Source organism: Vibrio sp. Vb0304 (assembly GCF_033338995.1).
GTDB classification, from domain to species: Bacteria; Pseudomonadota; Gammaproteobacteria; order Enterobacterales; family Vibrionaceae; genus Vibrio; species Vibrio alginolyticus.
The window spans coordinates 1-115,343 of record NZ_JAWOTT010000011.1 but is presented as its reverse complement, the minus strand read 5'-3'; the positions used below and the strand labels follow the sequence as shown (position 1 = coordinate 115,343).

Here is a 115,343-nt window from a genome sequence, read left to right as displayed (position 1 = left end):
AAGCACGTTATCAAAAAGAAGGCGACATGAGCCTAGTGCTGCACAGCGCTGAAGATGGCAACTTCTACACGCTCTCTTTTACGCTCGGTCACATCGAATCTGGACGCAGCATTATGATTGGCGGCTTACAAGGACCGCGAAGCAGTGAAGAAAACAACGCGAAAATTAAAAAGCTAACTCGTAAGCTTTACGGACAGAGACCAAAAAGCTTGATGGTGAGCTTGCTCACTTTGCTCGCACAAATTTGGGAAGTGAACACGATTCTAGCAGTGAAAACGCAGTCCCATACTTACGCAGCTAAGCGCTACAGCAAAGGGCGAATCAAAACGGATTACGATGCACTCTGGCAAGAATTGGGCGGCACCGAATACAATCGTCATTTTTACTCAATTGATGTAAATGCACCCCGTCGAGATATCGAAGGCATGTCGCGCTCTAAGCGTTCGATGTATCGTCGCCGTTATGAATGGCTAGACAACACCAAGGTCACTTTCGAACAAATATTAAAAGGCGAGCAAGCTAAAAGCTAAGGAGAAGCGTTCATGCGTTATTCATTCATTACTGCTTTAGTGTTGTCGGCTTTTTCTTTGTCAGCCAATGCAGAAACCAGTGAGCACATCATAGGTACAAACATTGGCTATGGCGATGTGAACTACGATGCGCCGACAAGCAAAGAATCAGGCGACATGTTCTTAGGTGAAATATATTACCGCTACATGCCAACACATAACTTTGGTATCGAAGCAGGTTATAAAGGCGCGTTTGACGGTATCGGCTCGATACTCGTGAGTCCGATTTCAGAAGTCACCGATACGAGCTTCTCCGGACCTCGCTTGAGTGGCTATGCTAGCTATCCTCTGGGTTCAGGTTTCGAACTGTACGGCAAGGCAGGTGTCACTCTCTACACTCTCGAATACACTTATAAAGTGAACGGTCAGAGCAAGAACATCGAACACTCAAGTGTCGGAGGTGAAGCGGCTGGCGGTATCGGCTGGAGCTATAAACACTTTGGTTTGAATGCAGAATATGTGTACTCAAAAAACAGCGATTTTGACTCTAGCGGCGTGATGTTTGGTGCGCGACTGCGTTTTTAAACAAGGCTTACAATTAATACAAAAGGCAGCGAGAGGCTCATTCGCTGCCTTTTTTCGTGAATATAGGTCAATACGCAAGCGCGAGAATGATCCCCGCCACGATAGAAGTAACGCCAAGCCCTCGGGTGAGATACCATTTCTCAGACAGAAACCAAATCCCCATAAACAATCCAAACACAATGCTGATTTGCCTTAGTGCTACGACCAAACTCACGTTGTCTGTCATGGTCATCGCAAACAGTACCAAGCCGTAGGTGGATGCCATCATTACCCCTGCCATGCTGGCTGTTTTGCGGATCTGCCACGCTGTCTTAATCTCATCTGGCTTGCCCGTAACTAAGCACCATACAAGGGCTGGAATACCAATCGCCCAAAACTGCACGCCCAAGTAGAAGATTGCACTGTACTGATCATTCAAGATCTCTGATGCTTGTCCTGTGCGTAAACTCAGCGCTTCTTTATCGACCACCGAGTAACCCGTTGTGCCTATTGCGGCAATCAATGCCCAGAACACACCAACGTTCAAATAAGAGCCCAATGTCATCTGACGAAAATTCGTCAGTGGTACCAGCATACAACCAAGAGTAATTAGTAAGAATCCAAGCCACTGCTGACTGGATAATTCATGTCCCAATGCAACACTGATTGCGCCGACCATCATCACAGGCAGTGCCCGAGCAATCGGATAAACCACCCCCACATCAGCGTGCTTATAAGCGACAATCAAACCAACCAGATAAACCATTTGTGAAATGCCGCTAATGAACAGCAATCCCCAAAACTCACTCGGTAATGATGTCCAGCCAATGGTTGCCAAATACCAAATCAAATAAGGGGTAAGAATGAAACATGCAGAAAAGCTGGCGGCCATGGTAAACGCGAGCCCTGACCCAGAGTTGCTTTTGCCAAGGATATTCCAGCCCGCATGGAGAACAGCAGAGAAAACGACGAGACCAATCGCCAACAAATCCATTTCAACGTTCCTGTCTGAATAAAATAAAGGCCCCGAGATGGAGCCTTAGATAATGAGAAAATCCACTTAACGATTGAGTTCCGCCAGAGATTCAATGCTGATGGCATCGTGTCGCCAATACTCGATATCGCAATCAATCAACTCACCGTGCTGGTTATAGTTGATGCGCTCCACTACCATCGCTGGCGTACCGGCTGTCGCACGCAGTGCCTGAGCCATTTCACCCAACAAAGTGCTGGTTGAAATGCGGTAGCGAATCTTTTGATACGTCACGCCATAATGATCGCGGTAAATGTCCGTCAATGAATTTGATAAATCGTAATCCAGCAGGTTCGGAAACAGCTCTGGACGAATGTAGTTTGTTACGAACACCACAGGTCTATCTTCAAGGTATCGCACTCGGTCGACTCGATACACATCCGAGAAAGGCTGCAAGTCCAGCAAACGCGCCGCTTGTTTGTTTGCCAGCGTCCCTTTTGCTGCCACCAACTCCGTTTTTGGCACACGATTTTGCGCTTTCGCCATGTTCGGGAAGTTCAGCGTTTGGGTTGGGTCGTAACGCAATGGCTCAGGTGAGATAAACCAACCTCGGCGATCTTCGCGATAAATTCGACCTTCTGCTTCTAGCAGTGATAAAGCTTCACGCAGAGTGACGCGTGTAGTATCGAACGACTCCGCCAACTTACGCTCTGCTGGCAGTTTTTGACGCGGCGATAGCATGCCCGCTTCAATCTGTTCAACAATCGAATCTTTAATTTTTACGTATTGCACGAAGTGTCCTTATCTTTTGCGCCAAGCTTGTGTGCGATTTTCTAACAATTTACCCAAAGTCATCTGAACAATCTTCGCAATTGCGGCAGCAATCATGATCATCACAGCCATTGCCGCTGCAGCGCCAGTTTGACCTGCATCGTCCATATTCAGAATCGAGACCGAAGCCGGAATCGTATCGGTTGAGTAAAGGAATACTACCGCAGAAGTGGTGGTCAATGCATTAACAAACAAGTAAGTCGCAATGTCCAAAATCGCAGGTAAACACACAGGTAATGTCACTTTAAAGAACAACTTGTATTGAGGAAGCTTCACCGATGCCGCCGTGGCTTCAATCTCCGATGGCAACTGCTTTAGCGCTGTCAGGGCGGTCATGTGCCCCACGGTGTAGTAATGCACTACCGTATTAATCACCAAGAATGCCATGGTGCCATAAAGCACGTTCAAAGGATTGTTTGCATCGTTGAAGTAAAAGATGTAACCCAAGCCAAGCACCATACCCGGAACCGCCATTGGCACCACGCTGAGCATTTGCATAACTTGGCGAATTGGACCAAACGCACGTCCTTTCTCAATGCAGTAAGCACCGACAAAGATAATGGCTGTACCAATAACCGCCGTCCAACCTGCAAGTGTTAGCGAGTTGAAGAATGGGCTCCAACCGTAGGTGCTCATTTCAGCAAAGTTGTAGTTGTTTAGCGTCAGCGCTTTGTTCCAAGGCCAGAACGTAACTAACGAGCCATACACCGCTATGCCAAGCACAGCCAACACTGCGATAGAAATGATGCTGCAGTAAACCAAACAAATGCTGTCGCGCGCTTTGTTAGGTTCTGGCTGATAAGGTACCGAGCGAGTGTCAAATAAGCTCTTTTGCTTTTTCTGTACCCAGCGGTCTGCACCAAATGCCATTACCGCAGGGAATAACAACATAATGCTGGTCACCGCACCCATGGCAAAGTTTTGCTGTCCCACAACTTGTTTGAAGATGTCAGTCGCCAAAACGTTGTAGCTGCCCCCAATCACTTTCGGCACACCAAAGTCCGTGATAACCAGCGTAAAGACGACAATGAGCGTGCTGATCAAACCGTATTTCGCTGCAGGTAACGTCACCATAAAGAAGGTTTTGATGGGCGATGTTTTAAGTGCGCGGGCTGCTTCATACAAACGGGCATCTGAAGTGCGCAACGAAGTGGTTAAGATCATCAATGCATGAGGAAAGGTCCAGAAGATCAAACCCATCGAGATACCAATCACGCCATAAATCGAGTTTCCTAACAGCATCTCTTTGGCAATGCCTTGATTACCGAAAAGAAAGATCAAACTGATCGCCGGCAACAACGAAGGCGCGAGAATCGGCGCAGTACCTAGGATTTGGAACAAACCTTTAAATGGCATACATGAACGAGTCAACGCGTAGGCATAACCAAACGCAAGCACACCCACTACCGAGGTCACAATCACGCCCAGAGTGAAGGTGTTGCCCACCGATACCCATAAGCTTGAAGAGGAAAAGTACGTCGCAAAGTTTGCCAAACCAACGAATTCGCCATTGGCATTTTGCACACTCTTGGTCAACATAGCCCAGAGCGGCATTAAGATGAACAGCACCATCATGGTCGACAAGCCAGCGAGCAAACCGAACAACACTAGGTTGTCGCGGCTGACACGTCCGAGTAGGGATTTTGCTTTGTCTTGAGTGGTCAGGCTATTCATCGTCATTGTCTTCGCATCCATGTTTACACCTACGCTGCTAGCGCTTTATCAACCGAGGGCACGGCGTAACCATGCAGCCCTTCTTCAGCAAACTGGATGTAACGTACATCGCCCGCCTTGATATTGAGTTTTTGAACCGTTTCCACAGGCACATCCACGACGATGGTTTTCGTTGAGCTGTCGTTTTGCAATACGCAATCAATGCGGAAAAACGCCCCCAAAAACTCGGTTGCGGTAACTCGCACAGGTAAAGAATTGGTGTAGTTTTCAACGAACTTGATGCTTTCAGGACGCACCGCAAGGTCGAAGCGGTCACCACGTTGGATCTTACGATTGGTCAAGCTTGGCGCTGGCATCAGGGTTTCTGCAATGCGTACTTGGGAGTCCGTTGCGACTGAGGTTTCAATAAAGTTCATGCTGCCGACAAACTCAGCGACAAAGCGCGTTGCTGGTTGTTGGTAGATTTCTTGAGGTGTGCCGACTTGCTCAATCACGCCATGGTTCATTACCACGATACGATCCGCCATCGACAACGCTTCATCCTGATCGTGCGTAACCATGATGGTGGTGATGCCAAGCTTACGTTGCAGCTTGCAAATCTCGTCACGTAAGTGAACACGCACTTTTGCATCCAGCGCTGACAGCGGCTCATCCAATAACAGTAAACCCGGAGATAGCGCCAATGCACGAGCCAAAGCAACACGCTGCTGCTGACCACCAGAAAGTTGGTTAGGAAATTTCTCGCCAGAGGTTGGAAGACCAATGGTTTCTAACCAGTAATCCACCTTCTCTAACGCTTCTTTGGTCGACATTCCTTGGTTCTTCAAACCCACTGCAATGTTCTCTTGTACAGTTAGGTTCGGAAACAGCGCGTAAGATTGGAATACGATGCCGAAATCGCGCTTCTCTGGTGGTAGGAATGTGGTCTCTTGACCGTTTTGAAAAATCGCACCAGACGTTGGCAAGTCTAAACCTGCAATGGCACGTAGCAGAGTGGTTTTACCGCAGCCAGAAGGACCAAGAAAACAAACAAACTCGCCCTTTTCAATCGCTAGCGAGATTTTCTTTAACGCAGTGAACTGTCCGAATTGCTTCACTACATTTTCGATATTTAGGTAATGTTGGTTAGTTGACATAACACACGCTCCAAATGGTATATACCAACTTTAGTTTTGGAGTGTTACGTTCCAATGACAAATTTATAGCCAGAAGATGACAAATAGATGAAGGGCGATGGGGTTTGTTTCTACGCTTGCAACCCCCTCCAACTCCCCCCTTTTCTCGACATGCTTTGCCAAGCATTTGAACGCGGTTATCAAGGGGGAGGGTTTTCTTTGCTGCAGTGAGTTCGGTGCTTTCCCGACGTCATTCTAAAGGAGCCTAGGCGAGTATTCAGAATCTACTTGAAGCGTGTTGAATGTTGCATTGTGAATTAAATTATCCGCTAATGCTGAACCAGTCCCTCCCCTTTACTAGCATAACGGTTGTAGTCCCCCGCAGTTAAAGCCAAGGGGAGGTTAGGTGGGGTTGATGGTTTAACTTTGAGTTAGGAGCTTGTCCCCCCCTCCAACTCCCCCTTTTCTTGACATGGTTTGCCAAGCATTTGAATGCGGTTATCAAGGGGGAGAGTTTTCTTTGCTGCAGTGAGTTCGGTGCTTTCCCGACGTAATTCTGAAGGAGCCTAGGCGAGTATTCAGAATCTACTTGAAGCGTGTTGGATGTTGCATTGTGAATTAAACTATCCGCGAATGCAGAACCAGTCCCTCCCCTTTACCAGCATGACTGTTGTAGTCCCCCGAAGTTAAAGCCAAGGGGAGGTTAGGTGGGGTTGCTGCTTTAAGGCTTTTGACTCTCGCCTCTTCCAAAAACAAAAAATCCACCTCAACCGAGGTGGATTTCAACATTCAAGTTAGAGCAAATTCAATTAAGACTTTGGTTCTGATTTCGCGTCAAACTTCTCAGACCAAGTCGCTAGAATCTCTGCACGCTTGCTGCCCATTTGTGCGAAGTCCATTTTCGCCATGTTCTCTTGAACGTTCGGGAAGTTAGACACGGTCGCTTTCACTTCTTTATGTGCAACCACTGGGTACATTTCTACGTAAAGCTCGTTTGCAGCTTTAGAGATTGACCAGTCGACAACACGTTTCGCTGCATCCGATTCTTTTACTAGACCAACAGCTTCTGATTCCCAGCCGATACCTTTTGGTGTGATAACCGCTAGTGGTGCGCCTTGTGTTTTCAGCTTCGCGCCGCGGCTTGCCATCGAAATACCGATAGCCACTTCACCCATACCCGCTTGAACACATGGCTTAGAACCTGAGTGCGTGTAGTGAGCAATGTTCTTGTCTAAGTCACGCATGTAGTTCCATGCCTGATCTTCACCCATGTTTTGTAGCCAAGCAGAAACCTGCATGTAGCCAGTGCCCGAAGACGCTGGGTTCGGCATTGCAATGTGACCTTTGTAAACCGGCTTCGTTAGGTCTTCCCATGACGTTGGTTTAGGCAGGTTAAGTTGTTTCGCTACCGCTTCGTTGAAACAAACTGCGTTAAAGAACGCATCGTTACCGAACCAAGCTTGGTTTGATTGAGGGTCGTTTAGGTTCGCGTGCAGCTCTTCCAAACCTTTTGGTGTGTAAGGCTTAAGAAGACCTTCATCTTTAAGCAGTGCCATTGACGAGCCAGCAAGACCCCAAACCACTTCCGCTTGAGGGTTGTTCTTTTCTGCCAGCAATTTCGCCGTCATGATACCGGTGGAATCGCGAACCCACTTAATCTTGATATCTGGGTTATCTTTCTCAAACGCAGACTTGTATTTAGCAAGAATGTCAGTTTCGAAAGCGGTGTAAACCGTGACTTCCTGTGCTGCCATTGCATTCGTAGCTAGCAGAGAGACAAGTGCAGCCAGCGATCCTTTCATCAAACGGTTTTTCATCATTTTCTCCAGTTAATTTGGCTAAGTTTTCATTTGGTCTGTACCAATTGACGATATACACCCTACTGAGCCTTTGTGACGAATTCATGACCATTAAATGGCAGTTTTACGAAAATATTCGATGAATAATCGTTCAATTGATCCACCATTTTCTGGATATTAAAGTTTTATGAAATTGGAGATTCGCCTGTTTACTGCCCTATTCTTCCTCGCTAGAGTGAACTCGAAATTTGGTGTAGACCAACTAGCCTATTCTGATGGAAATCGAGATGAAAAACGAATACCTACTACTGACTCCAGGTCCTCTATCTACTTCTGAAACGGTACGTGAAGCCATGCTAAAAGACTGGTGTACTTGGGATGATGAATACAACAAAGACATTGTAGAAGTGATCCGCATTAAGCTTGTAAAACTGGCGACGGAGCAAGACGGCTACACCAGTGTACTAATGCAAGGTAGCGGCACCGCATCAGTCGAAGCAACGATTGGCAGTGCCATTGGCAAAGATGGAAAATTGTTGGTTGTCGACAACGGTGCGTATGGTGCACGCATCGCTCAGATCGCTGAATACCTAAATATTCCATGCCATGTAGTTTCCCCAGGCGAAACATCACAGCCACACTTGAACGAGGTGGAAACTGCATTGGCATCGGATCCTGCTATCACACACGTGGCGATTGTTCACTGTGAGACAACCACTGGCATGCTTAACCCAATTGAGGCATTTGCTTCTGCGGCAAAAGCACACGGTAAAGTCGTGATTCTCGATGCCATGTCGAGCTTTGGTGGCATTCCTATCGATATCGCAGAGCTAGGCATCGATTTTATGATCAGCTCTGCAAACAAATGTATTCAAGGCGTGCCGGGCTTTGGCTTTGTGATTGCGAAACAAACTGAGCTAGAAAAGTGCCAAGGTCAGGCACGTTCTTTAAGCCTTGATCTTTACGACCAGTGGCACTGTATGGAAGTGAACCACGGCAAATGGCGTTTCACGTCTCCAACGCACACGGTTCGCGCTTTCTATCAAGCCTTGTTAGAGCTGGAACAAGAAGGCGGCATTGAGGCTCGTCATAACCGTTACCAAACTAACCAGAAAACACTGGTTGCAGGTATGCGTTCTTTGGGGTTTGAGCCACTACTGAGTGATGACCTTCACTCGCCAATCATCACTTCTTTCTATTCTCCGACGCACAGTGATTACCAATTCAAAGCGTTCTACACACGTTTGAAAGAGCAGGGCTTCGTGATTTATCCGGGTAAGGTGTCGAACGCAGATTGCTTCCGTATCGGCAACATTGGCGAAGTTTACCCAGCAGATATCGAGCGCTTAATCGGTGCGATTGAAAAAGCCATGTACTGGCAAGTTGCGTAAAGCAGCCTTCTGATTGAGAAAGCGTTATGACTCAGAATATCAAACCGACCCATTTCCGCAGCGAAGGTGATGTCAACACGACGCCAGCGCGCCAAGCTTGGAATGCATCGATGGACGACGAACGCACGCAAGCATTATTGAAGCGTGATTCGGAGGTCTTTCTTCATCAAGCCATGTCGACGCCTTGCTTAGATACCTTGGAAGCAGCAGAAGGCATCTACATCCAAGATGCCACCGGCAAAAAGTACATGGATTTCCATGGCAATAACGTCCATCAGCTGGGCTACGGTCATCCGCATGTGATTAAACGTGTGCAAGAGCAAATTGCCAAACTGCCGTTTTCACCACGTCGTTTTACCAATGAAACCGCAGTTGAATGTGCCGAAAAACTCACCCAAATCTGTGGCGGTGAATTGAATCGCGTGTTGTTTGCTCCGGGTGGCACATCTGCGGTTGGCATGGCGCTTAAACTAGCCCGCCACATCACGGGCAACTACAAGGTGGTGTCTCTGTGGGATTCCTTCCACGGCGCATCATTGGATGCCATCTCAGTAGGTGGCGAAGCGTGTTTCCGCCAAGGCATGGGACCATTAATGGCAGGTGTTGAGCGCATTCCACCAGCCGTATCTTACCGTGGTGCTTTCCCTGTCGCGGACGGCAGCGATGTGCATTACGCCGACTACCTTGAATACGTGATTGAGAAAGAAGGTGGCGTGGGCGCGTTTATCGCAGAAGCGGTTCGTAATACCGACGTACAAGTGCCAAGTAAAGCCTACTGGAAACGCATTCGAGAAATCTGTGACAAACATAATGTCATGCTGATCGTCGACGACATCCCTAACGGCATGGGTCGTAGCGGTGAATGGTTTACCTACCAAGCCTACGACATCGAGCCAGATATGCTCTGCATCGGTAAAGGTTTGGGCGGAGGCTTAGTGCCTATCGCAGCCATGGTAACCAAAGACAAATACAACACCGCCGAGCAAATCTCAATGGGTCACTACACTCATGAGAAAAGCCCTATAGGTTGTGCTGCAGCACTGGCAACCATGGAAGCCATTGAGCAAGACGGCTTGCTAAATAAAGCCAAATCCGACAGCCAGTTCATGCGTGAAAAGCTGCTAGAGATGAAAGCCAAATACCCAGTGATTGGTGATGTGCGTGGCATCGGCATGTTGTGGGGCATTGAACTGGTCACCGACGACGAAAGCAAAGCACGCGCGTATGACGAAGCGGAAGCTGTGTTGTACCAATGCCTCAACAACGGAGTGAGTTTCAAGGTATCGCAAGGCAATGTGATTCAACTCAGCCCACCGCTGATCATCACTCGCGAACAGCTGACAGAAGCGTTGGCGATCTTCGAAGAAGCCATCGCCAAAGTGTGTAAAGACTTTAGCTACATTTAGGGTCAATAGACCTCAACAAAAACCAATTTATCCTGAGCGCAGTTCCGACGTGTAGGCAAGCGCTCTGGCAAGCAAGAAAAAGGATTGAACATGAGCAACTCACCAATTCAAGCAGTGATCTTTGACTGGGCTGGCACTATCGTCGATTTCGGCTCTTTTGCACCAACCAGCATCTTTGTGGAAGCGTTCAAACAAGGCTTTGACTTTGAAATCGACCTAGAAGAAGCGCGTGAACCAATGGGACTTGGTAAGTGGGATCACATCCAAGCTGTGGGTCGCATCCCTGCAGTTGATAAGCGTTGGAATGAGAAGTTTGGTCGCTCAATGACCAGCGAAGACATCGATGCAATCTACGCAGCATTTATGCCTTTGCAGAAAGCAAAAGTAGCTGACCACGCAGAGCCAATTCTCAATGCGATTGAAGTTGTGAACGGTCTGAAAGACAAAGGCATCAAGATCGGTTCTTGTTCTGGTTACCCCCGCGAAGTGATGGACGTGCTGATCCCTGTTGCAGCGGATTACGGCTACAAACCAGATTACGTAGTAGCAACGGATGACCTGCCGCAAGGTGGTCGCCCAGCACCATTTATGGCACTGAAGAACGTGATTGAGCTGAATGTAACGGCCGTTAATGCGTGTATCAAAGTGGATGACGCAGCACCGGGCATCGATGAAGGTCACAACGCCGGTATGTGGACCGTTGGCTTGCTGCTTTCAGGTAACGAAGCAGGTCTAACGTTTGAAGAATACCAAGCCGCGGACGAAGCAACGCTTAATGCTGCTCGTGAAAAAGCGCGTGCAAAATTGATCAAGAGCTCGCCGCACTACCTTATCGACACCATTGCTGACTTCCCAGAAGTGGTTGCAGATATCGAACGTCGCCTAGCGGCTGGTGAGCGTCCTTAGTCGACAATCACTATTCTCACGCATAAAAAAACCTCTCAGCATCGAGAGGTTTTTTGTATCGCGTTTTAGTATCTAACCAAATAAAATTAGTTGATTGCAGTACTCGCTCGGCGTTTTAGCTTAAAGCCCATGTCCGTTGCGTGCTCTACAGGCTCGCCTTTAATGGCTTGCAGTAACTTGTCTGCGGCTTTCGTCCCCATACGTTCGTAATCGAATTCCGCACAGGTCAAACTTGGGTAGGCGTGCTCACCCATGGAAGAGCCTTCCAAACAGATAATCGCAATGTCGGTCGGGACTTTCAGCACTCGGCGGTGACACTCAAACAACGCGCCAATCGCAATCTCTTCATGGCTACATACCAGAGCATTCAAACTTGAATCGCGCAGCAATAACTTTGCCAACCCTTCCGCACCTAATTGTGAAGATGGCGCTTCGTGGGTGGTTAAGAAATGGTCCGGTGCAAGGTAGTTCTCAATCATCGCGCTTTGCCAGCCGTGCAGCTTACGTTGCAAAGTGGAGTGATCCCCACGTGCCCCAATGAAGCCCACGTTCTTGAAGCCTTGCTCAATCACATGCTTGGTACAGGCTTTACCCACCTCAAAATGGTCAACGCCGATATTGAGATAGCTCGCTTTCGAACTTAACTCAGCAATTTCCAATACTGGTGTGTTCGAGGCTTCCAAAAGTTGATTGGTACGTTGGCTGTGTTCATTACCAAACAGCACCACTCCCGCTGGGCGGCTCTCAAGAAATGTCGAAAGCAGTTTCTCTTCTTGTTCTACCGAGTAGTCGCTGTAGCCAAGCAGCAACTGATAACCCGCCTTGTTCAACGCTTGTTGAAAGCTCGGTAAGAAAAGCGCGCACGCTTTTTCAAACAGGGAAGGAATGATAAGAGCGATGGAGTAACTTTCAGCAGATGCCAAAGCCCCTGCCGCTTTATTCGGGATATAGCCGAGCTCATCAACCACCTGTTGAATCTTTTCTCTCAGCTTGTCAGATACTAGCTCGGGCGTTCGTAATGCTCGCGACACCGTCATGGTGCCTACGCCGGCTTTTTTAGCGACGTCCGCCAAGGTGACATTGCCAGTACTTCTTCGTTTGCGAGGTTCGCTCATTGTTCTTATTTAGTGTTCTCTATTTTCTGCCGCGACATCTTACCACAGCGTTTTAGTGGTTTTGATATTAGCGCATTAGAAGTCGATCACAAGCATATGAAACTCGGATGATTGATAAAAATGGTAGCGCTATCACAATTTATGATAGCGCTATCAGATAGCGCTACCATTTGTGATCATTCTCAGGTTTTTCTGACAAATTGATCGATAAAGTACCCATCAACAAAACAACAAACCGGAAAGATCCAATGCTACGTGAACTGATTACCTCTGATGTGATTCGCATCCATTCTGATGCTACTGACTGGAAAGATGCGGTGAGCAAATCCTGTGAAGCACTGATTGAAAATGGTGCGATTGAGCCAAGCTACGTGGACGCTATTTACCGCTCACACGAAGAGCTAGGTCCTTACTACGTGGTAGGTCCTGGTATGGCAATGCCACACGCTCGCCCTGAAGATGGCGTTAACCGTTTGTCTCTTGCTATCACGGTGATTCAAAACGGCGTGAACTTCGATTCTGAAGGTAACGATCCAGTAAAAATGCTGGTTACGTTAGCCGCGACAGACAGTAACTCGCACGTGGATGCGATTTCTAAACTGGCTGAGTTGTTTATGAATGAAGAGCATGTAGAAGCCATCTGCACCGCTCAAAACACACAAGATGTTCTCGCGATCATCGAAAAATACTAACTCCTGATGTGCCCTTCAAAATGGGCATACACCCCTATAAAAAGAAAAGGTCTGAATTATGAAAATTATGGTTGTTTGCGGTCACGGTCTTGGTACTAGCCTAATGATGGAAATGAGCATCAAAGGCATCGTGAAAGAATTGAATGTAAACGCAGAAGTGGATCATATCGATCTAGGTTCTGCAAAAGGTACGGATTGTGACATCTTCATCGGTACTAACGATATCGTTGAACAGTTGAACGCACTTGGCGTTGAACCACGCATCGTTGCGCTTGATAACATGGTCGACAAAGTGGCAATGAAAGAGCGTCTATCTGTGGCACTTCAAGAGCTTGGCGCTCTATAAGGTGGCGTTATGGAATTCTTCAGTTTCTTAATGAACGATGTCTTATCAGAGCCGGCGGTTCTGGTAGGTCTCATCGCCCTAATCGGCTTAATTGCCCAGAAAAAACCGGTCACCGAGTGTATTAAAGGCACGGTAAAAACCATTCTAGGTTTCATCGTGCTTGGCGCGGGTGCTGGTCTGGTTGTGACTTCTCTGGGTGACTTTGCGACGATTTTCCAACACGCATTTGGCATCACTGGCGTGGTTCCAAACAACGAAGCTATCGTCTCTATCGCGCAAGAAGCGTTTGGTAAAGAGATGGCGATGATCATGTTCTTCGGTATGTTAGTGAACATTCTGATCGCTCGCTTCACTCCATGGAAATTCATCTTCCTAACGGGTCACCACACGTTATTTATGTCGATGATGGTAGCGGCGATCCTTGCTTCTAGCGGCATGAAAGGTGTTCCACTGATCGCGCTTGGCTCTCTGGTTGTGGGCTCTGTGATGGTGTTCTTCCCTGCGATTGCTCACAAGTACATGAAGCAAGTAACAGGTTCTGACGACGTTGCGATTGGTCACTTCTCTACCCTTTCTTACGTGCTAGCTGGCTTTATTGGCAGCAAGTTCGGTAACAAAGAACACTCTACTGAAGAGATGAACGTACCTAAGAGCTTGTTGTTCCTACGTGATACGCCTGTAGCAATCTCGTTCACCATGGGCATCATCTTTATGGTGACGTGTATCTTCGCTGGCGGTGACTTTGTACGCGAAGTTAGCGGTGGTAAGCACTGGTTCATGTTCGCGCTGATGCAATCCATCACATTCGCCGGTGGTGTGTACGTTATTCTTCAAGGTGTACGTATGGTTATCGCAGAAATCGTTCCAGCGTTTAAAGGTATCTCAGACAAACTAGTACCAAACGCAAAACCTGCGCTTGATTGTCCGGTTGTATTCCCATACGCACCAAACGCAGTATTGGTTGGCTTCCTATCGAGCTTTGCGGCGGGTCTTTTGGGTATGTTCCTACTTTACGTGATGGGGCTTACTGTGATTATCCCAGGTGTTGTTCCACACTTCTTCGTGGGTGCAGCAGCAGGTGTATTTGGTAACGCTACAGGTGGTCGTCGCGGTGCAATCTTGGGTGCTTTTGCACAAGGTCTACTGATTACCTTCCTACCAGTATTCCTAATGCCAGTACTGGGTGACCTAGGCTTTGCTAACACGACCTTTAGTGACGCAGACTTCGGCGCTGTTGGTATCCTACTGGGTTTGATTGTTCGCTAAGTAGTTAGTCTGAATATGACTAGCTGATAACTGACTTGATTGATGCGGGAATAGGCTCATCAGCATCAATCTTCAAGAATCTCTAGTCATAGCAAACGACGAACTTTAGAAAAAAGCAATCGTAGAAAGAAAACAAACGCCCCTCACGTGAGGGGCGTTTTTCTTTTTGGCACTATCTTAAGAAAGTTTGGCTTATTGAAGCGTAGTTCCGTTAGATAGCAGCTTTCTTGTCGGCTCTTGCTCGGTATATTCGACCGCATCGTGATCCGCGAGCTTATCGACTTCCGCCAGTTCACCCACCACAACCAACACGTGTTGTTTCACCAGAGCGTCGACCACTTCAATGTTGTGCTGACGAAGAAGCGCTCTCACTTCGCTCTCTTTCCCTTCATGATACTTAACAAAGTAACGTGCAGGTTGCTGCTCGGCTTGATCTTGGCGTTCATCCACGAGAGGAAATCCTTGATTGTTTGCCAAGCTGCTTGAGCTCAGTCCGATTGCCAATAGTGCGGTAGCGCCTACCGCAGACAAAGAAAGTAAGGTCAACTTCTTCATAGCCACTCCTTATTGAAAGGTCAGAGTCCAACTGTTGATGGTGCCTGTGTCTCTTCTGGCACTGTCCACCGCTTTTAGTTCCCATGTACCTTGCGATTCAAAACCAGAAAAATCCGCTTGGAACGTGTTTTTTATATCGTTAGCGCTGCCGCCAGTATTATTGTGAAGTACAACTTCTCCACCAGTCGGTGACGTTAAAGTCACTCGTAGATCACCGATGTAAGTGTGGCTAATATCAACGTCAATACTTACTGTGCCTGAATCACCAGAGCGATCGACTTCTACTGCACTGATTGCGCCAGAAGATTTATTATCTGGAATCGCAACAGGGCTGGTATTTGAGAAGCTAGAGTCCGAAGAGCTACCACCATCAGGTCCATTACAGCCAGCGTCCAAGAACAGCTTCGCCGCTTCAGCATTAACTAGGCCGTGGCCAGTACGGTTGTCTCGACCAGCAACATCAATATCTGTTGCAGTTTTCACTAGGGCATTACGTACTTGCGCTGCTGTACAGGTTGGGTGGTAACTCCACACCAAGCCAGCTACGCCCGTTACGTGCGGTGTCGCCATTGATGTACCATTGTAGTACTCGTAATCTTCACCAGAGGTTGTTGCAACAGTAATTTCCTGACCAACATACCCCAATAGCTCTTGACCAAATGCACGATCAACCGTTACCGAAACCATACGATAAGCGTTGTTTGTGTCTACCAAGAAAGGGTTTTGTAAACCAGGTAGTTCAGAGTTGCTGTATACGATTGCAGCTCGCGCACCCGCATTGTAACAAGCCTGAACCGCATCTACTTCAGGGTAGTTTCCTGAAGACTGGTTGCCGATACGCTCAGTCAAACAAATTTTGCCCGACATATCACCACAGTTAAAGTTACCGCCAGATACATCACAGCTATCTAGCGTTGCCGTTACTGAACCCGCGATTGGATCCGGAACATACGAAGAACCGTTATTGATCAAACGATTGTGAGGAACAATCCCACGATCAAACTGACTGACACCATTCAAGGTAATATCAGAAAGTTTACCTTCACCTACCGTAACCGTTGATAAGATCGCCACACCCGGGCCTGAGATCTCAACTTGATTAGTAGATTGTGAGAACGCTGCATGATCATTTTGATTATCAACAGCCGCAACAGACATCACTGAGTCATAAGAAGCTGGATAGCTGTGCGCTGTATTGCCATCATTACCCGCTGCGGCGATCAATAGAACGCCTTGATCGTAAATATTTTGCAGTGCATTTTGCTCAGTTCGGCTTGATTGACTACCACCAAGGCTCATGTTCACAACGTTAGCACCATTATCGGCACAGGTCTGGATTGCTTTAACAAGCCCAGATGAGTAACCCCAACCCGATTCGTTAAATACTTTCACGATGTGCAAATTCACATTCTGGTTTGGCATCACACCCTTTACACCTTCGGTGTTGGCAATCGCAGCAATCGTACCCGCGACGTGAGTACCGTGGGCATTGTTGTTACCCGGATCACTCCATGATCCCGTACCACTATCGTTAGTACCAGCAACGCGGTTACCGCTTAGGTCGTTGTGCGAAATGTCGTACCCTGAATCGATAATACATACAGTGCGATTACCCGCATTGAAGTCAGCTAGCAGTTGAGCATTAACCGCTTCATATCCCCATGGGGTCGTTTCGCTGAGCAAATAGCGAGGTGGATCGACTTCCACGTATTCCACATCACTACGATTGCGAAGCGGCTCTAAGTCATCGCCATCCAATTCAACGCTGTAAATGGCGCGATTGCCTAGTTTTTCCACCTTACGTGCCTTCACCTGTTCTAGAACAGACTCCTGCGCGATTCGTGGCCCCCAGAATGAGTTACCACCCATTGAAGAACGGCTGACTGCATCTTCTTTGAATTTGACGATGTACTTCGTCGGTAACTTAGATTCATCAAATCCCATTGGTGGAGCCGCAAACGCTGACATCGAAGTGGTCAGTGCTATTGCTACGGCAGACAACGAAAATAAGCCTTGTTTTTTACTTGTTGTGTAGTGCATTTGCCCTATTCCTTATTTGAGCTAATTTTTATTCACTATATTCTCATGAAAAGTCATCATCATGATGTTTACATGAGAGCTTCAGCTATAGTTTACAGAGCAAAAATGCCAAACAATTTGTTTCATGAATATACAAATTTGTACAAAAGATCATTCAATAAACACTTTAAGTTAACATTAAAAATCATCGACAAAACCTTATAAAGCAATTACTTAATTAACAAAAAGTGAATGTTAAATTAATGTTAGTGAGTAATTATTCTAAATATCACCCATTTAATCGATTGCTATGCTGAATGGATTTTTTGACCGTGGTGCCAAAACTGAAATATTGAATATTTAGTTGTTGACTGTCTTGAGCATTTACTCAGAATTAGAAGGTTTAGTGAGAAAAATTCTCATCTAAATACTGTTATAGCCGAGCGTATTCACGCATTCGGAACAATAACCATTACAAGAAGAGTGAATGATGAAAAAAACAATCACACTATTAACTGCATTACTTCCGCTTGCCTCCGCCATTGCAGAGGAGCCAACTTTATCACCAGCAATGGTTTCTGCGGCTGAAGTGGTTAGCGCGCAAGAAAATCAAACTTATACGTACGTTCGATGCTGGTATCGTACGAGCCACTCTAAGGACGATGCGGCTACCGATTGGAAATGGGCAAAAAACAAAGATGGTAGTGACTTCACTATCGATGGTTATTGGTGGAGCTCTGTTTCATTTAAAAACATGTTCTACACCAATACCTCACAAAACGTAATTCGCCAGCGTTGTGAAGAAACACTAGATCTAGCGAACGAGAACGCAGACATTACATTTTTTGCTGCCGACAATCGTTATTCTTATAACCACACGATCTGGAGCAATGATGCTGCAATGCAACCAGATCAGATAAACAAAGTAGTGGCTTTAGGCGATAGCTTGTCTGATACAGGCAACATCTTTAACGCGTCCCAATGGCGCTTTCCTAACCCGAATAGCTGGTTCTTGGGTCACTTCTCAAACGGTTTTGTTTGGACGGAATACGTTGCTAAAGCCAAAAACTTACCGCTATACAACTGGGCAGTTGGTGGCGCAGCAGGTGAAAACCAATACATCGCGCTAACTGGTGTCGGCGAACAAGTTTCTTCTTACTTAACCTACACAAAGCTGGCGAAGAACTACAACCCTGCTAACACATTGTTTACGTTAGAGTTTGGTTTAAATGATTTCATGAACTACAACCGTAGCGTGCCGGAAGTAAAAGCGGATTACGCTGAAGCTCTGATTCGTTTAACAGACGCTGGCGCGAAGAACTTCATGTTGATGACACTGCCAGATGCAACCAAAGCACCACAGTTCAAATACTCAACACAGGAAGAAATTGAAACGATTCGTGCGAAAGTATTGAAGATGAACGAGTTCATCAAAGCACAAGCGATGTACTACAAAGCCCAAGGCTACAACATCGCATTGTTTGATACACACGCACTGTTTGAGAAGTTAACCTCGGCACCAGAAGAACACGGTTTCGTAAATGCAAGCGACCCTTGCTTAGACATCAACCGTTCATCCTCTGTTGACTACATGTACACTCACTCATTACGTTCTGAATGTGCAGCATCTGGCGCAGATAAGTTCGTGTTCTGGGATGTGACTCACCCAACCACAGCAACGCATCGTTATGTGGCTGAAAAAATGTTAGAAAGCAGCAATAACTTAGAAGAGTTTCGCTTTTAATAAGCCGTTGTTGTTCATTGCAAGTTAATCTGCATAAAAATGACCACGATGCTTCGTGGTCATTTTTTATCGACATCGACCCCCGATAACGGGTTTATTTGAGCTCGCTTACTTCAAGCCGTTGATTTAGAGACGTTGACTTTGAGCAGTCTCATTCAGCGTTCTGTTTTGGTACGTTACCGCGGAAGCTGTTCACCATAATAGAGATCAACGTCTTTAAGGTTTCATCATCACTGCGGTATGAGTAGGCTCGTATACCCGTAAACTGAACCTGGAACAACTGAGCAAGAAGCAATGTATCCTGGGCTTCAATTTCGCCATTCTCGATTGCTCGCTCAAACAGCTTTGCAAGAAAAGATTCAAATTGGTTTGCTAAGCTGTTTGTTTGATTGCGCAGCGCATTAAAATCCTCAGCAAATTCACTTGCTGATTTGACTAACATGCACACTTCACTGGGATTGGAGTCTCGCTGATTGATAACCACATCAATCGCGAAAGCTTCTATTGCATCTAGAACCGTTGTGTTCTGAGCTAAATGCAACTCAAACAGGGCTTGTAAGTTCGCAACGTACATTTTTAGCGCTTCACAATATAGCCCCTCTTTTGACCCAAACGTCGCATAGATACTTCCAGGACGCAGATTAACGCTATCTTGTAAATCACGTGTAGATGTTGCATGAAAACCTTTCTTCCAGAATAGATCCGAGGCAGCTTTCACCACTTCATCACGTTGGAATTTCTTTGTATTCGCCATGAGCAATTATCAATTTTGAACATATGCTCAATTTTATATTGAGCGACCGCTCAAAATCAACTATCCTGTTCTTGCCTAATCCGCTCATATCCAATTACAGGAGATTTAAACATGGCAGAATTTAAACTGTATACCGCAGAAAACGCACCCGAAGGATCAAAGCATCTGATTGAAAATTCAGTCAAAGCGTTTGGCATGCTACCAAATCTTCATGCTGTTATGGCTGAAGCGCCAACCTTGCTTGAGGGTTATCAAGTTGTGCATGAGCTCTTTCAACAAACATCATTTAACGCAGAAGAATTGACCGTCGTATGGCAAACCATCAACGTTGAACATGGTTGTCACTATTGCGTTCCTGCTCATAGTGCGATCGCGGCGTCAATGAAAGTGGATCAGGAGATTGTTGATGCTCTCGTCAACCAAACACCATTGGCAGACGAAAAACTTGAAACACTACGAGAAACAACGCTTCAAATGGTGCGCCAACGTGGTGTAGTGGAAGAGTCTCAGATAGAGAAGTTCTTTGCGGCGGGTTACGGACAGCAGCAACTGCTTGAAATTGTACTTGGTCTAGCGCAAAAAGTGATGAGTAACTACACCAATCACCTAGCTGACACTCCGGTTGATGCACCTTTCAAGAAGTTCGCCAAGTAACTTAAGCTTTTATTACTGGCCCCATCAATGGGACCAGTAATACCTTCAAAAAAGGCTTTGTTGCATGACGCTTCGCTAGTGTGCGCTGATCCCTAATTACAACGGCGCAACGTCGGTTCCTCCTAAAGACTGGTAAAGCGTAACCTGAGTGAGAAACTGGTTGTAGCGGTTTTCCAACAAAGAAGCTTGCGCGTTTCTGGTGTCTTCTTGTGCATTCAAATAGTCCATGATCGACGTCGAGCCATACTGATACCGCGCAGCATAAATGGACTCAGCGGCACTTGCGGCATCATATTGCTCTTGTAAACGCGCCGCCTGATACTTCAATTTCTCGCGTGCTGACAAGGCATTTTCGACATCTTGGAATGCGGCGTACAACACTTGGCGATAACTCACAATAGCCGATTGATAGTCTAAATCGGCAATGGCTTGGCTATTTTTCATCTCATTCCACTGCAAAAACGGCAACGTCATATCCGCACCTAAACTGCCGATCGGGTTGGAAAGCAGGTCTTTGAGCGCTTGTGACGATCCACCCAAAGCCCCAGTGAGCGTCAGCTTGGGCAAGTAGTCTAAATCTGCTGCGTCTTTATTTGCTAGCGCGGCTTTGACTTCATAAAGCGCTGCTTTAATGTCGGGTCTGCGGATCAATAAATCAGACGGAGCACCAACACTCAACGATGGCATATCGCCTTCAGGCAGCATTTGGATGTTTGCACTGATGCTCTTCGGCGGTTGATTGAACAAAATCGCAAAGGCGTGGTTTGCCTCAAGTAAACTCTGTTCAAACTCACTTTGCTGCGCTTGTAAGCTTGCCAACGTACGTTTGGCTTCAAGCACATCTAACTGATCCACAGCGCCAAGTTGGTACTGTTTTTTAATCAATTGTAGCGTTTGAGCTGCGTCTTCCACATTACGCTGACTGAGGTTTAAGCGCTGTTTTAGATAGCCGATTTGCCAATATAACGATGCCGTCGTTGCCACCAAACTTTGTGCGGTCGCCTCGCGATCTTGTTGACTTGCCATCGCCGTCCACTTGGCTTGGTCAACGTCTGCCGAGATTTTTCCCCACAAATCCAACTCGTAATTGACGGACAAGTTAGTGCTGTAGCTATCTGCCGATTCCCCGCTATCAAGAGATTTTTGAACTTGTCCTGATGTGGAAGAACTCAACGTAGGGAAAAGGTCATCTTGCGTTAAACCCAGCTGTAAACGCGCTTTCTTTAGCGTTAGCGTTGCCAGCGTCAAATCGTTGTTTTGAGCCAACACCTGAGCAATGTATTGATTAAGCGTTGGGTCGTTAAACGCCAACCACCAAGGATCCATGCTGACATCACCCGCAACATGCATCTGTTGCCAATTTGCAGGCACTTGCACCTCAGGAGCTTGATAGTTGCTACGCATAAGCGACCCACAACCTGACAACCACACTGCACTTAAGGCAGCCGCGACCAATCGAGTTTTGAATTTCATTGTGTTACTCATTTTTAGTCTCTCGCTAGCGCTTCTATCGGATCGAGTTTGGCGGCATTGCGAGCGGGTAAAAAGCCGAAAGCGATGCCAATCAACGTTGAGCAAATAAACGCCCAGATGATCGAGTTCATTGAGTAAATCATTTGGAAGCTGCTGCCAGATGTACTGAATGCAAAACCAATCAAAAACGCCAAGCCAATACCAGCAATGCCACCACACAAACACACTAGTACCGCTTCAATCAAAAACTGACGCAAAATATCCGCTTGCCGCGCACCCACAGCCATTCGTACACCGATCTCTTTCGTGCGCTCTGTCACCGACACCAACATGATGTTCATTACGCCAATTCCGCCGACAATTAGGGAGATCACCGCAATCGCTGAGATCAGTAACGTCATGGTGGCGGTGGTTTTCTCGATGCTCTGACGAATGGTGTCAGTGTTAATCGTGAAGAAATCTTCTGTACCGTGGCGCATTTTTAACAAGTTGATGATGCTCTGTTCTACCGCTGCGCTTGGGGCGTTCTCATCAATCCGTACAGTAATGCCGTTGAGGTAGCGTTGTCCCATCATTCGTCCCGACATGGTGGTGTATGGCACCCAAATTTTCAGCGCGTCGCTGTTGCCAAACGCGTCTTCTTTTTTCTGCGTGACACCCACAATACGCACTGGCAATGAACCAAGAAAAATCACTTCACCAATCGGATTTCTATCCGCAAACATTTCCTTTCTGGTGTTGTCATCAATCACTGCTTCTTGGGCGAGTGAGTTCACGCTCTCTTCATCCCAAAACTGACCTTTGGCGATCTCATAACCGCGCACACGGAAATAATCTTCCCCAACCCCTTCCACAGACGCGGTTGCATCCTGATTGGCGTAACGCACGGTTAAGCTGTTGGATAAAGACGGCGTGACACTGTCGACAAAAGGTAGACTCTCCAACGATTTAGCATCGTCGGCGGTTAGCGTTTTCACTCGTCCGGAGCGGCGGTCACCAAACCCTTTGCCCGGCCTGACATCAATGGTGTTTGTTCCCATGGATGAAATATTCGACAAAATTTGCTGTTGTGAACCATTACCTAGTGCCACCACGGAAACCACCGAGGCTATACCAATAATGATGCCGAGCATGGTCAAAAACGTGCGCATTCTGTGGCTAGACATCGCCAGCAGCGCCATTTTGAGCGCGTCAATAAAACTGTCCCACTTCCACCACTTACTGGCGACTTGCGCTGGGCGATGAAAAGACGTGCTCGGTGTCTGTACTGCTTGCTCATTGATTACAACTTGTGCATTTGGCGTATCTGCAATGATTTCACCATCTTTGATTTCAATGATGCGATCCGCAAAGTTCGCCACGTTCATATCATGAGTCACTAAGATGACCGTATGCCCAAGTTGATGCAACTCTTTAAGCAGTGCCATCATCTCTTGCCCACTGTGACTGTCTAATGCGCCAGTGGGCTCATCAGCGAGAATCACCTCACCGCCGTTCATCAGTGCACGAGCAACACTCACGCGCTGTTGCTGGCCACCACTCAGTTGGCTGGGCTTGTGAGTGAAACGATCTTCCAGCCCTAAGCGAGCCAATAACGACTGCGCTCGATCCGTTCTTTGACGATGAGGAACTCCCGCGTAAACCGCCGGTACTTCCACGTTTGCCACCGCGGTTAAATCCCCCAGCAGATGGTAACGCTGGAATATAAAGCCAAAATACTCGCGGCGCAGTTCCGCCAGTTGATCAGATTCCAACGTCGAGACATCTTGCCCATTAATGAAGTATCGACCGCTGGACGGTTTATCCAAGCAGCCGAGCACATTCATCAGCGTCGATTTACCTGAGCCTGATGCCCCCACGATCGCGACCATTTCACCGCGTTTTATCTCTAAATTAATGTGGTTCAACACGGTAAGCGACTCGTCGCCAGAGACAAATCGTCGAGTTAAATCCTCAACTTTTAAAAGCACGTCACTCATATTAGAACCTCATTGGAGGTCGACGACGATCACCTCGGCTTGATGATTCTCCATCCATGGCATTGCCAAGAACAACTTGGTCGCCCTCCTTCAAACCTGAGAGAATTTCTGCGTTCACTTTGTTGTTAATACCCACTGTCACGGGCTTTTGCAACACTTGGCCCTGTTCAAGAACTGGCACGGTATAGTTGCCTTTGCCGCCAGATTTTTGCAGCACTTGTGAAGGGACAATCAAGGTATTTTCCGATTGCTCAAGGACAATCGAAACTTGCGCAGTCATGCCGATGCGCAAAATACCTTGCGGGTTCTTCACATCAAATACAGCGTTGTAGTAAATGGCGTCGCTATCTGAAATGCTCAAATCGCTGTCATCGCCATCCATGATGGTTGGCCCCGGCTCAATGGCGCGCAATGTGCCTTTAAACTGCTGATTCGGTTTGCCTAAAATGGTGAACAGCGCCGTTTGGCCTGGGTGAACAAAAATCACATCGGCTTCCGAAATTTCGGCTTTCACTGTCATCGTATCTAACTTGGCTAACTCGATAATAGTTGGCGTGGTTTGATTGGCGTTTACGGTTTGTCCTTCTTCCACCGCGGTGTAGACCACCGTGCCATCCATCGGTGCGTTGATGGTGGTGTAACCGAGATCTAACTGCGCATTGTCGACGTTGATTTTGGCTTTCTCGATTTCGGCATCCAGTTGCGCTAACTCGGCTTTGTAGATGGCGAGCGTCGCTTCGGCATTCTCGTAATCAGCTCGTGAGCTCGCTTTCGCCGCTAGCATGCCTTTTTGGCGCACGAATTCATAGTTTGCTTGTTTAATCTGCGCTTGCTTAGCTTGATACTGAGCATTGAGACTATTAAGAGACGCTTGGGCTTCTTTGAGGCTGTTTTGCTGAGTCAGGCTGTCAATCTGTGCAATCAAGTCCCCCTGTTTGATCTCATCCCCTAAGTTCACAGCGAGGCGTTGAATTTGCCCAGATACTTGCGCACCTACATTCACCAATTTGGACGCTTGCAACATGCCGTTGGCTAATACCGCCTTTTCGATATTGCCTTTGCGCACGACTTCTGTCGCGTAAGGAGAAATGGGTTCTGGACGTTGCAGATAATGATAACCACCAGCACCAATAGCGAGTAGGCCACACAAAACGAGCCATTTTTTATTGAGTTTCATAGCAGGAGTGAAGTAAATAATCGTTTTGATTTTATACTGCTATTTGTCCTAGCCGTACAGGGTACGAGACGTAAAGATAGGTAAATTAACGTCAAGATACTGAAGGAATAAAATCACTAACGTGAAAAATCCGAGATATTATAGTCACTTCAAAACTTTATCATTCAATAAATATAACAAAGATCATTTTTAATATAGAAATTCAAGTTATAAGTATTATAAACAAAACTTTTAAATACCAACAAACCAGTAAAATCCAAAATTATTCAACATTCCATCAATTTAAATTTCATTATAGCCATTTTTAATTATTGAATTTCAAGAGGAGTTAAGTGATAAGTTAAATAAAAAATACCCACATAACACAGGTAAGACCGAGAGGAGTGTGTCATGTGGGTTTAAAACGATAGTTCTCTTGCTGATTCGAACTACCAACGTTGGGATGCAATGGAAATACAAATGACTCAGAGTTTCCATCACGAACACTTTATCGCTGGATTTGCCTCTGTTTGTTAGGGAACAGTCAGCACAATAAAAATAGAGAAGTAATACCGCAAAAATAAAAACAGAGGCTCAGAGTTTAATTTACACTTAAAATAATCACAATATTCACGACATGAACCATTAATAAATTCATCAATAAATATTTATTAATTTAAATCTATTTATTGTCAACATACTGTTAGTTTTACCCCTAAATGTACTGGTCAGATTTGTTTATTTTACTTCTTTTCGTTGCAATACAACCTCTAATTAATTCATGAGAAAAAACATGCAGCGACAATTAACTCTTTCACCGATTTATTTATTAATCGGGTTAGCCTCATCGACGGCGTATGCCGGTGGTTTTCAAATTAACGAACATTCGGCGACGGGTCTTGGTCGTGCTTTTGCTGGTGATGCCGTCATTGGTGATAATGCGTCTGTAGTCAGCCGTAACGCCGCAGCGATGACGCTGTTTAAACAAAATGCCTTATCGTTCGGTGTCACTTACGTCAAACCTGACGTTACCGTTAAAAATGCGCAATATCATCGAGCTAACATTAATGCGGATGTCAATGTTGGTATGGGCGGTTTTCCTCCGTCCCCTCAAGTTGAAATTACCCCGTCCTTCTCTCAAACCGTGACCGACATTGATGACGTCGATGGCGTTGGTCAACCAGCCGTTGTACCCAATTTTTACTTTATTCACCCTATCAACGACGACTGGTATCTAGGCTTATCGGCATACTCCAACTTCGGAACCGACATGGAGTTTAAACCAAACTATGGCGCACCTGTTTTTGGCGGTGTCACCAGCGTAGCGAGTGTCAACCTTGGCGCAAGCTTGGCATACAAGGTGAACGATCGTTTTAGTATCGGTGGTGGTATTGATGTGATTTACGGCTCTGGTGAGCTGTACCGCGATATGGACGTGGGTGTTTGCGTTGGTGGGAACATACTTGGAAACGAACTAGAACAACGCTGTGGATCCGTAAAAGGCAACGCACTTGATGTGGAAGCTGGCGGCATTGGGCTTGGCGCGAACATTGGCATGATGTACGAGTTTAACGAACGTCATCGCTTAGGTTTAAGCTACAAGCACAGCCCTAACATTGATGCCAAGGGTGACATCCACTTTGCTGGCGAATCGTACGACTCGCTTGCTATGCCGCTACCGGATATTGCGGAGTTTTCCGGTTATCACCGCGTCTTACCTAAATTTGCCCTGCACTATTCTGTGCAGTGGATTGGTTGGTCAGCATTTGACAGCTTGAAAGCTGATGATCAGTTGCTAAAAGATTTTCAGTGGCAAGACTCCGCGCACTACTCCATCGGTGCGACTTGGTACGCCAATGAACGTTGGACACTTCGCACGGGTTACATGTTCGACAAAACACCTGTCGATGAGCTGACTTCGCTTTCTATCCCAGATTCGAACCGTCACTGGTTATCTGCGGGTGCCTCTTACCAATGGTCATCAGATACCACGGTTGACATCGGCATGACGTACTTGATTGGTGAAGATGTCAACGTAGAAGAGTACGCGTATGAAGGTGTTCCTGCACCGATGGTGACGGGCGTGACCCATTCAAATGCGTTCCTAATTGGTGCCCAACTCAGCCACCGTTTCTAATTTGTCAGGCAGTGATCAAACCTCTAGGTCATTGCCTTGTAACAACGCTTATCGAAGCGACCGAACAGAGACATTATTATGAACAAAACACTACTTGCTTTTTCACTCTCACTTCTCACTCTAAGCGCGGCTCAGGCTTCGGAATGGGGCTATGGCAATGACAAACACGGGCCAGAGCACTGGGGAGAAATCGCCAAAGACTGCGCAACCACGAAAAACCAAAGCCCAATCAACATCGACAACCCAGCCGATGCAAAACTGGAAGCACTGAACCTTTCGTACACTGGTCAGGTCATTGGTTTAACCAACAATGGTCATACGCTGCAAGCGCAAGTGAACGGACGTAACAGCTTCACCATCGATGGCGAGACGTTCGAACTGCAACAGTTCCATTTCCACACACCTTCAGAAAACCAAATCAAAGGCCGCCAATATCCACTTGAAGCGCACTTTGTACACGCCAACGCAGACGACGAGTTGGCGGTAATTTCGGTGATGTTTGATGCTGGCGATCAAAACGCAGCACTGTCTAAACTGATCAACGCAATCCCACAAGAGAATCAAACCACGTTCTTTAAAGATACGTTTGAGATTAACGACTTACTGCCAAAAACTGCAAACTACTATCGATTTAACGGCTCTTTAACCACACCACCATGTTCAGAAGGTGTGCGCTGGTTTGTGCTTAAAGACACTCAAACCTTATCCAAAGATCAAGCCGAGAAACTGATGGAAGTCATGGGACAAAACAATCGTCCGCTGCAACCGCTAAATGCGCGCGTTGTACTTTCTAACTAATCGCCACATCCGATAAGGGGCATCGTATTTGCCCCTTATTTTGATTCGCTCTAACCTCACTTCGTTACAGGAACCCCCAATGAAAACTCCATCTGTTCTGTCACTCTTACTCGCACTCGCCCCGACATTCGCCTTCTCTCATAACCTTTCTGTCGGTCAAACCACCCCATCCGTCAGCATTGATACCTATGGCGAAATGACGCTGCAAGGAGACGATGTGGCTTATCAACCTTGGGCAACTCAGCAGATGTTAGGCAAAATCCGTGTGATACAAGCCATTGCAGGTCGTAGTAAAGCTAAAGAGATGAACGCGCCGCTGATGTCAGCAATCACTGCCGCTCACTTTCCTGAAGATCAGTATCAGACCACAACCGTGATCAACCAAGAAGACGCCATCTGGGGAACCGGTACATTTGTAAAATCGTCGGCAGAGGACAGCAAAAAGACATTCTCTTGGTCTTCCATGGTGTTAGACAAAAATGGCGTATTAGCAACAACTTGGGATCTGCAGCAAGAAAGTTCTGCGATTATCGTACAAAATAAACAAGGCGAAATTTTATTCGTGAAAGAAGGGGCTTTAACTCAAGACGAAATCACACACGTCATCGAACTGATTAAACAGAATATCTAAACCTAAGGTAAGGAAAAGCTATGAAACTGTTCAACACCATCGCACTCTGTCTTTTAGCGGCTGTAGCCTCTTTCCAATCGGTTGCAGGAGACAACGATTGGGACAAGATTGCAGATAAGACCGTCAGTTTTAAATCGGAAACCGACACAGTCAATCCACTGTCACCATTTGCTAACGCTCGTTTCAGCCACATAAAAATCAAATGTACACAAGGTACGGTCGATCTGAAAAGCGTTAAAGTAATCATGAAAGATGGTCAGGAAAAGACGTTCGACAGTTTAGGTGTTCTGACTAAAGGCATGTCATCAAGAAGCTTAAGCCTACCAACAAAAGATAACGCGAAGTTAGACAAAATCGAGTTGAACTATGAATCGGTTGGCAGCACTGCGCTGCAAGTCGCGGGGGTGACTAAAAAAGCGCAAGTGGAAATCTTAGGTAAGAAAATCGACGAGTAAGCGATGGCTCAACGAACTCACCCAAACTAAAAACAGCGGCACTAGGCCGCTGTTTTCATTAAAAATCGTCATGGATAACTAAATGAATTTCTTCAGCTTCGCCAAACCATAAGCGGCGATGGTGACACAATCTTTGATCGTGCCGTCGATCATCATCTGTTCGAACTCCTCAACCGAAAAAGCGCGAGTGATCAAATCCTCTTCTTCACTGTCGAGTTGATTGCCCACGTCCGTTAAATCAGTGGCGAAGTAGACGTGACATGTCTGATTCAAAAAGCCGTATGCGATAAACTGCGCGCCGACATACGCCATAGCGCTCGCCTGCATGCCCGTTTCTTCACGCAGCTCGCCTTTGGCAAGCTCAAGATGATCCACATCTGGGTTTGATTCCCACGCCCCTTGTGGGATCTCCCAACAACGTTGACCTACGGTGTAACGGTACTGCTGAACCAAGTGAATCATCCCGTTATCGATAGCCAGAATCGCAGCACAATCAGGTTTGTCGACCACACCATAGATGCCCTCTGCGCCGCTCGGACGTAAAATTTTGTCCTCACGCACCGTCATCCACTTATTCTGGTAAACGACTTTGCTGTCTAGCTGTTTGATGTCTGACATGATTATTCCTTGATTTTTCTGAGGGTTACTGCGGAATAATACCCGATTCGGTTACGCCACCAAAATGTTCTTTAGTTCACTCAAAGACTCAACGGTGTAATTTGGTGCGATACGCTCATCGACGCTTGCGCCTGTGGTATTTAACCAGCAAGTTTCAATACCAAAATTATTACCACCCAGAATATCGGAATGCAGGTTGTCACCCACCATCAGTACGCGCGTTTTGCATGGGTTGCCCATTTGCTGCATCGCGTATTCAAAAATACCTAAGTCCGGTTTTGCTACGCCCACTTGTTCAGAGATCACCACTTTATCGAAGTACTCAGTCATCCCTGTGCGCTCAAGGCGAATTGCTTGCAACTCTGTAAAACCGTTGGTGATGATGCCCATTTTGGCTTTGCCTTGCAGCGCTTCCATCAGCTCTTTTGCACCTGGCAACAAGCTGCAAATATCGGCCATTGCTTCTAAAAATGCGCTATTGAGATCTGCTGTTGTGGTATTCAGCTTCTCAGCCCACTCGGTAAAACGCTTATGTTTTAGCTCATCTGCCGTTACTTTGCCGTCTTGGTAATCCACCCAAAGCGGTTTGTTTACGGTTTGGTAATGAGCAAAATCTTGTTCAGTAAAATCTACGCCTTTGCGAGAAAACATAAGCTGCAAACCTTTGAAAGCATCAAAGTGGAATAAGGTTTCGTCAGCGTCAAACAGGATCCAATCGTACTTCATTTTCTTCTTCCCAAAATCAAGGTCGTAATACTGGTGCATAGTCTAGATTGTTTTCTTCTTGAAGATAATCTCTATAATTGGAAATTAATTGTATCCTTGTGCTCAACAATAAATGCTTCACGATAATAGGAGATTGATGTGAACGCGATTGCCTCCCTGCCCGTTTTTGTTGCTGTTGTCGAATGCGGCAGCTTTTCCCTTGCGGCCAAACAGCTGAATCTGACGAAATCGGCGATCAGCAAACGCATCAACCAACTAGAAGACGATTTGGGCATTCGTCTCCTTAACCGAACTACGCGTAAGCTGAGCCTGACCGAAGCGGGAGAACGCTATTTTGAGTACGCTTCTCAAGCGCTCAATCTGGCCCAGCAAGGCGTAGACGCGGTATCGGAACTGCAAGGCTCTCCACAAGGTCGGCTCAAAATTACCGTGCCGATGTCTTTCGGTGTGCTGCATATCGCGCCTTTGATCAGCGAGTTTCTCGCTCGTTACCCGAAAATTGAAGTGGATTTAAACCTCGAAGACAAAATGGTCGATTTGGTTAAAGACGGTTTTGATTTGGGGATCCGTATTGGTGAACTCACCTCTTCCAATCTAATCGCAAAACGCCTCGCCCCTTGTAAAAGTGTGCTTTGTGCCTCGCCAGATTACTTAGCGGAGTTTGGAACACCACAAAAACCAAGTGATTTAGTCAGTCACAACTGCCTGCGCTACTCCTATTTCCGTGGCGGCGTCGAATGGATGTTCATCAACAACGGCAGCGAATACAAGGTGCTTCCAAAAGGAAACTTTATCGTCAATAACAGCGAAGCCATTCGCCAGTTGCTGTTAAGAGGTTCGGGCATTGCGCAACTGCCAACATTTATTGCAGGAAGAGACTTTGCCGCAGGAAATCTAAAACCGGTGATGGAAGAGTATTCTCTACCAGAACACGCCATTTATGCGGTTTTTCCTGAGCGCAAGCACATGCCGTTGAAAGTAAGAGCCTTTATCGATTTTATCAGCGAAAAACTCGGCACAGATTTACCTTACTGGGATCGTTACAACAGCCCAGAAAAATAACCATATTGATGATAAGTGAGTGAGATTTCACTACTGACATGTTCTGACATTCCATCCGCGTAACCTTATTTGGAACTCAATAGGCAATCCGCCAAAACCAATAAGGAATCACAATATGGAAACCGTTATCGAAACTGTGCAATTTCGTCTAACCGCAGGCACAACAGAGCAAGACGTGATCGCCGCTGCCAAACAGTCACAAACGTTTGTGAAGAATCTGCCGGGCTTTTTGTATCGCTCACTCAGTCACGAAGCGACGGACGATGTGTGGACAGACATCATTTACTGGCGTTCAATGGACGATGCAAAACAGGCGGGAAAACAGCTCAAGCAAGCCGCTGAATTTCAGCCTCTGTTATCAATGATTGACTGCGAAAGCTTCGAGCTTATACATCACAACTTAAAAATGTGCAGTGAGCTAGAGAAGTAATCAGCCACACTACTACTAACAACCAGTAGGTCTAGATAAGGAACATCATGAGCAAATCAGAACGACTGTTTGAGCTACTGACGCTTTTGCGCGCAAAGCGTTACGCCGTGACAGCGAAAGAGCTCGCAGAAAGAATGGAAGTCAGCGAACGTACGATTTATCACGATATTCAGTCGTTGCTCAGTTCTGGTGTTCCGATTCAAGGTGAAGCAGGTGTCGGCTACCTGTTGCAAGCAGGCTCTCATCTGCCACCTTTGATGTTCTCAGAAAAGGAGATGATGGCGCTTGAACTGGGTATGCGGATGGTTCGAGCCTGGTCGGACGCCGAACTCGCCGAAGCGTCTCACTCTGCGTCCACCAAAATACTTTCGGTATTGCCAGATAAGCTCAAACAACAAGTGGAAGATTGTCCGCTGATTGTGCCCGATTATCACACCCAATCCGAGACTGCCAAACGAGGGCAGCTTCTGCGCCACGCGATTGATCATCAGTTTAAGGTCAGTTTGGATTACCAAGATGAAAGCGGACAGGTGACCGAGAGAAAAATCCAACCGTTAGGCCAGTTCTTTTGGGGCAAAGTCTGGACGCTGGTCGCCTGGTGCGAATTGCGCGATGACTATCGCCAGTTCCGCCTCGACCGTATCCAAGCACTGCGTATGCACGATGAAGAGTTTCAGAGTGCGGAAACCAAATCTCTCAAACATTATATTGCGCAGTATGAATCGAAAGATTGAGTATTTTTCATCCCTCCATCACAAGGATTCCAAATTGCTCTGCTCAATGCGCGATATTTGGAAAGGCACATTTGGTTAAACTAATGTTTCATTTTTAACGGATGCGCAACCAACCTAAGATCGTTAACTTAAGTAGCACGTCAACCACACCGGAGCGTGAAGCTATGAAAGTACTGATTCAATACACCCAAGCAGGGAAATATCGAGATCAAGCGTGGGAGTCTTTAACTCTTCGATCTAAAGGTGATATGCAGGCCGTTACCCCTTCTTATGCTGCCCAACTTATCGAACAAAGCAAAGCGACACTTGTGATGACAGAAGACAGACAGATCATCTTTCACTCCTAAATTCCATCAATCCTATGACGAAAAAGGCCTGCATTGCTGCAGGCCTTTGTATGAGTGAATTAAGAGTTATTTACTGGAAACTCACTGCAGTTGGTAGGCGATCAAGCATCTTGTAGTAATCACCAGCCACAGCGCCGATATCACCACGCAAATACGCTTGAATCATATTGAGATCTTTCAGCCAAAGTTCTTTGTCAGCATCTGAAGACGCCATGTACCCTGCGTACATATTGTCGACCGCGAACATCATGTCTTCGGCGTGATCGTTGTAAATCAAAAGCATCGCATCTGTGTAAGCTTCGAACGCTTTCAGCTCATCGTGCGCTTTACCACCTTTATAGCTCAATGTGCCTGAAGTTGCATCGATGACCAAATCACCCGAAGTCACATTCGCTGTCGTAAAGTTGATGAAAGACTGGCTAAACGACAGCACACCTGCCGCAATATCCGCATCAATGGTTCGCTTCATTGCGTTGACCATTGGCGCATCCAGCAGCAATACAGGATCGTGGAACGCTGGGACAATCGCTGTTCGGAATGGCCCCCAAGCACTATCGATGCTCTCTGCGACCTTGTTTAGTGTTGCAGGCTCATAGCTATCTAGGTAAGTTTTTAGATCGTAACCTTTGGACGTCACCAGTTGATTTGCGTAGTCGTAAGCCAGCTTGTTTGCTTTTGTTGCCACAAACTTCTCGCCGTCGATAACAAACTCAACCTTGTCACCCGCGATAATACCGTAGCGGTCTTGTTGCTTCGTAAACGTATCAAACTGAGATTGACCACGAGTCTTCACTGTGTAGTCGTAAGACTTCATTTGGCGCACACCCATTCTCAAGATGACATCGCCAACACGTCCGCGGCCTTCTGCACCAATATCAAGGAATCTTGCAATACCACGAGGCATTGGTGGTAGGGACTCCATTTGCTCAGTGATGTGTAGGTTCACGGTAACACCTTTTAGATTGGTGTATTCCTTACCGTCTTTACCCACCAATTTAACTGGCGTATTTAACGCATCATTTGCCACGACGTTGCCCATGATGTCTTCGTATTCAGCTTGCACCCCAGGGATATCAAGCAGCGATGCAAAGCTCACCTCATCGGTAAAACGGTTCGAGAATCGACGTGCTAAGAAGTGGCTCGCAAGCGCTTTGTCTGGCCAGTTACCCAACACAGACACCGCATTTGACCAAGGGTAATCCGGGTCAAAGCTACCAATTGAGTTTAGGAAGCGTCCATTCGCAGTTTCCGCAACAGCTATATAGCCCTCATCTGAATCTTCGATAAAGCGTGCTGCCAAATCATCAAAACAGCTGGCTGTTGAAAGATCGTAATCAGCCGGAATTTGGTGTGAGTTGTTGTCTAACAGTTGACCAAAAGAAATCACTTTTTGGTTGCCTGCCGCATTTTCTATCACACATTGATGCTCTGGTGTGCGCAAGATATCAAGGAAGAACGCCGCGGATTTTTTCGCCCCATTCGCGTAATCACAGAACCATGAGTTATCGGCTTTGCCTTCGCTACAGTATTGAGGGTTTGAAGCAATGCGCAATAAGAAATCACCCGGCTTATCCGTTGACGAAGTGTAACCCAGATTGGTGTACAGGTTATCGATGCGCTCAAGATCTTCCATCTTGTCACGGATAGCGCTCATTTCCATATAACGACGCACTAAGTAACCAGGATAATCGGACGAGAATAATCCCGTCGTCCCATATAACTCCAAGTTGCGTCGATCATAGCTATCGAGATAGTTCTGCCACTCGTAAGAAACAATTTCTTCTAGGTTTGTACCTTCGTCAAAACGGTTACAGTCGCTGTTTAGAGAAACGTTCCCATCGGTACAGAAATCGTAAGACTTACGCTCAATTTCATTCACTTTATCTAGGTAGTAAAGTGCGCCATAACGAGTTTTCGCATTCAGTTCTGGATCATCAGACAACGCGGCGGTATCGAATCGGCTGAAGTCACAGTTGTAGAGTGATTTGCCTTTCTCGTTCCCCGTTAGTGCCTTCACTTCAGAACACACCATCAGCGATGTGTTGTCTGGATTGTTGCCAAACTTGTATGCAAAGCTTTGTTGGTAGGCTTGCTGATCAGCGAGGTAACGAGCGTATGCCGCTTTGTCTTCATCGCTCGCACTGTCTGCCGGTTTCGCAATAGGCGCAGGAGCTGAACCTGAAGAACCTTGAATCGTCTCGACTTTACGACCGTAACCAAACTTAAACGCCGCAATATCGTACAGACCCCAAGTTGGCGTTTCATCCAACATGCTTGGTGCGTAGTCCATTGTCGAACTGTAAGCAGGAATGTTGTTCAAACCAAGTTGATACGCTTGCTCGAGCGTGTAGTAGTTCGCTTTGTCATTTGAGCCTTTAAAGTTATGGCGCAGACCCATGTTATGACCAAGCTCGTGAACAAGCGTATTGCTGTAAGTCGCAACCGTAATCGCATCTGCTGCTTTCACTTGCAACTCTTTTGGCAGGTATTTCCAACGCTTAAGCTGACGCGATACTTCGTGACCGGCGTCATCGAGTTTGATCTCAAAGTAACGCTCGTCATCCAACTTCAAGTTGTCCAACATGGCCTTGTTGGTTGAAGAAACCCACGACGCTTCGATTGGATAGACGTTGTTCTCTGCCCAGAAAGACAAACGGTTCTCTTCAGCTTCAACCACCTTTTCAAACTCCATGTCATCATTGAAGTTTTTCATTAGCTGAGTTGGGCTCTTCGTCGCTGCTTTTCCAGAAACGATGTCTTCTTTTGAAACGAGCGGCGCATGAATGTTTTCATCCGATTTCAGGCTCGCCATCGCCGCCATTGTAGAAAGCGCTTCAATTCTATCCGCGACTTCTGTTTTCACAGATTCGCTGCTGGTTGGCAATGGTTCTAAGCCATCTAAGTCCAGTTGATTACGATTATAGAAACGTGCCAAGTTATCCCAATAGAAAGGCACACCCGTTCTTGCAACACCTGCGTATTGGTTCACGTGGGCTTTGATGATTTCCCCCGTCATCGGGTTAGAAACCGACGGGCCATAGCCAAGCAGACCATTCGCTAAAGGCTCGTCAATCAGGTTAATCACGTTGTAACGCAGATCACCTGGGTGAATACCAGCCGCTTTGGTTTTGTTCACAATCTCGATTTCAGGCTTGCCTGCATCCGCCCCAAATACATTCAGAGCTTGGTTCATCTTTTCGATCGATTGCAGCGTTGCATCCAAGAACAACTTGTTCTTCTCTTCAAAAAAGTTATCGCTCAAGTAGTATTTGATAGAGCCTTGATCTGGGTTGAAACGATTGAGGTAAACCACATCACGGTCGTATTTATTCGTGACTGGGTTAAGCTTTTTCGTCGACGTGGTGAAGAAACCAATGTCGTTCTCATCACCCACTGGGTACAAGATCGGTTGGTAACCTTCGGTTGCCACTTCACTTTCGTGCACTAACGAATAGTAGAACCGAGATTTAAACGCGCCATCCACAAGCGCTTCATCCAAGCTCGCTTTCGTTGCAAAGTTGATGTAGTCGGAAATATTATCTAAATCGATACGGAACGTGCGCTCTAGTTCGAAATTGAGAAGACCGTTTTTAGGGTCAAAGTCCCACGAGATCAATCGTGGTGCGCCAATTTCATCAATGCCCTCAGTAATGCCATACAGATCTTCCATATTGAATTCTGCAATTTCGAGATCTTCAGGACGAGGAGTGAAGTGGGTTTTCTTCTTGTAGTTTAGGCTTGCGTCTTCGTTGGTTTCTTCTTTGTTGGTGCAATCACCATGCGCGTCTTCTTGACAGCGATACGCCGCAAAGTCACCCGGAATCGTCAGCACTTGCGCGAAGTTAACGCCGTCGTCGTCTGCGACAAATTTCTCTTCACCGCAGTAGTTATTAGCATCTTTGCTTAGATGCGCGTCTGGGTAGTTTTTATCGTAACTGCGAACTTCCAGACCTTCTTTGGTAAAACAAAGCTCAACGTAACGAGGTGAACCTTGCAAGAATGGGAATTGGTTCAGAGCAAAGCGTGGCGCGGCACCAGTCGTCGGAACGTAAAACCAACGACCGTCTTTAAGCTCTTTTACTGCGACTTCTTTTGCATCTCTTTCGACATAGTCATACGCCTGATCATCTGCGCCACAGCCTGCAAGTGCGGCCGTTATTGCTGACACCAGAGTCAATTTTTTAAACATTATTTGGATATCCTTAATTGTTGTTATTTTCCTAGAAGGAGTAAGTCACTGTCGCGATGTAAGACGCTTTCTCTTGGTCCAACAAATCGATGTTGCCCAAGGTGCCTCGCTCTGCATCTTGATAGAAACCCGTTGATGACGCCGCGAGTACCAATGACCAGCTTTCATCAAACTCGTATGTGCCGTACAACGCCCCTTCATACTGCCAACTGCTTCTGCGCGTACCTTGATAACTGATGCTGTTACCACCTAACGCCGTGATCCCCACTGCGAACGATTCCCACGACTTTTCCGCAACAGCAAACAATGAGTAAGTCCACTCAGTCAGCGAGCGTCCCCCCATGGTTTTATATTCGTGGAAATTTTTTCTCAGTCTTGGCGAAACCGAAAAATCGACGCTCCAAGCTGAAAAAGAGATCGGCACATCTAAACGAACCGCGGTGTGCAGTTCATCTTTACGAGATGTTTCTGAAGTTGGAATGGTGAGCTGACCCGCAACGCCGATTTTCCCTGTATCTCCAAAGCGATATAGGTTCGTGTATTGCAAGCCCAACACCGAATCTGTCGCGTAGGTGCCGACTTCATCTTCTAGGGCACGATAGCCCCCCGTAGAAAAATAGGCTTTTGTGCCGCTCGAAAAGGAATAAACGAGATCGCCTCCCCACGAGAAATTGCGGACAGAACGGTAGTCGTCTTTATCGTAAACGTTTGTATCGTAAGATAGGTAAACGGCCCCACTAAACTTACAAACAATACAGGACGTATCTCCTTCATTTTGTGTAGATTCAGGCGTGCTAGTGCTATCAATTACACTCGTTTCCACCGCGAATGATGGCGCTGAAAACAGCGTACCCAACAACATTGCAAGCGGCGTCATCATCCACTTTGTTGTGTGCTGCATGTTTTGAAACTTCCATGAGAATTAAGTTTATTAGAATAAACTTAAAGACAAACAGATTATTGGGATGAAATTCCAAAAAAATTCAGATAATCAACCCCAATAAACCTATCAACCATAAAATTACTCTTATGGTTAAATCCTTATTTAACTTTTTAATACTATTTATCTGAGTATTATCGCGTTCTACTTTGCTTAAAAACGTACTTTAAAATGACTTTTTATAAATAAAGCCACACACCACAACATTAAAGAAGCAGCAAAGCAACGTCATTAAAACAAAAGTTAAAAGACAATTATTATCAACAACTTAAAATCAACAAAAACAGTTAAAATGAATGAGTCAAAATGTATAAGTTAAAATACAATAAAAATATAAGAACATCATTCCGTTTAATTTTAGTCGTTATTGTATTGAGAAAGTTTAATTTTCAATTTCTAAAATTGGTGGGATACACACAAGAGAAATCATCAAAACCATCCGTTGTTAATAATGAATTTCGCATTTAAAACAAAAGATAGAAACAAGATCAAATTCATGTTTTCTAATATATCGATTCAACCTTTCACAAGTTTGAATAGAAAATCAAACCTTTAGTCAATCTAAAAACAATAAAACATTCACCAAGTGAATGCACAAAAGATAAATCAAAACTAAATAGCACATACGGTCAGCATATTTGTGAATTACTATTCATTAATTATTTTTTTATAAATTAAACGTTAATGTGACCAATTTCACACAATTGTGCTACATACAACATAAAGCAAACGAAATTTAAGTGTTTACTGACCCAAAACGTGTCGATAGAACAGAGTTTAAACATCGAGCTGAAACACGTATTTCCCACCAAAATTTATTATATATAGCAGTGAGTTATCTGTACCCAAGCGGTTAAAATGCGTACTGATGTGACTCATTTTTGAGAGAGGAACACAAGAAGAGCAAAAGCACTAAAAGAGGATGATGCGATTTGAATAACCAGTGCTTCAAACCGCACTTATGAACTTATGCAGAGAAAGAAGAACTATCAGTTACTATTGAATGGTTTTATGACCACAGTTTTCGCAGATCAAATGACGTTCAAATTCATCCATAGAGGCAAGGAAGGCGCCGAATACAACACTTTTGATAAAGCCAGCGATGAACTCTTTCTTTTTGCGATTTTTATCACCTTCAAAGCCACTTTTTTTTCTAACTAACACCACGACATGATGCGTTTCTACCCCACATGTAGGGCACATGAGGACTTCTGTCATGTTCGACATCTTAGACTCCTTGATGAATTATCCCTTTCTGCTGGCATGATTCTCTTACGCCTGTAAAGCGAGTCATCATGCCATCACTATCGATTCTTACTCTTCTTCGTTGAGACGACGAATCAACTTAGCTGGCGTGCCTCCGTATAGACAATCTGGCGGCACATCATGGTTGACTACCGAGTTCGCTGCAATCACCGAGCGAGCGCCAACTGTTACACCTTGGTTAATAACGGAGTTACCGCCAATCCACACATCATCTTCAATCGTGATGGGTTTACAAAACGTTTCCCAACGTCGGCGACTGCGGTAATCAACAGAATGAGAAGCGGTATAAAATTGCACGCTCGGTCCAATGAGCACGTGGTTCCCGATGGTAATTTTGGCACCATCGAGCATGACCACGTTCATGTTGATAAAGGTTTCTTCACCTATTTCGATGGTCTTACCAAATTCACAATGAAAAGGGGACTGGACAATACAACGGCCTACCTTGCCAAATAGCTGCTTTTGCAATTCGTCGCGCTGACTTTCGTCGGTGTTATTATTAAGTGCTCTAAGTGCTTGAAGAGCATGGCTTCTAATGGCGTCAATTTCTTTGTCCATGCCATCAAAGACCTGGCCAGACATCATTTTTTCTAGTTCTGTCACTGGAAGACTCCTACAACCTGCAATTACTGCTTTCAGATTCTTCACAAGGTACGTGAACTGCGAAATAAAAAAAGAGAAAAGCCCGGACTTTTCTCTTTCCTGTTTTTATATTTTGTGGAGTCTGTCAACTTACACAATTTCCCAACTGTGGGTCATCTCAACACCTTCGCCTAGCATTAAGCAAACCGAGCAGTATTTTTCTAGCGAGTCAGCCGCCACTTTTGCTACGACTTCTGGGTCAAGCTCGTCACCTGACACTTCAAAGTGGATATTCACTTGCGTAAAGATACGCGGTGCGGTTTCACGACGCTCTGTGGTTAGCTTGGCATTAACTGACGAAACCTTTTGGCCTGCTGTTTTCAAACCATCAACAACATCGACAGAGCTACAGCCACCAGCAGCCATTAGTACCATTTCCATTGGGCTTGGTGCGGTTGCACCACCATTGCCATCCATCACTACGGAGTGGCCCGACTGAGATTGCCCAAGGAATTTAAAATCTTCTATCCATTTAACTTCAGCTTGCATGATTTACCTCATTTAGCATCGCTCATTCAAGGCATCGTTGCCCTTACTAGCGGTATGTTTCTTGTCGATACTTTAGCTCTATCGCATAAAAGGGCAACGGAATTTTCAACATTACTGTAATTTTTTCGCTCGGTTACCTTTCTCTATACGTAACACTTTTTATTTAAGTAACACTTTCTACAAAAATAACGATGAGGTAGCTATGAAGAATATGTCTAAGTTATTGGCCGGTTTCTCCTTCGCACTTCCAGTCTTGTTTCTACTATTGAGTAAAACAGGTACCGCCGATACGATGGATAAGCTGAAGGCTTCAGAGAATACAAGAATCGCAACGCTAGCTGGCGGTTGTTTCTGGTGTACAGAATCGGATTTAGAGCAACTGCCCGGCGTAATCGATGTTGTATCAGGTTATTCAGGTGGTCATATTGAAAACCCGACTTACCGCCAAGTCTCTTCTGGTAAATCTGGTCATATTGAAGTGATTGAGGTGAAGTACGATCCTGCTGTCGTGAACTACGAGCAAGTGCTGGACTACTTCTTCCGTCATATCGACCCTACCGACGATAAAGGTTCATTTGTTGACCGTGGTCCTCAATACCGTCCAGCGATCTTCTACCATAATGCGGAGCAAAAGCAGATTGCTAAGCAGTTTATGATGGAAATCGACAAGGCGATGATCTATCCAAAACCGTTGAAAACAGAGCTGATCGAGTTTGAAAAGTTTTACCCTGCGGAGTCGTACCATCAGGATTACTACAAGAAGAGTAGCTTGAAGTACAAATACTACCGCTACGCATCAGGTCGCGATAAATATCTCGACGAAGTATTTGGTGAAGATCGAAAAGAAAGTCCTAAAACACTTCGACAGTTGATTGAAGAAAAAAAGCTGCTTTCGAAAGTGAAAGCGTACAGTAAACCTGCTCAGTCTGAAATCAAATCAAACTTAACAGAGCTACAGTATTACGTGACGCAAGAAGAAGGCACGGAGCGTCCGTTTGATAATGAATACTGGGACAACAAAGAAGCGGGAATTTATGTGGATATTGTGACCGGTGAACCGCTATTTTCTTCTACTGATAAATACAAATCTGGCACAGGTTGGCCAAGCTTTACTCGACCAATTAACCCGGGTTACATCGTGGAGAAAACCGATTATAAACTGCTCTACCCTAGAACGGAGATCCGCAGTAAGTTTGGTGATTCACACCTAGGTCATGTGTTTAAAGATGGTCCGAAGCCGACGGGATTACGCTATTGTATGAACTCTGCTGCGATGAAATTTGTACCTGTGAACAAGATGGCGAGTTTAGGCTACGGCGATTACCTGTACCTATTTGATAAGTAGTTTTAACCAAATTAGGAGTGAACATTCAGCGCGATGAAAGGTTTTAAATCCAACCTTCCCATGAAAGTCTGTCCGGTCTGTCAGCGCCCATTTTCTTGGAGAAAGAAGTGGGCGCGAAATTGGGAGGAAATCGTTTATTGTTCTGAGCGTTGCCGAAGAAATAAATCAACGAAAACGTAGGTCACTCCGACCCTCTCTGGAGTATGTTATTTCATTTGTATTAACGTTTGTACGCGTTCTCTTACCAAGGTAATAACGTCCCATCATAAGCCCAAAACGCCCCGCTATCTTGCGGGGTTGCTTTTTCTATCAAGCCTAATAAATCCTTTGCGACTCGCTCTGGTGTGAACAGCTTTCCCTCTGGCACATTGGTTTGAAAAGGTGCCGACAAAGCGGTGTCTGTAGTACCTGGGTGAAGTGACAGCACCGTGCCATGTTTGACCATTCTTTGCCATTCGATCGACATGGTTTTGAGGAACATGTTTAATGCGGCTTTCGATGCTCGATAGCTGTACCAACCACCTAACTGATTATCGCTAATGCTGCCAACTTTGGCTGAAATGGTCGCAAACTTAGGTGCAGTACTGCATTTTAGCTTGGGCGTGAAGTATTTTGCCAACAGTAAACTTGGCAAAGTATTGACCGTGATGGTTTGCTGAAAGAAGTCTGCGTCGAGCGAGCTAAGATTCTTCTCAGGACCTTTCTCTTGGGTGTGCAACATACCAACACAGTTCACCAACCAATCGACGTGTTCAATCTGCTCACTGAACGCTTTTACCTGCTCGTCTTGCGATACATCCACTTGATGCCAAACGACATTTGGGTGTTGCCAATCTGGTTGCTGCTTACGATAAGTGGCATGCACGCGCGCTTGAGGGAACCGAGCTGCGGCTTCTTGAACCATCGCCAAACCAATTCCACCATTGCCACCGACGATGAGTATTTCCATCACAAGTTCTCCACGTTTTCTATGTAGTGCTCTGCGGTATCAAGAATCGCTTGGCGTTGCTGTTCTTCCATGTTGTCCCAAGAGCGGAAAATCATCCCGATTCGTGGATTGGCTGCGAGGCGCTTGTCGTGTTTGTTCATAAAGCGCCAATAAAGGCTGTTAAACGGACACGATCCTTCCCCACTCCTCGCCTTATTGTCGTAATGGCAACCCTTACAGTAGTCGCTCATTTTGTTGATGTAAGAACCACTCGCCGCGTAAGGTTTGGTGCCAACAATGCCGCCATCCGCAAACAATGCCATGCCACGTGTGTTCGGCATTTCGACCCATTCAATCGCATCAACATAGATACCGAGATACCACTCATCCACTTGATCTGGGTCGATCTCGGTTAGCAAGCAAAAGTTACCAGTGACCATCAATCGTTGGATGTGGTGTGCGTAGGCGTAATCGAGGGACTGCCCAATCGCATTGCGCATACAAGCCATTTTAGTTTCACCATTCCAGAAGAAATCTGGCAGCTTTCTTTCTGCGCCCAATTCGTTGTTTTTCGGGTAATGAGGCATGTTCGCCCAATAGACCCCTCGAATGTACTCTCGCCATCCTAAGATTTGGCGAATAAACCCTTCAACTTGAGAAATGTCGATGTCCGCGTTGGAATGAAATGCCTTGAGTGAAGCATCAATGACTTCTCTCGGGTGCAGTAATTTGCTGTTAAGCGAGAATGAAATTCGGCTGTGATACAAGCTCCACTTAGCGTCGTGCTGGCCTGTCATGGCATCTTGAAAACGTCCGAATAACGGCAGACAGACTTGGCAGAAATGCGCGAGTAAAGAGAGGCTTTGCGCGCGATTAATCGGCCACAACAAGTCCCCTTCGAGATTTCCGATGGTTTTGATGTCATGTCGTGCCAGCCGCTCAATAATGCCGTGGATGTCAGTACTGAACATCAAAGGTTGTGGCAGTTGTTCAATGTCTTTGGCTTTGAGCTTGTTACGATTATTGGCATCGTAATTCCATTTTCCGCCGACGGGCTTTCCGTCTTGCATCAAGATGTCGAAGCGCTTGCGCATACGGCGGTAAAAGTGCTCCATCATGATGTGTTTACCTTGAGGAAACTGCGATTCTATTTCCTCAAACGGCAACAAAAAATGTTCCGAGTCGACACAACGCGTCACGACCCCATCAAGCTTTAGTTTGGCTAACTGCTCCAGAAGACGGTATTCATCCGGGCGTTGATATTCAAACTTACTTGCACCAACTTCACTCGCGTAGTGTTGCAAGACTTGCTCAAGATCGTCGAAGGATTGTGTGTCATCCAACGTGAGGTGCAGAACTTGGTGACCTTCACTCTGACGCTCTTTCGCAAACTGTTCCATTGCGGAAAAGAACGCACACACTTTCTGAATATGATGCGTGACGTAAGTATTCTCTTGCTTGAGCTCCGCAATCAGGTAAAGCACTTGCTCATCCGGTTGCTGAAACCAAGAGTGCTCACTGTTAAGTTGATCGCCCAAGATCAATCGTACGGTTTCAAATTGCATTACGGTTTCTCCGATGACGAAGCTTTGTCACTGCTGCCCATCACAATCGGCCAATCGACCATGTCTACACTATCCAAATGCGCGCCAGGACAACGACCTTGCCACCTATCGATGAACTCCATGTGCGGGTCGTACATTTCGGTTTGCTTTTCGAGGTTGAATTGTCGTGAACCACGCGGATCAGCACCAACGCCTGCTAAGTATTGCCAATTTCCCCAGTTTGATGCCACATCGTAATCGACCAGTTGTGACTCAAAGTACGCCGCGCCATAACGCCAATCGAGGCCAAGCTCATGCACCAAACAACTGGCAACTAACTGTCTGCCACGATTCGACATATAACCCGTTTCATTAAGTTGGTGCATACACGCATTGACGATAGGAAATGGCGTTTCACCTTTCTTCCATTGTTGAAAACGGTGCGCGTAAAAGCTGGTGAGTGGTGCTCGATTTTGGATGCCACCGAATCGGAAGAGCTGTCGCTTGTGTCGACGGGCATACCAATAAAAGTATTCACGCCAAAGCAGTTCGAAGTAAATCCAGTAGGTTGAATCATTTGCACCATTCTCCGCTTCATAACGTTTCAACATGGCATAAATAGTTTTCGGAGAAACGCACCCATGAGCTAACCAAGGAGAGAACTTGGTGGAGGAATCCATGCCATCTAAACCGTTGCGTGTTTGTTTGTATTCACTGGCTAGTGTGGAAGCAAAATACTGGCGACAATGTTCAAGCCCGCGGCTTTCTCCACCATGAAACGCAGCTTTTGCGTCAAAGTAATATGCAGTAACGGAAGGAAGATTCACACCTAAAGGAATTGGAGGTAACGAACGGATACTCTCGTGGGGCCGAGAGATGTCTAAACCTTCAACTTGCTTTCTAAACTGCGTGAAAGTGGTAGGCAGATTGCTCAAGTCAAATGGCAGTTGTTCTTCCCTTAACAGGGTCCGGATTGCTTGCTGTTTTATTTTTACATGAGACGCGCCTTCAACTGCGCGATCTAACGCTTGTTGCTCATCCGAACCGGGAAAGGCGTCAGCATATATATGTGTGACGCCGAAGCGATTAACAGCATACTTGATTGCTTGATCGGGCGTTAGTTCAACCGCCCATAATCGCTGACCAAGGTGATTCAAAGATTGATTGAGTTCACTAAGCGATGAGTCGAGAAACTGCAATTTCGCGCGCCCGAAAGAGGCTTCCTGCGCAAAGTGATGCAAGTAAGGCGTCATTGAAGGGTAGCAATACAAGCAAATTAACTCGTCCATTTCTACACTGGCGCTTTTCAACAGTGGGTTGTCGTGCAATCGCAAGTCGTTCGTGAACCAATAAAGTCCTATTTTCTTTTTCAATTCGCACCCTCAGATGTTAATTCTTCGTCTACGAGTTCTTTTCACGGAGACCCTGACGTTAAGCCTTTTGATTTACTTGCTTTTATACGAAAACGAGAGTTTGACGATCATTAGGTTACTAACGTTCACACGGAATCCATTTGCTGGATATCTCAAAACACGCAATACCACCAAATGCCTGTACATGTTTCATACTGATATTTTATAAAATTTGAATCCAACGGTATTGATCACGATCTTAATCACTCATTTTCTATATAAACCATGCAAAAGTGATAAAAATTAAAGCGACATTAGTTAATATCCGTTAATCTAAGCCCAATCCCATTTTGCTAGTACCATCGCAGAAATGACCGACGAGTTTAAGAAATCAACCGCTAATTTAAAAAAAGCGGTCCCACTGATGATCAAAAACCATGTTGCTGCCACGCCAGCCAACTACGCGCTTTGGTATACCTACGTTGACAAGACCATTCCAGAACTCAACTTTGAGTTAGACACGGTGTTAGAAAACTACGGTATTTGCCCGCCAGCAACCAATAAACAGCTTTACAACAACTATGTGGCCAGCAAAGCAGAAACCAGCCTTGAAGATCTTAGAACCAATGTAGAAGTTCTGCTACATGAAGTATCCAGTTCAATGAGCGATACAATTTCAGATACTTCCTCCTTTTCTGAGATGGTAGACAAAAGCTTTAATAAACTGGAAAAAGTTGAGGACAATAGCCTAAGCATTGAAGAAGTGATGGTAGTGATTCGTCAACTTGTCGCAGAGTCACACGAAATTCGTCACTCAACAAAGTTTTTGAATAGCCAATTGACTAACGCGAGTGAAGAAATTTCTCGCCTCAAAAACCAACTGGCTGAAGTACAGCAAGATGCGTTGTTCGATGGTTTGTCAAACCTATACAACCGCCGAGCATTTGACAAAGATCTCTCTTCACTTATTGCATCAAATCAGGCAATGACCTTGATCATGCTTGATATCGATCATTTCAAATCATTTAACGACAATTACGGGCACCTTTTTGGCGATACAGTATTAAAAGCCATTGCCCGCCGGCTACAACAAAGTTGTCGAGATGGGATATGTGCGTACCGTTTTGGTGGTGAAGAATTCGCGTTAATTGTACCTAACAAATCTCTGCGAATTGCTCGCCAATATGCAGACACACTACGCCGGATGATAGAAAAACTGCGTATCAGAGATAAGCGCTCAGGCACACAAGTTCACAGCATTACCGCTTCTTTTGGGGTAGCAGAGTTTGAGCCTGGTGATACGCCTGAAGCCTTAATCAATAAAGCCGATAAACAGCTTTATGAAGCAAAACAACTCGGTCGTAACCGCGTGATGCCAATTTAAATAAACTGGCTAAGCGAAAACGACTTTTATGATGAAAAAGAAAACCCCGCGCTGTAAAGTGCGGGGTTTTTGTATCCAATCATGAGTATCTTAATCGACGCTGTAACAATAACTTAGAATGTAGTCGTCACCATTTTTTGCGGTATATTCTTTATCTTCACTGCATGCCATCGGCTTACCTTTTTTGTCGCCTTTGATTAGGCTTATCCAATGGCGCATCGCGGTTGGTGCATTGCCAGTTAGTTCAGGATGAAACGTCGTGCGAGTTTCCAATTGAATATCGTCAATGTCCACTAATTCCACGCAACCAGTGCCTTTGTGACAGCCAAACAGCACTTCTACATGATTGCCCGAATCATCTTTAAACAAAATCGACTTTGGATCTTCCTTTTCACCAGTGTACGCCACAAAATGTTTCGGACTTTTCAGGCCGCTATGCGTACCGTCTTTGAAGTAAGCCAATACATGGCGATAATCAATTACGTAACTTGATACGTCTTGGTGCGACCCGTTCTCCAATGGGAACATGCGGTCAAGCAGTTGCTTCGCTTTTACTTGTTTCTCACTCTGCTGCTCGGCACTTACCGCTTCGACGGCAAATACGGCTTCAGCGATAAATGGGCGTTGTTGTTGTTGCATCTCTTTTTTATCGAAGTTCAGCATATTCATCGTCATATCCTCGCACTTAAAAACTCGTCCTAGAGTAAAAACTTAAATCCTTTATTTAAGTTTCAGGCAATTCTGTGAAGTGGATGGTTAATTTCCTTGCCTGCTCATTATGTAGACTAGCGAAATATTGACTACAATTTCACAACAAAAATTTTACAATGTGAATTTTACAAAATGTCTGTGTCAAAAAGCCTTATTCGTCAGTCTCATTTTCTTGGTACGAAAATTCGTAATCTAAGAAAAAACAACCATTTAACGATGGAGGATTTATCTGCCCGTTGTGTAAGAATTAATCCAGAGTACGCTCCTTCGGTTTCTTACCTTTCGATGATTGAGCGCGGAAAACGCGTACCGAGTATCGATATGCTCGAAGTGATCGCGGAAGTTTTTCAAAAAGATCCTGCGTGGTTTTTAGATGATGAACCCGAATTAGAAGCCATCACACCCAACAAAGGGAATCGTGGTGGGATTAGTGGCATGGCGCTGGAGCCGAGCTTCCTGTTCTCCAATGATATTCTTCAAATCGCGATACCAGAAATGCTCTCCCAAACAGGTATCACGGGGCGTCAATTCGCCCACTTACTGATCCGTGCACACCAAGAAAACCATCAAAACCATTTTCCTGATTTAGAGCGCGCCGCCGAAGAGGTCGGCTTGAAGCGGCTGAATCTATCTGTAGAAGATCTCGTAGACATTGCAAAGAGTATGGGATTGGATATCCGCTGGGTAGATCGAGCGCCACAAGATGTGATTGATGAACTGGGCGTCAGCGCCAAACAGTTGATTACGTCTTTCATGGAGCCACCTGGGACTATTTATCTCAATAAACGAATGCGTGACTATCCAACCCGATTGAAGTATGACTTGGCGGTATATATCGGCCATCGAGTGCTCCATAGCAGCGATGCAATGAATAACGTTTTATCTATCGGGCATCAAAACAATTGGGAGCAAATGGACAGCCCTGTGTCGAACTCTGAACTCAATTCGCAAGATATCCTGCAAGCTTGGCGTGATTTTGAGTCCAGCTTTTTTGCTGGTGCCTTGCTTTGCCCCAAAGTACCATTTCGTCAGTTGCTTGACCGCTCCGGTTACGAAATTGATGTTCACAAAAAGGCCGGCGTTTCTCCTTCCGTTGCAATGCGTCGCATGACGGTGGTCTCGCCTTACCCTCATTGGCACTATTTTGATGCCTATGGCCCTGGCAAGTTAAAAGCAGTGTATCGAGGAAACGGTATTCCATTGCCTTGGGGTAACATGCGCAAAGTGAACGACCCTTGCCAGCACTGGGCGGTATTCCGACGCCTTTCCCAGCCTTTGGATACAAGTTCAGCGCAAATTTCGATTTTAAATGTTGGCGACGAGCCACGTATCTACTGCTGCGAATCGGTCAACGTATTTGATCCTGCGGGGAATAATCGCGTGCTATGTGCCGGTATTGATCTTAACCCTGCCATTTCTGCACAAGGTGGCGATGCCGTTTCCATAGCGGAAGAACTTAAGTCCCTTTGTGTCGCTTCCGGCGGAAGTAGTGTTATTCCTCCCCACATCAAAAAAGACTTAACGACTATCGCTAAGATATTAAACATCAACTGGATAGAGCGCGGGATTCAAACCCAAGCAAGGTTAATCTGCTCCAGAGGGGCGGTTTGTCCAAGACAACCTAGTTGTTACAGCAAGTGCGAAGAAGCTGATGAGACGGGCAACGATGTGGATATCATCGGGCTTTAGAAAGAAAAAACGCCAATCACAATAAACGTGATTGGCGGTATATACTTGTGAACAATTTGTATTCACTAACAACGTCAGTTGGCTAGGTGACCCTCGGCTTAATAAGGGTCACTCTAAGTAAAGCACGATGCGTGCCAACTTTAAAAAAGCCGTTTTTTAGTAGATCCAGATGCATATCGTTGCTTTATTAACCATTAATTTCGCAAACTGCATTTGCAAAATGCAACATTATGCAAATATGCCACTAAATGCACTGCTAATAACGACTCTCTCAGCAAAGTGTCTGTGAACATATGAAGTCACATATTCTTGCACCTCAATGATGATGAGATTTCGGGATCCCAACTTTACCATTCCTCTAACCCCTTATTGAAACTGGGTTCAGGCTCATCCGCCATGCTTTTGTTGATACATTCTCTCATCGGCTATTTTCATCATTTGCTCAGGAGATGACATTTGCGGGTCAAATATCGCGTACCCAATACTGGCTTTCAAATAGATAAGCGTTTCATCGTAAATGACGGGCGTCGAGCATAGCGCTAATCGAAGTTTTTGTAGAAGGGACTGAACATTTTCTTCCGTTCCAGGGTGATGGACTACAACTAAAAACTCATCACCGCCCATTCTGGCCACGATGTCTGATTTACGCAGAGAGCTTTTTACCCTTTCAGCCGTAGCGATTAAAACTTTGTCACCTGCGTCGTGACCATAGGTATCGTTAATGTGTTTAAACCTATCTAGGTCAATATTAATTAAGGCGAAGCTATAACGCTTTTTATAACGTTTCGCTATTTCGAACTGCTGCTTGTAAAACTTCATAAAATAGCGACGGTTTGGTAAATTCGTGAGTTCATCGTGTAAAGCTCTGTCATCTGCAATGGTATACAGTCGATAAATGGCGAACAGCGCGAGGCTAAGTGCGAATATAATGGGATAGCCGATTACTCTAGCTAAATGCAACTGATGCCAAGAGATTTGGCGATCAGCTTTGCCTCCAGAGAAAACCACCATACTCCACCCACCATAAGGAAAATGAACCATCTCTTTTGCATATACCATGCTATTTACACTTTGCGCGCCAAAGAAAGCATCACCAAATGAGCCACCGCTATCGTAACCACGGATCATTAAAGGGTAACGATACGAGAAATCAATTACGCCGGTTTCTCTCATCAGAGCATCGAAATCAATCACCGCACTGATCACTCCCCAGTAGTCCTGATTCATTGGAGGATCAAGAAAAACAGGCACACGCACGATCAAACCTCGGCCACCTTGGATCAATGTAACGGGCCCTGCGATGAAAATTTCTTGTACATCCTTGGCTTTTTGCACCTGTACCCACTGCTGTGGCACTGCGCGGTAATCAAGGCCGATTAGGCGCTCATTACCTTGGCGTGGAAATACGTGACTAATTACATCATTTTTCGCGATACCGATGATTGTAATATGTTTACTTTTATTTAGGATTCGGTGAGCGGCGATACTCAATTCTTCTTCTTGGTTTTTAGGAAGTAAAGTAATGAGTGTCGCTAAAGTACTGGCTTTGTAGATATCCGCCATAAGTACCGCTTCCAAATTGGAACGGAGAATGGAAAGTTGTTCTTTGGCCTCAACTTGAACTCGCTCTTTGTGAAGCTCTTGCTGGTTTCGATTTAACAGCTCAATAACCCCAATACACAAAGCGAAAAAGGTGAGGAAGAACAATGCAAAATAGCATCGCTTTCTGGGTAAATAACGCATTTTCTCCCCACAACTCGTATACAACTACGAGATTTTTTATTTATTGTTAAAATTCTTATTATCACAAGAATAACCAATCATAATCAGAAAGGTAACAGTGATTGACAACTTTTATGTTTTAGGTGTGAGATGATGCATCAACAAGGCGATTTATTTGGCGGCGATCTATGGCAAGAAGTAGAAAGAGGAAAACTTTATTATGATCCTCATTTTCTTAGCCATCTTGAGGCGGATAATTACTTTGACCAACTTCGAAAGACACTGCCATGGCACCAAGAACACATTACTATGTTCGGCAAGTCAGTACTTCAACCTCGCTTACAAGCGTGGCACGGTGATGCAGCATATACTTACTCAGGCTTAACCATGCAGCCTCACCCTTGGACTCCTGAGTTAACTCAGCTCAAAGTGCGTTGTGAATCAGTTGCTGATGTCACTTTTAATTCTGTTCTCGCTAACTTATATCGACACGGGCAAGACTCAATGGGCTGGCACCAAGATAATGAACCAGAGTTAGGTAGAAACCCTGTTATCGCATCTTTGAACTTAGGTGAAACACGTCGATTTTTGCTTAGAAATTTACATTGTAAAACTGAGATTGAATATGAGCTTTCTCACGGCTCCTTACTGATTATGGCTGGCGAGCTCCAGCATCACTGGAAGCACTGCGTACCAAAAACCGCGAAAACCAAAGATGAACGTATCAACCTGACTTTTAGGCAAATTTTCAACTATTGACTCAGCTTTTACATTCTCAATTAATATTGATGGTAGGTTTAGGTTCAGGACTTCATAGGGAATGGATTTATGCGTATTAAACCTCTTAGCTTAGCGGTCTTACTCTTTTACTCACTTACCTTTGCTGCTCAGGCATCACAGGAAGACGTACCGCTTCTCGATAATACTCAATCAGCGCAGTTGATTCGTAGTACCTACGAACAAGAACTGTTCACTTTCCCGGCGTTTAAAGAGGGCCATTTTGGCTTACGCATGTACCGCCAAACATTAGATGAGAAATATCACGCTGCCATTTGGACCGACATGGCACAAGTAGCCAGCCGGTTAAACCTATTTGCTAATGAAGTCGTTGAACCAGAAGACATCATTCTCTATTCATCTCAAAGGTTGACCACGTATCAAGAGAAAGAAACCGAACGAGGGCAGCGACGCTATACCGTGACTAAACACCATCCTGAGTACCTTTATCTTGGTGTGGATTTGCTTGGCGCAATGGCAAGAGCAAACGAATATGGCCTACAACATAAACAAGACAAAACGCTGAGAAAAATTATTAGGCGCTACGATTTCTCGCGTTACGTTACGGACAAAGAGATGATAGAGGCATGGGCAGCTCAGCTTGCAAACCAAGTCTACTGGCTTCGTCAGCTAGGAGAGCAAGATGTGGTCGAGGAATTCACTCAAACCTTCCGGAACACCTACCCCGACGATAAAGATAAGATGCTTTCAGCTCAGCAGTATTGGAACAAACTCTATGGTATGACGCACATCATCTTTGCCGATTCACAGTATTATCAGGAGCGAGTAAGCGAGAAGAAACACCAATGGATTTATGATTACTTTCGCAACAACATCGACACTATCCTACTGCGCGCCAAAGAAGACGTGATTGCGGAAGTCGGCATTTCGTTTTTGTTAGCAGGCTTGGACCATGATCCGGTCGTAAAGAAGACCCGCCAAGCCATTCGTCATGCAATCAACGCAGAAAAAGGGATGATTCCGTCGGTCGACGGTAACTTTGATCTCAAGTACGGCGAACACCGTAACGTGCTAGCCATCATGCTGCTCGATTGGAAAGGGGTACATAAAGCGCCAACTTATCAAGAGCACCCAGAGGCTTTTAAATCGATACCTTACGGCTTAATGCCCAAGCCTTAGAAATAACAAAACCCGCCATTTAGGCGGGTTTTGAGTGTGGATCTTCAATCTAAATTAGAGAGAGATAAAAATTCCCGCTAAGCAAGCACTCATCAGGTTAGCGAGTGTACCAGCAGCAACCGCTTTTAGGCCTAGACTTGCAACATCTTTGCGGCGCTCAGGTGCCATCACGCCGATAGAGCCCAACTGAATCGCAATTGAGCCAATGTTCGCAAAACCACACAACGCAAAAGTGATAATAATTTGAGTATGCTCAGACAGTGTCGCTTTGTGCTGCACAAAATCGATAAACGCAACAAACTCATTCATCACCACTTTCTGACCAATGTATGAACCCGCAGCTAGAATTTCGTGGCTTGGCACACCAATCAACCACGCTAGAGGTGCAAACAAATAACCAAAAATCGCTTGTAGCGTTACGCCAGAGAAACCAAGTATCTCACCCAAGTTTTCTAGCCCCGTGTTCACCATCGCGATAACACTCACGAAAGCGATAAGCATGGTACCAACAGCAACGGCAACTTTCATACCGCCCATGGCACCGCTTGCTAGCGCATCAATTACGTTGCTTTCTTCTGATTTATCTAGCTCAATATTGTTGTAATCGCTTGGCGTTTGACGCTCAGGAACGATGATTTTTGCCATCATCAAACTACCTGGTGCTGCCATAAAGCTTGCCGCGATCAAGTATTTGAGGTCGACCCCTAAACCAGCATAACCACCAAGCACACTGCCCGCCACTGAAGCCATACCACCAGCCATCACGGCAAACAGTTCAGAGCGAGTCATGTTAGAAAGAAATGGACGAATAAGAAGTGGTGACTCGCCTTGAGATAAGAAAATGTTCCCTGTTGCAACCAAAGACTCTGCTTTACTCGTACCCAAGAACTTCTGGATAGCGCCGCCAATAAATTGAATCACTTTTTGCATAATGCCCAAATAGTAAAGGGCGGAGATAAGAGCACTGAAGAAGATGATGATAGGAAGGACACGGATAGCGAAGATAAAGCCAGAAGAAGCGAGGTCACCAAAGAGGAATTTAATCCCTTCATCAGCAAAGCTGAGTAGCCCCGCGACACCATTACTTAAACTCGCCAGCGCCGCTTGACCCAACGGGAAATAGAGCACCAAAGCAGCAAACCCCATTTGTAGCATCAAGGCGCGAGATACAGTTTTCCAATTAATGGAAGAACGACCCTCAGAAAGTAGGAAAGCACAACCTAGCAGTGCAACAATACCAAATAGACTAAATAGAACACTCATGAGCTGGACCTACTAAACGTTGAAAAAGAAAAAAGAGCCAAAGGAATTGGCAGAAGAAAGGGACAACGCAGCGAGTGATAACTCACTTTTAGATCCAGAATGTAGACAGAACGAATAGTTCGACATCTTATTTTTACCTTATACAAGCAATTGAACGTAGCTGGTCCGGTCCGTGGGGTCATTCACTGCTGGCGAGCATGTTGCTTGGCCTGCTCCATGTGACGGCTTGTATGGGTAAGGGTCCTGAACAACTAAACCCTAATTCCCGCTTAAACGGGACGCAAGTATAGCCAACAAAAAGAGATATTCATCACATTTATTTACGCAAACGTTCAAGCGTTCAAAATTTAGGCAAAAGTACTCTTTTGTCGTCATACTATTAATAAAAGTAAGGGCATAAGGATAGGCGTTGATGGTAAAAAACATAAAAGTGACCAATAAATATGCAATCAAACTCGAAAGAGCCAAAATTCGTCATTTTGCTCTCGCCAACAGGTGGATTTTGGTTATACAATTCGCGTTGCTTCTTTCGAGGCCTCTGAGTATTCAGAGCATCATGATGCCGAGATGGTGAAATTGGTAGACACGCTAGCATGAGGTGCTAGTGCCTTTGGTGTGAGGGTTCGAGTCCCTCTCTCGGCACCATTATCCTTCTTCCCTAATTTTGTTCGAGTGTAATGCAAAGTTCTAAGCAGGCAAGACAGTCTACAGATGCTAATCAACTTCTGAGTGAGCTTGCGGTTCACGCTTTATTACACCTGCACTTTAAAATTCACGCGTCCTCGCATGGCCTCTCCCTTAAAGAACGTAATGACTTACTTCAGAAATGGCTGAAACCAAAACTGAAGAGTAATCGCTATAAGCTGATTAAAAAGCCGTTAAAATCTTTGACTCAGCAGGCAAAAGGTGAGAACGGAAATCTGGAAGCATTACTCGAGCGCTGCGTCGGTGCAGACAAACCCAGCAACCCTCAACCCGATCTAGATAGCTACTTGCTGCTGATCAACGAGATTGAGAAGAAACTGGGGACTACCGTGTTATTATCTCGACCGGAAGACGTCGACTTATCTCACGACCAACACGGCTGTTTGCTGTGTGTGCTTTCTGAGAACTTAAATCAGCACTTCGATGATAATAACGCCCTAATCGCTCCTATTTCGATGCTGTTCCGCGGACCAATGAGTCAACGTTCACTTTTTCTTGGCAGCATTTACGCCAGTGGTACCTTCAATTATGAAGTGCAGTATCAAGACGACCAGTTCGTTCGCATCACATTAGAGTTGGCGTAAGTGTAACGCTAAGAAATAAACGAATCGAAAAAGGCCGCGAAACTCGCGGCCTTTTGCTTATCTAGATTTAAACTTGAGTTAATCGATCTCTTTAAATCGAGCAGTAAAGTGGCGCAGCACTGGTGGCTCGTACTCGAAAGTGAGCCCTTTTAACTCATGTGCACGATTTTTCAGTTCGATAATCGCATCCGCAATGTAATCCATATGATCGTTTGTGTAGACACGACGTGGAATGGTCAAACGCATCAACTCAAGCTCTGACACTTTTTGTTTACCCGTTTCCGGATCTCGACCAAGCAGCAACGATCCTATCTCTACTGCTCGAATACCCGCTTCCAAGTACAAAGCATTACACAATACCTGCGCAGGAAACTGATCCTCTGGAATATGTGGCAAAATCTTAGCGGCATCCACAAACACAGCATGACCACCCGTTGGGTATTGAATCGGAATACCGCCTTCACGTAAGCGCTCACCTAAGTATTGAACTTGGCTAATTCTATAGTGAAGAAAATCCTCATCCGCGGCTTCATACAAACCGCGAGCGAGCGCTTCCATATCACGCCCAGCCATGCCGCCGTATGTTACAAATCCTTCCATGGGTACGCAGCGCGTCTGCACCGCCTGGAACAACTCCTTATGATCACGAATACAACACATGCCACCAATGTTTACCATCGGGTCTTTCTTAGCTGACATGGTGAGCATATCACCGTACTGGTACATCTCACGGATGATTTCCAGAATCGATTTATTCTCGTAACCCGCTTCACGCTGCTTGATAAAGTAGGCGTTCTCACAGTAACGAGCCGAGTCAATCACCACTGGAATATCGTACTTGGTTGCAATCTCGTACACACTGCGCATGTTTTCCATCGACACAGGCTGACCACCGGAGCTATTACAAGTAATCGTGGTGATAATTGCACAAATGTTATGCGAGCCGTGCGCTTCAATTGTTGCCACCAGCTTATCGATATCAAAATTGCCCTTCCAATCATAAGGCGTAGTGGTGTCGAATGCTTCTTCCGTTACCACGTTAATCGCTTTACCGCCATTGAGTTCAATGTGACCCGCTGTGGTATCAAAATGGTAGTTCGAGATAAATACTGGCGTTTCGCCACCACGCACCTGACGCATACGCTCAATCAAAGCTGGGAACAAAATTTGCTCGGCACCACGCCCTTGGTGTGCAGGCACGGTGAGCTTATAACCGAAGAAGTGCTCCACTGCATCACACAGGTTGTAGTAATTTCGACTCCCCGCATAGGATTCATCCCCCATCATGATACCAGCCCACTGATTATCACTCATGGCACCAGTGCCTGAGTCAGTCAGCAAATCGATATAAACATCATCACTACGAAGAAGAAATGGATTATAGCCCGCTTCTTTTAACGCGACTTCACGGTCTGCCAAAGTCGTCATTTTGATTGGCTCAACCATTTTGATACGGAAAGGTTCTGGAATACGTTTCATTGTTAATTTCCTTATACGCATTGCCCTACGCAGTTTCACGTAAGACTAAAAAACAAATAGATAGAATGCTTTTCAATGCGATTGCATTGAGGAAATCAACGAGAAGAGATTTTACTAAGAAGAGACAAGCAGTAGTCTAGGTTATACCAGAACGACAGCACCAAACGGCTATCGAGAATATCCTTTATTCTCATCGTCTTCGTCCTCCTGATAAAAATAAAAAGTCAGAAACCCCATGTCTCTGACCTTTTCAATATAGTGTAGTTTTCAATCAATTTTCAGTGAGGTCACCCTCATTTTAAGAAGGTCTCGCCCTTTTCATTCTGCGTTTGATATTACTTTCTTTGACTAAGTAATCGAAAAGTGGCGCGAATAAGTTAGCAAATAGAATCGCTAACATGATGCCTTCTGGATAAGCCGGGTTCAGCACTCGGATAAAAATCGTCATCACACCGATTAATAGTCCGTATGCCCATTTCCCGTTATTGGTAAAAGCTGCCGAGACAGGGTCTGTCGCCATAAAGAAGGTACCAAACGCAACCCCACCAATCACGAAGTGCCAGTAGAACGGCATGGAGAACATGGGGTTAGAGTCTGAACCGATCGCATTCAATAGTAATGAAGCTCCGATTAAACCGACCAACACGCCCGCAACAATTCTCCACGATGCAATCTTCATAAAGATGAGAACCAAGCCTGTTAGTGCGATCAACAACGTGGAGACTTCACCCATCGAGCCTGGTAAATTACCAACAAAAGCATCTCCCCATGAAATTGTTTGTCCTGTCATATTATTTATCAAAGCACTTTGCCCGCCTTCATACCATTGACTAAGTGGAGTAGCGCCAGAGTAACCATCAGCCGCGACCCACACAGCACCACCGGACATGTTGGCAGGATAGGCAAAGTATAAGAACGCTCGCCCTGCTAAAGCTGGATTTAGGAAGTTTCGTCCAGTACCACCGAAAATCTCCTTCGCCACAACAATACCGAAAGTGATACCTAAAGCCGCTTGCCATAGTGGAATTGTCGGGGGAAGGATCAGCGCAAAGAGTATAGAGCTGACAAAAAAACCTTCATTTACCTCATGCTTTCGCACAATAGCAAACAGAACTTCCCAGAAACCACCAACGATAAACACCGTCGCATAAACCGGGAGAAAGTAAGTAGCACCAAGCCACATTTTACTTCCCCACCCCGCTTGTGAAACCGCATCTAACGAGCCCCATACCCAACTCAGTTGCCATGAAGAAACAAGCGCTTGCTGAGCTGAGGCTTGATCCATTCCATACAACAAGGCATCACTCGCTTGCTGGCCTATGTTGTACATACCCCAGAACATGGCAGGGAAGACCGCCAACCACACCATGATCATAATACGTTTTAAATCGATGCTATCTCGAACGTGAGTCATGCCCTGGTTTACCTTACCAGGCGTGTAAAAAATGGTTTCGACAGCTTCGAAAAGTGGGTAGAACTTGTGATACTTCCCACCTGGACCAAACTTAGGTGTCGCTTTTTCAAAGTAATCTTTAAGGCTCATAACACTCCTCCTTTATCTAAAAGATGGTACGCACATGTGTAAAAAGCGATCGTTTTTTAATCTCTTCGTCTTCCTTCTTCGTATTTCACCTTGTTCGCCACTCTTCTGTCTCCTCTTTAAATCCGGCGAACAGTTTATCCAACGAAAAAGGGACCGCTCATGGACACACTCGCCATTGACCTAGCTAGATTCCAATTTGCCTTTACTGTCTCTTTCCACATTATTTTTCCAGCTTTTACGATTGGTTTGGCAAGTTATCTCGCTGTATTAGAGGGCTTGTACTTAAAAACGGGCAACAAACAGTACATGCAAATCTATAAGTACTGGCTAAAAATCTTTGCCATCAGTTTTGGTATGGGTGTGGTGAGTGGCATCGTGTTGAGCTATCAATTCGGTACTAACTGGAGCGTGTTTGCCGACAAAACAGGCCCAATCCTAGGCCCGCTAATGGGTTATGAAGTTTTTACTGCGTTTTTCCTCGAAGCTGGGTTTTTAGGCGTGATGCTTTTCGGTATGGATAAGGTGGGTAAGAAGCTTCACTTCGCCGCGACTTGTATTGTTGCATTCGGGACGTTTTTGTCTGCGTTTTGGATACTTTCGGTTAATAGTTGGATGCAAACACCAGCGGGCTATAGTATCAACGAAGCCGGACAGTTTATCCCAGAAGACTGGTGGGCGATTGTCTTCAACCCTTCTTTTCCTTACCGGCTCGTTCATATGTTGCTCGCCGCTTACCTTACTACTGCCTTTGTTGTAGCCGGCGTTGCCGCTTATCACTTGCTAAAAGCAAACCATAACCCTCTAGCCAGAATTATGTTCTCGATGGCAATGTGGATGGCTGCCATCGTGACACCAATTCAAATCGTTGCTGGAGACATGCATGGATTAAACACCCTTAAACATCAACCCGCCAAAGTCGCCGCGATGGAAGGGCACTATGAGTCTCACCAAGGCGCGCCATTGATCCTCTTCGGTATCCCTAACGATGAAGAAAAACGTATGGAATACGCACTGGAAATCCCCAAACTCGGTAGTTTGATTTTAACTCATGACCTCAACGGTGAAGTGAAGGGATTAGATGCTTTTCCAGAGGAGGAACACCCTCCTGTATCTATCGTTTTCTGGTCTTTCCGAGTCATGGTCGCGCTTGGTTTTGGCATGCTTGTTATTGGTTTGTGGAGCCTTTGGCTAAGAAAACGTCGCAAACTTTTTGATTCGAGGGCACTTCAACGTATTTGTGTGCTGTTTGCCCCAGCGGGGTTCATTGCAGTTTTAGCAGGCTGGATAACTACCGAAGTCGGTCGACAGCCTTACACCGTATACGGTCTTTTAACCACAGCCAATTCGGCATCGCCTATTGATGCCGCCGCGGTGAGCGTCTCCCTGACGGCGTTCATCGTGGTTTACTTTGTGGTTTTTGGAGCTGGCTTCTTCTATCTCCTACGTTTGATGCGCAAGTCTCCAACTCGATATGAAGAAGGTCTAGATAGCCGACTTCCTGATGGCACGAAAACTGATGCCATCACACATTCTAACCATCTAACCTAGGAGCTAACTCATGGATTACGCATTAATTTGGTACGCTTTGATTGGGCTCGCCGTTCTGATTTATGTCGTGTTAGATGGCTTTGATCTCGGTATTGGTATCCTATTCCTCAGCGCTAATGACGATGAAGAGCGCGACATGATGATGAACAGCATCGCTCCTGTTTGGGATGGGAATGAAACTTGGCTAGTTCTTGGCGGTGGTGGGCTTTTTGCCGTGTTCCCCCTCGCCTACGCGGTCATTATGCCAGCACTCTATGCTCCCCTGATTTTAATGCTGCTCGGGTTAATTCTGCGCGGGGTTTCTTTTGAGTATCGCTTCCGAACACAACGCGGAAAGTTTTTATGGGATAGCGCTTTTTTCATTGGTTCACTCACCGCGGCATTGATGCAAGGCATTATGCTCGGAACCCTGCTCCAAGGTATAGAGGTTAGTGAACGAGCATACGCAGGTGGATGGTTTGATTGGCTTTCGCCATTTAGCGTATTTTGTGGCTTGGCGCTTGTTTGTGCTTATATTCTGCTCGGTTCATGCTGGTTATTAATCAAGCTTCCAGAAGAGCTGATGGGGCGCTATTACGTAGTCGCGCGACGATGGGGACTAGCGATGGTAGCCTGTATATTCATCGCCAGTTTGTGGCTGCCATTGAGCCAAAATATCGTATTTGAACGTTGGTTCTCATTACCAAACTCGCTACTGTTTTTCATTTTACCAATTATTACAGCGGCACTTATTTGGCAGCTATTCAAAGCCTTACTCGACCACAAAGCCGTCCGAGCCTACGTTCTTGCGATCGGCCTGTTTCTTGTGTCCGCGATGGGTTTCGGTGTCAGTACATTCCCTTACTTGGTCCCATTCGCACTCACTTATCAAGACGTCGCCGCGCCAGACAAAAGTTTGGCATTTTTACTTGCCGGTGCGGTGGTATTACTTCCTCTGATCATAGCCTACACGGCTTATTCGTACTGGGTTTTCCGCGGCAAGATGAAACGTGGAGAAGGATATCACTGATGAAACTAAAGCCCATTTTGTGGTTCATTGGCATTTGGCTGGCAAGCGTGGTCGCCTTGTTTATCATCAGTTCGTTGATACGAACTGCGATATTGTAGGCCCAGAGTCGACTGCACCACATCTGAAGCCATTGAGGTCTATACTCAAGCAAGAGTAAAACAACGGAGTGTTTTTTATGACCTTAAAGCGGTTTCTGGTAACTTTGATTCCTTTGACGGTTCCACTGTTTTCACCAAATGTATTGGCCGTAGACAAGCAGATGTCATCCGCCATGAAAAGTAAAATGCGGTCTATTTGCTCCGCAACAAACGAGCAGGGTCATTGGCAACTTGCTGAGGCAACTCCTGACGCCAGACGCTCACTCAACATGGTGCTTTATCAAATGAATGCCGATGATAAATTGAAAGCAATTCATGAGGTGAGAACCAAAATGGTCGGCGGCACCCATTATGCGTTTGAGTTCGAGTTGCAAGATGGCCAAGTCTGGAATGCAATTGTATTGCACAGTGCTCGCGGCGATTACATGATCGAGAGACACGCCAAGAAAGGCGAACTCTGCCCTAAAGATGGCAACTCCTAATTCCCAGATTCAAATACAATAAAGGCGACAGTTACGTCGCCTTTGTTTTATACCGTTTTCGCCTCTATCTTCTCATTCACTTTATCGCAAATGTACTCCCCAATGGGCATCGCAGATGTCGCTGCGGGTGAGGGTGCGTTGCAAACGTGCAGGCTTCTTGCGCTTTCGGCAAACAAGAAGTCATGAACCAAGGTTCCGTCGGATAACACCGCTTGCGCACGAATACCCGCAGGATATGGTTTGAGATCGTCTACCTTGATGCTTGGGCAATATTTGTTGACCAACTTGAGGTAGCCCGGCTTCCACCACGAGTTCTTAAACTCATCCAGTCCGGTTTTTAGATGCTTATGTGTCACCTTCCAGAAACCGGAGAAACTGAGCATTTGCATGGTATCTTGCAAGCTGAAGTTAACCTTGTCGTACCCTTCTCGCTTCCAGCCTTGCACGGCATTTGGACCTACGGTCACACTGCCATCAATCATGCGGGTCAGGTGGACGCCCAAGAATGGCAAATCAGGGTCTGGAATTGGATAAATGAGATGATTCACCACTTGGTCGTGTTTGCTATCTAAGCGGTAGTATTCACCACGATAAGGAATGATTTGGAAATCGGTCGGAATAGACATCATCTTAGTCATGCGATCCGCCATCAAGCCGCTGCAAGTGACCAAGAATTTGGCATTGAGCTGCATCGTTTGACCGTCTGAAGTGCAGGTCAGTTGGACTTCTTCGTCCTTCTCTTCGGCAGCCACAACTTTGGTTCTCAAACTGATTTGACCGCCGAGCTTTTTGAACTCTTCCGCCATCTGCTCAGTGACCAAACGATAATCGACAATACTGGTGGTTTTGACATAAATCGCGCCCAATCCCGTGATGTTTGGCTCAGCCAGTTTAAGTTGAACTTCATCGAGTAGCTTTACGTCGATGCCGTTGACATGGCAGCGCTCATAGAGGGCATTCATGCGTTCGACTTCTTGCTCATTGGTCGCAACCAGTAACTTGCCACAGTTCTCCACCGGAATATCGTGCTGAGCACAGAACGAAATGGTTCGCTCTACCCCACGCTTACAAAAATCGGCTTTTAGGCTGCCCGGTGCGTAGTACACTCCAGCATGAATCACGCCGCTATTGTGTCCGGTTTGGTGCTTCGCAAAACCGGACTCTTTCTCAACCAATAAAATGGACTTGTCTGGGTGGCGTTGCTGCAGTTGCCATGCTGTCGACACACCAACGATACCGCCACCAACAATGATGTAGTCATAGACTGATTTCATACGACCTCTTATAAAACCGATAGTTGAGATTGTTGCAATTTGAACTTGCGACCACTGTAAATGAACACCGCGACAAATACCGCGCAGCTTGCCACACGAACCAACATTGGGATGTCGTGCCAAACCAGCAATGTACCCACCACTACCAACAAGAGGCGTGTCAGAATGTTTAGAGGACCTTCCAAATAACCTTCAATCGCACCAATCAATGCATAGGTACCGATGATGGCAAAGAAGCCCACGGTAATCACTGACGTCACATCCCAACTGACTAAGCCTGTGTAGGCAATAAGTAATGGTACAAGATACAAACCCTTAGCGATTTTCCACGCCATCAAACCAGTGCGCATCGGTGGTGTTTTGGCGATGGTTGCTGCTGCAAAAGCGGTCAAACACACTGGTGGTGTAACGTTACTGTCTTGCGATAACCAAAAGATGATGAGGTGAGCAGCCAGCAATGCCAAGCCTACCGCTTCCATACCCAAACTTTGCTCTAGTAGGGTTTCCATAAAGTCCGCAGGTACTAACGCCACCATTTCTTTCGCGGTTTCCAACGCCATTGGTGCATTAAGAAGTTCCAGCTTTTCTGGCGCCGCCAACATAAAGATGGCTTTTGCTTGTTCAGGCAATTGACCCGACACCATCAATTCAAGCAATTGGTTCTCTGCAATCAACTTGTAAAGCGCAGGGGCAGACAGTGTACCCAATACAATATACGCCGCTGTCACAGGTAAACCCATACCCAAAACAAGAGAAGCGAGTGCAATCAGAACGATCATGATGAACAAGTCACCATTCGCCCAACCATCGATCATCAATGAGAACGTGTTGCCGATACCCGTTGTACTGATCACGTTGATCACCAAACCAATACCCACCAGCAATACAGCGGTTGTCGCCATGTTTTTCGCGCCTTGCGAAAGTGCTTCGATGATCGCTTTTGGTCCCATCTTATGATCTTTCGAAAACCAAGACGCCACCACCACTGAAATGATCGACAAGCCCGCAGCGTAAGTTGGCGTAAAACCTTGAACCAACAAAGTGACCAATACCGCCAGCGGGATAAGGTTGTGCCAACCGCTGATCAACACTTTTAATAGAGATTCATCGCTGGTCGTGATTTTTTGAACGCCGCTGCGTTTGGCTTCGATACGCACAAAGAACGCAACAGACAAGAAATAGATAAGAGCAGGAATGAAAGAAACCGCGATGATATCGACATACGGAATTTGCGTGTAAGACGCCATGATGAAAGCACCCGCCCCCATCACTGGTGGCATCAACTGACCACCTGTTGACGCTGCAGCTTCAACACCCGCCGCAAAGCGCGAAGGGAAACCCGCTTTTTGCATTAAAGGAATACTGATAACACCGGTTGAAACCGTATTTGCCACACTAGAGCCCGATACTGAGCCCATCAAACCGGAGCCAATCACCGCAATAAAACCGGGACCACCAATGATTTTGCCAGCCGCAGCACGTGCCACATTGATGATGTAATCACCGACACCAGAGCGCACAAGAAACGCACCAAACAGAATGAACATGAATACGAAAGTCCAGCTGATGCGCGAGATAGAGCCAAACATGCCCTCGGAAGAATAGAAGCTACGGTAGAGCAAGGTTTCCATGCTCAAACCCGGGAAGTGGAAAATACCTGTCGCCCACTTACCCCAAAGCACAACGTAACTGAGACACACCACAATCAGCACTGGAATAAACCAGCCCATGGTGCGTCGAATCAGCTCAATAACAATCACAATTGCCATGATGGCGAAGACCCAATCGCTGGTCACAAACTTCACACCACGTTCATACAGCGCATCTTCGGCATAGGGAATGTAGAGCAAACACGCGACCGCGCCCATGGCAATCAACACATCGATGCCGAGTGCAATCTTACTCTGCTTGAGAGAGATATGAGCCGGATACCAAAGCGCACAAATCACCGCAAAGCCAGCAAAGTGGGTCGCGGAAATCCATAACTCTGGTAACGTCGATAAGGTATTAAACCAAATGTGCAAAGCAGACAACACCACGCCAAACACTGTGATTGTGGTGGTTACCCACGGAAAATCAGTGCGCGTGGGCAGCTCAAATTTCTGCAATTCCTTTTCTATTGAGTCGCTCATCTCATACTCCAAGCTCTGGCGGCTTTTTCCATCTTAGAAATCGGTAGGGATAAAATGCCCCGAGCCAAAACTCGGGGCCAAGTTAGCGTTATTTCGCCATTAGGTCTGATGGGATTTCGATGCCCATTTCTTTGTAGTAACGCGCCGCACCTGGGTGAAGGGGCACTGGCAAGCCAGCAATCGCTTTCTCAATCGCCATTGCTTTTGTTGCTTTGTGGATACCTTGTAGGAAAGGTAGGTTCTCGTAGATCGCTTTCGTTAGTTGGTAAACGTCTTCTTCCGAGATATCTTCACGAACAGCCAAGAAGTTTGGCTGTGCAATGGTGGTGATCGGCTTATCTAGACCCGGGTACGTGTTCGCTGGGATCTCGTACTTCGTCCAGAGGTTGTAGTTGCCGTTCGCCTCTTTGATTTGTTCGTCAGTAAACGAAAGAATCGAAATGTCTTTACCCAGCGCAGCAAAAGCTTGAGTAACCGCACCAACAGGTACTCCTGCAGGCGTGTTCATACCGTCAATGGTGCCGTTTTGAAGTGCACTCGCACTACCGCCGTAGCCCATGTAAGCAAGATTGAATTTATCAGGGTCTACCTTCAGACCTTTCATGATTTGGCGACCAGAGTTTTCAGTACCTGAGTTCTTCTTACCGATAGAGAACTTCTTGCCATCTAGGTTGTTCAGGTCTGTCACTGTGCCCGTTTTTGCTAAGTCAGAGCGAACAATAAAGTGCTCAACGTTTTGCCACAGCATAGAGACCGAACGCAGCTGTTCTTGACGACCGCTCTTCTCATAAGGACCTTCTCCAGACCAAGCCCATGCACCGTAAAGACCTTGTAGAATCGCGAACTGTGCTTCGTTTTCGTTCAGCAGTTTGACGTTTTCACCAGAGCCCGCAGAGCTGATTGCAGAAAGGGAGAAGTGGTGCTTTGGTGCCAATTTCACTTTGCTTAACGTCGCCAGCGCTACGCCCACAGGATAGTAAGTACCACCTGTCGATGCCGTTGCAAGAATGTAGCTACGATCTTCTGCCGCAGCGTTAGCAGCAATACCAAAAGAAGTCACAGCGACAGCCAAAGCTTTTACCAGCTTATTCATTTTCATTATTACTCTCCGTGTAGTCGTTTCACGATTGGGGATTTACATCATGTTAAATCTTTATTAACAACACATTCCCTAGAGCAATTGAAATGCCAACTTTTAACCCTTTGTATTTATTGAGCTAAGTGCTGAAAGACATCAAAAATGAGCAAAATCATGCTGATTTGATAGCAAAGTAATGAGCAAGATCTTGCTTATTAAAGAGAAGAAGGTTGCACGCCTAGATCGCAAAAGGTTAATAAAATGTGATCAAGACAAAATAAACGCACGATTCGCTGATAAGCAATATTTTGCCGATGCAATTTTGGATTGAACTGCAACTAATGAACGTCTTAACAATAAGAAGAAAAAGCGCATCATTCTAAACTGCTCACTTTATCAGCGGAGGTTTATAGCCTAAACGACTACAAATAGCACAAAAATACAGCAAAACAAGCCATGTTACAGAAATGAAAAGTCATTTATTCTAATTTTGAATTTAAAAAGCAGTTCGATCCACCAGTTCAGAAACAAACATTGACCGTATCAACTTATTTTCTACTTCGGGGTTGTGCCAACAGCCCTATGTTCGTTAGGGTAACAACACACCAAGGCAAACGTATTCCTTGGTATTTTTTCGTCATTAAGGATCACCCATGTCAGCAACTGCGCAATTACAATTCGCTTTAAAACGCCCATCTGGCGTTGCTGCTGCGATCCTCCTGCTCTCTCTGAAACTGATTCAGAGCTGACAGGCTATATCTAAACTTTCTGTCAGCTTGAGAAGAAGCTGACGGGAACACCACATACTCCTCCCATTCCTTTCAGTTTCTTCCAAGCGAAACATAAGAGGAATAACAATGTTAAGCGCACGCAATATCGCCGCTTTGGGCTTCATGACTTTCGCCATGTACTTAGGCGCAGGTAACCTGATCTTCCCTCCATTTTTGGGTTACCAAGCAGGTGAAAACTTTCTGAGCGGGATGTCTGGCTTCCTCTTAACGGGTGTTGGTCTGCCTGCGATGGCACTGGTGATGGTGGCTATCGTAAACGGTTCAGACAAATTAACCGCTGCCCTGCCTAAACCTTTGGCGACAAGTTTTTGGGTGATGGTATTTATTGTGATTGGCCCTGCGTTCGTAATCCCACGTGCGATTACCGTCGCTTATCAATTCAGCTTTGCGCCAATGTTTGGTGATGCCGCTTTGGTGCCTTTCACTATTGCCTTCTGTGCTATCACCATTCTATTTGCTCTATATCCGGGTAAGTTGGTCGACAACCTAGGCAAGATCTTAACGCCTGCCTTGATGGCAATCTTGATCATCATGTCTGTGACGGCTTTGGTTTCTCCTGCAGGTGAGCTAACTGCCGCAACGGGACCATACGTATCTGGCGCATTTGCTGAAGGCTTAACCCAAGGTTACATGACCATGGATGCATTAGGTTCTATCGGTTTTGGTTGGATTATCTTCCGCGCGATTCGCAGCATGGGTGTGGATTGCCCGAAAGCCACCGCAAAATACACGCTAATCGCAGCTTTGATGTACGCGGTTGCCATGGCGTTTGTTTACATCTCATTGGCTTACATTGGCTCGACAAGCTCATACTTGGGTTCTGAGTTCAGCAATGGTGGCGACATTTTAACGGCATTCACCTTCAGCCACTTCGGCGCGTTTGGTTCACTACTACTAGGTGCCGTGATGGTATTGGCGTGTTTGACTACTGCTATCGGCGTAACCACCGCAGGCAGTGAGTTCTACGACAACACTTTCAGCAAAGTGAACTACAAAGGCTGCGTTATCACGACCATGGTATTGGCTGGTTTGATCGCCAACGTAGGTCTAGAGCAACTATTGGCTATCACATTGCCAGCGGTTGTGGCGCTTCACCCAGTCGCGATTGCGTTGATGATCATGGCACCAGTGCGCAACAAGATGTCGCAAATCATGGTGGTAGCAACCGCATTCACTGCTCTAACGTTTGGTTGTGTTGATGCGCTGCACATCCTAGGTTACATGCCAAGTTCCACTGATGAGTGGATGGGTAATTACATGCCTCTGTACAATGACTTTGCTAGCTGGATTGTGCCTAGCGTATTTATGATGATTGTTGGTCTGCTGTTTACGACGAAAACCAACCAAACCGAACAATTCGAGCTGGTGAATGAATAGCCGTTTAACATAAGACATCGCTCAATAAGTGCGTTACTATGTAGCTCGCTTATTGATATCAGGCAAAGGAGTTGCCTGAATGAAAGATTGATATGGGTCGCCTATGGATAATCAGTATCTAGACATCAGAACACTGAACTTTATCGTTATTCTGTTCTCTTGCATTTACTCTATTAGTCTGCTTTGTTATCAATACACTCAGGGTAGAGTCAAAGGCTTAAAAACCTTCTCGATATCACTACTGTTTATTGGTTTAGGCCCTTTTTTACTTGGCTTTAGAGGCTCTGCGCCAGACTGGCTGACCATCGTCATAGCCAACACTCTCATATTAGTCGGCTTCTTGCTTACGCTATATAGCGTAAGCATTTTTCGTCAATATCCTTTAAAATTGGCTCACTGTCTTACCTTGTTAACACCTGTTTTCAGTGGTTCATTTTACTATTTCACCTTCCATGACCCTTCTATCAAAAGCCGCATTATTTATCTGAGCATGTATATTTGTATCGTCACCTTCTTTAGTGGTGTCGCCATGCTTAAAGGTACCCAAAAGGACTTAAAGCTCCCTGTTAAAGCAATGGCTTACTCTTTCTTTGGATTTAGTTTTTTTATGGGATTTAGGGCGCTTTGGAGTACTTTTTCAGGTGAGTTACCAAGTTTTATGGTCGCAGGCCTTATCCATCAGCTGACTTTCTTATTTAGCATCTGCCTGATCGTTGCTTTGAGCTTTAGTATGCTGTGGTTAATTAACGGACGCTTGGTGCAATCCATAAATGATCTCTCTCATTTAGATGCACTCACAGGGCTATATAATCGTCGAGCCATGGAAGAAATCGTTCCAAACTTGGTTAGTAAAGCACATAAAAAAAGCCAAGCAATCAGCATTATTATGACTGATGTCGACAAGTTCAAAGCGATTAATGATCACTATGGTCACACGGTTGGCGACTCCGTCATGGCAACGATCTCCACTATTTTTAAAAAGCATCTTCCTGAGTCAGCCTGCATTGTGCGATTTGGTGGTGACGAGTTCATGATTGTTTTGCTCGAAAAAGCACAACAAGCCAAAATTGTCGCAGAGCAAATTCGCCTTGCGGTCGAAACTGAAACCGCTTTGCAATCATTTAAAACTGAAGTGACCATGAGCTTTGGTATCAGTCAGTTATCTGAGGGGCAATCACTTCAAGAGGCGCTTGCTGAAGCAGACGAAGCGCTATATAGCTCTAAACATACTGGAAGGAACCTCGTTACCTTGTTTGGAGAAGGGAAAGACCTAAATTATAAGTTTGTCCCAGCTCCAGCCAAAAGCGCATAACGTGTTTGTTATGCCAGTAATTTCGAATTAGCTAGAAATCGCACTAAGTATAGTCGGAGCGATTCAAACCAAACTTCTGCATCTTTTGGTTAAGGGTTCGACGTGGTAAATCCAACTCCTGCATCACCTCATTGATGCGTCCATGATGCCTAACTAAAGAATCATGTAGCACCTTACGTTCAAAGTTATGTAGCTGAATCGCCAACGGCACGCCTGCATGCGTCTCTTCGGTTGTTGAGGATGGTCGACTGGAGAGAATTTCCATCACGGAGACGGTTTCATCCAATGCAAAACGCATCGCTACATTCCTAAGCTCACGTACGTTACCGGGCCAAGAGTAAGCAAGAACGGCCTTTCTATCGGCTTCACTCAGCGGACGACTCTCAGGATTACTTTTCAGAGCAAAGTGTTCGAACAAGATCAACGCATCTTCTTCTCGCTCACGTAGCGGTGGCAAATAGATCTGCGCCACATTAAGACGATAGTACAAATCCTGACGAAACTCGTCATGATCATTGAGATCTTCTTTCGCGGCGGCGATCACTCTTAAATCAACCGAGATCTGTTGGTTACCCCCAACGCGCTCTACCGTATGTTCCTGTAATGAACGCAACACTTTCACCTGCATCGACAGCGGCATACTCTCGATTTCATCAAAGAATAAGGTGCCTTTATCCGCGTATTCCAATTTACCAATGCGCTTTTTACCCGCTCCAGTAAATGCCCCTGCTTCATGCCCAAACAGCTCACTTTCAAACAAGTTCTCAGGAATAGCACCACAGTTAATTGGCACAAAATGATGGGTTCTACGTTGGCTTTCATTGTGCAAACTGGTCGCTACCAGCTCTTTACCACAACCTGTCTCACCGTAAATGATCACGTTGGTATCAATGCGTGCTAACTTGGCTACTTGTTCTCTAAGCTGTTGCATAACTCGGCTTCGCCCAATCAACACTTCTTCTAAGCCGCTAACGCTAGAAAGGTACTCTTGACGATCTTGAGTAGACGTTTGTGCGCGATAACTCTCAACCGCTTCGGTCACACGTTGAGATAAGCGCTCCGGTTGGAAAGGTTTCTCGATAAAATCGAACGCACCGTTTTGTAATGCGCCTACCGCCATATCAACGTCACCATGTCCGGTGATCAAGATAACTGGCGTTGGAATGTGATTGGCAATCAGGCTTTCTAGTATCGACAAACCATCGGTGTCTGGCAGGCGAACATCACTGACAATCGCATCAAATTCTTGGCTAAGAATGGCCGCTTTGCCCTCTTCGCCTAAACTGAATGCGGTCACGTCAAACCCTGCCAGTTGCAGCCACTGACTGGTAGCCTGACGAACAATGTCATCGTCTTCGATAAGTGCAATTTTAGGGATGTCGTCAAAAGCCATGAGTTACTGCCTGCTTTATGGGGTAGGAAAGAAATCGATCTTTATTAACGGTAGCAAAAACCACTGAGGAGAAAAGGAGCTAGATCTCACTTCTTGCTTACAAGTCTTTAACATCCAACCAGTTAGGCGCACTCTTTAATGACTCTCGGTGAGAACGCACTAGCTGAACGGAGTCAGTATGCAGCGCAAAAGGAATGGCAAAACGTGGCTTGTGGTCGTAATTGCAGCAGTGCTGATGCTATCTTGCTATAGCGCCAGCAGAGAGGTGGCTCGTCAGTGGTTGAGTGTACAAACTCAAACCGAAGCTCAACAAAAACTGCTCGACTATATCGGTGAAGTTCGCCGTGCACTCAAACGCTTCTATCACTTGCCTTACCTTGTCACCAATAATCCGGAAACCATCGCGTTTGTAAAAGGAAACCGGACTTATTACGAGCCATTGCAAACCCAACTGACTCAGCTAGATAAAGCCGCCAATACGGAAGGTTGGCTAATCCTGTCTAACTCTGGCGAAGTATTGGTCTCGAGTTTAATCGAAGAGCGCTTTAGCCTATCTGACCGAAAAGCCATTGTGGAACAAATTCACAATCAAGGCGGCGGTGTTTCCTTGGTGAACAAAACCAAAGGTTCGAGTCCGTTGTATTATCTTGCAGCCCCTATCTACGACGGTCTGGATATAGCAGGCATTGTGGTGGTGCAAATCAACCTCAGCTTATTGACCGAACAGACTATTACTAGCCAAGACATCATTACGTTGCAAAATCGCCAGCAACGCTTTTTCCTATCGAGCAGCTCGCTCTATAACGCTGACTGGTTTAACGAACCGAGCAACACCGTTCAGTTAGAAACGCAGCGCTTATACGACAACACCAATATCAGTGTGTGGACGCTCAATCAGCAACGCTATTTTGCGCACACCGTTAAATTGGATGATTTGAATTGGTACGTCAGCTACCTCACCCCTTCTAAGCCGATTCAACAAACCATCAACGTGATTGGTTGGAGCGTAGCGGCGCTGCTCTTGTTGGTTGTATTACTCGTCATCATTGGTCTACAACGTCGACAAAAGCACATCAATCAACAACGAATTCAAGCCCTGTTGGAAGAGTCCCAACGCCGCTTGAAACAGATGATCAATAAGACCCACGTTGGTTTACTATTGATTGATGAACAAGGACAACTGTTCGATCTCAACCCAATGGCGAAGCGTTTGTTCTGTTTACCAGAGAGCGTCAATCGACACGCTTTTGCTTGGGAATTATTCGACGCAGGCAACCCCAATTCCACCACACTTAAGTTGCTCAAGGACTTGCCTAAGCATAAAGAGCTCGCAGAGATCAGCACGGTCGAAACCATTGCCAGACGCAGCGATGGAAGCGTCTTCCCTGTCCTGTTCTCGCTAACCAGTTTCCCTTGGCATGGCGAGCAGTATTTCCTTGCAACGATCATCGACATCAGCAAGCGGAAAAAAGCCGAACAGTCACTGCAACAGGTCAACCAAGAACTGGCACAACGGGTTGAAGAGCGAACTCAAGCGCTAAAAGAAGCGCAAAGCCAGTTAATTGAATCGAGCAAAATGGCAGCCTTGGGGCGCATGTCGAGCGCTATTACTCATGAGCTCAATCAGCCACTGACAGGCTTGCGTACCCTGCTCACCACGAACGAACTGCTGGCGGAACGCGGCGAAGCCGAGATGATGAAAGCCAACAATGTTTTGGTGCAAAAGCTGATTGATCGTATGGCAAGCATGACCAGTCAGCTAAAGACGTTCGCCTACAACAAACCAGAAAGCCTACAAGCAATTTCTCTTACCTCCGCACTCGAAGAAACCCTACGCGTTTATCAAACCCAATTAGACAAGGTGGATGTACGTGTTCGAGTTCCTCATGACTTACCTAACATCATGGGTGAAGAACAACGACTGCTTCAGGTGCTCGGTAATCTTGTCTCGAATGCGCTAGACGCAATGAACCGTACCACCCACCCGCAGCTCAGCTTGATCGTCAACCCAACCGGCAATCAGGTCGAACTGATCGTCAGTGATAATGGCTGCGGCGTGTCGGATGAGATGCTTGAGTCGATGTTCGAGCCCTTCCAAACCTCAAAGAAAATTGGTGAAGGATTGGGGCTGGGTTTAGCGATTACGGCCAACAATATGCGTGATATGAACGGACAAATTACCGTGCATAAGAATGAACAAAATGGGCTGACTTTCACTCTATTGTTCAAATCAGCCTAGGTTGATATTGATTACAAAATCATCATTAGAACTAGGCATCCCCGCTGTTTGAGAAAAACACGATCTCGATACAAGAATCCCTCCTTGACCTACACTATTCTCAAGCAAATAAAACGAATAACTTCCGAACGATAAAGAGTGAGAAACATGATTAAGTTTCCTGAACATTTTCTTTGGGGTGGTGCCATTGCTGCAAACCAAGTAGAAGGGGCGTACAACCTTGGGGGTAAAGGGTTATCGACATCAGACATGCTGCCAAACGGTATTTTGAGTCCGCATCAAACCCGTGAAGAGCGTACACCGGGTATCAAAGACGTGGCGATCGACTTCTACAATCGCTACCCAGAAGACATCGCGCTGTTCAAAGAGATGGGCTTTAACTGTCTGCGTCTCTCTTTGGCATGGAGCCGCATCTTCCCGAACGGGGACGAACTAGAACCTAACGAAGAAGGTTTGGCGTTCTACGATAAAATTTTTGACGAACTTGCCGAGCACAACATCCAACCTTTCGTGACCTTATCTCACTACGAAATGCCTTACGCACTGGTTGAAAACTATGGCGGTTGGGGCGATCGTCGCGTCATCGAATTCTTCGAACGTTATGCTCGCACAGTGCTGGAACGCTACAAAGACAAAGTGAAGCTGTGGTTAACCTTCAACGAAATCAATATGTCTCTACACGCACCATTTACTGGTGTTGGTTTGCAAGAAGGCGCCAGTGAACAAGAGATTTACCAAGCGATTCACCACCAGCTAGTCGCAAACGCAAAAGCGGTAAAACTTTGTCAGCAAATCGTACCAAACGGCAAGATTGGTAACATGCTGCTTGGCGCAATCAATTACCCATACACCTGTAACCCTGATGACGTGCTGGCAGCAATGCATGAAAACAACAAGTGGTTGTTCTTCGGTGATGTGCAAACACGTGGTCAGTACCCTGGCTACATGAAGCGTTACTTCCGTGAAAACGGTATCGAAATTCAGATGGAAGCAGGCGACTTAGAAGAAATTGCATCGGCAAGTGTCGATTTCATCTCATTCAGCTACTACGCAAGTGGCTGTGCAAGTGCAGACCCGAAACAGAAGGAAGTGGGTAACATTGTCGATAGCGTACCAAACCCATATCTTGAGAAGAGCCAATGGGGTTGGTTGATCGATCCAAAGGGTCTTCGCGTTCTGCTGAACTTCCTTCACGATCGCTACCAAAAACCACTGTTTGTCGTAGAAAACGGCTTAGGTGCACGTGATGAAATCGATGAAAACGGTGAGATTCAAGATGATTACCGCATCGCTTACTTGAACGACCATCTTGTTCAAGCACACGAAGCGATTCTGGATGGCGTTGAGCTGATGGGCTTTACCAGCTGGGGGCCAATCGATTTGGTCGCAAACTCAACCGCAGAGATGAGCAAACGTTACGGCTTTATCTATGTCGATCGTCATGATGATGGGCAAGGAACGCTAGAACGTAAACGCAAGAAAAGCTTTTTCTGGTATCAAGACGTGATTCGTACTTCAGGCGGTTCATTGAAAAGCTAAGCCGGTTGTCTAGGTATAAAGTGCAACTAGGCATTCGCCTAAACCATCAAGCCCTGCAATTGCAGGGCTTGAATTTTAAGGTGTTTATTCATTTAGAGATTAAACTGCAATCTCTCCACCGTCTTCACGTCGAATAACCACTGTCGCCGCTCGTGGGCGCACAGAAACACCAGCAGGCGTTTCTTCGGCTGCATCTTCACTGTATGGCCAGTTGCCTGGGTGCTGAATATTCACAAACAATGATTTGTAATCAGGGCTGATGGTAAAGCCTGTTACTTCACAACCATTTGGTCCGACAAAGAAGCGTTTCAATTCAGCTTGATTATCCGCACCAATCACAGCTTGATCACCATTCTCATCTGTTAGCTTAGATGGCACAACAGCCAACATTTGATCATTGGTGTAAGACGTGACTTCATCTGCGCCGTTATCAGTCTGAATCCACAAAATACCACGGCCATCAAACGCTAATCCGTCTGGGCTCGCAAACTGGTTTAGCTCATTCAAGCCAGAACGGTTGGTATCTGCATCACCATTTGCTGGCGAACCGAAGACAAAGATATCCCAAGTAAAGTCAGTTGCTGAAGCACCTTCATCCCAACGAATAACATGACCAAACTTGTTATTCAAACGTGGATTCGCAGGGTTGGTTTCATCTGTACGGCGCGTATTGTTCGTCAATGTTAAATATACTGAACCCGTGAATGGATCAACCGTACACCACTCTGGTCGATCCATTGGTGTTGCCCCAACTAAATCCGCCGCACCCGCAGTATTGATGATAATTTCAGCCAGTGAATCAAAGTGATCCGCTAATGTACCACCAGCGGTTGTTACGCTATCAAGCGTTAATGGTAACCAAGTACCTGTGCTGTCTTCATTGAAGCGCGCCACATACAGTGTGCCTTCGTCCATGTACTTGTCACCCATCGCCAAGCGGTTATCAGGGTTAGCATCTGCTGGATCCCACGCTGCCGCTGATTCAAATTTGTATAGGTACTCAAAGCGAGAATCGTGACCAGAATAAAATACCACTGGTTTGCCTTCTTCAAGCTTACCGAAAGTACAGCCCTCGTGACGGAAACGACCTAGCGCAGTACGTTTCTTCGCACGTGAGTTTTGCGTGTAAGGGTCAATCTCGACAATGTAACCGTGACCATTGGCTTCATTACGGTAATCATCCATCGCACTTGCTCCTGTTGGAGCCACATTAAAGCGAGAGAACTCATCAAGACGCTCTTCTGAATTTCCTGCTAATGTCTCCCACAAGTAGCGTGTACTTTGATCATCGACACCAATGCGATCTTGCTCTTCTGTACGAGTCCCGGCATTAACAAAGTAACCTGGCCAGTTCTCTTCACACGTTAAGTACGTGCCCCACGGCGTGTAGCCGTTGCCACAGTTGTTTAACGTACCACGCGCTTGGCTGCCATCTGGCGAGAAACGAGTGACAGTAAAAGATGTGTGGGCCACCGGGCCAGACAAATCCATGACTGTCGCACCAGTATAACGACGGTTTAGTGGATCGGTATCAACCAACTTCCACATGTTGTCTTCCAGTTGAATGCGAACCACTGACACACCGTGCGCGTTAATCTCTTTGCGCACTTCATCTACAATGGTACGTACGCCATTTTCAACCGTCGGACCATTTGGATGCAGTGCTGATGTGTCGATGTACTCGTGGTTAATACATAGCAAGCCATCTGTAGTGCTATCGTTCAATGGGAAAAAATGCATGCCGTCATGGTGCATGCCTAGCGCATTTAACTGATCGGTACTGGTGTTGGTACCATCATTTTGCCATGCGCTGCCTTGCGCATTAAGTGGTGTTCCCCAAGGTACTAGTACTTGTGCGGTGTAGCCTTGTGGAATTGAAACTGCGTCAGTGAGTGAGCCAGGGATAGATTCAAAGTTAAGAACGGCTTTAGATGCGCCCGTACCACTGCTTACTGTACTCCCTGAGTCAGACGAGTTACAACCAGCCAATCCGAAAGCACCAAACGCTGTCATCGCACTGATACCTAAACCACCTTTCAGAATGCTGCGTCGAGATAGGCTCGCTTCTAATACTTCTTCAAATGGTTTGTTTTCACTTTGGTTATAACGCGTCGCGTCAAAGGTTTCCTTGCTCATTTTTACTTTCCCGATCTTATAGTTTAATTAATAAATAAGTGATTAGTTGAACGGCAAGAAGTTTGGATAAGAAAAATGACAAAAGTGCTTAAAACATATGAAACTTGTGTTTCAACAATACTGCAAACCAACCAACACAGCTAACGAAGCAATTAAATTCTGGTCACATAATCACCAACTGTATCGCTTCATTCTGATTTTACTTGGGCTAAAGTATGATAGAAGGTATAAGGTGTACGAAATCAAATCATCTACGAGAGATAATCATGAAATTAGACAAGATCGATAACAAGAGCCGTCGTATCCGTAAAAAGCTGTTCTTAGGGGAGTTCGCAATCCTAGGTTTCGAGATCAGCTGTGAAACAGACATTAACGACTTCGACCGTTACGATGCATTCGTTGATGACTTTATCGACTACATTGACGAGCTTGGTCTTTGCTTCGGTGGCGGTGGTCTAGAACTGTTTGAAGGCTTCCTATGTTCTACTAACCGTTACGGCAGTGCGACTGAAGAACAGAAAGCGCAAGTTATCAAATGGTTAGAAGCACGCCCAGAAGTGAAAAGCGCGCAAGCGGGCGAACTAGTTGACGCCAACTACCTGTAACTAAAGGGCAACCTGTAATACGCAGAGCTCAATAAATGGTAGAGAAAGCTGGTCTTAAGACTGGCTTTTTTATTTTTGGAAGAATGCGATATTAAAAATAGGGTGCTTGGGAAGTTGCGCGGAGTGATTTTGGCGTTTTTGAGCTGGCAATCAACGGGAAACTGCGTTCCACAGCCAGCTCGTGCCTTTAGGTATAATTAACTATGATTTTTTAGCTGGGGCGTCTTTCGTGTCTTTCCAGTATTGAATACGCACACGATGTAGCTGAGCTCTTCTAGTCTTTTTCATAGTAAAGTCCCTCATCTTATATAAGTAACGCTCCTCATGGAGCTTATTGTCTAAGGTCGTATCCCCTTCAATCTATAAGGGAATCAATCATTTAACCGTGACCAATTTCACAACATAATGATAATTACCGATTTCTTGCAGCCTGTTTTTACTGGCAAACGGCATATTATCTATCTGACACAGTTAACTTACTCACCAGATATGACAGAAAAATGGCAATCAAGTTCCCTACTTATACTGTCATTGAATCTTAATAAGGATTAACAAGGTGGGCATTTCAGATTTACCATACTGTTTATAAAAACCGCAAGATTTTTTATTTCTTTTCAAACAAATCTCTACTCAAGATCAATTCACTTTCATCTTTATCGTCTCCCTTTTAACGCATTGTGATCCAGTTCAATCCACAGAACTCGGAACAAAAAGCGCTCATTAATACATTCACCACCAAACTTGTGCGATATCTCTTACAAGAGTTGTAAGCAAATAGATTAACCACGTCTAAGAGCAATGCCAGAAAAAACATTAAACATATGATTTAACAGTAATATTTAAATTCACTTAAAATAATAAGTAAAAATAATTTAGAAAAGTTAATTGAGTCAAATCAGCAAAACATCAATACTCAATTTGTCGACAGGATGTTGGCGGGAACAGGAAAAAAGCCTAAAGGATTGGGTATCTTCAGGATGAAGATTTGATAGCTTAGGATGAGTTGTCAGCAAGGATGTAGTTAAGCTCTAGGATAGAGTTCGCCCGTCAGGATGATAGGCAAGAATGGACACCGCTAGGAAGGCGATGAACAAGGAACTCGGTTAAAGGACTTAGCCACAATCAAGGATAGATGCAGGGAGCACCTATTAGTAGCTGGATTGCTGCGAAAAAGAATAAGCCCCGTCTGGGAAACCAGGCGGGGTTTTATTTTGTCTGTAATGTATTGATAAAGATTCATCTTTATCGTTTAAGTCTTCTCTGTTTTCATAAAACACCGTGCTATCATTTTCTTTACGTCTCCCAACAAAGCTCTCAGAAAATCACACACTATGCTTAATCCTGTTTGGTTACATACATTTAAGACATTGATTGAAGTCGGTCATTTTACGCAAACGGCAGAAAAACTTTTTATGACTCAGCCTGGCGTCAGCCAACACATCAAAAAATTAGAGCAAAGTTGTCAGCATGCCTTGATCAAGCGCGAAAACAAAAGCTTCGAATTAACCGAACAAGGCAGGATTGTCTACGCATATGCGCTCGAGTTAGAAGATAGAGAGAAGAAGCTGCTCGAAGAGCTCAGTTTTGATGATGCGTTTTCAGGCCACTGTAAACTGGCTTGTTCTGGTGCAATGGCGTTAATGTTGTATGGGCCCATTTTGGAGAAGCAAAAACAGCACCCGAGCTTATCGTTACATTTAGAAGCCGCGCCAAATCAATCTATTCTCAACGCCATAACGCAAGGGCACATCGATATTGGTATCGTGACTGATGTTCCCAACAAAGGTCTGTTTCACAGTGAGCGAATTGGTAAAGAGAGGTTGTGCTTGGTTCTGCCAAAGCATTATCAAAATAAGCAGATAACGCCACAACTCTTGCATGACTGTGGTGTAATTAGCCACCCTGATGCCGAGCATTACATGACGCTGTTTTTTGACCAGTGTGAAGAACCACAGCTCCAAGAAATTAAGATGAGCGATTTACCATTATCCGGCTACGTAAATCAATTGAGCCAAATTTTGCTACCTGTCAGCAAAGGACTTGGCTTCACCGTGCTGCCTCAAAGTGCGGTCGACAATTTTCCGCTAAAAGACACGTTACACATTGCTCAATTGAAAAACACTGTATGTGAAGAGCTATTTCTAGTTCGTAAGCGCAGTCGTGCTCTACCTCTGCGCTATCAGACCATCAAAGAAGTGTTATTGGATGTGATCGGTGGTGCGCATCAATGATGTTAGCCACTCTTCGCTGGTAATGCGTTTGTCTTGGCAATCCACCCAATATGGTTTGCCAGATAACCAGCTCTTTGACGCGACCTCTTTTATAAACACATCCACGGAATCAACGTCATCTTTGGCGTAATCCCATTTATTGCGCATGTGTTCTGCCGCTTCTTGATTAGTGTACGCCTTGCCGTTGCGGATAAAGGTGCAAGAGGATTGCTCAACTCGTTTTATCAACGTCGAGATATCTTGCTCTACCCCTGCTAGTGCAAAGGTAGGCAGAATGCTTAATGTAAGTAACAACGTCCACTTTGCTTTCATCGCACCTTTATCCTTATCCCTGACCACATAACTACTAATAGTAACTACTGATAAGTGACTTAACTATTCTGGTGTTTGACTGTTTAGCTCAGCAATTATTGCCACCATGCCTGAGCAGGCTGAGGCTCCGCAATCGCCAAGCGTTGACCAATCTCAGGGCTCACTAACGTTACACCGCGCTCTTCACTAATATCTAACGCGCGTTGCATTGGCTCATTCCAATCGTGCATTGATAAATCAAACGTGCTGTTATGGATCGGCATCATCACTTTGCCCTGCACATCGATGTGTGCTTGAACGCTTTGCTCTGGGAACATGTGAATGTCTGACCAGAGTTCATTGTACGCACCTGTTTCAATCATGGTGAAGTCAAACGGGCCGTACTTTTCGCCAATCTCTTTAAAGCCATTGAAGTAACCAGAGTCACCACTGAAGAACACTTTGTGTTGTTGTGCATTGATAACCCAACTGCCCCACAGCGTCGTATCGCGGTCTGTCAAACCTCGACCAGAGAAATGCTGAGTCGGAGTTAGTGTATATTCAATGCCGTCAACAGAGTGTGACTCCCACCAGTCTAGTTCGATCACTTTCTCTTTGGGTACACCCCAATTCACCAGTAATTGGCCAACTTTTAACGGCACCAAGAAAGTGCCCACCTTGTCGCCTAGCACTTTAATAGAAGCTTTATCTAGGTGATCGTAATGGTCATGACTGATCACCACCACATCGATAGTTGGCAAATCTTCTATCGTGATGGGAGTTTTGTGAAAACGTTTTGGCCCAGCCCATTTCACAGGAGACGCGCGATCACTGAATACAGGATCGGTCATCACCAGTTTTCCATCGAGCTTCATTAATACGCTTGAGTGACCCAGACGATAGATGACGTCATCGTGCTCTTCTAACAGTTGCCGCGCTGTGATCGCATGCACTGGAATTTCAATCGTTGGTGTTGGGTTAAGGCGCTCAGTCGTAAAATACGCTTTCATGATTTCGAACATGTCGCCCAAACCGCTTTTGTATTCCAACTCTGTATTTGCAAATTTGTCCGGGTATGTTGGCGCTTTTTCAGTATCAACATTAGAACAAGAAATCATTGATGTACCCATCGCGAACGCTCCTACTGTGGCTAGCAAAGTTTTTTTCATAAAAAGTTAACCCGAACAAAAGTAAACTACACGGTGCAGTTTACATTCTAATTATCAAAAGTAAACTACTTAGTGTAAAATAGATCAAGAAACGATCTTCTTAACTTAGCAAGCTTATGAATGTAAAAAGAAAAAGTCGTAGCGAAACCAAAAGAGAAGCCATCTTGTGCGCGGCAAGGCAAGCGTTCCAAGAGTTTGGGGTGCAAAACACCAGCATGGATAAGCTCTCTGCAATCGCACAAGTCTCTAAGCGCACGGTCTATAATCACTTCCCTTCTAAGGAAGCGATCGTGACGGAGTTGCTGACTGAGCTTTGGCGTTCGTCAATGATGGAAAGCGATATTAAACGCTTGGCCACTCTGCCACTCAAAGATCAATTGATTGAATTACTCTACAGCGAGATCATTGTGGTAACGGAACCAAACTATATTGAGCTGGCAAAAGTGGCATTTGGGCACTTCTTATTTAAGCCGGAAGATCTCAAAGAACAAGCAGAACAAATGTCGAAACAGGAAACCGCCCTGTACCGCTGGCTTACTGAGAAATCGAACAGTGGCGCTTTGCAAATTGATGATGTACATATAGCAAGCACTCAATTGCACAACTTACTTAAAGGCAGTGCATTCTGGCCGCAGTTAATGGGAATTCGCCCCTCTTTGTCGAATGAAGAATCTAGGCTGTTAGCTACCCAAACGGCGGAACTTTTTTTAAGTCACTATCAAAACAGCTAAAAACAGCGGTCAAATTGGCCGCTTTTTTAAGCGATAATTCGTGACAAAGCGATGAAATTTTTGCTCAATTTTATTTATCTCACCCTTGACAGTCTCATACCGCAAGGCGTGAGCGTTCGATAAAATATTTTTGTCGTGTCGACGATGCTTTTTCGTTTTCATCTCACAAAAAAACGCCCTAAGGTGCGCACCTCTGACGACGTGGTTGTTCAACCACAATTCTAAATCGTTGAAGTAAGTAGGTTATGTCATAACATGATCACCTGCCTACTGCATTCTATGCTCTATACTTATATTTTAATTTGGTACTGACTTACTAAGGAATTGCCATGCGTATTGCTATTCTCTCTCGTAATGAGAATTTATATTCAACCATGCGCCTAAAACAGGCGGGTGAAGAACGTGGGCATCAAATCGATGTGATCGACACGCTTCACTGTTATATGGACATTACGAGCAACAACCCTAAGATCCGCTACAAGGGTGAAGAATTACCGCAATACGATGCTGTTATTCCGCGTATTGGGGCATCTATTACGTTTTACGGCACTGCTGTTGTACGTCAGTTTGAAATGATGGGTACATTTTGTGTCAACGAATCTGTCGCGATCAGCCGCTCTCGTGACAAGTTGCGCTCATTACAACTGCTATCACGTAAAGGCATCGGTTTGCCACGCACTGGCTTTGCTCACCATCCTGACAACATTCAGGACGTGATCAAAAACGTTGGTGGCGCACCTCTAGTGATTAAATTGCTAGAAGGCACTCAAGGCATTGGTGTTGTACTTGCTGAAACAAATAAAGCGGCAGAAAGCGTGATTGAAGCTTTCATGGGTTTGAAAGCAAACATCATGGTGCAAGAATTTATCGAAGAAGCAAAAGGCGCGGACATCCGTTGTTTTGTTGTCGGAAATAAAGTAATCGCCGCAATGAAGCGCCAAGCAAAAGAAGGCGAGTTCCGTTCTAACCTTCACCGTGGCGGCTCTGCACAACTCGTACGTTTGAGCAAAGAAGAGCGTGCGACCGCTGTAAATGCTGCGAAAGTGATGGGCTTGAACCTTTGTGGTGTGGATATCCTTCAATCTAAAAATGGCCCAGTGGTAATGGAAGTGAACTCTTCCCCTGGTCTAGAAGGCATCGAACTAGCAACGGGTAAAAACATTGCAGGTATGATCTTCGATTTTATCGAGAAAAACGCTAAGCCAAATTCAAACCGTACTCGCGGTAAAGGTTGATTTTTGTTTAACGCACAAGAGAGCCAAAAATCGGCTCTCTTGTTACTCGTCGCTAGGATGACACTATGAATCAGAAAATGATCATTGGGAATGCCGAAGCTATTTGCTTGCCAGAGTTAGGGATTACTCACCTTGAAGCGCGTATTGATACAGGCGCTCAAACCTCTTCATTACATGTAGACAATATTGATTGCTTTGAAAAAGATGGTCAGTCTTATGTTGCATTCGATCTACACCCAGATGTATACCATTTAGAACAAGTGGTTCGCTGCACAGCGAAACTAAAAGCAAACCGTAAGGTTAAATCTTCTAACGGTACTTTTGAGCACCGCTGCGTGATCACAACGATACTGCGTATGGGCGACCAACAATGGCCAATCGACATTACGTTGACTAACCGTGAAAAAATGACTTACATGATGTTGTTAGGTCGTCAGGGCATGGCAGACAAAGTGCTCGTTGATCCTAGCCAATCTCACTTATTGGCATCTTAACCCCGTAGCTTCAGATGAGTGATCGAACGTTTTTGTTGAGCATCACTCGTCTGGCTTTATCCTCGCCTACTTCCTACGAAATAACGCAAACAACAATCCCTTCGCTTTAACTTTTGTCACTCGCCAGTGCGTCATTGGCTTAGTCGGCGCTGTATTCAAAATGTGCTGATACGCTTTTTCATCCAAAGTCACCTCTCCCCCATGTGCCAAAAGCAAACATTGCGGATTCATCTCAAACACACGCTTTAATGATTGCCGATATTGATTCGGATGAAATATGGGAAACGGCGCAATCAGATGCTTTTTCACCTGCACCATTAAATCCGCCACATACAACACATCTTGTTCAGAATGATAAACCGACAGATCTCGGTCGGTATGCCCTAGCGTTTCTAGCACCTGCCAATCATCAAATCCAGGAATAAACTGTCCATCAATAAGTTCAATATCTGGCTTTAGCTTGCGGGAATACCACAGGTTTTGCTTTGGTTTACGCATCCGATTCGCCATCCAGCGTGCTAACATCAAATCGGTCAAATGCATTAGCCAACCGTCTACACCGCTATACCACTGGTTCTCTCGCTTTGCGGCCAATAGCTTGCATCCTGTTAAATCACGTAGTTTGTGCGCACCACCAGCATGGTCTGGATGCATGTGGGTCACAACAACCAACTTTAGGTCAGAAAAAGGACGATGGAGTTGATGTTCAATAAAGTCTTTAAGATGAGGGATGTCTGCTCGACTGGCACCATCAAGCAACAATAATTTATCGGGATATTCGGCGAGATACATGGTCTGAATGTACCCCTGAATTCTGTGCAGCTGCAAAATATGTCCTTATTTTAGTGAGATGCTTCATGACCGAATCCTTACTGGTCAGACCAACTATAACAGCAGAATGGACGCTTCGGTAAACAAATATTCACACGTAGCGACGACAACAAATCATAATCGAGATGATAGATTTTAATCATTAGACTCAAGGGCCCTTTTATCCGTTAATGCGCGCACACGGAGTTCGTGTCAGGGTATGAGGTAAATACCTCATGATTTGCTTTTTTGTACTTTTCCTTCTAATTAATTAAGGAGTTAAGTACATTTTTGTGAGAATCGAGTTGGAAAAAGCAACTAAATTAGACCGCATCCGCGCGGACTACAACGTTCACTACTGGAGCCAAGGTTTCTACGGCATTGATGACCAAGGCGAAGTATATGTATCACCACGTAGTGATCGTGCACATCAAATCCCTTTCAGCGCTATTGTAAATGAGCTAGAAGCGAAGCAGTTAAATCTGCCTGTATTAGTACGCTTCCCGCAAATCGTGCACCAACGTGTGCATGGTATTTGCCACGCATTCAACCAAGCAATTGAAGAATACCAATATCCAAACAAATACTTGTTGGTGTACCCAATTAAAGTAAACCAACAACGTGAAGTGGTGGATGAAATTCTAGCGAGCCAAGCTCAACTAGAAACCAAGCAGCTTGGTCTTGAAGCGGGTAGCAAGCCAGAATTGTTGGCGGTACTTGCATTGGCTCAACAAGGTAGCTCCGTGATCGTGTGTAATGGCTACAAAGACCGTGAGTATGTGCGTCTTGCACTGATCGGTGAAAAGCTGGGTCACAAGGTATTCATCGTATTAGAGAAGCTTTCTGAGCTGGATCTGGTACTAGAAGAAGCGAAAAGTTTGGGCGTAAAACCGCGCCTTGGTTTACGCATTCGCCTCGCCTCTCAAGGCGCAGGGAAATGGCAAGCAAGTGGCGGTGAAAAATCGAAGTTTGGTTTATCAGCATCGCAAGTGCTTAGCGTTATTGAACGTCTTAAACGCGAAGGCAACCTAGACGCGATGCAACTGGTTCACTTCCACCTTGGTTCACAGATGGCAAACATCCGTGATGTACGCAATGGTGTGAACGAGTCTGCACGTTTCTACTGCGAGCTACGCGCACTCGGTGCAAACATCGAGTACTTCGATGTGGGCGGCGGCTTGGCAGTGGATTATGACGGCACACGCAGCCAATCATCGAATTCGATGAACTACGGACTTGCAGAATACGCACGTAATATCGTCAACACTGTGGGCGATGTGTGTCTGCAATACGAACAACCAATGCCAGTGATCATTTCGGAATCGGGTCGCTCGCTAACAGCGCACCACGCTGTATTGATTTCTAACGTAATTGGTACCGAGTCGTACCTACCGGAAGAAGTACATGAGCTTGATGAGGACGCTCCGCTGTTGCTACAAAACATGTGGCGAAACTGGGAAAACTTACAAGATGGTACAGACGCTCGTGCGTTAATTGAGATTTACAATGATACCCAAAGTGATTTGGCAGAAGTGCACTCTCAATTTGCTACAGGCGTGCTTAACTTGGAACAACGTGCGTGGGCAGAACAATTGTCACTGCGCATTTACTTCGAATTAAGCCGCAAGATGAGCACTAAGAATCGCTTCCACCGTCCGATTCTGGACGAGTTGAGCGAACGTCTTGCGGATAAGTTCTTCGTGAACTTCTCTCTCTTCCAATCTCTACCAGATGCTTGGGGTATTGATCAGGTGTTCCCTGTTCTGCCACTTTCTGGTCTGGGCGAGGCGGAAGAGCGTCGTGCAGTGATGTTGGACATCACATGTGACTCTGATGGCGCGATCGATCACTACGTTGATGGTCAAGGCATCGAGAGCACGCTACCTGTACCAGCTTGGAGCAAAGACAAACCGTACTTAATGGGCTTTTTCCTAGTAGGCGCATACCAAGAAATCCTTGGTGACATGCACAACCTATTTGGTGATACCCACAGTGCTGTAGTCAATGTTGATGAACACGGTCAATTTGAGATCAGTTACATCAACGAAGGTGATAGTGTAGAAGACATGATGCGCTACGTTCATATCGACGTGGATGCGATTCGTGACAATTATAAACAATTGGTTTCACAGCGAGTTGAAGCCAATGAACAAGCACAAATCCTAGCAGAACTAGAACAAGGTCTAGCAGGATACACCTATTTAGAGGACTTCTGATATGAATGATTTGTTTACTAAAACTGATTATTCGCTTTACTCCAACTCTATGTCGTTTTTACGTCTGCCGTACATTCGTAACCCGGTATCGGCAGACGCAGACGTTGTGGTGTTGGGAGTCCCTCTGGACATGGCAACATCTGGGCGTCCAGGTGCGCGTATGGGTCCAGATGCAATTCGCCGTGCCTCAGTCAACTTGGCATGGGAAGGTAAGAAGTTCCCGTGGAGCTTCAACGTATTGGATAAACTGAAAGTGATCGACGCAGGTGATCTCGTGTTCGATTGCGGTGATGCGGAAGATTTTACTTACCGCCTTGAAGCGGCAACCAGTGAAATTCTAAAAAGTGGTAAAACCATGTTGGGATTGGGCGGTGACCACTTCATCACGCTACCTATCCTACGTGCCTATGCGAAGCATCATGGCCAAATGGCTTTGATTCACTTTGATGCTCATACGGACACCTATGCAAATGGCAGTTCATACGACCACGGTACGATGTTCTACCATGCGCCGAAAGAAGGTTTGATCTCAGCAAAGAACTCAATACAAATTGGCATTCGTACGGAGTACAAACAGCAAGATCACGGCTTCAATGTGATTAATGCGATGCAAGCGAATGACATGTCGGTGAACGAGATCCTAGAAGAAATTCGTCGCACCGTCGCAGACAAGCCAGTATATGTCACTTTTGACATCGACTGCTTAGACCCGGCCTTCGCACCGGGAACTGGTACACCAGTTTGTGGTGGCTTGAACTCAGACAAAGCGCTGAAAATTATTCGTGGTTTAGCCGGCATGAATATCGTGGGTATGGATGTTGTCGAAGTATCGCCTCCATACGACCACAGTGATGTTACCGCACTAGCGGGAGCAACCATCGCACTAGAAATGCTTTACGCATACGCATCTGAGCGCGAATAGACATAATCATTTCTAAGGGAGCTTCGGCTCCCTTTTCTTTCTGATGCCTTCCTCTACCTTTTATTCACTCGTTTCATCTTGAACTCACCTCAACCGATCAGACGCTTTATTTTTGCACTTTAACCATTAAAACCAGTTACCTATAAGGCTCATTCTATTCACGAAAAGCAAAAGATTTAACGTAAATAGACAAAGAAATGCACCTCTTTTTGAAAACAAAATCGGATTAGTTTTTCTAATTGAAATCATAGATTTTTATCTTGCTCGACTTCACACTTTTCGATTGCTAATTATACAAGCAAGCACTATTATCTCGCGCAAATATCCCCGCAACACAAGAAGTCAGTTGGCACTCTATAAAAGAGCGCTAAGGGTTTTTACGTCTTAAACTTTTTGGAGAGATACGCAAATGTCTGCTTCGTTTCCATTAGCGAAACTTACCTTTTTAATCGCTATATTGACTGCCGTGGGTCAAATGACCCAGACAATGTACGTGCCTTCAATCGGTCATATGGCGGGCGAGTTTTTGGTATCTGCGTCATCACTTCAAGCTGTGATGGCTTGTTACCTAATCCCATATGGCTTGTCGCAATTTGCGTATGGCACACTATCGGACCGCTTGGGACGCAAACCGATCATCATCGTCGGGCTGCTTATCTACATCGCGGGTACACTGGTAGCATTATTTGCACATCAATTTGAATGGTTCTTGATTGGTAGCTTTATCCAAGGCTTAGGTATTGGCTGCGGCGGTGCGATGTCACGCACTCTGACTCGCGATTGCTTTGAAGGCTCTGATCTACACAGAGCAAACAGCTTAATTAGCATGTGTGTGATTTTCTCACCATTAATGGCACCAGTATTAGGCGGTTACCTAACAGAAGCTTTCGGATGGCGGTCGAGCTACTTGTTCTTAGCGCTATTTGCTATCGCGGTTGTGATCACCATGATGACAAGCATGATGGAGACGCTACCAAAAGAGAAACGCAAATTCGAACCAGTAGCCAAAAGCTACAAACACGTTTTGTCTGACCGTCGCTTTCAAGGCTTTTTGATTTGCCTGGTTGCAACATTCGCTGGTGTGGGTGTATTCGAAGCAGCGGCTGGGGTGTTGTTGGGTGGGGTATTAGAATTACCTGCAACAACGGTAAGTTTGCTGTTTATATTGCCGATCCCAGGTTACTTGGTGGGCGCAGGCTTATCTAGCTACATCGCAAGACGTCGCTCTGAGCGTCGTGCTTTAAACGTAGGCTTGGTCTCTATTTTTGTAGGCTCTGCTATTGTGCTCATCCCAGGCTTGTTTGGTTTAACCACGGCATTAACGCTAGTTGGAGGCGCAACCGTGTACTTTTTGGGTGCGGGCATTCTCTTCCCAGCAGCAACAACTGGAGCGATTGCGCCATTCCCATACCATGCAGGAACAGCAGGCGCGACATTGGGTGGCATGCAAAACTTGGGGGCAGGTGTCGCAACTTTGCTCGCGTCACTATTTCCAGCGCATAACCAGATGCCTTTGGGCATTTTGATGATGGCAATGTCGGTAATTGCAATGCTTGGGCTAATGTGGGTGAATCGAGCACACAATCACTCAAACGAAGTACCGCAAGTTATCTGATCATTATCAGCTTACTTTCAAAATCCAAAAGGGACACACTCAACAAGTGTGTCCCTTTTTTCATATCACACTATATCGATTTCCCGATGAGAATGATTTAACTTTCGAATTGATATTTGTTAAAAATAACAGCTGCTTACACAATGTGTTTTCAGCTCCCTTCAAATTGAGTATCCAACTCGGAAATATTGAGGATTCTCACTTTTTCGGTATACCCCATAACAAAGAATGGACAACTGAAAACCACTGACAAAATGAAAGCCCAGCCCTCAGGATGAGGCCACTTGGGTGTACAATAAGGATAAAATCAGATGCGTTTCACTTTAGCTACGTTGGCCGTCTCGGTCGCGCTTGTCGCCGGATGCAGCAATCAAGGAATCCCCAGCATGACTCAATACTCCCAAACACAGATCGTTGCTCAACAAACTCAAGCTCCGGTTGCGAAAAAAGTCCCTCACTCGATGACTATTCATGGCGATACCCGCGTTGATAACTACTACTGGATGCGTGACGACGAACGTAAAGACCCTGAAATTTTACAGCACCTAGAGAAAGAAAATCAGTACGCAGAAACCGTTCTAAAGCACACTGAAACACTTCAAGATACGCTATTTGAAGAAATTAAAGGGCGCATCGCAAAAGACGACAACTCAGTACCGGTTCGTAAAGGCAACTACTTCTACTCCAGTGAAGTGACCGGAGATAACGAGTACGAAGTCCATTTGCGAGCTAAAGGCTTTGCAGGCAAAGACAAACAAATCATTTTAGATGTCAATGAACTAGCAAAAGAACATGAATTTTTCAGTATCGGCGGCCTATACGTTAGTCCGAATGAAAACTTATTGGCGTATGGCGAAGACACATTAAGCCGCCGCGTGTACACCCTTAAGATCAAAGACCTGACAACAGGCAATTACCTACAAGATGAAATCGAAGGGGCCTCAAGCGCTGTCGCATGGCAGAACGATAACAACGCCTTTTACTACATCAAAAAAGATCCACAGACCTTATTGGGCTACCAAGTTTATCGTCATGTATTGGGCACACCACAAAGCAGCGATGAGCTGATTTTTGAGGAAACCGACAGCGCCTATTACACCTCACTAAGCAAAAGCAAAGATGGCGAAGATATTTATATCTGGCATTCGAGTACAGAAACCAGTGGGGTCTCTATCATTGATGCGAACAACCCTAAAGCAAAGGCGAAACCGTTCTATCCTCGTGAAGATGGCATTGAATACAGTATTTCTAAGCTAGGCGATTGGTATTACATTTATACTAACTATCAAGCCGTCAACTTCCGTTTGATGAAAGTTCATCAAAATGACATGCATGACCGCTCTAAATGGCAAGATGTGATTGCCGCAGACGACAACACTCAACTTGTCGACTTCGAGTTATTCGATGATCACATCGTCTATGAGCAGCGCTCTAACGGCCTAGCAAGCGTCACTGTACGTCAGCTTTCAACAGGAAAAGAATTCCCCCTCACATTTAATGACGATGCGTTTGCTGCCTATTTGACAGGTAACCTAGAGCTGGATAACGAAAAAGTTCGTATTTATTACAGCAGTTTAACCACTCCAGGAACCTACTACGATTTCGATCTAAAAACGGGCGGGTCAGAAATCATGAAGCAAACACCTGTACTTGGTGATTTTAATCCTGACAATTACCAATCAGAACGCATCATGGTCACAGCCCGTGACGGTAAAGAAGTACCCGTTTCTTTGGTGTATCGTAAAGACTTATTTAAGAAAGATGGTACGAATCCACTCTACCAATATGGTTATGGATCTTATGGCGCAACCATTGAGCCAACTTTCCGCTCGACACGTTTGAGTCTATTGGATCGCGGCTTTGTTTACGCCATTGCTCATATTCGTGGATCTGAAATGCTTGGCCGCCCTTGGTATGAAGACGGTAAAAAACTAACCAAGCAAAACACATTCAACGACTTTATTGATGTGACTAAAGGTTTGGTTGAACAAGGCTATGGCGCGAAAGATAAAGTCTTCGCTGTTGGTGGCTCTGCAGGAGGCCTCTTAATGGGGGCTATCATCAACCAAGCACCAGAACTGTATCGCGGTATCGGCGCTCATGTTCCGTTTGTGGACGTGGTAACCACTATGCTCGATGAATCAATTCCATTGACCACCAACGAGTATGATGAATGGGGTAACCCAAATAACAAAACATACTATGACTATATGTTGAGTTACTCGCCTTACGACAACATCAAGGCGCAAAACTACCCGAACATGTTGGTAACGACTGGCTTGCACGACTCTCAAGTACAGTACTTTGAACCAATGAAGTGGGTCGCCAAACTTCGTGAAATGAAGACAGACGATAACGTCTTGTTGTTCAAAACCGATATGGAAGCCGGACACGGCGGCGCATCTGGTCGATTTAAGCGCTTAAAAGAAGATGCGCTAGAGTATACCTTCTTCCTCGATTTACTCGATAAAAAATAAGCGTATTAATAGAACTGCATCTCTTCTAACAACAAAAATGCCCGCAAGTTGCGGGCATTTTTTATAGACGCACTCTCTAAACAAAGAGTGGGGTTACCTAAGCACAGAATGACTAGCGTCTCTTATAGCCAAAGGATAGCAGAAAGAAAAACGCCTACTCACAACGAGTAGGCGTTAACACAATAAATGTGTTTAGGCAGTAGAAACTGGCCTATTTATTAGAAGTAGTAACGAGCACCTAGAGTCCAGTAGTCGTTCTCTTCATTGTTGTAGTCGTTACCTAGATCAAACTGGTAAGCTGCAAACGTTACGAAAGCAGGAGTTACAGCGTACTCTGCTTGTAGCGCAGTTTCGCTTGAAACTGTCTTATTGTCTTCTTCGTCTTCTACGCCTTCGTAGTTAACGCTGAATGTCCAATCGTTTACGCCGTATGCCAAAAGAGCTTCAAGTTGAGAAGTGTCTTTACGCATTTGGTAGAAGTACTCGTTCATACCGTATACTACCGCTGCGTATAGACCTGAACCGTACTGACCGTAGTTTACAGAGAATAGGTGTGATTCAGCGTTCTTAGTACCTAGAGTCGCGTTTTTAACATCACCACCGCTGTATACGTAGCCTAGACCAAAGCCAGCTACAGAACCGCTCAATGCAACTTGACCACGTTGCTCGTATGTTGTTGCATCTGAAGTTTGCTCACCTTGCCAACCTAGACCTAGGTTGAAAGCAAAACCTTCACCAAATTCAAAACCTTTACGGTAGCTAAGCATTTTATCAGCACGAGCTGAGCCTAGGTTGCCGTGGTTGTCGTACAAAAAGTCGTTCGCAAACGCGATTGGTAGATCCGCAACGCCAGCGACATCGTAGTAAGGTGACCATTGAGTACCTGCTACTAAACGGCCAAACTGCTCATGAGTAGCACCGATGTAACCTAGACGAGTTTTGAACGATTGCTCGCCACCGTTTAGGTAGTTAAGCGCCCATTCACCTTTAGCGTCGATAGTAATACCGTTGCCAATGTCTTTCTTACCCGCAACGTTAATACGTGGAGACACTTGGTGAACTTTTACATCTTCTTCGAAATACTCACCCACGCCAACTGAAACGTGACCGCCGATCGATAAAGATGTACCATCGCTGTTGTAAACTTCTGCTGCGAAGGCCTGTGAACCACATGCTAGTGCCGCCACTGCAACGGCTAGAGTTTTCATTTTCATTGTTAACATCCGTATAGTTGTTTGTACCGGTTCGCTTAGAAACAGATTAAATCCGAATCAATCGCAACGAACACATAACAAAGTAGTAATGAAATAGAAATGAAACAAACACTTTCTTATGCAACCAGTGGTATTAATGTTCACATTTTGAACTGAGTCACAAAAAAATAGGGAACTTTTCATTCCCCATCATAAAATCTGTGGCTTTTTACGTGTCACATCTCCCAACGTGCGAGTGGCTTCTCAGTTTTGATACCCTTACTGCCCCAGCGGTCAATAACATCAATTTGCAGTATACGACTCGGTTTAATAAGCGATGTCAAGGTTTTCGACGGTCGTTTATCCGTCACCAACCATAGCGTTTTATCTTGTTCAAACTGAGCTTTTAAAGATAATTTGTCTTCTTCTGTCCACTCGAGTTCCGGCTTAAATTCGCGCCCAACCACAAACAATTGGTTGCCAGAGGCAAAGTCCTCTAATGACTCACTCATCAGTACCACTGAATCGATGCCTTTATCGAAGATCTCTGCCTGTTGTTGGTTGATCAGTTCACGCACATTGAGCATAAGAGCCTGTTGATTCGTTTGAATCGTCTTTTGGTGTTCAGGATATACACGTTGTAGATCCTCTCCAACAATACCCGCCATTCGGATTAAGTTTGTAGGGTTAAGCCACGCGTACTTCGATGTTGACCCGTTTTCCAATGTCAGTACTGCAACTCCTTGAGCTCTAGGAGAAATGGCCTGCGATGCATCGATTTCAATCAAGTGAATGTTGCCCTGTCGAGCGTAAACATAAGTCGGGTCTTGTTTCCAAATCGCACCAAGAGTAATAGCAACCGTCGCGGCTTGACCCGCTTGCTTAACTTGCTCTGTACCTTTATTTGCGAACCAGTTTTCAAGACGCTCAACGCCGTAACGCTTTGGAGGCAGATACTGAGTCTCTATCCCTGTACCTTTCATGAGTTGCTCAGACAACATGTACGTGACGGGAGTGCTGGTTAAAATGTCTTTGGCGCTTGCCAACGATGGAAGTGTTGTCGCTATAACCAAACCAAAAGTTATCGCTAATTTTTTTATCTTCATGTTCATTACTTTATAAAAAGGGTTACGCTTTTTGGATAATTCGGTAAACCGTTGCTGTTAGGAAAAATGCCGCAGAAACAATGATGATGGATGCGCCTGATGGCACTGGTAGCTCAAGCTCCATCGGCAGTATGGTTCCTACTAAACACGCAATGGTTGCCAATAAAGAAGAAAGGAGAACGAAACTGCTCATGCGTTTAGTCAATAACCTAGCCGTTGCACCAGGAATCAGTAGCAATGCACCAACCAATACCGCGCCAATAATCTTTACCGCGGCGATGGTGACCAAGGTGATCATCATGACAAATAAGTAATCATAAAAGCTGGTATTAAAGCCGCGTACACGTGCAATATCCGGGCTGATACAAGTTAGCAAAATGCGGTTAAACGTTGGAATAAGAAGCAGTAATATGATCAAACAACTGATCGCTAAAATAAGGATATCGTTGTCCGTCACAGTCAAGATCGAGCCAAACAACACGTTCTCCAAGATGTGAATGTTGATCTTGCGAGCAACGTACATTAACAGTGCAGCACCAACCGCTAACGCTAGTGCAAGAAAAACCCCAACCAGTGTGTCGTAAGGTACATTCGTACGATTACGAACAAAGTGAAGCAACAGCGCAAAAATCATACAAAAGCTAAACAATCCGATGATCGGATTCTCTGGCGGCTCACCGAGCAACACACCAATCGCGATTCCGGTAAGCGCAGCGTGCCCAACCGCTTCAGAGAAAAAAGCCAGTCGCTTGGCGATGACTAATGTACCAAGACCACCAAGTAATGGTCCTAATATCAGCGCTGCCACGATTGCGTTCACCATGAAAGCATAAGAAAAGCTATCGCTTAACCATCCAGCTTCAACGCCGCTAACCGCTAACTCTCGCAACCAATCCATTATGCAGCCTCCACTTTTGCTGTGTAGTGCTTGAATAATGTTTCTATACGATCAGGGCTTAGCACATCTGAATGGTGACCTGACGCCACAATTTGACGATTTACAACATGGACCTGCGCATCTAAACGGCGCACTGCGGTCACGTCATGGTGCACTGCCAGTACCGTTTTGCCTTCTCCAACGACTTCATGAATCAAACCTTCAAGATATCGAACACCTTGCTCATCCATACCAGTTGTAGGTTCGTCTAAAACCAATAAATTGGGCTCATCCAGTAAAGCTTGCGCAAACAAAACACGCTGTTGCTCACCGCCAGAGAGTTGCCCCATACGACGATCGCAACGCGTTGCCATACCCACGCGATCCAGCTGGGCCAGGGCATGTTGAGTTTGTTTCGTTTTACGTCGCCAAAATAGAGGGATACGAGTTTGGTTAAGCAGTACAAAATCCATCACGGTTAACGGGAGGCTTGCTTCAAACATCGCTTTTTGTGGCACATACCCTATCTTCCCCGATGCAGCTGATGGTTCTGGCCAATTGAGCGCTATGTTTCCCGAAAATGGCGTGAGTCCAAGTACCGAACGAAGCAAAGAGGTTTTACCACCGCCATTCGGTCCCATAATCACGTGACATTTCGCGTTCTCGAATTCGGCGCTGATGTTCTGCAAAATGATATTGTCGGCGTATTTTAGGCCCACGTTACTTAAGGAAACGGAAGGTCCAGTCATTACGCCTTTTCCCCTGCTCGCTTACTCGCCACAAATTTCATGGCTTCGATTAGTGTTTCCACATTATCTCGCATCTCAACCTCGACTTTATCAGCCTCATACTCACCGTGAGTCATGTGAGAAAAGCGATAAAGCTGCACCCCAGTCGCCTCTTCGATGGTATCAACAAAGCGATTCGGCATATTGAGCTCATAAAACAGCACATCAATGCCCGATTCACGAATTTTCGCTATCGTTTCCTGTAGCTGACTTGCACTTGGTTCTACACCATGAGCAGGCTCAATGACAGCGGCAACGTCAACACCAAACTCCTGAAGGATATATCCGTAAGCATTGTGGGTTGTCGCCACCTTCATACCAGCCGTGTCCAACTCACCAAGAGACAACATTGCATCACGCTTCATCAGGCGAAATGTTTTCGCGTATTTACGAGCATTTTGGCGATAGAACGTAGCATTGTCTGGGTCCAATTGGCTTAGCTCACTCGCGATGGTGTAAACCTTTTGAATGGTTGTTGATAGACCGACAAAGGTGTGAGGGTTCACTGCTCCTTGACCAACAGACTGCCCCATAGCGGGCAATAAAGGCACTTCTTTGTTCGCTTCGATAACCACGAGATCATCACGCTGAGAAGCCTTGATCACTTTCAGTGCAAAATCGTCATGACCAATACCATTGATCACTATTACGTCCATTTCATTTAAGCGCTTAAGATCATTAGGTTGTGGCAAATAGTTGTGAGGATTAAAACCAGCATCAACCAAAGGAATGATGTCCGCCTTCTCACCAACAACGGCTTTAACATAGCTGTAATAAGGTTGTAGCGTAATACCAATACTGAGTTTTTCGGCAGCAAAGCCAGTAGAAGACACCGTCAATAACGCGGTGGCTGTAAGAATACGACGTAAAAGAGAGCGTTTGATCATAGTACTTATCAATTATGTTGTCTTAATGGGCGTGAGAGTGAGAGGAAGAGTCTGACAGAACGATTTGTTTCCACCCGAAATCGTGGCGTTTTGCTAGATCGCTTAGTCCCTCCACATTTAACGAACGGCTAGAATCATTAAACCAAATATCAGCTTGAGAACTGCGGCTATCCAACAGCATGGAAGCAGAGCCTTGGGCACTGGTCTTCACGCCAATGTAGACACCGTCATCAATTCGTTGCCACTGATGAGAACCTTTACGCTTCCAGTTTTGGTCTTTCACGAATGGAGCAATCCAAAGCGCCTCCATATCAGAGATCTCAGGCCAAGTTCCGGTATCTAACTGCAAATCACGAATCTCTTCATGAGCGAGCTTAAGTTCAGCGATCAACCCCAACTCATTTTGATGTAAATCCGTGATTAACACTTGATGAGACTGCATGTCTGGCTTTTCAGTCGCGACCTGATGGTAGGGCATAAGTATGGCTGCTGAACTGAGAATCGCTGCGATTGTCAGTGCGACCCACTTTCCTTCTCGGTTACCATCATCAGGGCGAACTTTCTGAACGCTCATTTCTCTTTCAGCTCAACGATATCCACTTCCACCGGGCTTTCATGTCCGGCATCAAATACCAAATAGAAATCTGTTTCAGGGTGAGTAAATTCTGCGATGGAACGCTTATCTGTTTTTTCTTTGGCGATCAGATTGTCGTCGTAATCGTACATTTCGACATCGTAGTCGACCGCTGTCGATCCATCCGAGTAGCCCGCTTCACAAATCACTTTATCTTGCGCCAAGTGACAGCTCATCAGAGGAAAATGTGCAGCAGCGTGAAAGGACGCAAATCCAGAAAAAAGCAAAACCGCTTTTAGAAGAGAAGTGTTATTCATGATAATTCCAAAATGGCCCAGCAATTGCTGAGCCTAATTCGATTAGTTAAGTTGAGTTTCAAACGTAAGGTGAACATTGGCACTCGCTTTATCCGCCAATGGATTATCTTTCAATTCACCTTTGTAGTTCGCTTTCATTAAGTAGCGCCCGGCGACTTCTGGCGTGAAGATCACTTTGCCATCTTTATCGCTCACCACATCGATTTGTTCTTGATGGTTTCGGTACATAGTACCTTCACGTGTAATCTCAGCAGTAACGCCCTCTTGTGGCTCTCCGTTAAAGAAAAACTGGAAAGTCACAGGCTCACCTTCAATGATGTCCGATGGATGCGTGATCGGTTTCATCTCCAGCATTTTGCCTTCAATCTCCAACGCTTTGTCCGTTGGCATACCAACCGTAATGTAGCTTTCTGCTCGGGTGTAACTTAGTTGAGTAACCACATCACGCGCTTGCTCGGGAAGCACATCACCACGCTCAGCTTTGCTTGCTCGCGCCCATTTCACCGTATCACGACGGCCCGCTTTGTATTGTGTGTAGTAGCTCGGCTGATTATTAATCGCAACTTTGTGCGTGCCTTCTTCTGTAAAAAAGAAATCAAACATAGAGCGACGCTTGCCACGAACAACAAAGTTAGGACGCTCAGAGCGGCCATCCGGCATCACCACAAATGCCTGATCACTACCCGCAGGCTTATCAAAAACAAACGTTCCGTGAGAGGCAGTAACATCAAATGTCAGCCAGTCACCGCCTTCTTTAGAAACCGTAAAGTGAGAGGGCAGAACCCAACGTGGATGTGCTTGCGCGGTGGTGGTTACAGCCAACCCCATTGCCATTACACTCGCCAATGCCACTGCTTTCATTTTGGTTTTCATTGTTGTGTCCTTTAATCACTTAACTTGATAATTGACGGTGATGACACCCGTCTCTTGTGTTGGTTTAAGCTCATAGCGCACGTCACTGTCCGCTAGCGTTATTTTTTGACGTAAGTAGTTTCGCCCACCGTGTTCACGAACGACTTCGACGTACAACGTGTAATTTCCTTGTTCCAAACGCTCCCCTGAGTCATTGGTTCCATCCCAGACAAAGCGGTATTGACCAGCAGGACGTGTTGCAGAAGTCACCGCATCAACAAGTTCACGATCATAACGACCCGTTTTTCTCCACCAGCTGCGTAGATCTTTTAACCATTCGTCTTTCCCTACCCATAACTGAATGGTTTTAACCGGTTTACGCTGATCGTTTTCAACCCAAACCGCCACATAAGGGCGTGCATACATTGAGGTATCTATCTTTGGAAGTTCGAGTTCGAAGTCGACCTTCGCGTTATCTGGTAGAGGCGCCGCGGAAAGAGAGAAAGGAGTAAAAGCCGCGATCAAAGCGGCTTTACAAAAGTGATTACGGCGGAAAAATCTTCCTGTGTTCAACATAAGTGTTCTCTAAAAAGCTGTTATGGAACAGCAACAAAATAAATTACGAGCGACAGTAACGTACCAAAGCTCATCCATTGCATTGACGTTCTGAGCGTCTTCTTCTTAGGCAGTAACAAGCACACGCCTGTAAGAACAAAAAACACCATCAAAAGCGCAGTGACGTCGATAAACCACTTCCAAATCCCACCACTGTTGCGTCCTTTATGTAGATCGTTCAGCAGCGCAACAATACCGTAGTGCGTCGTTTCGACGTCTGCTGCACCAGTAGTCATATCAATAAAGACCGTAGCGTTATAACCCGGGCCTTTAAAATCCATAGAAAGCTCTCCGAGTAACAACTCACCTTGCTCAACTTCGGTATACACATCTAGTGCGGAGGGAGTGCCGCGAAGCTCGGTTTCTTTAGTCAAGAAAGCTACCAGTTCTTCACGATTAGGTTGAAAGGTATCTGAATGTGAGAATAGAACTGAGTGCGGAACCGTCAGAGTATGTTGTTGAATGATAGGTTCACTGCGTTCAAACAATTCGGGGCGATTGAGGGTAATACCAGTTACTGCAAAAAACAGCGTAACTAAGAGAAGAGCCATCGAAATATAGATATGTAGGCGGCGAGCCCAAGTTTGAACACCTTTGCTTTTAAGCAACATAGAAACAATCATCACCAATAAATGTGGGGCATAATTTAGGTGATAATCATTCGTATTGGCATTTAATTTACATTGTTTACTTTTTCAATTCAGCTTGGCTTGCACATGTTTTAGCTATTTGGCCCAATGCGAGTTACCGATTGCCTACCCTCTAGATAATAACCCTATCAATTTTAATGACTCAAAATTTAATGATATTTCCAATACTAAAAAGTGGGATAGACTCCACCAAAATGCGCCTTTATGTATATTTAATGAAAAGCTTAAAAGCTATCCATAAACTAGATAAAAAAGGTAAGCTAAGAAGTTAGTGTAGGGTTAGATAGAGAAGATTTTCTGATGCTAGCCAAACGTTATGGTGTAGTTCAGAAGGAAAAATATGAACAAGAATGTTGGAATAATTCTCTTATCACTTTTCTCAAGTGTCACTTTCGCAAGTGAAAAGTTTGAAGCCAGTTTGTTTAACAACGTAAGCCAATCTATCGATAATTATGGTGCTAAGATAAAGCTGTGCGAATCTATGGCAGACCAGAATACACCTGACAAACAAACCCTAGAGTATTCAAAGAAGCATATAGAAGCATTAACTCCTGTTCTGCCGTTTTTAAGCGAGAAAGCTTTTGAGGCTTGTGTATTAAAAGAGAAGCAAGAGCTAGCATATTATCTATTAATAGCAAAAAATAACGCTTCAAGAACCTCAACATTAAAGCTTGTAGAATCGACTGAAAGCCTAACTTTTCATATCGAACCTACATCGAGAGAAAAGTTTGAAACACTGAGCAAGGTACATCAAGAATATATAGAGAAAAGCCCTTTTTTCTCCCGACCATTTGATGCATTAGCTTTTTATGAAAAGCTCATACAATAAATAGCCTTTATGACTTTAGACAAAAAATACCCGAGACTGAGCTCGGGTATTTAATAAAAATGTTCGCTATGAGTTCTGCGTCGATTCTACTTTGCGTAGCTGTGATAGATACTTAACCCAACTCTTTGCCTGATTCGATGGCTTAATCTCATTCGCTCTTTTGGCATTAGCGAGCGCATCGTCAAACCGCTTAAGTTTGTAGTAAGCGCGAGTTTTGATAAGTGCAACATCCGCTTTACGACCTCTGACCTTATCGAGCGCGGCAATGGCATCTTTATAATGGCCTTCTTGCACCAACAGTTGAGAATAGTTCCAGTAATACTGCCTATCTAGCTGAGCTGCAATACGCCAGCTATCAATAGACTCTTCCCACTCTTTTGCCATTTGCCAATACGTTGCTTGCTGAGCTTTTAGCTTACTATTCGAGTTTACATCCTCTAGCTCGTTCATCACCAACGCAGCTCTCTCAGGAATACCTCGTTTCGCGTACAATTGTGCCAGCAGCTTTAAGTCATCTTGGCTAAGTTGTAACCCTTTCAGTTTTGCCAACGCCAAAGAGTCTAGGGCACGTTTGTTGTCATCAACCCGTAGGTATAGAGCAACAAGCTGACGCCACCATTCAATTCGCTCAGGTTCAATCACGATTAAGCGTTTGATGGTCGAGATTGCCGGCTTCCACTTTTTCAGTTCTAGCTCAGCAGAAAGCTTTATCGACAATGCGCCAAGCTTGTCTGGCTGACCAAACTTCTCATAACGAGCCATTGCTGAAAGCACTTTTTGCCACTGACTCAGTTGATAATGAGATTGGGAAATACGCAGCCATAGTTCATGCGCTTTTTGACCTTTAGGAATGTTTTTGCTCAAGGCATAGTAATGAGGTAAAGCCTTAGAAAAACGTTGCTCGTTCAGCAGTATATCAGCCAACATTTTTCGGGTTTGCCATGCTTGCTCATCTTGTAGCAAACCACTATTGACTGCCAACTCAAGTTGCTTAATCGCCGCTTGAGTTTGCTCGTTCTGCCAGTAAAAAATACCCAACATTCGAGCGACATAAGCTTGGTCATATCCACGAGAAAGCTCCATAGCTTCAAGAGATGAAATCGCTTCTTTTAGTTTCTCCTCTTGAGCCAAGTTGTGTGCTCGTTGAACTCTCGCTGCGGTGTATTGGCTTAACTCACTGGCAATGGTTGAGAGTGCACTCAGGCTTAATACCGTACCGATTAAGAATTTTTTCATCATTTGGCTAACTTGAACTCCACTTTAGCGGTTTGTCCGAACTGCTCAATTGACACACCATCCTCAACTTTTGGCTGATACTTCCATTTTTTAAGCGCACGGATTGCTTCCCTTTCAAACATGCGCTCGGGCTCAGCCTCGATCACTTCAATATCTTTTGGTCGTCCAGTTGCATCGATCGTGAAACGCATAATGACATAACCTTCCACTCTACGTTTCAGCGCCTTACTTGGATAACGAGGATCAACACGATACAACGGCAGTGCTTGCTGGTTGCCCATTGTTCCCTTCAAGTTTGGGGCGCTAATCGCGATGCCTTCAAGGGCTGTGTTTAAACCTAAAGCACTGACTGGCGTCATCTGACTCATTGGTTCCATTTGAGTGTCAGCTTGAGACAGATCCATTGGCTCCGGCGCTTGAGGTGGTTCTGGTTGCTCCGGCACTGAACGTTGACGACGCTGCACGTCTGCTTCATTCTCTACCATCACCATATCAAAACGAACGGCTTCTGAAGCTTCTGGTGCACGCTGGTTGCCTTTATCAACCATCCACGCCATAAAGCTAAACAAGCTCACAGAAATTAACAGTGATGCTGGTAGTGCAAGTAACAGCCTGCCCATTAAGGTTTCTCCGCCGCCAATGCAATGTTCTTCACACCCGCCGCCTTTGCAGCGTCCATCACTTTCACGACAGTGCCATTGTAAGCATGCTCGTCAGCTTGGATAACTAACGAGGCATCAGGTTGATCAAGTAACAGGTGCTCAATAGAGGCCTCAACACGCTCAATATCAACCACTCGTTTGTCAATGTACACATCATTCGCTGCCGTTACTGCGATAAAAATGCCCGCGTCTTTTTGACTTACTACATTAGAAGCCTGGGGGCGATTCACTTCTACACCGGATTCACGTACAAACGAACTGGTCACAATGAAGAAGATCAACATGATGAAGACGATATCAAGCATCGAGGTTAAATCGACTTGAGCTTCATCTTGTTGGTTAGGTCTGCGTCCGAGTCTCACTTTTGACTCCTTAAAGATTGTTCTAACTGGATAGCTTTTCGTTCACACACTTTGCTAAGGCGAGCATGAATAAACATGCCCGCAAGCGCTGCTACCATACCTGCCATGGTTGGCAGCGTAGCAAGTGAGATACCAGAAGCCATCAATTTCGGATTGCTGCTGCCTTGCGATGCCATTACGTCAAACACCGTAATCATGCCTGTCACCGTCCCTAACAACCCTAGCATTGGGCAAACCGCCACAAGTAGCTTAATAGTCGATAGGTTTTGGCGTAGTTCGATTTGCGCTTTTGCAATCCATCCTTCACGGATTTGATGCGCGTACCAAGAGTGGTGCTCTGATCTTGCGTGCCACTGCTCACAAAGCTGTTTTTTTACCCCAGGGAAAACCGTTGTGAGATAAATAACTCGCTCCATAACCAACAGCCAGCACACCGCCACGACGGCGGCCAGCCACCATAGGATTTGACCACCTTGCTGCATAAAGCTCATCAAGGTTGTGGCCCAATCCTCACTGATCAAACCCAATGTGCTGAGTAGGATCTGCTCCATTACGCTGCGTTCTCCGCTAAGGTGTTAGAGTGACTTTTGTTATTCGGCATATCACGCTCAGCTTGTTCTGCAACTAAACCGATGCCTTGTTTTTCTAAGATACTGCGAATATTTTCTGCTTGAGAGCTCAATACGTTGTGCGCTAATAGCAAAGGCATGGCTGAAACAAGGCCAAGTACGGTAGTCACAAGTGCCATCGAAATGCCACCCGCCATTACTTTCGGATCACCATTACCAAATTGAGTGATGACTTGGAAGGTTTCGATCATACCCGTTACCGTGCCTAGTAGGCCAAGCATAGGAGCTAGAGCAGCAAGAAGCTTAAGCATCGACAACCCTTTTTCTAGGTGGGTTTGCTCATCAACAACGGCTTCCAAAAGACGTAGTTCTAACGCTTCTACGCTGCGATGCTTGTCTTTCTGGTATACCGCAAGCACGCGACCCAAAGGGTTGTTTCCTGGCTGCGCTGGGGTTTTCAGTTGCTTCATGATTTTCTGGCGCGAAATCATCAGAGATGCACCACGTACGAGCGCAATCAATAGGCCGATAGCCAATAAACCAAGGATGATTTTGCCGACAACGCCACCCGCATTTAGGCGATCAGCCAAAGTCGGTGAGTTTGCGAGCTGCTCAAGAAGAATGCCACGTGACGGATCTATGACAAGCGCATCAATGTCACCAGAGGAAATAGTATTCGCTGTTGGACCGCTTTCAGGCTGACGAAGATAGTTTACCGCATCTCCGCGTTGACCATTCCACTTAACGTAGCCAGTGTCATCCAGCAGCGCCATAGAACCAAGACGAACACCACTAACCGTTTGTTCACGACCCTCGCCATTTAGCAGTGTGAAAGAGACGTTTGCCATTTCACCGCTTGCTTTGATTTGTTCTTCCATGCTGCGCCACATCGCCTGAAGTTGGGTCAACGTTGGCAGTGATTTAGCCGCAACAATAGCATCGATATCTTTCTGATATGAGTTTGCATCTACACCGGTTACTGAGCTTTTTAGCTCAGACTCTAGCTCTTTTGCGTTCTGGCGAACGACGCCAAATAACTCACCTAGGCTCCCGGTTTCTAGACGCAACTTTTCTTCTAGCTGTGCCAGTTCTGCTTCATTTTCACCGAAGGTAACACTTAATGAGTCCGCCTCTGCTTGAAGAGCAGCACGCTCTGCCACCAATTTATTCTTTATAGCCTGTAGGTCTTGCTCTGTTTGCTTAAAACCTGATTCACGCGCGACATTGTGCGATTGCTGTTGACGATTTTCTTGCTGCGCCTTTTGTAACAACGCATCACTAGCAAAAGTTGTATAAGGCATTAATGCGGCTGTCGAGATTAATGCAACCGATAACCATTTTTTCATCATTTATTTGCCCTCCGCAGCGGTTAACGACACTGGTAGAGTTAACATGCTCGGCGCGATCTGTTTATTCGCCATAGCGAACGCTTTGTCTAGCTCTGATTTTTGCTCAGAACCCACTTGTTGCCATGCTTGTTGTTGCTGTGACCAGCTCCAAAATGTGTCACCAGATAAGCTACGCGCTACCAAAGACAAACGCCCTAAATAGAGAATGTCCGCCTCCACAGCTTCATTGTCACCCAGGTTAATCTTGCCTTGGTAAACGCCAAGCTTGGTGCCGTAATCCATTTCAATTTGGTACGCTTCTAAAATACGACGAAACTTCTCTGCATCCGCAACGTCTGCACGCGTCATCATGGAATCCAGCTTTGCAATTCGCTCCTCACGTTGCGCTTTGCGTATAGGCTTGTCGTTAGCGACGAGCACTTTTAAGCCCTCAAGCATGTGATACATTAAAGGCACGACACCTTGACGAGTTTGAGCAATCTGTTCAATTTGCTCGTTCAAGCTATCAACTTCTTGATTTTGGCTCTCAACAAGGCTTGCAAGATGATCGCGATAAATCTTCAAGTTACCGACTTCTTCTTGCAGCTGCTCAATTTCAGCTTCTAGAGTAAGTGATTTTTCTGCGCTTGCATCAATACGTTTTTGGCTTACCGCCGACGACTGGTTTGTTTTACTCTGCACAGCTTGTGCATCGTTTAAGTTCGCCGCGTGAGCGGGAATCAAAACCGATGATATCAACAGAGCGATACTTGATTTCATTAGATTCATACGAGTTATATTTCTGTGTTCCAAAAACGACCAAAGGGGAAGACTACCCTTCCCCTTTAATAATCAAATTGTTATCAGTACTTGAACTGGATTGTTGCCATGTAGTTGCGGCTTTCTCCAACCACAACCCCACTCGCACCTTTTTGCTCGCCATTCGTGCTACCACCACCTGCGAAGTAGTCGGTATCGAATAAATTCTCGACATTGAATCGAGCAATGATATCCAAGTTTTCATCGTACTTATGTTTGTATGACACGCCCATATCAACGCGAGCGTAGCCATCTTTCTTGAAGGTGTTCTTTGCATCACCGTAGCGATCACCTTCATAAATCAAACCAAGGTTTAAGTTAGTGTTGTCTTGAACCTTGTAGCTAGACCATAGACTTGCCGAGAACTCTGGCACGTCTACAGGGCGGTTACCTTCATATCTTTCTGCCTTCTTAAGCTCTGCATCCAAATACATTGCAGAAGCGGTTAGCGACAACTCTGGGGTCACAAAACCTTGAGCCATTAACTCAGCGCCTTTATGAACTTGCTCACCACCTTGCGTTTTCTTGTGTAGGAGATTGCCGCCCGCGTCTTTGCCGCTTTCAACATCCAGCGAGATGTTCTCTAACGTGATATCAAACACAGCACCAGATACAAATAAACGCTGATCAAACAGTTCCCACTTCGTACCGATTTCATAAGAGATACCACGCTCAGCGTCGAGTTTCTCACCTTCATTGATGTAGGTACGACTACCGTTGCTGACTTCACCTTGAGGCATGAAGCTTTCAGAATACTGAACGTAAACCGAGCCATTCGTCGATGGGTGGAATATCACACCTAACTTTGGAGAAACTTGGTTTTCGGTCAGTTCATCATCGCGCTTTTCGTCATAACGAACACCTGCAAGCACTTGCCAGTAATCATTAATCGTCATCATATTTTGCGCGTAGATACCCCAAGTATCGTACTCAGCTGTTGGTGATTTCCTCGAACTACTATAGCTAGGCTTAGGCACCGTTTCTCCTGGCGCAATACTCGCCTCATTATGAAATGCCATAAAGCGATCATAACTGTAATCCAAGTAGTTAGCGCCCACTAACAACGTGTTTTCCGTACCGAACAAAGTAAAGTCCGTCGTCACATCTATATATGCAGTATCAAATACCCAATTATCGGAGCGATCGTTGCCTCGATGCTTAATCGTATTTAACTCTTCATACTGATCAAACTTAGGGTAAGACTCTACATCAAAACGCTTAAAGTCTTGGCGGTTGTAACCTGCTTTTACGTTCACGTTATCCGTGACTTGCGCATTAATATCGACACCGTAGTTTTCTACTTCGTTATCAATTTCAGACCACTGCGCATCCCAAATGTACTTATCACCGCGAACCGCTTTGCCATCAACAATGTATGCGCCAGAGTCTACGCTACCATCGTCTTTCGTGCGATCGTAATGCGCTGACACCATAAAGTTGTCGGTGATGTCGTACTCAACCACTAGGCCCGCTACCGTACGATCCGTTTCTGGCTCTGTACCATCGCCGTATCTGCGCCAAGAGCCGTAGCTTTCTTTGGCAAAAATTGCGCGCGCACGCAGTGTCTCTGCATCATTTAGCGCGCCACTCACATCAAGCACAGTGCGTGAGTGATCATTCGAACCTAGATCTTGACTCAAACTTGCTTGTGTTTGAGTTGTTGGTTTTTTCGAAACCATGTTTACCAAACCACCCGGCTCAGATTTACCGTATAGCAGACCTGATGGACCTTTAAGCACTTCAACACGCTCTAAAAGCTCAATTGGCTGACGGTAGTGTGACCAGTGTTGACGACCATCACGAAGAAAACCGTCTGAACTGCTAAGTTCAAAACCACGTAGAGAGAAACGTTCGCGGTTACGGCTTGTACCACCCGCGCTAACACTTGCATCGTTACGTAGCACTTCACCAAGTGTACTTGCACGCTGCTCATCAATTACCGTTTCATCGATAACCGCTACTTGTCCCGGCGTTTCCAGCTGCGTCATTTCCATGCGCATTGCTGTACTGTTTGTATCTGCCTTGTAGCCGAACTCTCGACCTTCTACAACTACATGTTCGTCTGTTTGAACTTCCGCCACTGCAGGTGTTGCTAACACTGCACCGATCACTAACGCCAAATGGCTCTTAGTAAACATATCCTTTCACTCCGATTATTATTTTTCGGGTCACATACTTGTTGAATGCGATTCCCTCTTAATTATTTCGCGGGTGAATATAAGTGATAAGTATTACCATTTGCATTAAATTTACATTCTTTGCATTTGCAAACTTTTGTAAAGTACTCTCTGATGATGCGCCATTATAATGTGACTTTAGTCACAAAAATTACGACTTAATCATACTTATTGCTTGAACACTAAAGTAACCCTCAGACCACCTTGCTCACGGTTTTTCGCCGTAACTGCTCCACCCATAATACGCATGGATTCTTTGACAATCGCAAGACCTAAACCGTAGCCACCAAGCTTTTTATCTCTAGAAGCATCTAAGCGTGTAAACGGATCAAAAATATCGACCAGCTTGTTCTCTGGAATACCAGGCCCATCATCAGATACTGACATGGTGGTGAACTGCTGCCCTTCTTTGACATAATTTTCCAGAGAAACTTCTATCTGAGCTGCTTGTCCTGAATATTTAATGGCATTACCAATAAGATTGTTCAAACAACGAATGACGAGCGTTTCTTCACAAAAAGCTTTAGCACATACAGCTTCTGAGCGGAAAGACAACGTCTGTTCTGACTTCAAATCTATTTTGCAACGCTCTACTTGCGGGGAGAGCAAAACTTCTAAATCACAGCGTTTCGTGGCTTTGTCGAAGCGCGCATTTTCCAAGCGACTGAACTCCAATATATCGCTGATCAAATGGTTCAGCTCTTTTGCTTCATCTTCTAGCCTTGTCACTAGGCTTTGCTCACTTTCTCCAACACGCTTTCGCAAAAGATGCAGAACCAAGTTCTGCCTCGCTAACGGCGTTCTCAATTCGTGAGAGACATCTCTTATAAGCAGTCGCTGCTTTTCAGCGAGAGAATGAATCTGTTGCGTCATGTGATCGAAATCTTGCGCTAACTCGTTAAACTCACGCGTGCTCGACTTCAGCTCTTTCACGACACTAACATTAAAATCGCCATTAGATAGCTTTTTGCTTGCTTCTCTCAATCGATCCAATGGTTGCTGTAAGTTACGTGCCATTAGCAGCGAAAAGAGCGCCAAAATAACCACTGCAATCACGACTTTGAGAATAGAGAAATACAGAATGAAGTCATTTGCAGGGTGCAGTCGATGTGGCAACTGAATCACTAAAGTATTGCCATGAACTAAAGGAATATTGATGATGGGGCGATTCACTTTCCCCTCAAGTTGATCATCGATGCTTCTCTTAAATTGAAGTTTGAACTCGAAGTGCGGATGCATCAGACGGTGCGTAACTGGTTGCTGATGTTCATTCAACACAAATAAATAAAAGTTTTGCGCATTTGCCCAGTCAGCAAGTTCGTCCATGTCTCCGTGCTCAATCAATACGTTAGCTTGATGTGCAAGGTCTAGCATTTCTTCTCGCACACTATCGGGCACTTTCAACATGGCTTTCACCAGAGCTTGTTCCGCTAAGGATTGCACGACCAAAATGCTAATGACAATTGCGGTCATGCAACTAAATAACTTGAACGCTAAGCTGTCTTTACGTTTTGCAATAAAAGGTGGACACCGGAGCTTCATTAACAGTTTACAGCCTCTAAATAACTGTAACCTTTGCCACGGAAGGTTTTGATATGTTGCTTGGAAAGCCCCGCTTCAACTAACTTGCGACGTATGTTACTGATGTGCATATCAAGGTTGCGATCAAAAGGACTCAGCTCTTTCTTTAACACTTCAGTTTGAAGCTCTGCTTTTGAAATCACGACTCCTTGGTTTTTTACCAAGTAGCTCAATAGTTCAGCTTCCGTACTTGTGAGGGGTAAGCTATTAAGCTGGTCACTGATCGTTTGAACGGTACTACACATCGTCTGACGTTGACGTTCCAAGCCAACACGACGAAGAATCGCTTTGATGCGCATTAGAAGCTCAGCGACATTAAAGGGCTTTCCGATATACTGATCGGCCCCCGCTTGGTAACCATCAAGCATCGAGTTTTCATCGTTGAGAGCGGTAAGCATTAGGATAGGTGTCGCGAAGCGCTGACAGATCCTACGAGCAACTTGCATACCGTTAAGGTTTGGTAACATGACATCAAGCAATACAAGATCTACAGGCGTTTTTTCCATATATTGCAGCGCACTTTCACCGCAATGTACAGAAGAGACGATGTAGCCCTCCTCTTGCAAAACCGCTTCTAACAGCTCACACAAAGGAACGTCATCATCGACTATCAAAACTCGTGACATTACCACTCACCATTCAAATAAAAATGGTTCGCATTTTATTACTCATTTACCAATTAAACAACTAACACTCTAATGCTTTAAGTCCACAGGACTCAGTCCAAGAAGCAGCAACGTGCCATTAGAGTTTAATGTTCACTTTTACTAAAGGTTCCTAACAATATGCACCTAGATATATCTTCATAGAAAAAACGAGTACAATCTGGCAACCGCAAAGCAAAAGATAAAGCGAATGGAAACGTTATTAATTGGTCACCGTGGCGTGGCAGGTTCATACCCTGAGAATACAAAAATAAGCATTCAGGCAGCCATTGACCTGGGGTTGAAGTGGGTGGAAGTGGATATACAGCCTACCAAAGATAATGTTTTAGTGGTTTGCCATGATCATACCGTCAATCGATGCAGCAATGGACAAGGGCGTGTTGATGAGCTCACCCTGGAAGACTTAAAAGCATTAGATTTCGGTAGTTGGTTTAGCACAGACTTTTCAGGCGAGAAGATCGTGACACTAGATGAACTGCTCACTTTAGCTACTGAGAATAAGCTTAACTTGAATATCGAAGTTAAAGTAGACAACCATCCAGCGGAAGAAGTGGCGCAGACTCTCGCCAATGCGTTAACAAAAAGTCCAATGCCGCAAGAGAATGTACTCCTATCGAGCTTTAGTCATGACGTCATTAGAGCGATGCACAAATACTGCAGTGGCTACCGATTGGGTGTGTTAAGTGAATTCTTTACGAGAAAAGATAAACGCCTTTTGGAAGAAGTTAGTGCCTATAGCTGCAACCTAAATATTAACTGGGTTCGTACTCGCCAGATAAACAAACTCCAACAAGCCGGTTACAAAGTGATGTGCTATACGGTGAACAATCCAAATAAACTGAAATACCTACCTCAATTAGACGGTATTTTTAGTGATCATCCACAGCGCTTTATGCCATAGCCTATAAGAGCCAGAACATTAAAGGGGACCTTTTATTACCACTCAATCTGAATTGGTGTCCCCATCTCGACAAGCTGGATAAATTCGTCCATCTCCTCGTTGGTAATCGCAATACACCCATTAGTCCAATCAAAACTTTGGATGTAAATCGGCAACTGACTCTCACCGTTTTTTAAGCCATGAATTTTGATGTTCCCTCCAGGGGACACACCTCGGCGCTTCGCTTCCAACGTATCAATCGCATCAGGGTAACTGATATGCACAGAACGATAAAAAGCAGAGTCCTCTATAACATAATCTAGAGTGTATTCGCCCTCTGGCGTGCGATTGTCTCCCTCTTCTTGTTTATGTCCTTGCGGGTTCGCTCCTAAAGCAATTCGGTATTCTTTTAGCACTGCTCCTTGTTCCATCAAATACATTCGACGCTTAGACTTGTCGACTTTAACAAGGTCAACAGCTGCGTGAGTGCCCGAAGCAAACACACAACACAAGAACATAGAGAACCATTTTACTGACATTGTCGTAACGCCTAAGCTAATAAAGTGAACAAGAGAAGAGCGATAATGCTAGTCAGTTAATGCTCGTAAAGCAAACAGTATCTAATGCGGAACCGTAAGATAGCACTCGCTGAAAGGCGTACTTCTTGTTGTTGTTTGATACAACAAAAGTCAAAGAGAAGATTTCTCTATTCATTGCGGCTAAGTTGCATTACTTTATAAGCATATTTATTTATAAAGTCCGTACTTTTTGAGAGGGAACCATGATTAACATTGCTTTTTTTAGTGCAAAATCCTACGACGAAGCCTCTTTTAATAAAATTAAAAATAACCGCGATTTTGAATTTCACTATCACGACTTCCGACTAACCGAAAAAACAGCCAAGATGGCGCACGGCAGTGATGTCGTATGTGCGTTCGTTAATGATGATCTTTCAGCTCCCGTTCTTAAACAGCTTTCTCTAGGCGGGACCAAGCTTATTGCTATGCGCTGCGCGGGATTTGATAAAGTTGATCAACAAGCAGCCAAAGAACTAGGCTTACAAGTGGTTCGAGTTCCAGCTTACTCACCAGAAGCAGTGGCAGAGCACACGGTTGGTTTAATGATGTGCCTAAACCGCCGTCTTCACAAGGCCTACCAACGGACACGTGACGCCAACTTCTCGCTAGAAGGTCTTGTTGGCTTTAACTTTTTCGGAAAAACCGTTGGTGTTATTGGTACGGGTAAGATTGGTATCGCGACGATGCGTATCTTCAAAGGGCTTGGCATGGAACTGCTTTGCTACGACCCCTACGAAAATCCATTAGCACTAGAAATAGGAGCCCGTTACTGTTCGCTTGAAGAAATCTACGCTAATGCGGATGTTATCTCTCTCCATTGTCCAATGAGTGAAGAAAACTATCACTTATTGAACGAAAAAGCCTTCGCGCAAATGAAAGATGGTGTAATGATCATTAACACCAGTCGAGGCGAGTTGCTAGATTCACTAGCGGCGATAGAAGCGTTGAAACAAGGTAAGATTGGTGCGCTTGGCCTAGACGTGTATGACAATGAAAAAGACTTATTCTTCCAAGATAAATCTAACGATGTCATTGTAGATGATGTTTTCCGCCGTTTATCGGCTTGTCATAACGTGCTGTTTACTGGCCACCAAGCATTCTTGACTCACGAAGCACTTAATAATATTGCCTCTGTGACGCTTGATAACGTCGAAGCCTTTTTCTCTGGTAACGTATCGGGCAATGAACTGATTAACTAAAGCCAGACAATCGAGAAGTATAGTAGAGCGTGTGATCTCAGCTATGCTATACTTCTCGACTATTTAAAATTTGAGCCAAATTACCATGAGCATAAAAACTGATATTCAAAAGCTGCACAACCGTTTAGATACATGCCAACGTAAACTTGATGCGGCACGTTCTCGTGGTGATCACGAAATGATTACAAAGTTCACGGATGAAGTAGAACAGCTTACCAAAAAGCTTAACCAGTTAAAGCACAAGCAAAACTATGAGCTGAACAAAGAACGTAAAAGCTTACTTGATATGCCTTTCTCTCGTGAAATCACCAAAGCAGAACAAGCGGACATCGGCAAACTGAAAAAACGCGTACGCGGCTTAGTAATCGTTCACCCATTAACAAAAGTTGGTAAAGAACTTCGCCTTGATGTGATGACAGGCTTTGCGCCAAAAGAGTTTTAAAACTCGCATTAACATTTATGGAGCCCAAGCATTTGCTTGGGCTTTTTATTTTGTACTGCTTCATTAAATTTCATCGAAATATCAACCCATAAGCTCTTAAAAAGGCCAGCGACAAAAGCCACTGACCAAATTCAAAATGCCAGTCTGCATTACTCGCCTACGACAGTTGCTGCAACTTGTGCTCCACAACGGGGTCATTCGGAACTAACTGCTGAGCCACTTCCAAAAGTTGTACTGCATCTTGCGGATTGTCATGCTCATGCTTCATCGCAATATCAACAAGTGGCTGAATATCGATTTGCGCTTGATGCTCCTTCACATGTTCTTTCTTTTCTTCAATTAACACATTATGAGCGGTACTCAGTAAGTTCAAACGATGCTGTGAACTCGCATTCGCCTTGTTAAGGCACTGATAGTAATCTTCTTTTAATCGCAGCGTTTTAGTCTGATGACGAAACTGCGCTATATCTATCTTCTGATAACGTATAAAGTCTACAGCCACTTGCTTATAAAAACCGAATTTATTCAAATACGTCGCGTGGGTACCATGTCCCATCCCGAAGACTCTTAAGTGAGTGAGCTCTGGGTAGCGTTTGGCGTGAAGGCGGTCGATTTCATTAGTTGGATCATAAATGATGTAGCCTTTTGCATCGCCAAGGTCAAGGTCGTGATACTTTCCTTCCCAATCAAATTGTTGGGCTAGTTCAGTACTTGGCCTATCATCCCATGGCACCAAAACTCTGTTTTTTGTGCTGACCGGGTGAAACATCAATACTTGATCCAACTTTAATAGATTGGAAAAGGCACCAATAGCAAAACCACCGCGGCTAAGCCCATAACCTAAACGACATTCAAAAGGCTCAAGTAAAGTTGATAGCTGCTCTAGAAAGAAAATCAAATTACGGCTGCGAAACCAGTTACTTTTCCCAAGATGCTGAAATGAAATAATATTTACTTTTTGTTTCTGGGCTAAGCGATAACCCCAAGGCGCAAAGTCTGAGTGTAAGTCCTGTACTTGTAGATTCGTACCAGCAGGGGAAAAGGTGAACAACAACGGTTTATTGCGGTCGACAAACTCATACTTAACAAATACATCATCAAGTAAGTCCTCCCCGGACATCGGTAGCCTGGTTTGCTGTTCTTCACGAGAAAGAGCCAGCCATTCATCCAACCAGTACAGTAACTTCATTAATCCTCCATCTAAATTGCGCCTAGCAATTGTGTTAAAAATCTAGTTTTTAGTGTGTGATCATCTCCCCCTGGTTACAGGGGACTCTGATATCAGTCCTCTTTTAAAACAAAGCGTGAATTTGCTTATTAAATTGGTCAATATCTAAGGTTTGATGGCGAACAAACTCCTGCGCCACCAGATTAAAAAATTCTAATTTATCTAATTGTGTGGATTGAGTGCCGTGTCCCATACCGACGACTTTTAAATGGGTAAGCTCTGGATAACGTTCAGCATGAAGACGATCAATGCGATTGGATGGGTCATAAATAATATAACCTTTGGCATTGCCCAAATCTCGATCATGGTAGCCGCTTTCCCAAGCAAACTGCTGAGCAAGCTCAGTACTCGGCCGATCATCCCAAGGCACTAACGCTTTATTTTTAGTGCTAACAGGATAAAACAACAAAAGATGTTCTAGTTTCAGCAAGTTAGCGAACGCGCCAATTGCAAAGCCACCTCGACTTTGCCCATAACCCAAACGACATTTGAAGGGATGAAGCAACTCAGATAGCTGCTCCAGAAAGAAAATCAAATTCCGACTACGGAACCAATTACTTTGTCCTAAATGTTGAAAGGCAATAATGTTTACTTGTTGTTGTATTCCGAGCTCGTAGCCCCAAGGAGAAAAATCCGGAGTTAAATCTTGTACCTGCACATCAGTACCGGAAGGAGAAAATGTAAACAACAATGGCTTGTTAAGATCGACGAGTTCATACTTCACAAACACATCATCAAGTAAATCGTAGCCAGAGATAGGTAAAGCCATCTCTTGTTCTTGTTGAGTAAGAGCTTGCCATTCATCTAACCAGTAAAGTAGCTTCATTTTTTCTCCAAGTGCATCCGCAGTATTTAGACTGGAACTCTATCAAAATGCGTTTAAGCATCCCACGTTGAGACTTAAGAAAGCTCTATTTGAAGCCCAAATGAGACGTATGGAAATGTCTTCGATTGAAGGTATTACTGCGTAAACTAAACCCAAAGTAGGTACGCAAAAACTTGGAGAAAGAGCTAGAGAAAAATCAATTAGAAGTTTCGATAACAGCGGTTAAAAAACAGCAGATACAAAAAAACCGCTGTAAGAACAGCGGTTTTTTTAAAAGTGGCGGAGAGATAGGGATTTGAACCCTAGATACGCTATTAACGTATGCCGGTTTTCAAGACCGGTGCTTTC

At 45.3% G+C, this 115,343-nt stretch carries 102 protein-coding genes and 1 tRNA gene (1 of these 103 running past the window's edge); 46 read left to right on the top strand and 57 right to left on the bottom strand.

Annotated elements, in window-relative coordinates; all coding sequences use genetic code 11:
- Both R7P35_RS14765 and R7P35_RS14760 read left to right on the top strand, forming a co-directional pair.
- Positions 1–530, top strand: the 3' portion of a protein-coding gene (locus tag R7P35_RS14765) for a VirK/YbjX family protein (protein WP_005374042.1). It extends 397 nt beyond the left edge of the window; 530 of the gene's 927 nt are visible here — the last part of the coding sequence; the start codon falls outside the window, past its left edge; the stop codon is at positions 528–530.
- A 12-nt stretch (positions 531–542) separates the two neighbouring features.
- On the top strand, positions 543–1,094 hold the full coding sequence (locus R7P35_RS14760) for an outer membrane beta-barrel protein (protein WP_205391266.1): 552 nt from the start codon (positions 543–545) through the stop codon (positions 1,092–1,094).
- Positions 1,095–1,161: 67 nt separating this feature from the next.
- Here the strand turns inward: R7P35_RS14760 and R7P35_RS14755 are convergent, their stop codons facing one another.
- The 5 genes from R7P35_RS14755 to R7P35_RS14735 form a co-directional block, all read right to left on the bottom strand.
- Positions 1,162–2,067, bottom strand: coding sequence for an EamA family transporter (locus R7P35_RS14755; protein ID WP_318092271.1), 906 nt, complete (start codon positions 2,065–2,067; stop codon positions 1,162–1,164).
- 66 nt (positions 2,068–2,133) lie between these two features.
- Complete coding sequence (phnR, locus tag R7P35_RS14750) at positions 2,134–2,838, bottom strand: phosphonate utilization transcriptional regulator PhnR (RefSeq protein ID WP_005442366.1); 705 nt, start codon at positions 2,836–2,838, stop codon at positions 2,134–2,136.
- Between the two features lie 9 nt (positions 2,839–2,847).
- Positions 2,848–4,572, bottom strand: a complete 1,725-nt coding sequence (locus R7P35_RS14745) for a putative 2-aminoethylphosphonate ABC transporter permease subunit (protein ID WP_318092269.1) — start codon at positions 4,570–4,572, stop codon at positions 2,848–2,850.
- 8 nt (positions 4,573–4,580) lie between these two features.
- A complete protein-coding gene (locus tag R7P35_RS14740) occupies positions 4,581–5,687 on the bottom strand; it encodes a putative 2-aminoethylphosphonate ABC transporter ATP-binding protein (protein ID WP_005432488.1) in 1,107 nt (368 codons plus the stop codon).
- A 788-nt stretch (positions 5,688–6,475) separates the two neighbouring features.
- Positions 6,476–7,486: a putative 2-aminoethylphosphonate ABC transporter substrate-binding protein gene (locus tag R7P35_RS14735; RefSeq protein ID WP_024701545.1), complete on the bottom strand. Its 1,011-nt coding sequence runs from the start codon at positions 7,484–7,486 to the stop codon at positions 6,476–6,478.
- A gap of 266 nt (positions 7,487–7,752) precedes the next feature.
- Here R7P35_RS14735 and phnW point away from each other — a divergent pair, with 266 nt between their 5' ends.
- From phnW to phnX, 3 genes are all read left to right on the top strand, one after another.
- Positions 7,753–8,856, top strand: a complete 1,104-nt coding sequence (phnW, locus tag R7P35_RS14730; RefSeq protein WP_318092265.1) for a 2-aminoethylphosphonate--pyruvate transaminase — start codon at positions 7,753–7,755, stop codon at positions 8,854–8,856.
- A gap of 26 nt (positions 8,857–8,882) precedes the next feature.
- Positions 8,883–10,262, top strand: a complete 1,380-nt coding sequence (locus R7P35_RS14725; RefSeq protein WP_318092263.1) for an aspartate aminotransferase family protein — start codon at positions 8,883–8,885, stop codon at positions 10,260–10,262.
- A 90-nt stretch (positions 10,263–10,352) separates the two neighbouring features.
- Positions 10,353–11,168, top strand: a complete 816-nt coding sequence (phnX, locus tag R7P35_RS14720; protein ID WP_318092261.1) for a phosphonoacetaldehyde hydrolase — start codon at positions 10,353–10,355, stop codon at positions 11,166–11,168.
- A gap of 86 nt (positions 11,169–11,254) precedes the next feature.
- Here phnX and R7P35_RS14715 read toward each other — a convergent pair whose 3' ends face one another.
- Positions 11,255–12,283: a LacI family DNA-binding transcriptional regulator gene (locus R7P35_RS14715; RefSeq protein ID WP_005442357.1), complete on the bottom strand. Its 1,029-nt coding sequence runs from the start codon at positions 12,281–12,283 to the stop codon at positions 11,255–11,257.
- 248 nt (positions 12,284–12,531) lie between these two features.
- On the opposite strand from R7P35_RS14715, the gene R7P35_RS14710 reads away from it, so the two are divergent.
- Genes R7P35_RS14710 through R7P35_RS14700 form a run of 3 tightly spaced genes read left to right on the top strand, consistent with a single transcriptional unit; the run spans position 12,532 to position 14,587 of the window.
- Positions 12,532–12,975 carry a PTS sugar transporter subunit IIA gene (locus tag R7P35_RS14710; protein ID WP_005384357.1) on the top strand — a complete coding sequence of 148 codons (444 nt, stop codon included), beginning with the start codon at positions 12,532–12,534 and terminating at the stop codon, positions 12,973–12,975.
- Positions 12,976–13,033: 58 nt separating this feature from the next.
- Positions 13,034–13,321 (top strand): PTS sugar transporter subunit IIB, encoded by a 288-nt coding sequence (locus R7P35_RS14705; RefSeq protein ID WP_005374080.1) that lies wholly within the window; start codon positions 13,034–13,036, stop codon positions 13,319–13,321.
- 9 nt (positions 13,322–13,330) lie between these two features.
- Positions 13,331–14,587 (top strand): PTS ascorbate transporter subunit IIC, encoded by a 1,257-nt coding sequence (locus R7P35_RS14700; protein WP_005384349.1) that lies wholly within the window; start codon positions 13,331–13,333, stop codon positions 14,585–14,587.
- A gap of 192 nt (positions 14,588–14,779) precedes the next feature.
- Here the strand turns inward: R7P35_RS14700 and R7P35_RS14695 are convergent, their stop codons facing one another.
- Entirely contained in the window at positions 14,780–15,142 is a 363-nt protein-coding gene (locus R7P35_RS14695; RefSeq protein ID WP_318092259.1) for an ATPase, read from the bottom strand.
- A 9-nt stretch (positions 15,143–15,151) separates the two neighbouring features.
- Complete coding sequence (locus tag R7P35_RS14690; protein ID WP_025768035.1) at positions 15,152–17,182, bottom strand: S8 family serine peptidase; 2,031 nt, start codon at positions 17,180–17,182, stop codon at positions 15,152–15,154.
- Between the two features lie 466 nt (positions 17,183–17,648).
- Here R7P35_RS14690 and R7P35_RS14685 point away from each other — a divergent pair, with 466 nt between their 5' ends.
- On the top strand, positions 17,649–18,905 hold the full coding sequence (locus R7P35_RS14685) for a type 2 secretion system lipase (protein WP_104980377.1): 1,257 nt from the start codon (positions 17,649–17,651) through the stop codon (positions 18,903–18,905).
- Positions 18,906–19,056: 151 nt separating this feature from the next.
- Here the strand turns inward: R7P35_RS14685 and R7P35_RS14680 are convergent, their stop codons facing one another.
- The gene (locus R7P35_RS14680; protein WP_005384344.1) at positions 19,057–19,659 is read right to left on the bottom strand and encodes a TetR/AcrR family transcriptional regulator; all 603 of its coding nucleotides are present in this window, start codon (positions 19,657–19,659) and stop codon (positions 19,057–19,059) included.
- 111 nt (positions 19,660–19,770) lie between these two features.
- Here R7P35_RS14680 and R7P35_RS14675 point away from each other — a divergent pair, with 111 nt between their 5' ends.
- Positions 19,771–20,313, top strand: coding sequence for a carboxymuconolactone decarboxylase family protein (locus R7P35_RS14675; RefSeq protein ID WP_005374097.1), 543 nt, complete (start codon positions 19,771–19,773; stop codon positions 20,311–20,313).
- A 96-nt stretch (positions 20,314–20,409) separates the two neighbouring features.
- On the opposite strand, the gene R7P35_RS14670 is transcribed toward R7P35_RS14675, so the two are convergent.
- From R7P35_RS14670 to R7P35_RS14660, 3 genes are read right to left on the bottom strand one after another with little or no spacing between them, the layout of a single operon-like run.
- Positions 20,410–21,786, bottom strand: a complete 1,377-nt coding sequence (locus R7P35_RS14670; protein WP_025768037.1) for an efflux transporter outer membrane subunit — start codon at positions 21,784–21,786, stop codon at positions 20,410–20,412.
- 14 nt (positions 21,787–21,800) lie between these two features.
- The gene (locus R7P35_RS14665; protein WP_025768038.1) at positions 21,801–23,765 is read right to left on the bottom strand and encodes a MacB family efflux pump subunit; all 1,965 of its coding nucleotides are present in this window, start codon (positions 23,763–23,765) and stop codon (positions 21,801–21,803) included.
- 1 nt (position 23,766) lies between these two features.
- Positions 23,767–24,942, bottom strand: a complete 1,176-nt coding sequence (locus R7P35_RS14660) for an efflux RND transporter periplasmic adaptor subunit (protein WP_318092257.1) — start codon at positions 24,940–24,942, stop codon at positions 23,767–23,769.
- A gap of 772 nt (positions 24,943–25,714) precedes the next feature.
- Here R7P35_RS14660 and R7P35_RS14655 point away from each other — a divergent pair.
- The 4 genes from R7P35_RS14655 to R7P35_RS14640 all read left to right on the top strand — a co-directional run bounded on the left by R7P35_RS14655 (position 25,715) and on the right by R7P35_RS14640 (position 28,942).
- Positions 25,715–27,058 carry an OmpP1/FadL family transporter gene (locus tag R7P35_RS14655; protein WP_017635081.1) on the top strand — a complete coding sequence of 448 codons (1,344 nt, stop codon included), beginning with the start codon at positions 25,715–25,717 and terminating at the stop codon, positions 27,056–27,058.
- Between the two features lie 78 nt (positions 27,059–27,136).
- A complete protein-coding gene (locus tag R7P35_RS14650; RefSeq protein ID WP_017635080.1) occupies positions 27,137–27,856 on the top strand; it encodes a carbonic anhydrase in 720 nt (239 codons plus the stop codon).
- 79 nt (positions 27,857–27,935) lie between these two features.
- The gene (locus R7P35_RS14645; protein ID WP_017635079.1) at positions 27,936–28,487 is read left to right on the top strand and encodes a YtfJ family protein; all 552 of its coding nucleotides are present in this window, start codon (positions 27,936–27,938) and stop codon (positions 28,485–28,487) included.
- Between the two features lie 20 nt (positions 28,488–28,507).
- A complete protein-coding gene (locus R7P35_RS14640; RefSeq protein WP_005480927.1) occupies positions 28,508–28,942 on the top strand; it encodes a hypothetical protein in 435 nt (144 codons plus the stop codon).
- 78 nt (positions 28,943–29,020) lie between these two features.
- Here the strand turns inward: R7P35_RS14640 and R7P35_RS14635 are convergent, their stop codons facing one another.
- Both R7P35_RS14635 and yjjG read right to left on the bottom strand, forming a co-directional pair.
- Positions 29,021–29,560, bottom strand: a complete 540-nt coding sequence (locus tag R7P35_RS14635) for an NUDIX domain-containing protein (RefSeq protein WP_213904389.1) — start codon at positions 29,558–29,560, stop codon at positions 29,021–29,023.
- 51 nt (positions 29,561–29,611) lie between these two features.
- Positions 29,612–30,286, bottom strand: coding sequence for a pyrimidine 5'-nucleotidase (gene yjjG / locus R7P35_RS14630; protein ID WP_005374109.1), 675 nt, complete (start codon positions 30,284–30,286; stop codon positions 29,612–29,614).
- Positions 30,287–30,424: 138 nt separating this feature from the next.
- Between yjjG and R7P35_RS14625 the strand changes: the two genes are divergently transcribed.
- From R7P35_RS14625 to R7P35_RS14610, 4 genes are all read left to right on the top strand, one after another.
- Positions 30,425–31,348 (top strand): LysR family transcriptional regulator, encoded by a 924-nt coding sequence (locus R7P35_RS14625; RefSeq protein WP_005384329.1) that lies wholly within the window; start codon positions 30,425–30,427, stop codon positions 31,346–31,348.
- Positions 31,349–31,463: 115 nt separating this feature from the next.
- Positions 31,464–31,778, top strand: a complete 315-nt coding sequence (locus R7P35_RS14620; RefSeq protein WP_029795225.1) for a hypothetical protein — start codon at positions 31,464–31,466, stop codon at positions 31,776–31,778.
- Between the two features lie 47 nt (positions 31,779–31,825).
- Positions 31,826–32,512, top strand: coding sequence for a helix-turn-helix transcriptional regulator (locus R7P35_RS14615; protein ID WP_213904388.1), 687 nt, complete (start codon positions 31,826–31,828; stop codon positions 32,510–32,512).
- A gap of 164 nt (positions 32,513–32,676) precedes the next feature.
- Entirely contained in the window at positions 32,677–32,859 is a 183-nt protein-coding gene (locus tag R7P35_RS14610; protein ID WP_042523437.1) for a hypothetical protein, read from the top strand.
- Between the two features lie 70 nt (positions 32,860–32,929).
- Here R7P35_RS14610 and R7P35_RS14605 read toward each other — a convergent pair whose 3' ends face one another.
- From R7P35_RS14605 to R7P35_RS14585, 5 genes are all read right to left on the bottom strand, one after another.
- Complete coding sequence (locus R7P35_RS14605) at positions 32,930–37,048, bottom strand: M66 family metalloprotease (protein WP_213904387.1); 4,119 nt, start codon at positions 37,046–37,048, stop codon at positions 32,930–32,932.
- A gap of 31 nt (positions 37,049–37,079) precedes the next feature.
- Positions 37,080–37,949 (bottom strand): hypothetical protein, encoded by an 870-nt coding sequence (locus tag R7P35_RS14600; protein ID WP_213904386.1) that lies wholly within the window; start codon positions 37,947–37,949, stop codon positions 37,080–37,082.
- Positions 37,950–38,984: 1,035 nt separating this feature from the next.
- Positions 38,985–39,215 (bottom strand): hypothetical protein, encoded by a 231-nt coding sequence (locus R7P35_RS14595; RefSeq protein WP_213904385.1) that lies wholly within the window; start codon positions 39,213–39,215, stop codon positions 38,985–38,987.
- An 87-nt stretch (positions 39,216–39,302) separates the two neighbouring features.
- Complete coding sequence (locus R7P35_RS14590) at positions 39,303–39,857, bottom strand: sugar O-acetyltransferase (RefSeq protein ID WP_031780875.1); 555 nt, start codon at positions 39,855–39,857, stop codon at positions 39,303–39,305.
- 129 nt (positions 39,858–39,986) lie between these two features.
- Positions 39,987–40,385, bottom strand: a complete 399-nt coding sequence (locus tag R7P35_RS14585) for an OsmC family protein (protein ID WP_005374132.1) — start codon at positions 40,383–40,385, stop codon at positions 39,987–39,989.
- Positions 40,386–40,587: 202 nt separating this feature from the next.
- Between R7P35_RS14585 and msrB the strand changes: the two genes are divergently transcribed.
- Positions 40,588–41,730, top strand: a complete 1,143-nt coding sequence (msrB, locus tag R7P35_RS14580) for a peptide-methionine (R)-S-oxide reductase MsrB (protein WP_005374134.1) — start codon at positions 40,588–40,590, stop codon at positions 41,728–41,730.
- Positions 41,731–41,763: 33 nt separating this feature from the next.
- Positions 41,764–41,910, top strand: a complete 147-nt coding sequence (locus R7P35_RS14575) for a DUF2256 domain-containing protein (RefSeq protein WP_005374142.1) — start codon at positions 41,764–41,766, stop codon at positions 41,908–41,910.
- A 61-nt stretch (positions 41,911–41,971) separates the two neighbouring features.
- On the opposite strand, the gene R7P35_RS14570 is transcribed toward R7P35_RS14575, so the two are convergent.
- Genes R7P35_RS14570 through R7P35_RS14560 form a run of 3 tightly spaced genes read right to left on the bottom strand, consistent with a single transcriptional unit; the run spans position 41,972 to position 45,575 of the window.
- Entirely contained in the window at positions 41,972–42,679 is a 708-nt protein-coding gene (locus tag R7P35_RS14570; RefSeq protein ID WP_005374144.1) for an SDR family oxidoreductase, read from the bottom strand.
- Positions 42,679–44,223 carry a cryptochrome/photolyase family protein gene (locus R7P35_RS14565; RefSeq protein ID WP_005374147.1) on the bottom strand — a complete coding sequence of 515 codons (1,545 nt, stop codon included), beginning with the start codon at positions 44,221–44,223 and terminating at the stop codon, positions 42,679–42,681. Before R7P35_RS14565 ends, R7P35_RS14570 begins: the two co-directional genes overlap by 1 nt.
- The gene (locus tag R7P35_RS14560; RefSeq protein ID WP_318092252.1) at positions 44,223–45,575 is read right to left on the bottom strand and encodes a DASH family cryptochrome; all 1,353 of its coding nucleotides are present in this window, start codon (positions 45,573–45,575) and stop codon (positions 44,223–44,225) included. Before R7P35_RS14560 ends, R7P35_RS14565 begins: the two co-directional genes overlap by 1 nt.
- 349 nt (positions 45,576–45,924) lie before the next feature.
- On the opposite strand from R7P35_RS14560, the gene R7P35_RS14555 reads away from it, so the two are divergent.
- Positions 45,925–46,938, top strand: a complete 1,014-nt coding sequence (locus tag R7P35_RS14555; protein ID WP_005374150.1) for a GGDEF domain-containing protein — start codon at positions 45,925–45,927, stop codon at positions 46,936–46,938.
- 90 nt (positions 46,939–47,028) lie between these two features.
- Here R7P35_RS14555 and R7P35_RS14550 read toward each other — a convergent pair whose 3' ends face one another.
- On the bottom strand, positions 47,029–47,607 hold the full coding sequence (locus tag R7P35_RS14550) for a malate synthase (RefSeq protein ID WP_005374156.1): 579 nt from the start codon (positions 47,605–47,607) through the stop codon (positions 47,029–47,031).
- A gap of 174 nt (positions 47,608–47,781) precedes the next feature.
- On the opposite strand from R7P35_RS14550, the gene R7P35_RS14545 reads away from it, so the two are divergent.
- Positions 47,782–49,338 carry a DUF3612 domain-containing protein gene (locus R7P35_RS14545; protein WP_171344279.1) on the top strand — a complete coding sequence of 519 codons (1,557 nt, stop codon included), beginning with the start codon at positions 47,782–47,784 and terminating at the stop codon, positions 49,336–49,338.
- Positions 49,339–49,725: 387 nt separating this feature from the next.
- Here R7P35_RS14545 and R7P35_RS14540 read toward each other — a convergent pair whose 3' ends face one another.
- Positions 49,726–51,081: a diguanylate cyclase gene (locus R7P35_RS14540; RefSeq protein WP_005374160.1), complete on the bottom strand. Its 1,356-nt coding sequence runs from the start codon at positions 51,079–51,081 to the stop codon at positions 49,726–49,728.
- Positions 51,082–51,213: 132 nt separating this feature from the next.
- On the opposite strand from R7P35_RS14540, the gene R7P35_RS14535 reads away from it, so the two are divergent.
- Together R7P35_RS14535 and R7P35_RS14530 are read left to right on the top strand one after the other, a co-directional pair.
- Complete coding sequence (locus R7P35_RS14535) at positions 51,214–51,819, top strand: alpha-ketoglutarate-dependent dioxygenase AlkB family protein (protein WP_005374161.1); 606 nt, start codon at positions 51,214–51,216, stop codon at positions 51,817–51,819.
- Between the two features lie 69 nt (positions 51,820–51,888).
- Entirely contained in the window at positions 51,889–52,977 is a 1,089-nt protein-coding gene (locus tag R7P35_RS14530) for a DUF3541 domain-containing protein (protein ID WP_005374164.1), read from the top strand.
- Between the two features lie 54 nt (positions 52,978–53,031).
- Here the strand turns inward: R7P35_RS14530 and R7P35_RS14525 are convergent, their stop codons facing one another.
- On the bottom strand, positions 53,032–54,240 hold the full coding sequence (locus R7P35_RS14525; protein ID WP_017635515.1) for a NupC/NupG family nucleoside CNT transporter: 1,209 nt from the start codon (positions 54,238–54,240) through the stop codon (positions 53,032–53,034).
- 561 nt (positions 54,241–54,801) lie between these two features.
- Here R7P35_RS14525 and R7P35_RS14520 point away from each other — a divergent pair.
- Both R7P35_RS14520 and R7P35_RS14515 read left to right on the top strand, forming a co-directional pair.
- Positions 54,802–54,885 (top strand) — tRNA-Leu (locus R7P35_RS14520).
- Positions 54,886–54,917: 32 nt separating this feature from the next.
- Positions 54,918–55,529, top strand: coding sequence for a DUF2913 family protein (locus R7P35_RS14515; protein WP_005374167.1), 612 nt, complete (start codon positions 54,918–54,920; stop codon positions 55,527–55,529).
- A 78-nt stretch (positions 55,530–55,607) separates the two neighbouring features.
- On the opposite strand, the gene R7P35_RS14510 is transcribed toward R7P35_RS14515, so the two are convergent.
- Together R7P35_RS14510 and R7P35_RS14505 are read right to left on the bottom strand one after the other, a co-directional pair.
- Positions 55,608–57,008, bottom strand: coding sequence for a tryptophanase (locus R7P35_RS14510; protein ID WP_054728609.1), 1,401 nt, complete (start codon positions 57,006–57,008; stop codon positions 55,608–55,610).
- A 298-nt stretch (positions 57,009–57,306) separates the two neighbouring features.
- Positions 57,307–58,551, bottom strand: coding sequence for an NADH:ubiquinone reductase (Na(+)-transporting) subunit B (locus R7P35_RS14505; RefSeq protein ID WP_205461109.1), 1,245 nt, complete (start codon positions 58,549–58,551; stop codon positions 57,307–57,309).
- Between the two features lie 159 nt (positions 58,552–58,710).
- Between R7P35_RS14505 and R7P35_RS14500 the strand changes: the two genes are divergently transcribed.
- From R7P35_RS14500 to R7P35_RS14490, 3 genes are all read left to right on the top strand, one after another.
- Positions 58,711–60,099, top strand: a complete 1,389-nt coding sequence (locus tag R7P35_RS14500; RefSeq protein WP_213904384.1) for a cytochrome ubiquinol oxidase subunit I — start codon at positions 58,711–58,713, stop codon at positions 60,097–60,099.
- A 10-nt stretch (positions 60,100–60,109) separates the two neighbouring features.
- Positions 60,110–61,108, top strand: a complete 999-nt coding sequence (cydB, locus tag R7P35_RS14495) for a cytochrome d ubiquinol oxidase subunit II (protein ID WP_054574502.1) — start codon at positions 60,110–60,112, stop codon at positions 61,106–61,108.
- A 175-nt stretch (positions 61,109–61,283) separates the two neighbouring features.
- On the top strand, positions 61,284–61,688 hold the full coding sequence (locus R7P35_RS14490) for a hypothetical protein (RefSeq protein ID WP_025768052.1): 405 nt from the start codon (positions 61,284–61,286) through the stop codon (positions 61,686–61,688).
- Between the two features lie 47 nt (positions 61,689–61,735).
- Here R7P35_RS14490 and lhgO read toward each other — a convergent pair whose 3' ends face one another.
- The 3 genes from lhgO to R7P35_RS14475 all read right to left on the bottom strand — a co-directional run bounded on the left by lhgO (position 61,736) and on the right by R7P35_RS14475 (position 66,193).
- Positions 61,736–62,962, bottom strand: a complete 1,227-nt coding sequence (lhgO, locus tag R7P35_RS14485) for an L-2-hydroxyglutarate oxidase (RefSeq protein ID WP_025768053.1) — start codon at positions 62,960–62,962, stop codon at positions 61,736–61,738.
- Positions 62,963–62,970: 8 nt separating this feature from the next.
- The gene (locus tag R7P35_RS14480; RefSeq protein ID WP_025768054.1) at positions 62,971–65,094 is read right to left on the bottom strand and encodes a TRAP transporter permease; all 2,124 of its coding nucleotides are present in this window, start codon (positions 65,092–65,094) and stop codon (positions 62,971–62,973) included.
- A gap of 88 nt (positions 65,095–65,182) precedes the next feature.
- Positions 65,183–66,193, bottom strand: coding sequence for a TAXI family TRAP transporter solute-binding subunit (locus R7P35_RS14475; protein WP_005374185.1), 1,011 nt, complete (start codon positions 66,191–66,193; stop codon positions 65,183–65,185).
- An 836-nt stretch (positions 66,194–67,029) separates the two neighbouring features.
- On the opposite strand from R7P35_RS14475, the gene brnQ reads away from it, so the two are divergent.
- On the top strand, positions 67,030–68,340 hold the full coding sequence (brnQ, locus tag R7P35_RS14470) for a branched-chain amino acid transport system II carrier protein (RefSeq protein WP_025768055.1): 1,311 nt from the start codon (positions 67,030–67,032) through the stop codon (positions 68,338–68,340).
- Positions 68,341–68,443: 103 nt separating this feature from the next.
- On the top strand, positions 68,444–69,652 hold the full coding sequence (locus R7P35_RS14465; protein WP_005374203.1) for a GGDEF domain-containing protein: 1,209 nt from the start codon (positions 68,444–68,446) through the stop codon (positions 69,650–69,652).
- Positions 69,653–69,695: 43 nt separating this feature from the next.
- Here R7P35_RS14465 and R7P35_RS14460 read toward each other — a convergent pair whose 3' ends face one another.
- A complete protein-coding gene (locus R7P35_RS14460) occupies positions 69,696–71,045 on the bottom strand; it encodes a sigma-54-dependent transcriptional regulator (RefSeq protein WP_025768056.1) in 1,350 nt (449 codons plus the stop codon).
- A 178-nt stretch (positions 71,046–71,223) separates the two neighbouring features.
- Between R7P35_RS14460 and R7P35_RS14455 the strand changes: the two genes are divergently transcribed.
- The gene (locus R7P35_RS14455; RefSeq protein WP_213971484.1) at positions 71,224–73,284 is read left to right on the top strand and encodes a sensor histidine kinase; all 2,061 of its coding nucleotides are present in this window, start codon (positions 71,224–71,226) and stop codon (positions 73,282–73,284) included.
- Positions 73,285–73,431: 147 nt separating this feature from the next.
- Positions 73,432–74,823 (top strand): glycoside hydrolase family 1 protein, encoded by a 1,392-nt coding sequence (locus tag R7P35_RS14450; protein WP_213971483.1) that lies wholly within the window; start codon positions 73,432–73,434, stop codon positions 74,821–74,823.
- Positions 74,824–74,922: 99 nt separating this feature from the next.
- On the opposite strand, the gene R7P35_RS14445 is transcribed toward R7P35_RS14450, so the two are convergent.
- The gene (locus R7P35_RS14445) at positions 74,923–76,959 is read right to left on the bottom strand and encodes a PhoX family protein (RefSeq protein WP_136976325.1); all 2,037 of its coding nucleotides are present in this window, start codon (positions 76,957–76,959) and stop codon (positions 74,923–74,925) included.
- A 266-nt stretch (positions 76,960–77,225) separates the two neighbouring features.
- Between R7P35_RS14445 and R7P35_RS14440 the strand changes: the two genes are divergently transcribed.
- Together R7P35_RS14440 and R7P35_RS14435 are read left to right on the top strand one after the other, a co-directional pair.
- The gene (locus tag R7P35_RS14440) at positions 77,226–77,564 is read left to right on the top strand and encodes a YggL family protein (protein WP_054701928.1); all 339 of its coding nucleotides are present in this window, start codon (positions 77,226–77,228) and stop codon (positions 77,562–77,564) included.
- Between the two features lie 1,331 nt (positions 77,565–78,895).
- On the top strand, positions 78,896–79,795 hold the full coding sequence (locus tag R7P35_RS14435) for a LysR family transcriptional regulator (RefSeq protein ID WP_005384184.1): 900 nt from the start codon (positions 78,896–78,898) through the stop codon (positions 79,793–79,795).
- On the opposite strand, the gene R7P35_RS14430 is transcribed toward R7P35_RS14435, so the two are convergent.
- Positions 79,763–80,107 carry a DUF5329 family protein gene (locus tag R7P35_RS14430; protein WP_025768060.1) on the bottom strand — a complete coding sequence of 115 codons (345 nt, stop codon included), beginning with the start codon at positions 80,105–80,107 and terminating at the stop codon, positions 79,763–79,765. The two genes, R7P35_RS14435 and R7P35_RS14430, sit on opposite strands and share 33 nt — an antisense overlap.
- 95 nt (positions 80,108–80,202) lie before the next feature.
- Positions 80,203–81,216 (bottom strand): MBL fold metallo-hydrolase, encoded by a 1,014-nt coding sequence (locus R7P35_RS14425; RefSeq protein ID WP_044129541.1) that lies wholly within the window; start codon positions 81,214–81,216, stop codon positions 80,203–80,205.
- A 155-nt stretch (positions 81,217–81,371) separates the two neighbouring features.
- Between R7P35_RS14425 and R7P35_RS14420 the strand changes: the two genes are divergently transcribed.
- The 3 genes from R7P35_RS14420 (at position 81,372) to R7P35_RS14410 (ending at position 83,715) form a co-directional block, all read left to right on the top strand.
- Positions 81,372–81,986, top strand: coding sequence for a TetR/AcrR family transcriptional regulator (locus R7P35_RS14420; protein ID WP_025768062.1), 615 nt, complete (start codon positions 81,372–81,374; stop codon positions 81,984–81,986).
- 329 nt (positions 81,987–82,315) lie between these two features.
- Positions 82,316–83,221, top strand: coding sequence for a 30S ribosomal protein S6--L-glutamate ligase (gene rimK / locus R7P35_RS14415; protein ID WP_005374224.1), 906 nt, complete (start codon positions 82,316–82,318; stop codon positions 83,219–83,221).
- 65 nt (positions 83,222–83,286) lie between these two features.
- The gene (locus R7P35_RS14410) at positions 83,287–83,715 is read left to right on the top strand and encodes an ATP-dependent zinc protease (protein WP_005374226.1); all 429 of its coding nucleotides are present in this window, start codon (positions 83,287–83,289) and stop codon (positions 83,713–83,715) included.
- Positions 83,716–83,781: 66 nt separating this feature from the next.
- On the opposite strand, the gene R7P35_RS14405 is transcribed toward R7P35_RS14410, so the two are convergent.
- Entirely contained in the window at positions 83,782–84,507 is a 726-nt protein-coding gene (locus R7P35_RS14405; RefSeq protein WP_044129549.1) for an MBL fold metallo-hydrolase, read from the bottom strand.
- A gap of 323 nt (positions 84,508–84,830) precedes the next feature.
- On the opposite strand from R7P35_RS14405, the gene speA reads away from it, so the two are divergent.
- The 4 genes from speA (at position 84,831) to R7P35_RS14385 (ending at position 91,755) form a co-directional block, all read left to right on the top strand.
- Positions 84,831–86,741 (top strand): arginine decarboxylase, encoded by a 1,911-nt coding sequence (gene speA / locus R7P35_RS14400; RefSeq protein WP_031778854.1) that lies wholly within the window; start codon positions 84,831–84,833, stop codon positions 86,739–86,741.
- Position 86,742: 1 nt separating this feature from the next.
- The gene (gene speB, locus R7P35_RS14395) at positions 86,743–87,663 is read left to right on the top strand and encodes an agmatinase (RefSeq protein WP_005374233.1); all 921 of its coding nucleotides are present in this window, start codon (positions 86,743–86,745) and stop codon (positions 87,661–87,663) included.
- A gap of 409 nt (positions 87,664–88,072) precedes the next feature.
- Entirely contained in the window at positions 88,073–89,278 is a 1,206-nt protein-coding gene (emrD, locus tag R7P35_RS14390) for a multidrug efflux MFS transporter EmrD (RefSeq protein ID WP_005374234.1), read from the top strand.
- A gap of 311 nt (positions 89,279–89,589) precedes the next feature.
- Positions 89,590–91,755 (top strand): S9 family peptidase, encoded by a 2,166-nt coding sequence (locus R7P35_RS14385; RefSeq protein WP_025768064.1) that lies wholly within the window; start codon positions 89,590–89,592, stop codon positions 91,753–91,755.
- Between the two features lie 218 nt (positions 91,756–91,973).
- On the opposite strand, the gene R7P35_RS14380 is transcribed toward R7P35_RS14385, so the two are convergent.
- From R7P35_RS14380 to R7P35_RS14335, 10 genes are all read right to left on the bottom strand, one after another.
- On the bottom strand, positions 91,974–92,969 hold the full coding sequence (locus tag R7P35_RS14380) for a porin (RefSeq protein WP_017635534.1): 996 nt from the start codon (positions 92,967–92,969) through the stop codon (positions 91,974–91,976).
- Between the two features lie 215 nt (positions 92,970–93,184).
- Positions 93,185–94,054, bottom strand: coding sequence for a metal ABC transporter solute-binding protein, Zn/Mn family (locus R7P35_RS14375; protein WP_025768065.1), 870 nt, complete (start codon positions 94,052–94,054; stop codon positions 93,185–93,187).
- 22 nt (positions 94,055–94,076) lie between these two features.
- On the bottom strand, positions 94,077–94,952 hold the full coding sequence (locus R7P35_RS14370; RefSeq protein WP_025768066.1) for a metal ABC transporter permease: 876 nt from the start codon (positions 94,950–94,952) through the stop codon (positions 94,077–94,079).
- Positions 94,952–95,680 carry a metal ABC transporter ATP-binding protein gene (locus R7P35_RS14365; RefSeq protein ID WP_025768067.1) on the bottom strand — a complete coding sequence of 243 codons (729 nt, stop codon included), beginning with the start codon at positions 95,678–95,680 and terminating at the stop codon, positions 94,952–94,954. Before R7P35_RS14365 ends, R7P35_RS14370 begins: the two co-directional genes overlap by 1 nt.
- Positions 95,680–96,606, bottom strand: a complete 927-nt coding sequence (locus R7P35_RS14360) for a metal ABC transporter solute-binding protein, Zn/Mn family (protein WP_042523415.1) — start codon at positions 96,604–96,606, stop codon at positions 95,680–95,682. The genes R7P35_RS14365 and R7P35_RS14360 overlap by 1 nt, the downstream gene beginning before the upstream one ends.
- A 22-nt stretch (positions 96,607–96,628) precedes the next feature.
- Positions 96,629–97,180, bottom strand: a complete 552-nt coding sequence (locus tag R7P35_RS14355) for a DUF6162 family protein (RefSeq protein WP_042523417.1) — start codon at positions 97,178–97,180, stop codon at positions 96,629–96,631.
- The gene (locus R7P35_RS14350) at positions 97,177–97,497 is read right to left on the bottom strand and encodes a hypothetical protein (RefSeq protein WP_005374251.1); all 321 of its coding nucleotides are present in this window, start codon (positions 97,495–97,497) and stop codon (positions 97,177–97,179) included. Before R7P35_RS14350 ends, R7P35_RS14355 begins: the two co-directional genes overlap by 4 nt.
- A 42-nt stretch (positions 97,498–97,539) precedes the next feature.
- Positions 97,540–98,370, bottom strand: a complete 831-nt coding sequence (locus tag R7P35_RS14345; protein ID WP_025768070.1) for a DUF4198 domain-containing protein — start codon at positions 98,368–98,370, stop codon at positions 97,540–97,542.
- 15 nt (positions 98,371–98,385) lie between these two features.
- Positions 98,386–98,925 (bottom strand): DUF2271 domain-containing protein, encoded by a 540-nt coding sequence (locus R7P35_RS14340; RefSeq protein ID WP_025768071.1) that lies wholly within the window; start codon positions 98,923–98,925, stop codon positions 98,386–98,388.
- Positions 98,926–98,945: 20 nt separating this feature from the next.
- Positions 98,946–99,575: a PepSY-associated TM helix domain-containing protein gene (locus R7P35_RS14335; protein WP_021035904.1), complete on the bottom strand. Its 630-nt coding sequence runs from the start codon at positions 99,573–99,575 to the stop codon at positions 98,946–98,948.
- A gap of 379 nt (positions 99,576–99,954) precedes the next feature.
- On the opposite strand from R7P35_RS14335, the gene R7P35_RS14330 reads away from it, so the two are divergent.
- Positions 99,955–100,443, top strand: coding sequence for a hypothetical protein (locus R7P35_RS14330; protein ID WP_042523421.1), 489 nt, complete (start codon positions 99,955–99,957; stop codon positions 100,441–100,443).
- Positions 100,444–100,509: 66 nt separating this feature from the next.
- Here the strand turns inward: R7P35_RS14330 and R7P35_RS14325 are convergent, their stop codons facing one another.
- The 9 genes from R7P35_RS14325 to R7P35_RS14285 form a co-directional block, all read right to left on the bottom strand.
- A complete protein-coding gene (locus tag R7P35_RS14325) occupies positions 100,510–101,682 on the bottom strand; it encodes a tetratricopeptide repeat protein (protein WP_017635539.1) in 1,173 nt (390 codons plus the stop codon).
- The gene (locus R7P35_RS14320; protein ID WP_005374256.1) at positions 101,679–102,299 is read right to left on the bottom strand and encodes an energy transducer TonB; all 621 of its coding nucleotides are present in this window, start codon (positions 102,297–102,299) and stop codon (positions 101,679–101,681) included. Before R7P35_RS14320 ends, R7P35_RS14325 begins: the two co-directional genes overlap by 4 nt.
- Positions 102,299–102,703 (bottom strand): ExbD/TolR family protein, encoded by a 405-nt coding sequence (locus tag R7P35_RS14315; RefSeq protein WP_005374257.1) that lies wholly within the window; start codon positions 102,701–102,703, stop codon positions 102,299–102,301. The genes R7P35_RS14320 and R7P35_RS14315 overlap by 1 nt, the downstream gene beginning before the upstream one ends.
- Positions 102,700–103,254, bottom strand: a complete 555-nt coding sequence (locus R7P35_RS14310) for a MotA/TolQ/ExbB proton channel family protein (protein WP_017819708.1) — start codon at positions 103,252–103,254, stop codon at positions 102,700–102,702. The genes R7P35_RS14315 and R7P35_RS14310 overlap by 4 nt, the downstream gene beginning before the upstream one ends.
- A complete protein-coding gene (locus R7P35_RS14305) occupies positions 103,254–104,621 on the bottom strand; it encodes a MotA/TolQ/ExbB proton channel family protein (RefSeq protein ID WP_042523423.1) in 1,368 nt (455 codons plus the stop codon). Before R7P35_RS14305 ends, R7P35_RS14310 begins: the two co-directional genes overlap by 1 nt.
- Positions 104,622–105,389 carry a DUF3450 domain-containing protein gene (locus R7P35_RS14300; protein ID WP_005374260.1) on the bottom strand — a complete coding sequence of 256 codons (768 nt, stop codon included), beginning with the start codon at positions 105,387–105,389 and terminating at the stop codon, positions 104,622–104,624.
- Positions 105,390–105,463: 74 nt separating this feature from the next.
- Positions 105,464–107,557 carry a TonB-dependent siderophore receptor gene (locus R7P35_RS14295; RefSeq protein WP_042523425.1) on the bottom strand — a complete coding sequence of 698 codons (2,094 nt, stop codon included), beginning with the start codon at positions 107,555–107,557 and terminating at the stop codon, positions 105,464–105,466.
- A 207-nt stretch (positions 107,558–107,764) separates the two neighbouring features.
- Positions 107,765–109,138 carry a sensor histidine kinase gene (locus R7P35_RS14290; protein WP_025768074.1) on the bottom strand — a complete coding sequence of 458 codons (1,374 nt, stop codon included), beginning with the start codon at positions 109,136–109,138 and terminating at the stop codon, positions 107,765–107,767.
- Positions 109,138–109,803 (bottom strand): response regulator transcription factor, encoded by a 666-nt coding sequence (locus tag R7P35_RS14285; RefSeq protein WP_017635544.1) that lies wholly within the window; start codon positions 109,801–109,803, stop codon positions 109,138–109,140. The genes R7P35_RS14290 and R7P35_RS14285 overlap by 1 nt, the downstream gene beginning before the upstream one ends.
- A gap of 229 nt (positions 109,804–110,032) precedes the next feature.
- On the opposite strand from R7P35_RS14285, the gene R7P35_RS14280 reads away from it, so the two are divergent.
- On the top strand, positions 110,033–110,743 hold the full coding sequence (locus R7P35_RS14280; RefSeq protein WP_017819703.1) for a glycerophosphodiester phosphodiesterase family protein: 711 nt from the start codon (positions 110,033–110,035) through the stop codon (positions 110,741–110,743).
- A 35-nt stretch (positions 110,744–110,778) separates the two neighbouring features.
- Here R7P35_RS14280 and R7P35_RS14275 read toward each other — a convergent pair whose 3' ends face one another.
- On the bottom strand, positions 110,779–111,261 hold the full coding sequence (locus R7P35_RS14275) for a L,D-transpeptidase family protein (RefSeq protein ID WP_005374271.1): 483 nt from the start codon (positions 111,259–111,261) through the stop codon (positions 110,779–110,781).
- Positions 111,262–111,503: 242 nt separating this feature from the next.
- Here R7P35_RS14275 and R7P35_RS14270 point away from each other — a divergent pair, with 242 nt between their 5' ends.
- Together R7P35_RS14270 and R7P35_RS14265 are read left to right on the top strand one after the other, a co-directional pair.
- Complete coding sequence (locus R7P35_RS14270; protein ID WP_025768075.1) at positions 111,504–112,499, top strand: 2-hydroxyacid dehydrogenase; 996 nt, start codon at positions 111,504–111,506, stop codon at positions 112,497–112,499.
- Positions 112,500–112,584: 85 nt separating this feature from the next.
- Positions 112,585–112,941 (top strand): YibL family ribosome-associated protein, encoded by a 357-nt coding sequence (locus R7P35_RS14265; RefSeq protein ID WP_005374274.1) that lies wholly within the window; start codon positions 112,585–112,587, stop codon positions 112,939–112,941.
- A 157-nt stretch (positions 112,942–113,098) separates the two neighbouring features.
- Here the strand turns inward: R7P35_RS14265 and R7P35_RS14260 are convergent, their stop codons facing one another.
- The gene (locus tag R7P35_RS14260) at positions 113,099–114,130 is read right to left on the bottom strand and encodes a hypothetical protein (RefSeq protein ID WP_025768076.1); all 1,032 of its coding nucleotides are present in this window, start codon (positions 114,128–114,130) and stop codon (positions 113,099–113,101) included.
- A gap of 103 nt (positions 114,131–114,233) precedes the next feature.
- Positions 114,234–114,995, bottom strand: coding sequence for a hypothetical protein (locus tag R7P35_RS14255; RefSeq protein ID WP_005374276.1), 762 nt, complete (start codon positions 114,993–114,995; stop codon positions 114,234–114,236).
- Between the last annotated feature and the right edge of the window lie 348 nt (positions 114,996–115,343).

Excerpts from the sequence above, each read along its gene's own strand:
- R7P35_RS14645 (WP_017635079.1), top strand. The coding sequence starts at position 27,936 with ATGAAAACTCCATCTGTTCTGTCACTCTTACTCGCACTCGCCCCGACA.
- R7P35_RS14505 (WP_205461109.1), bottom strand. The coding sequence starts at position 58,551 with ATGAGCCTTAAAGATTACTTTGAAAAAGCGACACCTAAGTTTGGTCCA.
- R7P35_RS14655 (WP_017635081.1), top strand. The coding sequence starts at position 25,715 with ATGCAGCGACAATTAACTCTTTCACCGATTTATTTATTAATCGGGTTA.
- R7P35_RS14650 (WP_017635080.1), top strand. The coding sequence starts at position 27,137 with ATGAACAAAACACTACTTGCTTTTTCACTCTCACTTCTCACTCTAAGC.
- R7P35_RS14330 (WP_042523421.1), top strand. The coding sequence starts at position 99,955 with ATGAACAAGAATGTTGGAATAATTCTCTTATCACTTTTCTCAAGTGTC.
- R7P35_RS14745 (WP_318092269.1), bottom strand. The coding sequence starts at position 4,572 with ATGGATGCGAAGACAATGACGATGAATAGCCTGACCACTCAAGACAAA.
- R7P35_RS14435 (WP_005384184.1), top strand. The coding sequence starts at position 78,896 with ATGCTTAATCCTGTTTGGTTACATACATTTAAGACATTGATTGAAGTC.
- R7P35_RS14355 (WP_042523417.1), bottom strand. The coding sequence starts at position 97,180 with ATGAGCGTTCAGAAAGTTCGCCCTGATGATGGTAACCGAGAAGGAAAG.
- R7P35_RS14565 (WP_005374147.1), bottom strand. The coding sequence starts at position 44,223 with ATGCAATTTGAAACCGTACGATTGATCTTGGGCGATCAACTTAACAGT.
- R7P35_RS14680 (WP_005384344.1), bottom strand. The coding sequence starts at position 19,659 with ATGGCGAATACAAAGAAATTCCAACGTGATGAAGTGGTGAAAGCTGCC.
- R7P35_RS14285 (WP_017635544.1), bottom strand. The coding sequence starts at position 109,803 with ATGTCACGAGTTTTGATAGTCGATGATGACGTTCCTTTGTGTGAGCTG.
- R7P35_RS14615 (WP_213904388.1), top strand. The coding sequence starts at position 31,826 with ATGAGCAAATCAGAACGACTGTTTGAGCTACTGACGCTTTTGCGCGCA.
- R7P35_RS14535 (WP_005374161.1), top strand. The coding sequence starts at position 51,214 with ATGCATCAACAAGGCGATTTATTTGGCGGCGATCTATGGCAAGAAGTA.
- R7P35_RS14295 (WP_042523425.1), bottom strand. The coding sequence starts at position 107,557 with ATGTTTACTAAGAGCCATTTGGCGTTAGTGATCGGTGCAGTGTTAGCA.
- R7P35_RS14290 (WP_025768074.1), bottom strand. The coding sequence starts at position 109,138 with ATGAAGCTCCGGTGTCCACCTTTTATTGCAAAACGTAAAGACAGCTTA.
- R7P35_RS14540 (WP_005374160.1), bottom strand. The coding sequence starts at position 51,081 with ATGCGTTATTTACCCAGAAAGCGATGCTATTTTGCATTGTTCTTCCTC.
- R7P35_RS14500 (WP_213904384.1), top strand. The coding sequence starts at position 58,711 with ATGGACACACTCGCCATTGACCTAGCTAGATTCCAATTTGCCTTTACT.
- R7P35_RS14310 (WP_017819708.1), bottom strand. The coding sequence starts at position 103,254 with ATGGAGCAGATCCTACTCAGCACATTGGGTTTGATCAGTGAGGATTGG.
- R7P35_RS14675 (WP_005374097.1), top strand. The coding sequence starts at position 19,771 with ATGGCAGAATTTAAACTGTATACCGCAGAAAACGCACCCGAAGGATCA.
- rimK (WP_005374224.1), top strand. The coding sequence starts at position 82,316 with ATGCGTATTGCTATTCTCTCTCGTAATGAGAATTTATATTCAACCATG.
- R7P35_RS14705 (WP_005374080.1), top strand. The coding sequence starts at position 13,034 with ATGAAAATTATGGTTGTTTGCGGTCACGGTCTTGGTACTAGCCTAATG.
- R7P35_RS14755 (WP_318092271.1), bottom strand. The coding sequence starts at position 2,067 with ATGGATTTGTTGGCGATTGGTCTCGTCGTTTTCTCTGCTGTTCTCCAT.
- R7P35_RS14375 (WP_025768065.1), bottom strand. The coding sequence starts at position 94,054 with ATGAAGATAAAAAAATTAGCGATAACTTTTGGTTTGGTTATAGCGACA.
- R7P35_RS14695 (WP_318092259.1), bottom strand. The coding sequence starts at position 15,142 with ATGAAGAAGTTGACCTTACTTTCTTTGTCTGCGGTAGGCGCTACCGCA.
- R7P35_RS14425 (WP_044129541.1), bottom strand. The coding sequence starts at position 81,216 with ATGGGTACATCAATGATTTCTTGTTCTAATGTTGATACTGAAAAAGCG.
- R7P35_RS14430 (WP_025768060.1), bottom strand. The coding sequence starts at position 80,107 with ATGAAAGCAAAGTGGACGTTGTTACTTACATTAAGCATTCTGCCTACC.
- R7P35_RS14445 (WP_136976325.1), bottom strand. The coding sequence starts at position 76,959 with ATGAGCAAGGAAACCTTTGACGCGACGCGTTATAACCAAAGTGAAAAC.
- R7P35_RS14385 (WP_025768064.1), top strand. The coding sequence starts at position 89,590 with ATGCGTTTCACTTTAGCTACGTTGGCCGTCTCGGTCGCGCTTGTCGCC.
- R7P35_RS14365 (WP_025768067.1), bottom strand. The coding sequence starts at position 95,680 with ATGACTGGACCTTCCGTTTCCTTAAGTAACGTGGGCCTAAAATACGCC.
- R7P35_RS14665 (WP_025768038.1), bottom strand. The coding sequence starts at position 23,765 with ATGAGTGACGTGCTTTTAAAAGTTGAGGATTTAACTCGACGATTTGTC.
- R7P35_RS14490 (WP_025768052.1), top strand. The coding sequence starts at position 61,284 with ATGACCTTAAAGCGGTTTCTGGTAACTTTGATTCCTTTGACGGTTCCA.
- R7P35_RS14725 (WP_318092263.1), top strand. The coding sequence starts at position 8,883 with ATGACTCAGAATATCAAACCGACCCATTTCCGCAGCGAAGGTGATGTC.
- R7P35_RS14515 (WP_005374167.1), top strand. The coding sequence starts at position 54,918 with ATGCAAAGTTCTAAGCAGGCAAGACAGTCTACAGATGCTAATCAACTT.
- cydB (WP_054574502.1), top strand. The coding sequence starts at position 60,110 with ATGGATTACGCATTAATTTGGTACGCTTTGATTGGGCTCGCCGTTCTG.
- R7P35_RS14410 (WP_005374226.1), top strand. The coding sequence starts at position 83,287 with ATGAATCAGAAAATGATCATTGGGAATGCCGAAGCTATTTGCTTGCCA.
- R7P35_RS14510 (WP_054728609.1), bottom strand. The coding sequence starts at position 57,008 with ATGAAACGTATTCCAGAACCTTTCCGTATCAAAATGGTTGAGCCAATC.
- R7P35_RS14525 (WP_017635515.1), bottom strand. The coding sequence starts at position 54,240 with ATGAGTGTTCTATTTAGTCTATTTGGTATTGTTGCACTGCTAGGTTGT.
- R7P35_RS14265 (WP_005374274.1), top strand. The coding sequence starts at position 112,585 with ATGAGCATAAAAACTGATATTCAAAAGCTGCACAACCGTTTAGATACA.
- R7P35_RS14620 (WP_029795225.1), top strand. The coding sequence starts at position 31,464 with ATGGAAACCGTTATCGAAACTGTGCAATTTCGTCTAACCGCAGGCACA.
- R7P35_RS14545 (WP_171344279.1), top strand. The coding sequence starts at position 47,782 with ATGTCTGTGTCAAAAAGCCTTATTCGTCAGTCTCATTTTCTTGGTACG.
- R7P35_RS14345 (WP_025768070.1), bottom strand. The coding sequence starts at position 98,370 with ATGAAAACCAAAATGAAAGCAGTGGCATTGGCGAGTGTAATGGCAATG.
- R7P35_RS14550 (WP_005374156.1), bottom strand. The coding sequence starts at position 47,607 with ATGAATATGCTGAACTTCGATAAAAAAGAGATGCAACAACAACAACGC.
- R7P35_RS14475 (WP_005374185.1), bottom strand. The coding sequence starts at position 66,193 with ATGAAAATGAATAAGCTGGTAAAAGCTTTGGCTGTCGCTGTGACTTCT.
- phnW (WP_318092265.1), top strand. The coding sequence starts at position 7,753 with ATGAAAAACGAATACCTACTACTGACTCCAGGTCCTCTATCTACTTCT.
- R7P35_RS14640 (WP_005480927.1), top strand. The coding sequence starts at position 28,508 with ATGAAACTGTTCAACACCATCGCACTCTGTCTTTTAGCGGCTGTAGCC.
- R7P35_RS14280 (WP_017819703.1), top strand. The coding sequence starts at position 110,033 with ATGGAAACGTTATTAATTGGTCACCGTGGCGTGGCAGGTTCATACCCT.
- R7P35_RS14480 (WP_025768054.1), bottom strand. The coding sequence starts at position 65,094 with ATGAGCGACTCAATAGAAAAGGAATTGCAGAAATTTGAGCTGCCCACG.
- R7P35_RS14455 (WP_213971484.1), top strand. The coding sequence starts at position 71,224 with ATGCAGCGCAAAAGGAATGGCAAAACGTGGCTTGTGGTCGTAATTGCA.
- R7P35_RS14270 (WP_025768075.1), top strand. The coding sequence starts at position 111,504 with ATGATTAACATTGCTTTTTTTAGTGCAAAATCCTACGACGAAGCCTCT.
- R7P35_RS14575 (WP_005374142.1), top strand. The coding sequence starts at position 41,764 with ATGAAAGGTTTTAAATCCAACCTTCCCATGAAAGTCTGTCCGGTCTGT.
- R7P35_RS14690 (WP_025768035.1), bottom strand. The coding sequence starts at position 17,182 with ATGCACTACACAACAAGTAAAAAACAAGGCTTATTTTCGTTGTCTGCC.
- R7P35_RS14420 (WP_025768062.1), top strand. The coding sequence starts at position 81,372 with ATGAATGTAAAAAGAAAAAGTCGTAGCGAAACCAAAAGAGAAGCCATC.
- R7P35_RS14715 (WP_005442357.1), bottom strand. The coding sequence starts at position 12,283 with ATGAGCGAACCTCGCAAACGAAGAAGTACTGGCAATGTCACCTTGGCG.
- R7P35_RS14670 (WP_025768037.1), bottom strand. The coding sequence starts at position 21,786 with ATGAAATTCAAAACTCGATTGGTCGCGGCTGCCTTAAGTGCAGTGTGG.
- R7P35_RS14600 (WP_213904386.1), bottom strand. The coding sequence starts at position 37,949 with ATGCAGCACACAACAAAGTGGATGATGACGCCGCTTGCAATGTTGTTG.
- yjjG (WP_005374109.1), bottom strand. The coding sequence starts at position 30,286 with ATGAAGTACGATTGGATCCTGTTTGACGCTGACGAAACCTTATTCCAC.
- R7P35_RS14275 (WP_005374271.1), bottom strand. The coding sequence starts at position 111,261 with ATGTCAGTAAAATGGTTCTCTATGTTCTTGTGTTGTGTGTTTGCTTCG.
- R7P35_RS14760 (WP_205391266.1), top strand. The coding sequence starts at position 543 with ATGCGTTATTCATTCATTACTGCTTTAGTGTTGTCGGCTTTTTCTTTG.
- R7P35_RS14360 (WP_042523415.1), bottom strand. The coding sequence starts at position 96,606 with ATGATCAAACGCTCTCTTTTACGTCGTATTCTTACAGCCACCGCGTTA.
- R7P35_RS14325 (WP_017635539.1), bottom strand. The coding sequence starts at position 101,682 with ATGATGAAAAAATTCTTAATCGGTACGGTATTAAGCCTGAGTGCACTC.
- R7P35_RS14530 (WP_005374164.1), top strand. The coding sequence starts at position 51,889 with ATGCGTATTAAACCTCTTAGCTTAGCGGTCTTACTCTTTTACTCACTT.
- R7P35_RS14460 (WP_025768056.1), bottom strand. The coding sequence starts at position 71,045 with ATGGCTTTTGACGACATCCCTAAAATTGCACTTATCGAAGACGATGAC.
- R7P35_RS14595 (WP_213904385.1), bottom strand. The coding sequence starts at position 39,215 with ATGTCGAACATGACAGAAGTCCTCATGTGCCCTACATGTGGGGTAGAA.
- msrB (WP_005374134.1), top strand. The coding sequence starts at position 40,588 with ATGAAGAATATGTCTAAGTTATTGGCCGGTTTCTCCTTCGCACTTCCA.
- R7P35_RS14370 (WP_025768066.1), bottom strand. The coding sequence starts at position 94,952 with ATGGATTGGTTGCGAGAGTTAGCGGTTAGCGGCGTTGAAGCTGGATGG.
- R7P35_RS14685 (WP_104980377.1), top strand. The coding sequence starts at position 17,649 with ATGATGAAAAAAACAATCACACTATTAACTGCATTACTTCCGCTTGCC.
- brnQ (WP_025768055.1), top strand. The coding sequence starts at position 67,030 with ATGTTAAGCGCACGCAATATCGCCGCTTTGGGCTTCATGACTTTCGCC.
- R7P35_RS14465 (WP_005374203.1), top strand. The coding sequence starts at position 68,444 with ATGGATAATCAGTATCTAGACATCAGAACACTGAACTTTATCGTTATT.
- R7P35_RS14710 (WP_005384357.1), top strand. The coding sequence starts at position 12,532 with ATGCTACGTGAACTGATTACCTCTGATGTGATTCGCATCCATTCTGAT.
- R7P35_RS14570 (WP_005374144.1), bottom strand. The coding sequence starts at position 42,679 with ATGGAAATACTCATCGTCGGTGGCAATGGTGGAATTGGTTTGGCGATG.
- phnX (WP_318092261.1), top strand. The coding sequence starts at position 10,353 with ATGAGCAACTCACCAATTCAAGCAGTGATCTTTGACTGGGCTGGCACT.
- speB (WP_005374233.1), top strand. The coding sequence starts at position 86,743 with ATGAATGATTTGTTTACTAAAACTGATTATTCGCTTTACTCCAACTCT.
- R7P35_RS14340 (WP_025768071.1), bottom strand. The coding sequence starts at position 98,925 with ATGTTGAACACAGGAAGATTTTTCCGCCGTAATCACTTTTGTAAAGCC.
- R7P35_RS14610 (WP_042523437.1), top strand. The coding sequence starts at position 32,677 with ATGAAAGTACTGATTCAATACACCCAAGCAGGGAAATATCGAGATCAA.
- R7P35_RS14605 (WP_213904387.1), bottom strand. The coding sequence starts at position 37,048 with ATGTTTAAAAAATTGACTCTGGTGTCAGCAATAACGGCCGCACTTGCA.
- R7P35_RS14450 (WP_213971483.1), top strand. The coding sequence starts at position 73,432 with ATGATTAAGTTTCCTGAACATTTTCTTTGGGGTGGTGCCATTGCTGCA.
- R7P35_RS14335 (WP_021035904.1), bottom strand. The coding sequence starts at position 99,575 with ATGTTGCTTAAAAGCAAAGGTGTTCAAACTTGGGCTCGCCGCCTACAT.
- R7P35_RS14300 (WP_005374260.1), bottom strand. The coding sequence starts at position 105,389 with ATGAATCTAATGAAATCAAGTATCGCTCTGTTGATATCATCGGTTTTG.
- R7P35_RS14350 (WP_005374251.1), bottom strand. The coding sequence starts at position 97,497 with ATGAATAACACTTCTCTTCTAAAAGCGGTTTTGCTTTTTTCTGGATTT.
- R7P35_RS14585 (WP_005374132.1), bottom strand. The coding sequence starts at position 40,385 with ATGCAAGCTGAAGTTAAATGGATAGAAGATTTTAAATTCCTTGGGCAA.
- emrD (WP_005374234.1), top strand. The coding sequence starts at position 88,073 with ATGTCTGCTTCGTTTCCATTAGCGAAACTTACCTTTTTAATCGCTATA.
- R7P35_RS14700 (WP_005384349.1), top strand. The coding sequence starts at position 13,331 with ATGGAATTCTTCAGTTTCTTAATGAACGATGTCTTATCAGAGCCGGCG.
- R7P35_RS14660 (WP_318092257.1), bottom strand. The coding sequence starts at position 24,942 with ATGAAACTCAATAAAAAATGGCTCGTTTTGTGTGGCCTACTCGCTATT.
- R7P35_RS14735 (WP_024701545.1), bottom strand. The coding sequence starts at position 7,486 with ATGATGAAAAACCGTTTGATGAAAGGATCGCTGGCTGCACTTGTCTCT.
- R7P35_RS14405 (WP_044129549.1), bottom strand. The coding sequence starts at position 84,507 with ATGTATCTCGCCGAATATCCCGATAAATTATTGTTGCTTGATGGTGCC.
- lhgO (WP_025768053.1), bottom strand. The coding sequence starts at position 62,962 with ATGAAATCAGTCTATGACTACATCATTGTTGGTGGCGGTATCGTTGGT.
- R7P35_RS14440 (WP_054701928.1), top strand. The coding sequence starts at position 77,226 with ATGAAATTAGACAAGATCGATAACAAGAGCCGTCGTATCCGTAAAAAG.
- R7P35_RS14260 (WP_025768076.1), bottom strand. The coding sequence starts at position 114,130 with ATGAAGTTACTGTACTGGTTGGATGAATGGCTGGCTCTTTCTCGTGAA.
- R7P35_RS14255 (WP_005374276.1), bottom strand. The coding sequence starts at position 114,995 with ATGAAGCTACTTTACTGGTTAGATGAATGGCAAGCTCTTACTCAACAA.
- R7P35_RS14305 (WP_042523423.1), bottom strand. The coding sequence starts at position 104,621 with ATGATGAAAAAATGGTTATCGGTTGCATTAATCTCGACAGCCGCATTA.
- R7P35_RS14740 (WP_005432488.1), bottom strand. The coding sequence starts at position 5,687 with ATGTCAACTAACCAACATTACCTAAATATCGAAAATGTAGTGAAGCAA.
- R7P35_RS14555 (WP_005374150.1), top strand. The coding sequence starts at position 45,925 with ATGACCGACGAGTTTAAGAAATCAACCGCTAATTTAAAAAAAGCGGTC.
- R7P35_RS14380 (WP_017635534.1), bottom strand. The coding sequence starts at position 92,969 with ATGAAAATGAAAACTCTAGCCGTTGCAGTGGCGGCACTAGCATGTGGT.
- R7P35_RS14320 (WP_005374256.1), bottom strand. The coding sequence starts at position 102,299 with ATGGGCAGGCTGTTACTTGCACTACCAGCATCACTGTTAATTTCTGTG.
- R7P35_RS14635 (WP_213904389.1), bottom strand. The coding sequence starts at position 29,560 with ATGTCAGACATCAAACAGCTAGACAGCAAAGTCGTTTACCAGAATAAG.